Consider the following 115,343-nt stretch of genomic DNA (forward strand, 5'->3'; position numbering starts at 1 on the left):
CGTTTTCACTCGGGTTTTCCCGACTCTGTTTCCCACAGGCGTTGCACTTGTACTTCTGTTTCCCATTCGGTGCCTTTCCGTTTTTTACAACATCTTCACTCCCGCAATGATAGCATTTGATCGTTTCTTGAACCACTCCTTCATTACATCTCTTTACTTACCTTTTTTAAACTCTTTTTTGCCTCGTCATTCGAGTCGTAATCATTACCAATTAACAAAATTGAATTAAAATTTAATAATACCTTGTATTTTGCAATAAAAAAGTAAACTTGTCAATGTTTTAAATTAAGATTAATTACAGGCAAAAATACCCTCAGAAGCTGTCCTGTTAAAGAAGAGCTTGCGAGAAATGAGGATAGGAATTTAATAGGGATGCATGAATTATCCGAGTGATCTAAAAGAAAGGGAGTGCGAAAGAGTATTTTAAGAGACCCGACCCCAGGGGCAACCAAGGCAAGCATGATAAAAGGCAAATCGTAAACGCGATATTGTATATTGTGAAGACGGGAGCGCAATGGAGGATGCTACCGAAAGATTTTCCGAATTAGAAAACGGTGCATGAGCACTATAGGAGGTGGAGCAAGCGAGGGGTGTGCGAAGAAGCGTTAGCTTTCTTGGCAAAGCAAGCACGCAAGAAAGCCGGACGGGAAGAGGATCCCAGTTATGGAATTATCGACTCACAAAGCATAAAAAGTGTGTATCGAGGGAATATCCGTGGTTATGACAGGGGTAAAAAAAATAAAAGGGCACAAACGGCATATCATAACAGACACGCAGGGGAACTTGTTAACGGTAAAAGTACACGAAGCGAACAAACATGATACCGCAGCTGAGGTTCTAGTAACGGCGCAAGCAATCCAGCAATGGCCTTCACTCCAATGATTTTGCGGTGATCAGGGCTACCAGGGTACCACAAAAGTGTACACTCAATCTATACTGAAGAGACCCTTTGACGTATCCAGAAAAATCAAAGACCACTTATGTTGTACATGCAAAACGTTAGGTCGTAGAAAGAACTTTTGCATGGCTGGGCAACTTTAGACGGCTCAGTAAGGACTACGAGCATAACACTTCTTATTCAAAGAACATCATTCGTATCGCTATATTCAGGATCCTTATCGCACGCCTTGTTTAACAGGACAGCTTCTGAATTTATTACGTTATTATACTGCTCGAATTTTCACTAAAATAAAAATAAATGAACTTTTTTCAAAAATCATCCCAATCATCCCAATTATCCCAATTATCGCCCGGAAAATCCCTTGACACTTCTGTATAATAGAAGGGTACCCTTTCGCAAATACACCCACTTCACACTACCTAAACATAAAACCGTTACTTCGTATTCTCGCAAAACCAACCCCACCCTGGCACTTGAGACACGGGCAATCAGCCCCTAAAAGGACCAAAGCCAATCAAATTTCACCATAGTATTGGCCTAAATCAAACCCAACCACCATCAAAACCCAAAACAATCCAACCCCCTTCTCGGGCACCCCCTCTTTCCCTCCATCCGTAATCCTAACCATCATCTGCAATAACTCAATTAATTTTTTAAACAATATTTCAACAACCCCAACCCCGCCGCTCGCTCCGCTCGCGCCAGGAGACTTTATCCCTCACCCCCAAAAACCAACATCCTAAAACTCACTCATTTCCTATGAACCAAAATCAATGCAATCACTCACACGCTTCACCGGGAATATCCCACCCGCCATAGCGTCCCAATCCCCTCTCACGCCGAATCCTGATCGATGCAAGACGGTTGCTAATGCCACGGTCGCGGAGGTTTTAGATCCTCGTCTGAGCATAAAATTGCAAAATATTCCTTCTTGAAACATCAGGCCATGAGGTGCCAGTCTATACACACTCAATTCTCAGCACAGCCCCAAGGTTCCCATAAACACAACAAAGGCAAACGTTACCGATAAACCGCAAGCCATCTCGAAAGGCAACTTTACTGCAACACAATATAAGCAATAGTACCCTGCCGATACACCTCGAACAGAACAGTCCTAATCTCACCTGCTTCATATTGCGCATAAAGCCCTTTCAGATCCTGCAACTCCTGAAGTCGAACATTATTCGCCTTCAAGATAATATCATTAATACGCAAACCGGCATTACTCGCTGGAAGTGCGGGCTGCATGCCCAACACGCGAACACCAGTCTTCTCAACAAGCTTGCTCTCGCGTGCCACAGCCTTCGAAACCTTCTCGATGCTCAGCCCCCACTTAGGGAAAAGCTCCTTAGCCCCCACCCTGCTCTCCAGCCGCTCCGTAACGACTTCCTTCACAAAGCTCTCCGGACCGCGCTGAACCACGAGCTCCAGCCGAGACTCCACAGGATAACGCGCAACCTTGGCCATAATCACAGGAATCTGCTCCGGAAAATACCCATCAACAGGTTCCCCGTTGATACTCGTAATAATGTCCCCAGGCAACAACCCCACATTATACGCCGGAGACCCAGAATCCACATTCGCTATCAAAGCACCTTGATCCGTAATGTTGCCCTCCTCAAGAACATCCTGTAACGGGCTCAGGGTCACCCCAATATAACTGCGCGTCACTTCACCGTTTCGCAAAAGTTCTCCCCAAACAGGAATAATCACGTTCGAAGGAATCGCAAATCCCAAAGTAGTCCCACGCACCACCTGCGTATTAATACCAATAACGTCTCCATTCGGTCTAACCAAAGGGCCCCCACTATTACCCGGGTTAATCGCCGCGTCCGTCTGCAACCACGTGTTATAATCCCCAGACTCATATCCCGTCGGGGTAATATAACCTTCCAGATAACGTTCCGCGTTAGACAAGATACCTTTCGTAAGTGTCCTGTTTAACCCATAAGGCGTACCCACCGCATAAAGTGCATCCCCCAATGTAAGCCCCTTTGAATCGACAATATTGGCAAAACTAAAGGTAACGCCACGCTCGGCAACCACACCAGCATCCAACTGAATAACCGCCAGATCAGTCCAATGATCCCATCCGACAAACCGAGCCGGTACACGATGTTTGTTTGCCAAAGTCACCTCAATACGCTGCGCGTTCGGGTTCACCACATGGGCGTTAGTCAAGATGTAGCCCTCCTGAGATACAATCACCCCAGAGCCCTGGGATCGGTTTATTTGCTCAAAACCATTATTAATATCCCGCTCCCAAACATCGATACGAACCACCGAGTTCAACAGGTTTCGAAAGGCGGGGTCAGCATCTTGCCCTAACAGTCCCAAAATAGGCAGCGAGACGAGGATTGACGTAAGGGTTATACTTCTTAATATCTTATTCACCATGGCAACAAACTGTACTGACTACGATTTTCGCAAAATAGAAGAGCATTGGCAATCTTTCTGGGATAATAAAAAGACGTTTCAAGCAAAAGACTTCGAAAACAAGCCCACATACTACATCCTAGACATGTTTCCCTACCCTTCCGGTTCCGGTCTTCACATCGGCCACCCCGAGGGCTATACCGCAACAGACATCATCGGCAGATATAAAAAGGCGAGTGGCCACAATGTATTACACCCTATGGGCTGGGATGCTTTCGGCCTTCCCGCAGAGCAGCATGCATTATCAACGGGTATCCACCCAGCGATCAACACAGCAGATAACATAAAGAACTTTAAGCAACAGCTCAAGAACCTTGGTTTCGGATTCGATTGGGATCGGGAAATCAACACCACCGACCCAAACTATTACCAATGGACCCAATGGATATTCCTCCAATTATTTAAAAAAGGCCTGGCCTATGTGGATGAAAAGCCTGTTTGGTGGTGCCCGGAGCTCGCTACTGTTCTCGCCAATGAAGAAGTCATAGACGGCCGTTCTGAACGAGGAAACTACCCCGTTGAACGCAGAAATCTTCGCCAATGGGTACTGCGCATCACAGCCTATGCTGAAAGATTACTAGATGACCTAGAAGATTTAGATTGGCCGGAATCCACAAAACGGCAACAAATAGCCTGGATAGGGCGTTCGGAGGGTTCGGAAGTCCATTTCAGCATTGATGGCCAGCCCGAAGAAGAACTTATCGCTTTCACAACTCGTGTCGATACCCTATTTGGAACAACTTATATAGCAGTTGCTCCAGAGCATCCTATTTTAAGTAAGATTGTTACAAAAGAACACGCATCCTCTGTAAACGCGTATGTTGAGCAAGCCAAGAGCAAATCGGATTTAAATAGAACTGATTTAGCCAAGGATAAAAGCGGAGAGTTCACCGGAAGTTACGCAATTAACCCTATTAATAACGCACGGATCCCTATTTGGGTAGCAGACTATGTTTTGATGAGCTACGGTACCGGTGTCGTCATGGGCGTACCGGCACACGATGACCGAGATTATGAGTTTACACAAAAATTCAATTTACCCGTCATTCAAGTACTTGAAGAAGAAGGGCAAACCATTCCCTTCAAGACAACGAAAGGCAAGTTGATCCATTCCGGTCCATTCGACGGATTAAGCATAGAGGAAGGTAAAAAACAGATCACCGAAGCGTTAGTTAAAAACGGACATGGCCGCTTCATGGTGAACTACAAACTGCGTGATTGGCTCTTCTCCCGCCAGCGCTACTGGGGCGAACCTTTCCCCATTATTTGGTTTGATGAAGCAAGTTTCCAACAATTAAGCAAATACAAGGATTCTCCTTTCCAGGAATTCATGCCAAAAGAAAGCGTACAATACACGCAAAATGGCAAAGTGCTTTATGCGATTCCATTACCGCGAATGCAGTTGCCATTACTCCTTCCAGAAGTGGAGTCTTACAAACCATCCGGAACAGGTGAAAGCCCGCTTGCGCATGCGGAATCTTGGTTAAACGTTTGGGTAAACCTCAAGACAGGCGAAATCATTTCCTCTGAGCAACAAAAGCCAGAAGGTGAAGCATGGGTTGCCGCGACTCGTGAAACGAATACAATGCCGCAATGGGCAGGTTCCTGTTGGTACTATTTACGCTACTTAGACCCAAGGAATAATGAAGGGTTGGTTGATAAAAAACTAGAAGATTATTGGAAGATGCCAGATCTCTACGTTGGCGGCGCTGAACATGCGGTGCTTCACCTCTTATACGCACGCTTTTGGCATCAGGTTTTATTCGATCTTGGAATTGTTTCCGATAAAGAACCTTTCAAGCGACTTGTTCACCAAGGCATTATTCTAGGTGAAATGGAATACACGGCCTATTATAACGCCTCTGGAGAGCCTGTTTCTGATCAATTTAGACAGGATAATGATACCGATTCTCGTACCGGAGAATTATTAGAAGCACGCCGTGTATCAGAAGACATGGTTGAGAAAAAAGGCGAACACTTTGTCCTAAAAGGACATCCGGACGTGCGTGTAGATGGCCGCTGCTACAAGATGTCAAAAAGCAGAGGGAACGTTGTTAACCCGGATCAAATTATTGCTGAGTATGGAGCCGATTCCCTTCGCCTATATGAAATGTTCTTAGGACCTTTAGAAGCGATGAAACCCTGGAATACGAAAGGGATTGAAGGCGTTGTGCGTTTCTTACGCAAAACCTGGCGAGTTTATATTGATCAAGAAGGCGCGATCAATAAAACGATTCAAGAGAATATAAAAGAATCGGAAGAAACGGATCAATTGCTACATGCCACGATTAAGAAGGTAACGGATGATATAGAAGCTTTGCGCTTCAATACTGCAATCTCTCAGATGATGGTCTTCACCAACCACTTACAAAAGGCAAAATTCATAGCAAAAGAGACAGCAGAGCAGTATCTTCAATTGATTGCACCCTTTGCTCCCCACTTTGCTGAAGAACTTTGGGAACGCTTAGGTAATAAGCCTAGTATCGTTAATGCGCCTTGGCCAACCTTTGAAGCTGGTAAATTGGAAAGTAACGAAGCTAAAGTTATCATACAAGTAAACGGAAAACTTCGCGGTGAAATACTCGTTACTAAAGGAACGGCACAGGGTGATGTTTTAGCAAAAGTTAAAGCTCTTGAAAAGGTTGCTATTGTATTGGAGGGGAAGACGATTGTGAAAGAAATTTACGTACCGGAAAAAATTGTCAATTTGGTCGTAAAATAGAAATCAAGTCGCTGCCAGAAGATCCACTTTTGTCAAAATCTCGTTTAACGTCGTGGTGCCTGTGAGAACCTTGTCAATGGCATCGGCGTGGATGCTTTGCCACTGTGTTTCCTTCAAGTAATCGTAAATATCATTCAACGAGCTACGTTGATAAATCATTTCAGACAGCACGTCATCTATTTTTAACATTTCAAAGATGCCAGTACGCCCCTGATAGCCTGTATGGGAGCAACTTTCACAACCCACGGCTTTGGGTATTTCAAAACTTTTACCTAACTGCCCAAGCAAAAGCTTTTCGTACTCCCCCGCCGGGACAAATTCGACACATTCGCTGCAAACCACACGCACCAAACGTTGCGAAATGATTAAGCTCAGGGCAGTGTCTATTAAAAACGACTGTGCGCCAAGATCCACCAAACGCATGATCGCACTCGGAGCATCGTTCGTATGGAGCGTACTGAGCACAAGATGCCCGGTAAGCGAGGCCTCAATTGTAATATTTGCCGTTTCCGTATCTCGAATTTCCCCAATCATGATAACATCAGGAGATTGCCGCAAAATAGCCCTTAAACTTCGTTCAAATGTTCTATTAACCTTGGGAACGATACTCACTTGATTAACGCCAGAGATCTTATATTCGACAGGGTCTTCAACAGTAATGATTTTCTTAGAGCGTTTATTCAGTTCTTGTAAAGCAGCATAGAGCGTTGTTGTTTTACCAGAACCGGTAGGCCCCGTTACCAACACAAGCCCCTCCGATCGATCGAGTTCATCTCTCAATAATTTTAAATGATGAGCGGCCATACCGAGAGAAGACAAGTTCAGGCGCTCATGTTGCTCTTTGTCCAAAAGGCGCAAGACAGCAGATTCCCCATGCAAAGCGGGCACAAACGATGCCCTTACGTCTAATTCTCTGCCTTCATATGAAAAAGCAAAACGGCCATCTTGAGGCACTCTTCTTTCAGCTATATTAACATGGGAAAGTAATTTCAGCCGGGATATAACGGGAGTGGCCAAGTGTTTATCCGGTTCTTGATAGATACTCATGATACCATCTTTACGAAACCGAATTTGAAACGTGTGTGCTTGTGGTTCGAAATGAATATCCGAAGCAAATTTACGAATTGCGGCATGAATAACAGACTGCAGATAATGCTCAATCGGGTTTTTGATGTCTCTAAAAAACGCGAGGGGCTCACTCAATTCAGTTACCTGAGAGGCCGTGTTATCTTTTGAAAGCGATTGCAGCTTCTCCTCTATAAATTCATCCGGGTAGGTTTCTGTGACAATTTGGTAGCCCGTAAAATCAGTGAGAGTATCGACCGTATCGGGCTCAAAGTGTTTGGAAACGGCAAGATAAAGTGTTTGATCTTTTAATTCGAGCGGGAAGCAATCAAATCGTCTGAGCAAGACAGGATCGAGTATATCATCTATGCTTTTCATTTATTGATAATATGATTTACGCATAAGTCTACTTGCTCCTTCAATATATCCAGCGTGCTATTATTGAAGAGCACAATATCTGCCCGCTTCATCTTTTCATCAATGGACAAAAATTTACTGAGCCTCAAATTCATTTCTGACACACTCAATCCCCTTTTACTGAGGCGGCTGTGGGTTGATTCTTCATCCGCAATGACACAAATTGTTTTATCAAAATCGGCTTCGTAGCCTTTCTCAAACAGCAAGGGCACTTCCACAATATACTTCTGCTGCGGGCTTTGTTTAGCTAATTCAAGCCAATGCGCGCGCACTTTAGGATGAAGGAGTTGTTCCAGGAACTTCAAATCTTCCTCATTATTAAAAACAATATCGCCTAATTTTTTTCGATCGATATTCATTTCGCTATTCAGTATGGCAGCACTGAAATGGGATTTTACCGCTTTAATTACTTCAGGATCGTGTCTGAGCAGATCATGGACAATGTTGTCACTATCAATTATGACGAAACCATATTTGGCAAACAACTGTGCTGCAGTAGATTTCCCTGAACCGATGTTGCCTGTGATGCCGATCATCATACGGATTGCGGGGTGAGGTTGAGCTGCTCTGTCCATTTTTGCATAACACCGCCAAGCGTACCATTGCTAAAGAAGCAGACTAATTGTTTCGCAGGGCTTCTTTCCAGTTCTCTGAGACTATCATAGAGAGAATCAAAATCCACAAAGGCCCTACAGTTCTTAAGGTTGCTTTCAAGCATTTTTGTACTCAAGCGTTTGCCTTCGGGAATACTTTCTAAACGATGTATAGGAGCAATAAAAGCCGTGTCCGCAGAGGACAAAGCATTTGCCAGCTCTTCCTGGTGAATGTTTATAGCGGCGGTATTACTACGAGGTTCGAAGCAGGCAGTTATACGGTGATCCGGATATTTTTGACGAAGGGAAGCAAGTACCTCCTTAATTGCGGTTGGATGGTGCCCGAAGTCTTCTATCAATACCAGACTAGCATCTTGATGCAGTACTTCCTGACGACGCTTCACCCCTTTGAAATTCTTTACGGAATCGATGGGGAAACGAGTCGGGTCATTGGGATAAATAGACAAAGCGGAAGCCAATGCAGCCATTGCCAAGTTTCTGGCATTGTATGCACCCGACAAATTCCAATCTACGACCGCCCAGGGTTTGCCTTGCCAGATGAAACGGAATGAGGAACCTGTGGCATGTTCGATAAAATCAGAGATCTTCAAATCATGATCTCCAAAACCAACCGTGAACGTGTTACAGTAAGTTGTTTGAGTAACCTCGAGCACATTCGCATCATCTCCATTCAAGAGAATGTAACCATTTCTGGGGATAAGACGCACCAGGTGAGTGAAAGAACGCTTGATATCTATTAGGTCACGAAAAATATCCGCATGATCAAATTCAATATTATTGATAACCAGTATCTTTGGATTGTAGTGGATGAACTTGCTTCTTTTATCGAAAAACGCCGTGTCGTACTCGTCTCCCTCGATAACAAATGGGGCAGCTGCACTACCCATTGCCGATCCCAGAGGGAAATCCTTGGGGATGCCACCGATCATGTAGCCTGCGTCTACGCCTTGGCTGTTAAGCAGAAATGCCGCAAGAGCGGTTGTTGTTGTTTTGCCATGGGTACCAGTCACGACTATGTTGTGGCGTTGAGACAAGATTTGCTCTGAAAGCAGTTCGGCCATCGAGATAAAACGAAACTTCCGTGATTCCAAGATATACTCTATTTCAGGGTTACCACGAGACAGGGCATTACCGATTACGATCAAGTCTGGGGAAATTTTATCCAAACGATCGGCATCATACCCTTCATGGATTTGGACATTGTTTTTAATTAAATTATCGGACATCGGGGGGTAAATGCCAGTGTCCGCCCCGATAACCTCATGCCCGAGGGAGCGCATGAGCAGAGCAACGTTACCCATAGCCGAGCCACAGATTCCCAAAAAGTAAATACGCATGAAGTCAGTTTGGGCGAAATGAAGCAAATTTTCGATTCATAAAATTAAGAAAATTGTAGTTATTTTTATTGTCCGAGATAATAGAAAAGTCCTTTAGGCGTTAGGTTATCTTATTTTTCGAAAAAAACAAGATAACCTAAGACATTGAATACAATACACTACTGAAGCTCATGCTAAAAAAGTATTTTTTACGGCAAATTCTATTGACAAATTGGGTGAATTTGGAGATAGTTCATGTCTTACGAGCGGGGTAGTAGCTCAGTTGGTTAGAGCGCCTGCCTGTCACGCAGGAGGCCGCGGGTTCGAGTCCCGTCTATCCCGCCATTTTATTGACACAGGTCAATATGAGAGAGAAAAGAAAACGGGATCTGTTTGTACGCTTTTCGTTAACGTCTATTCTAGCTCTTTATGTTTCTTAGAAACAGAGCATTGTCTTTCTGAACTATTTTCGGGTATAATGCATTAAAGCCCCCTACCCTTGTTTAATATGGTTACGATTCCAAAAGGTAATTTTGAAGGATATATTTTTGATTGCGATGGTACGCTTGCCATTTCCATGCCTGTACATTTTCTGGCATGGCAGCGGGTTTTTAAGAAACACCACGCGAAATTTGAATTTACTTGGGAAATGTTTCGAGCAATGGCAGGTATGGGTCTTCATCATACCGTTGAAGAATTGAACCGACAGTTTAATGATAATTTAGACCCTATCGTTGTTGTAGCGGATCAGGCAGATTTGGTACGAGAGAACCACCACGAGATTAAGCCGAATGAAGAGGTCGTGGAGGTTGCCCGCATGCTGAGCCAAAACCAGCCCGTAAGCGTTGCTTCCGGAGGCCATAGAGAACATGTAAGAGAAACGTTAAGCGCTATTCACGTAACAGACATTTTTAAAATAGTAGTTACACAGGATGACGTTATCCGAAGTAAACCCGCGCCAGATTTGTTTTTATTAGCGGCAATCAGAATGGCGGTGGATCCGTGTAAATGTCTCGTTTTTGAGGATAGCGAATTAGGCATTCAAGCCGCTAAAAGAGCAGGAATGCAGTGCGTGCTTGTAGACAATAAATACTAGACAGTTGTATAGATACCGTCTTTAAACCATTTCAGCCAATGAGCCCACTCGTTAGATAGGTTGTATCTATCTTTAATGGCTATTATGGTAGGATCCAGGTCTTTATTATCTTTGTAACGCTGAATTATGCCGCGCATAGCTTTTGGAGTAATGTACTTTGCATTAAAATCTGCTTTCGCTTCCCAGCCTAGCGTTGCTTTGATATCGGAAATAAAAATACAGTCTTTTTTCAGGAGACGCTGCTTGAATTTGATAATATCGCCTTCGTGGTATTGGAGGAATTGGATGCGGGTTATTTTGCGAGAAATAAGATTTTCGCAATAGGGTGAATCATTGAAATTCTGAGATAGCATACTGTCTGAATAAATAAACCAGACGGTAAACAATGGATCGACAAGAATGAGGGGAAATTTTTTATGAACTAATGTGCGCAGAGATTCGTTCACTTGATAGAGAGTAAGCTTTTCATCCCTATCGGCGTATTCCCAGATGATATTGAGCAGATCCTGATTTCGCCAGATCCAGGGCTCCTTGACAACTCTTTTAAGGGAGCCAATCATAAGATCGGTAGTTGGGTTTGCGTTTTTCTAAGAAAGCTTTTTTTCCTTCGGACCCCTCCTCCGTCTGGTAAAACAAGAGTGTAGCATTGCCAGCGAGTTCCTGAATACCCGATTGACCATCACAATCCGCATTCATGGCAGCTTTCACACAACGGATAGCAAGTGGGCTTTTTTCTAAAATTTCCTGAGCCCATTGAATACCCTCTGATTCCAGCTGATCAATTGGGACAACTTTATTGACCAAGCCCATATCGAGAGCCTCTTGGGCATTGTATTGACGGCAGAGGTACCAAATTTCACGTGCTTTCTTTTGGCCAACAATTCTTGCCAAATAACTGGAACCAAATCCCCCATCGAAGCTGCCGACCTTGGGGCCTGTCTGGCCAAAAATGGCATTATCTGCGGCGATCGTAAGATCACATATCACATGGAGGACATGGCCTCCCCCAATCGCGTAACCTGCTACAAGTGCTATAACCACTTTCGGGATACTGCGGATAATTTTTTGAAGATCCAGGACATTGAGGCGCGGAACACCGTGACCGTCTACATAGCCGGATTGGCCACGTACGGATTGGTCCCCCCCAGAGCAAAAGGCGTATTTCCCGTCCTCATGCGGGCCTTTACCGGTAAGCAGAATGACACCTATGCTGGGATCTTCTCGTGCATCTAGAAATGCTAAAATCAATTCATTAACCGTTTGAGGGCGAAAGGCGTTGCGCTTGTGAGGGCGATTGATGGTGACCTTGGCCATACCATCAGCCTTTTCGTAAATGATGTCTTCAAAGTCGCGTACAATTTTCCAGTCCATATTAAATATCAGAGGTTTGGTTTTGAATTAAATTGAGTTGTTGGCTGACCTCGTTTAGCAAAGCCTTGCGATGAGGGACATCCCGTTTGCTATCCGTTGGTAATTCCAGTAATCTTATGCCTTTATTTGGGAAAGTTTTCAAGGCATCTTCAAGCATTTCCCAGCTTTCTAACAACTGGTAGTCCACGTTATAAGTCGTGCAAATATTTTTAAATGAAATAAACTGAGGCGTTGCGAAGAATTTTTCAAAGGAAACATCATGGGCTGCAACTGGCAAGTTTTCAAATATGCGGCCACCATTGTTGTTGATCAGAAGAATGGTTAAATGACCTTGGAAATGATTATTGATCAGAAAACCATTGGTATCGTAAAGGAGCGCTAAATCTCCCGTTACGAGGACTGTGGGATTTAGGTTTCCATGAGCAACACCGAGAGCTGATGAAAGTGTGCCATCTATGCCGTTTGCTCCGCGATTGAAATAAGTCAAAATTTTCTGATTATTAGGTTGCCAAAAGAACTCGAAATCACGCACCGGCATGCTGCTTGAAATAAAGATATTTGCGTTTTCTGGAAGTAATTGCGAGAGCTCGTAAGCCCATTTACCTTCAAAGAGCTCATCAGTTTGCTTCAATTTCGCTGATAGCAAGTGTTGGACTTCTGTATCGGCATTCCGCCAAAGAGAGGCATAGTCTGAAGACGCATTCGAAGTTTGAGAAAGAAGGTTGGCAAATGTCTCAGCAGAAAGATGAAGATGTGTCGCATTGCGATGCAAGTCATCAACATTAACAGGATTTTCCTCCAACACCCAAGTTTTCGCATTTTGAGAGGAAAGCCATTTTCTAAGAACCTTACTTGTTGGCAGCGGGCCTACACTTAACACCGCCTCAGGAATAAGCTCTTCAGCAACTTCAGGATTACGCAACACGATATCGTAATTTGATATCAATAGCGGAAGTTCTTCCGAGAAATTGCGAAGCGAATTATGCGCATCTGCTAAAACAGGCCATTGTAGCGCTTTGCTGATATTAGCAATTGCGTGGACAAATGCTTGAGCATCCTCAGCCTTTACACATTGATACTGGCCAACAACAATGATCCCCTTTTTGAAGTTGGATAATTCGGTTTGAAGAGACTGAGAGGCAATAGGGCTTATTAGAGTACGATAATCCGGTTGAGGCGATAAGTGATTGAAGAAATCAGCGAAGTTGACGGATTTCACAAATGCCTGACACCGCTTATCAACTGTGGGTTCTAATGGATCCTTAAAAGGCGCGTTGATGTGGACAGGGCCAGAGTGAGGCCAAAGTGCAGTATTTACGGCGTGGGATAATGTTTGGCGTAAGTACTTTAAATAATCTTCGGAAAGCTCAGGTACAGAAAGCTCATGCTGCCAACGCGGGTAATGAGCATAGAGTTTTACCTGATCAATTGTTTGTCGAGAACGGCAATCTCTCATTTCTTGAGGGCGATCCGCGGTGATTACAATTAAAGGAACGTTACTGATACTTGCCTCAACTATTGCAGGATAAAAATTCGCTGCTGCTGTGCCGGAACTGCATAGAAGGATGATTGGTTGCCTGTTGCGTTTTGCTAGCCCCAGCGCAAAGAATGCCGCAGACCGTTCATCTAATACAGGAATCGTCTCAATTCCCTTATGTGAAGCAAGTGCTATAGCGAAAGGAGCCGAACGGGAACCAGGGGCAATAACGGCTGAATTAACCCCTAAACGGAACAAGGTTTCCACGGCAATACCCGCAGCAAGCATATTAACATTTGTTAAAGCAAATTCAGGTAGTATCGTTGTGTTAAATTTTTTTGCAGAGATCATTAACATTCAAATTTAAATGAATGTTACCTTAAGGAAATTGATCACGATAATCAAACCACAATTATCGCATGCCTACGTGAACAATAATTCGCTCACACTAGCTATACATGAACTCATTAGCACAATTCATTACTACTACTAGCATCTCACACCTGTATTTAAAAAATAAATACATTAATACCAAAAAAGCATAACTACCAAAGCATCGCATTCAGCCTTTTATAGCCGTTGGAAAATCTTGCAAAAGTTAGCTAAAAACGGTCTCAAGAAAAGCAAAATCGGCTAATTGGCTCCTGAAAAGGGCTTAAAAAGGTAAAAAAATTAAAAAAAATTAAAAAAAATGCATTTTAGCGTTGACCTACCCTGGGGGGGATAGTGTATGTCTTAGTTACGTAAGTATCTCTAACTGAAGACAAAGGAGTATAAAACTATGAATAAAGGTGAATTAATCGAAGAAGTACAAAAAAAACTGGGTAAGGCCTGCACAAAAGCGGAAGCAGAACGTGCAGTGAATGCTGTTCTTGAGGCTATCAAGAATGGTGTTAAAAAAGATAAGCTAGTGGCTCTAACCGGCTTTGGCTCGTTCTTAGTAAAGAAACGTGCTGCAAGAAACGGTGTGAATCCACAAACAGGTGAGAAAATCAAAATCAAAGCTTCTAAGACAGTTGGTTTCAAAGCCGGCAAGAATCTTAAGGAAGTTGCTTAATTCCAGAAGCTTTTATATAGCAAAAAAACCTGCCCTATTAAGAGCAGGTTTTTTTCATTTTAAAATGTTTGAGCTAAAGAATTATGCTCGCCCGTTAATGATGGAGCGAGGTATTCCTGAAGAAGTTCCGCCTGAACGATCTTTATCGAGCCTTCGGGCACCTGATTTTCGTTCCACTTTCTCCATATATTTATCGAGCTTTACCGAACCGTCCGCTCGTGAATTCTTCTTTTTCTTGTCTACTGTTTCTATACGCTTGTCTCCATGAACACGAACTGCCTCTGCCATGGCAATAGCCTTGCCAGCCATATTCGCATATAGAGATTGGTTTGCAAGAGGTGCCGTGGGTTTACCAACAGCCGTTTCATGGCCGTTGAGAACGCCCTTAGCAGTATTTGCGACTGCTTTGGAAAGCGCTTCTGCCGGGTTAGTGTTTGCCCCTGGTATAGTTCTACCTACGGCTGCTATTGGATTAACATTACTCATTTTTCTTCGTACAATTCCTATTGTGCCTAATTATCTCAATTTTACGCCCAAGAGTCAATAATATATGTATTTTTTCCATAACCACACATACCCTTAATACCCTTGCGTGAAAGCGTGAAATACCTCAATTTGGAGGTGAAATCGACTCATTTTCAACCCTAAAGATAAAAATTTAAATGGCACCAACGAATAAAAATGAAGAAAAAGGCGCAATTGTAGGGATTGTGATGGGCAGCAACTCCGACTGGGAAATTATGAAGCATGCGGCTGATAAGCTGGAAAAATTTGGTATATCACATGAATGCAAGGTCATTAGTGCGCACCGAACGCCCAAATTGGCAATTGAGTATGCTGAAAATGCGGAATCCAGAGGACTGAAAATGATTATTGCCGGAGCCGGCTGCGCGGCTCACCTAGCTGGTGTCGTGGCTGCCAATACCGCATTGCCAGTCCTAGGAGTTCCCCTGGCCTCTGGCGCTTTAAATGGCATAGATGCCCTTTACTCCACAGTACAGATGCCTGCAGGGGTTCCCGTAGCAACCTTTGCGATTGGGAAAGCAGGAGCAATAAACGCGGCCTTATGCGCTGTGTCTATCTTGGCTCTGGGAGATCTATCATTAAAAGAAAAACTCTTCATATTCCGGCAGAAGCAGACAGAAAAGGCTATGGCTCAAGAATTGAAATAAAATAATTTTCATGAGCTGTAATTGACTGCTGTGCAACGAACCCAAAGTTTCGTTGACGAATATTTGCGTTCCCTTATATTTTGTTGTGAAACATTTATAAGAGAAGCATATGAACACCCACATTCATACCAAGAAGCAGAAAATAAACTACATAAGAAAGTTCTACGAATCACAAAAAGTTGTTGAAGGGTTCAAGTTTTCTAATAATTTTATAAAGCAATGGGACAATTTTAGTATTCTTAAAAAATCTTTAAAGGACAGAGAGCTCGTCTACCAAAAAAACATCAAGGACGATATTCATCTCCCCCAAAAGAAAGATAAAGAGATCTACTACTCAACAGGCCTGCTAAATGCCTTTACTAACGAAGATCTTGGTCTCGTATTAACCTATTCCTGGCATTTGTTTAAAAACGGAGATATAACTGATACCGATCACAAGCTGACCTGTATGAAGATTGTCTCCCATAGACTAGAGGAAGTTATGGAGACCGGCCATGGAAATACATTCAATTCTAAGCCACTAGAAGACCTGTTGGAATGGTTTCATGAAAATGAATGGAATGATAAAGATCAAGAGCTCTTTAGGGATAAGAAACTCTCTATTTTAGCAATGTTGCACCAAACCGAACTTTTTTGGAGTAATACAGAAAAGGTTTTCCGCACCCTTGAACAAGCGATTTATAGTTTATCAGTTAGTAATCCAAGCGCCGCTATGCTGGGAGTAGATCTCATCGATTTTGCGATTCAAGCACAAAAACTGCAATCTAATGAGATCATTAAACTGCAATCCGAGATACGTATTAACTTAGTAGACATACTTGATACAAAAACTGAGCATCTGAATTTATTAAAAGAATGTGTTTTTGCCTGCAAAGATGTTCCTAAAATGATCGAGAAGCTTTTCCATTCCGTTGAAAACAACGACCGAAGAGCAAAAGAACACCAAAAGATTTTTGATATTGCCCAAAACTATTATCAAGAAAACAAGGATCAACTATCTAAAGAAGAGAAGCAAGTAATCGAAGAACAATTCAGCCTTATGCGGAAGCGCATCCTAGAGATATGGTACCTCCTTGACGTTATTCTAGAATCAGCAGAACTCTTGCAATCAGTGCAAGAATACTATTCAAATAACAAAGATAAGCTTTCCGAAGAACAGCAAAAAAACGCTGAAAAGACTTTGGAAGAAATGGAAGAGTTAGTGAAAAAAATTAACCAAAAGCGCAACGAAGCACTTTCATTCTTGTGGAGTTTAAAATTTAACTAGTCTGTTAAAGTTTTTAATGAATCCAACCTTGTAAAATAGCATAGAGGCTGAGAATACTCACCAGAGCCCACAAGATAATGCCTTGAAAGAGAGGGCGCGGGCCTACGCGTTTGAGAAGCTCTCGTGTAACGCAGGCTCCTATCAGGAAAAGCGTAACACTAAGAAGTTGCTTGGAAATCATAGTGAGGGTGTACCAGTAAGGGTACAAAGCCGGCCAAAAAGAACTCGCTATAGAGGCAAGCAAAAAGCCTACTAAAAAAAGGGGAAATGCGGCCTTGCCCTTACCGTGAACAATAGAAGCAACGATAAAGGTGAGAGGAAGGATCCAAAGGGCACGCGTGAGTTTGAAAGTAACACCGATATCGAGTGCTGTGTCACCATAGCCTGAAGCGGCACCCACAACACTACTGGTATCGTGAATGGCCATCGCAGACCAAATACCGAAAGCTTCCTGGCTCAAATCAAACCAATGGCCAATGACAGGAAAAACCAATAGTGCTGCCCCATTCAGCAAAAAAACCGTTGCCATAGAGACCGCGATATCGTGGTTATTCGCCTTTATCGCTGGGGCCATAGCTGCGATAGCACTGCCACCACAAATCGCAGTGCCCGTTGAAATCAATAATGAAGTATTTTTTTCTGTCTTAAATAGGCGGCCCAAGAAGTATCCCATAACCATAGCAAAAAGGATACCGGCAGCTGTATAGCCAATAGCCATCTTACCTGTAGTAATAACTTGGTGAATATTAACCCCAAAGCCCAAGCCTATGACAGAAATCTTAAGGGTTGTTTTACTGAGGTTTGACATGAATTGCCCCCAAGGATTGCCCAATGTGAGACCAAGCACTGTGCCTAGTATTAAAGCCATGGCAGGAGAGACAACGGGCATCAGACAGGCCAAACCAAACAAAATATAAGTGAAAATCTTTACCCTTAAACTCATATTATACAACAAGTTATAAACGTGATCTCGTATTGAAACGTTTAGATGTTGCCAATGTAACAAAGATAATATGACATGTACAGATTAACCAGAAAATTTATCATGGAAGTAGGGCTATTTGGACAATATTTAGCAAAGCTTAAAGGCTTTGTAGAGACTTATGAGTTTTTTATCAAAACGCCATTGACGATGTTTGTCGTTTTAACGCCGTTAGCTGTAATACCCATTTTCCTAGGTATGACTCCTGATGCGGAGCCAGCAGATCGTATCAAAATTGTGCGCACGACCTGTTGGGTAGCTGGATTTATACTTGTCTTCTTTGCCTTCACGGGACAGATGATCTTTAACTTCTTGGGCGTTGATATACCCGCATTTATGATCGCAGCCGGAGCCCTTTTATTTTATGTCGGGTTCGATATGCTTCGCGCAAAAGAGTCTGATGCTAAGATATCTCAAGATGAACGCAGACAGGCAACATCCATACATGATATTGCGATTACCCCTCTGGCAATCCCATTGCTTGCGGGTCCCGCAACAATTTCCTACATCATATTACTGCAAAGCGAGTCCAACTCGAGTGCAGAGACGATCACTGTGTATGGTTCGATTATCGTTAACATGATCATCACTTACTGGATCTTGCGTTTATGCGCAAAAGGCGCAAAATGGCTTAACCCATTCGTACTCAAGCTAATACGACGACTAACGGGTCTTATATTGGCATCCATGGCGGTACAGATTATTTTGATCGCACTGGTAAAGCTAAATATTATCAGCGACTTCACAAAGGTATTCTAAGAAATTGCTTTTCTGGCTAACTTAACTTCATCTTGATTAATCGTTTCGGTGAGATTAGGTTAGCTAAATCAGGACAATTTGATCCTGATTGTTATGATTAGTATGATAGAGTGGATAGGGAGTCTTTTAGGAATTGCTGGTGTCTTCATGATTACACGCAAGAATATACACGGATTCACCGTTTGCTTGGTCAGTAATGTAGCACTAATGATAGTGGCTCTTCTCCACAGCCTTTTTGGTATTGCGTTATTCATGGGAGCACTCATGCTCGTGAACGCTTACGGGTTGTATAATTGGAGAAAACGGTAAGTTCAGCTTCCGTTTAAACTTTTCCAACTTTAAACGGAGAACGCGTAATAGGCCGCTCGTTTTTTGGGAAACAGATTTTGGCAACTGCCTGTTCGAAATCGCTAGCACCATCTAAGATATCGATTTCCATACGTAGATAGTAAAACGGTATATCAGCCTTAAAAAAATGAGGAATGCGAACTGCATCCTTTTCGGTAGTCACTATAGCTTCTATGCCAGCCTCCTTGGCCTCTATAAATATATGCTCGAGTTCTTCGTATGAAAAGCGGTGGTGGTCTATAAAACGCTTTGTATAGGAAAGCTGAATGCCGATGGATTTAAAAAATTTCTCAAAACTTTCCGGAACAGCAATTCCACTGAACGTGCCTACCCGCTTCCCTTTTAGAGCAGATAGCTCCAGGCGCTCGCCACTAGAGACAGAGCAAAAATAACGCGGTTTGTGCGTACACTCAATAAGATCTACAGACGAATTATACTTGCGGATAGTGGCGTTTAGCGCTTCGTCTGGCGTACCGTCTGATTTTGTTAGAAAAATGTAAGAAGCCCGTTTTAGGTGCCGAATGGGTTCTCGGAGAATACCTCGAGGAAGGAGATGGCGATTACCGAATGGATTGGTTTTATCAATCAGAAGAAGGTTTAAACGGCCACGAAGGGGCAGATATTGAAAACCATCATCGAGAATAAGCGTATCCGCCCCAAATTTCTGGATCGCATAAAGGCCGGCCTTGACTCGATTTTTATCCACGAGGACAATCACCCCCGGGAGGTTGCGCGCCAGCATATAGGGCTCATCACCCGCGACATCAGAGTCAAGGAGAACAGAATGACCATCACTGACAATTTTAGGCGGAACGGGATCTTTGGACGTAAACCAGCGATAGCATTTTTTAGCAAGTGAATCGGAACGACTTTTGTAACCTCGACTGAGGATAGCAACTCGCCTACCTTGTTCTTGAAGACTGCGAGCAAATTTTTCCACAACAGGTGTCTTTCCGGTACCCCCGACTGTTAAATTACCCACCACAACAACCAGACAGCCCAATGGGCGTGATCTAAATATGCCTTTTCTGTATAAAAGGTAGCGGAATTGGACAATGCCTCGGAAAAGCGTTGAAAGGGATCGAAGAAAGGTAGAAAAGCAATGAATAGCAAATGTAGGTTCGCGCCTGTCGTAGATGACATCCGTCACGAACTGCTCGAAATTTTCCCATTTACTATTGAGCCACGAAATCATATATCTTTGTTTGAGGCTAACCGTTGCAAACGTAGGCCGAGATAGAGGTGTTATAAATTAACATGTAAATTTTAGAACTTTAAGTAATGTATTACAAGCTTTTCATACCTGGCCCAATAGCAGTCTCCCCAAAAACATATCAAGCAATGGCAAAGCCACTGGTAGGCCACAGAAGTCCAGACTTTGTGCAATTATACCAAAAAATGCAGCCGAAGTTGCAAGCATTGTATTATACAAAAGACCCCGTTTACATTAGCACGAGTAGCTCATGGGGTGTGATGGAATCAGCTGTCAGGAATTTGTGTCGGAAAAAAGTACTAAACTGCATGAGCGGAGCTTTTTCAGACAAATGGCATGAGGTGAGCCTACGATGTGGGCTAGACGCAGGAAAACTACAATACGAATGGGGAACGGCCGTAAAACCGGAAGACGTACGCAAAGCCCTTCAAACAGGCGAGTATGACGCAATCACGCTTATCCATAACGAGACTTCAACTGGTACCATGAACCCACTAGCGGAAATCATGGCTGTCGTCAGAGAATTCCCTGAAGTGATGAGTATTGTGGACACCGTAAGCTCGTTCACCGTACAAGCCATTGAAAAAGACAATCTGGGCATTGATGTCATTTTAGCAGGCTCACAAAAGGCATTAGCTTTACCCCCCGGAATAGCTCTGTTCTCTGTTTCTCAACGAGCATTAAAGAAAGCTGAGACGATTAGCGGGCGTGGCTATTATTTTGATTTTCTTGAATTCCATAAAAACCACGAAAAAGGCATGACGCCGAGCACACCAAATATATCCCTTATTTACGGCCTGGAATCAAAGCTAGATGATATTTTTGAAGAAGGGCTTGAAAATCGTTATGCTCGCCATAAACGGTTGAACCATGCAGTGCGTGATTGGGTAAAGCGAAATGGGTTTGAACTATTCCCTGAAGATGAAAAATATGGCTCAATTGGCTTAAATTGTATAAAGAACATACGAGAGATTGATATTGTCGCATTAAACAAAGCCTTGAAAGAACGCTACCAGTGCGTGATTGATACCGGCTACGGTAAACTGAAAGGAAAAGCGTTTCGGATATCTAATATGGGAGACGAGACCGATGAGACGATTGACACTTTATTAAGTCAAATAGAGGGCTTGATTCACGAGTTTGTTGCGGTTAGATAGCAAACTTCCCCAAGCCTCTGTCCAAATCAAATCAGAGAATACGTTTTATGCGTGCGCCCTAAATATCGTAATATAGGTTGTACTCATACGGGTGCGGCCGTAGACGTATAGCATCATATTCCTTCATTTTCAGCTCAATAAAGTTGTGGATGAAGTCCTCGGTAAAAACCTCTCCCTTGGTAAGGAAAGCGTGATCGGCTTGAAGTGCTTCTAGGGAACCACGAAGCGAGTCCGGAACAAAATTAAGCTGTTTAGCTTCTTCGGGGGGAAGATCGTATAGATTTTTGTCCATCGGTTCACCGGGATCAATTTTATTGTCGATACCATCAAGTGCTGCCATCATGAGAGCTGAATAAGCGAGATAAGGGTTAGCAGAAGGATCCGGACAACGAAACTCGATGCGCTTTGATTTTGGGCTATTTTCGTAAGTGGGGATACGGCAAATAGCTGAACGGTTTCTTGCTGAATAAGCCAGCGTTACCGGAGCCTCATATCCGGGTACAAGTCGCTTATAGCTATTGTTAGTCGGGTTACAAATTGCGCATAGAGCCGAAGCGTGTTTAAGGATACCCCCTATCATCCAGATGGCTTCTTTACTGAGGCCTGCATAGCCATCCCCAGCCATAATTGTTTTATTCTTTTTCCAGAAAGACATATGGATGTGCATGCCCGAACCATTGTCTCCAAAAATTGGCTTTGGCATAAATGTAGCCGTTTTGCCATGCTGATAGGCGACATTTTTGACAATATACTTATAAAGGCACATGTGGTCTGCCATTTTGAGGAGCGTATCATAACGAAGATCAATCTCACATTGGCCTGCTGTAGCAACCTCGTGGTGTTGACGCTCGATATTCATACCCAGCTCAATCATGGTGAGGACCATTTCGTTACGGATATCCATCAGTTTATCTGATGGCGGGACAGGCATGTAGCCCCCTTTATTACGAATTTTGTAAGCAAGATTAGAGAAACCATCGTCACCTGCCGTTCCCCAAGCACCTTCTTCTGAATCCACTGCATAAAAAGAATGGTGGTCATCAGATGCATAGCGAACATCATCAAAGATAAAGAATTCAGATTCTGGGCCAAAATAAGCAGTATCCGCAAAACCGGTTGATTTTAGGTATTCCTGAGCTTTTTTCGCAATGCCACGAGGCGAGCGGTCATAGGGCTCTCTTGTGATAGGATCTTCAATATCACAAATGATGCTCAATGTATTAACCTCTACAAAGGGGTCTACAAAAGCTGTTTCCGGATCAGGAAGAACAAGCATATCGGAAGCCTCAATGCCTTTCCATCCACGAATGGAGGATCCATCGAAACCAAAACCGTCTTTAAAAGCGGTTTCCGTGAGCTCAGAAACAGGGACTGTGAAATGGTGCCAGGAACCATGAATATCACAAAATTTGAGATCTACGACTTTTACGTTATCAGCTTTGGCGCGTGCTATAATTTCTTTTGCGTGCATAAAATAGGGGAATGGGTTTGCTCATTTATTATAGAACATAGTTGGGGTAATGAGGCAAATTCAATTTTCGTTGGGAAATAAAATGATTTTGGATCTGCAGAAATTTACATTAACCAAGAAAACACAAAAAAAGCGGGCACTCATAAGCGCCCGCTGAAATTTGTAGTAGTAAATAAAAAGCCCCTACTCGCCTTGCGCCTTAGTGAAGGCTTCTTTGCCATCAAAAGTACATAGGTGTTCGGTTTTAATGAAGTCTACCTTTTTGTCATCGAGCCTGCTGAGCAAATCAATAACGCGCCTGTGAGTGCATTCATGACCTTCTGCCATCACAAAACGGCAGGCATAGTGGTCTCCACATAAGGTCTCCGGACTAAACGTTGGCCAGACGGTCATACCACGAGTAGCAACAAGCGAAAGGTTGAGTTTTCCATCTTGGCAAGATTTCATGAGTTCGGCTAATTTTTCAGGCGATTCATGGAATTCCACAAAGACATCCACACCAATAAGCTTTTTATCCGTTGGTACCGAAACCGAGACTTTGTGGTGCTCAATTTGAGCTGAACTTGTTGTGGTGTAAGTAACCGGATGCAGTGTTTCTGGTTTTTGGCCTAGCCGAGCAACAACAGCTTGCGCAAACTCTTTCGTGCCGACCTTTTGCTTACTGACGGATTCGTTGTAGATATCGTAGGTGTGAATGCCATCTTCAATGGTTTTTAGCCACGCATTGTGAGCCCGTTCAGCGACTTCGCGTTGGTTGATATGAAGCAACATCATAATAGAGCCCAGGAAAAGACCAGACGGGTTCGCTAAGTTTTGCCCAGCGCGTCTTGGAGCTGAACCATGAATAGCCTCAAACATAGAAAAATGCTCTCCAATGTTTGCAGAACCTGCCAGGCCAACGGAACCTGCTATTTGAGCCGCGACATCGCTTAAAATATCACCATACAGATTAGGCAGAACAAGGACATCGAAAATTTCCGGTGTATCTGCCAGTTTTGCGGCTCCGATATCCACAATCCAGTGTTCCTTTTCGATTTGCGGGTATTCCTCTCCTATTTCTTCAAAAATCTTGCGGAAGAGGCCATCTGCCATCTTCATGATGTTATCTTTCGTAAAACAGGTTACTTTCTTACGATTATTGGAAACAGCATATTCAAAAGCGTATCGGACAATGCGCTCTGTGCCCGGACGGGTGATCAGCTTGAGGCACTGAACAACATCCGGTGTTTGCTGGTGCTCGATGCCCGCATAAAGATCCTCTTCATTTTCACGAACTACAACAACGTCCATATTCGGGTGCTTTGTGTGAACGAACGGGAAATAAGAAACACAAGGACGAACGTTAGCATAGAGACCGAATGTTTTACGCGTTGTCACGTTCAAACTTTTATATCCCCCACCTTGAGGTGTCGTGATAGGAGCTTTAAGGAAAACTTTGTTCGCGCGGAGGATATCCCAAGCACTGGGTTCAACACCGGAAGCGTTTCCCTGAAGATACATTTCCTCGCCTATTTTAATATTAGTAATGTCTAATTGGGCACCCGCTTCTTTCAGTATATGAAGCGTAGCATCCATAATTTCTGGGCCGATACCGTCGCCCTTTGCAACTGTTATGGGTGTTTTAGTCATGGTAAGATTATTATTCATAGTAACAGAATCCATAAAACGAGGTTAGGAAGTCAAGCTATTAAGCGGATTGAGTATCTGAAGATATCTCTTCTTGCCGGCTTGCCATGAGAACTTCTTTGGAAAGAATCGGAAAGAACACATTAAACGTAGTACCCTTACCCAATTCGCTTTCCACTTCTATATAGCCTTTGCACTGTTTAACAATGCCGTACACAGTGGATAACCCAAGTCCGGTACCCTCTCCGATTGCCTTAGTGGTGAAGAAGGGGTCAAAAATGTGCTTTTTTGTCGCCTCATCGATGCCGGTACCATTATCAGAAACTGAGAGCAGAACATACTTTGCCACACTGGGAGGTCTCGAATTTAATTTTTCTCGATGAGCATCAATTTGCTTTATATTGAAGGTGATAATCCCTCCTTTGGGCATGGCATCTCGAGAATTTACAGATAAGTTGAGTAAAATTTGGTCGATATGGCCAGGCTCGGCATAAATAGTAGGGATGGGTTCTTCAATGTTTGTTTCTAAAGTAACATTGTGGGGAAAAACACGCTGTAGCATGTCTTTTGTGCCCGTAACTGCTTTTGCAAGATCGATCTCCTGAAGGGACTTGGGTTCTCTGCGAGAAAATGTCATTAGCTGCGCAACAAGCTGTGTGCCTTTTTTTGCAGCATCGAGGATATTGTTGCTATATTTGAGCAGGGGGTCCTCCGGAGGTAGCTTCAAGTTCAAGAGTTCGGCATAGGCAGAGATAACAGCCAGGAGGTTATTAAAATCATGAGCAACTCCTCCAGCAAGGCGGCCAATCGCTTCCACTTTTTGGGAACGACTGATGCTCTCTTCCATTTTTCGAATTTGGGTAACGTCTCTAACGGTATAAACGTTATGGATGAGGTTACCATCGAAGGAGTAGACGCTGGCAGAACTCCAGAGTGCAAAAAATTCGTCTCCGTTTTTTTGGTAGTTTACATATTCGCCTTCGAAGTTAGCATTACGAGCTATTTTGGTCGTTAAATCAGGATTTGTTTTTTCACCACAGAGAATATCGATCGACTTACCGATCACTTCATCTTTCGAGTATCCCGTAATCTGAGCAAAACACTCGTTCACATAGATCAAAGTCGGCATATCGCCTGAAAAATTTACATTTGTGATAATAACAGCTTCATCAATACTTTCCAGGGCTGCTGCCATCATCCGAATGCGCTTTTCTGAGTGGTACTGCGATGTGCAGTCTTTTAAAAGCAAAACATAACCGTTCTTAACATCGTCATCGCGATCGTAAAGAATAGATTTTGAAAAGTAGACGTACCGTTCATCTTCATTTGCAGAGCGAAGAACGAATGGCTGAGAGGTGTCAAAAAGTTTAGAATCCACGATTGCTATTTTAAGTGGATTTTCAATTTTCTTTTGTGAAACACGGTGATAGAGATGAAGGACATCTCCCACACGCTTACCTTTTATATCGGAAGCGTCTTTTCTCAGGAGAGATGCCGCAGCTGGGTTTATATACGTAATATTACCATCGAGATCAGTAGAAATAATAGCATCATGGAGCGCTTCAAGGGTAACGGAAAGACGTTGCTCACTTGCTTGAAGACTTTTATATAAATTTGCTTTAAACAAACCGAGCTCAAGCGCTACGGAGACATTTTGCTCGGTAAACGGTTTAATAATATAACCAAAGGGATCTGTGAGTTTTGCGCGCTCAAACGTTCTTTGGCTGGAAGACGCGGTGAGGTAGATGATCGGTATATTCTTGCGCTTATGAATCTCTGATGCCGTTTCAATACCATCCATGGGGCCCTGGATGGAAATATCCATCATAATAATGTCTGGCTCATGGGTCCGCAACATATGAATAGCGTCTTTCCCTGAACTCGCATGATCAAGTACCTCGCAACCAATCTTCTTCAAGATGGCACTGAGAATTTTTACAGAATTGGGTTCATCCTCAACAATAAGTACTTTTGCGTTTTCCATGAGAATTGTAACAGAGTTAGTAGTAAGTAAGAATACGTTCAGGGATAGGCTCTACAAGATTGTGTTCCCGAAGTTTTCTCAGGGTAACAAGATCAAGCATATGGTTTTCGGGGAGCAATAATACTCCATTTGGAGTATGTATTCCTTGCGCTAAAACCATGCCTGGAGTGAGCTCGGACAATAAGATCTCTTTTACTTTAGGCGGTAATTTAACGAGATGAGTAACCTTAAGGAAAAGTCTCGCTGCCTCAGGTTCAAATGCTTTATCAGAAAGCCTCAGTATTTCATCCACCGCATCTTGTCGAGATAGGCCGGATTCAACATAAAAGACTGCAACCGCCAGAAGCCGTGCCGGTTTAGGGATATTTTCAGCCGCAAGTCCATCAGGGTAACCGGAACCATCCCAACGCTCATGGTGCGCACGTATAGTAATGCCAACAGATTCAAATTTATCAACAAAACCGGCAAACGTTTGCCCGTAAATCGGGTGGTTTTTTATCAACGCCAGCTCATGCGGCTCCAATGAAGACGGATGCTGCACGGAACGATTAACCACATCTCTTCGTATACCGATAAGGCCAATATTATGAAGCCAAGAACTAATTTGCAGGACGCGTTTTTCATCATCATCCAAATAATCAGAATCTGATAGCAATTTGCAGATATCTACAATTGTCTTGGTTTGTTTGCCTAAGATAGGGTGAAAAGTGCTTAAAATTCGAAAACACAGCTCGACTGATTGTTGAAAATTCTTATGAAGCACTTCGTGAGCCTCATCCAACTCCTTATTATTGTCAGCAAGATCAACAACCTGTTTTTTTAACTCCGCATTGGCCCTTGCGAGCTCTTCGTTGAGGCGACTGGTTTCTTCCTGCAGGCGCTGGTTCTGAGTCAGGAGTTCATTGCGTTGCACAGCGTTTTTGATGGTAGCAAGCAATTCTTCGCGCACCCAGGGCTTGGCAAGGAAACGGAAAATTTCGCCTTTGTTCACAGCATCAATAATGGTTTTAAGCGTGAGAACCCCTGTAATCAGGATACGCGCAGCGTTAGGTTGTATTTCTTTCGCTTTAGCAAGAAATTCAAGACCGGTCATAACTGGCATTTGCTGGTCTGATATAATAACAGAGAAGGGCTGGCTTTTCAGATTTTCAAAAGCCTTTTCGGCTGTATCAACCGGAATAACGTTATAACCTTCAATTTTAAGGGTTTCCTGGATTGCGACCCGGATAATCTCATCATCGTCCAAAACAAGAATTGGAAGGGGGTGATGGCTATTCATATTTATTTTTTAACAAGGATATTTAGGGAATCGATAATTTGTTGTAGCTTCGTATTTTGTGTAAAAAAGAACGTGACAGAATCTTTGATTGCTGAGGGGATTTCTTCGGGGTTACTACCAATAATACTTAAGGTCCTACGCACTTCAGGATAACATTTCTTAAAGTGCTCAAGCAAGTCTTGAATATTTGGGTCATTTGTTATGCTTATGGCTAAAAATACGTGAGGCAGGGTTCGCGTTTCCGCCATATATTTAATCACTTCAGCAGGGCTCTGAAAGCAGACAATCCCCCAGCCTTCTTGCCGAACGTGCTCTATTATTTCAAGCTCACTGGGGTCTTGAAAGGCATAAGCAAGTAAAGCTGGCCTGGATTCTATAAGACAGTGATCTGCATCACTAGCGCTATCATCTTCCCCTAAATCAGCTAAAGGCAGAAAAATATAGAACGTCGTTTTCTCATTGGGCACGCTCTGTACGTCAATAAAGCCACCATTGCTTTCGACATATAACTTTGCATTATACAAACCAAAGCCGGAACCTTTTGTTGCTTCTTTGGTAGAGAAAAATGGATGGAAAATTTTATTTAAGTGATCCAATGGAATTCCAAAACCTGTATCCGAAAACGAAATCTCAACTCCCTCGCATTTCGCAATTCTAGGACCCGCTAAAGTTCCTCCATACATTGTTTCACCCGCTTTAATACGGCGAATTTTAATAGAAACTTTTCCATGCTTGTTACCGAGAGCGTGGCTAGCATTCATGGCAAGATTAAGGATCGTTTGTCGGAATAGGACATCGTCGGTATAGATAGGCAGTTCTTCTCCTGAAAACTCTGTATGCAACTGAATATGCCGGGGAAGAATAATCCTTATTAAATCCAATTGCTCACGGATGAGCTGCTCGGCATCGTAATAGTTTCGCGAATTACTTTGTTTTCTATTGAGTTCGATAATCCGTTGGACGATTTGCTGCGCATCAAGTGCATTCTTTTTTATTTGGCGAAGGCCTTTAAACATCGGGTTACCTTCCTCTATTGTCGAGAAATAGAGCTCGCTGATAGAAAAGATGCCGGCCATAATATTACTAAAATCGTGCACCAAACCGTTAGTAATCGTAGCAAGCGTTGTTTTCCACGCGCTACTGGAAAGGCTGCTTTCCGCAATGGCCTGGCGGGTATTATCAACCCATATACCATCGTATTCGATTAATATACCATGAGGAGAAATTTGGGGCGTGCGAATATCCAAGACGTACGCGATGGAGCCTGTTTCTGGGTTTCTCAAACGATATGAGACACTAAATGGCTTATTAATTTTGGAATTTTTTTCCGTCTCTTTAATATAATAATCTACGTCTTCTTCATGAATGAGGTTAATAAACCAGGTACAACTTTTTAAATTAATATCCGTACCCGCTATTTTTGAGAATGTAGGCGAAATATAGCTAAACGAAAGATCCGGACGTTGAACAAAAAAGACACCGGGGAAATTTCGAACATAGTTATTTAAGCGGCTTTCGGCAGCCTGCAGTTTAAGAAATAATTGGGTAACAATTTCAGCTTGGGTGGGTAACTCATTTATCGATTTTATTTCCAGAAGATCTTTTTCGTAAATGTGTGGCGATAATGTGGCATAAATTTTTTGACCATGCATCAATGAGCGCAATGCCATGCCGTAAGGCAACTGTTCGCCTTCTTCATTGTAAAACGGAAGGAAAAGATGATTAGAGGGCTCCTTAAAAAAATCTTCTGGTAATAGTTTTGCCCACTGGTGACATATCATCGAAAGAATATCCTTAATATGTTTTCCGTTCAAGTACTCCAATGTAAACCCAATTTCGTGGGCAAATTCATTTTCAGCAATTTCAACAATGCCATTATCTGATAAAACAAATTGGCAAAATTCAAATTTTTGGGAAGCAATTGTATTAAGTTCCATGGGGTAATAGTTAAGCGTCTACTTTAGAACAATATGCCTGTAAAACGGAAGCAATTTTTGCGAGGGGAACAACAATATCGACTGCGCCTCGTTCCTTGGCAACCTTGGGCATGCCGTAAACAATACAGCTGTCCTGGTCTTGGGCTATGGTTCTGGCTCCCGCGTTTTTCATAGCTAAGAGGCCTTCCGCACCATCTTGCCCCATACCTGTCATAATGACACCGATCGCGTTTTTGCCTATAGTTTTGGCCGCGGAATGAAACAATATATCCACTGAAGGCCTTTGGTGCCAAATTTTTGGCCCTTCATTAAGCCTTATGTAATATTGCCCCCGTTGACTCATCTCGATCTCCATATGGAAACCGCCTGGCGCAATGAGCACGCGATCAGGAAGTACCAGATCTCCATGCTTTGCTTCTAATACTTCAAACGGATAGATTTCATTAAGTCTGCGTGCAAAGGCGTCCGAAAATTTCGCACCCAAATGTTGCACAACACAAATTGGGGGAATCTTCGGCGGTAAATCATTAAATACAATCCTGAGAGCTTCAGTACCGCCCGTAGAGGCTCCAATAAAAATAATTTTAGTCTTCGCGTTTGTACTATCTGGGGATTTCTTTTTATAAAAAGGCTTAGCTGAAGTGTCTTCAAGCCTATTTAGCACAGGCCTAGAAGTCCGATTAATAAATTTGGCATTATTATAAGCGGCTATTATTTCAGTAAGAATTGTCGAGGATACTTGATCGATAAATATTTCTTTTTCTGGCTTTTCAATCAATCCAATCGCTCCTAAGTCGAGTGCTTGTTTAGCCGACTGGAAATCGCTTGTGCCTTGCGAAATCATAACAAGCGTTGGTACAGGATACTCAGCAGACAAGGATCGCAACAAGTTAATCGAATCCTTGTTTGGCATATCAAGATCCAATAATATGACGTCGGGGCAAAATCCTACAATCTTATCCCGTGCATTCAAGCAGTTTGTCGCCGTGCGAACAGCACCAATTCTTTGATCAAGCGCCAATAACCGCTTAATAGTTTGGCAGATGATCGGAGAGTCACCTATGACAAGTACTTTTATTTGGCTCGATAATTTCATTGGCCAAATATAAAATCTTTTTGTGTACACAGGAAGTAGCTCAAGTATTTACTAAGCTGTGGGGTTTGAGGTATGTAAAACATTACTACAATCCAATTTATATGTATCTGTGATACGGAAATCAAATTCAAAAATATTCTTTTTAAATTAAGTTTTCCTGCAAGACTCACACACTACTTGACCTAAATCTTAAATGCTGTTAAAAAATAATACAGTATACCCACTGCACAAAACCCCAGCGCAATGATCTCTAAAACTTCTGAACTTTTTGGCATTGAGCAGTTGATCAATGGCATTGCAATTGAGCTCGTATTGGCTCATCCGAATAGCGATGAAGGGCTTGTTCCCATTTATTCCTTTATAAAAGAACTCTGTGAGACAAAGGAACTAAATGCCGCTTTGTATGAGGGTGCCTTGAATGTCAAAAAAGTCTTAGATAATCATTTGGACACCGCCAACTCGTTTACCCAAGAAACGATTGATTATGTTAGAGACTTTGTTTCCTGGGCTTTTTACGCATTAAACGAACTGGACACTTACCGTTCGGTCAGCAAAAGTTTTCCTCCACTCCAAGAACCCAATAACAGCTTTTCAAATAGGCTTGATGAAAAAGACAATTCGATTTTTGAAGATTGCTTGATGGAGATCGATGTTGAGACTGATCGGGAAATTCTCATCGAATTTCAGAATGAGGCTAGAGAGCATTTACAGTTGGCTGAATCTGCATTAATTATTTTAGATAATAGCCCTAAAGACAATGATAGCCTAAATAGCACCTTCAGAGCCTTTCATACAATTAAAGGAGTTGCCGGATTCTTGAACTTGATTCCCATACAAGCATTGTCCCACGAGGTAGAGGCATTATTAGATCTCGCCAGAAACGAAAAACTTCATCTTGGACCGGAAGCCATCACTTTAATTTTAGAGAGCAAGGACAAGATCGAGAGTTTAGTAGAACAGGTCAAAATTGCCCTCAATCACAGTAAATTTCCTTCAGAAATTGTTCCGGTAAAGCATACCATTACTAAAATCAAAAAAATTATAAAAAATGCTTTGGGGAATCCTCTAACCCCTTCGTCTATTAAAGGATCTATAAGTGAAGCAAGACCTCTTGCAAACAGTAATCAACCCTTTGAGCGAAAGGGCAAATCCGGGCATACCCAAGGGCTAACCCGAAGCATGATTGATAGTCTAACGATACGGGTAAATACAGCCAAACTAGACAATCTGTTGGATACCGTCGGTGAATTAGTAATTGCTCATAGCCAGTTAGAAACATCTGTAAACTTAAAAGCGAACCGCAACAATAACCCGTTGACGAGAAACATGGGGCAGTTAAGCCGTATTACAAAAGAACTGCAACATACATCTATGTCCTTACGCATGGTGCCCATTAGGCCTACTTTTCAAAAAATAAATCGTGTTGTACGAGATCTAGCGCAAACATTTCAAAAAAGGGTACAGTGCCACCTAAGCGGAGAGGAAACTGAACTGGATAGAAACGTTGTGGAGCAAATCAGCGACCCGCTCATACACATGGTTCGTAACAGTATTGATCACGGCCTGGAATCACCTGAGGAAAGATTAGAAGCTGGAAAATCCGAAACCGGTAATTTTTATCTCACCGCGTACCACCAAGGAAGCAGTATTGTCATCGAAATCGAAGATGACGGGCGTGGAATTGATCATGAAAAAATACTGAGAATCGGTAAAGAAAAGAAATTAATCGCGGATGATCATGACTTAAGCACACAGGAAATTTATCAACTTATTTTTATGCCCGGGTTTTCAACAGCAAATAAAATCACCACTGTTTCCGGAAGAGGCGTTGGTATGGACGTCGTTCGCAAAAACATAGAGCAATTGCACGGGCGAATCGAAATCGAGTCTGAAAAGGGCAAGGGTACTGTATTTAAAATAAAGCTGCCCTTAACAACCGCGATTATTGATGGGTTGATTGTGCGTGTGGGAGGTGATCGTTTTATTCTTCCCACCACATCTGTAAAGGTCGCCCTGAGACCTACAAAAGAAAACATATCTACCATACAGGGAAAAACAGAAGTGCTCAATTTAAGAGGGCAAACGATTCCCATTATACGATTACATCAACGATTTTCTATCCCTTCTCAGGTGACCAACCTCACAGAGGGTATATTGATCATTATGGAAAATTCACTGACTCCGTTCTGTATATTTGTAGATGAAATGATAGGTAAGCGCGAAATTGTCATCAAGAACTTGGGCTCTATCATGCAAAACATCAAGGGCATATCAGGTGGCGCAATTCTGGGAGACGGCACCATCGCCTTAATCATTGACCCATTCAGTATACAAGAGGGGCACTCTCCTCAACAAATCCGCCAAACAGAGCGTAAGAAAGAAACCAAAGAAGATTAATACTGGTTCCTACCGATAGGTGAGCAAGATACCATGCACCATATTGCTCCAGCCATTCACTAAAACAAATAGCAATAGCTTAAACGGTAGAGAGATAACCATGGGAGACACCATCATCATACCCAGGGCTAGCAAGATGTTCGAGACGATCAAGTCGATCACTAAGAAGGGTAAAAAGAGGAGAAAGCCGATTTTGAAGGCGGATGACAACTCTGAAACAGTAAATGCGGGAATAAGCACCAGCATAGAATCCTCTTTTAGAGCCTTTGCGCGCTCTTCTGGCCAAAGTACCCTAGCGGTACGCATAAAAAATAACCTGTCTTTTGGGTCAGAGTGTTTATAAAGAAACCCCTGAATGGGCTTAACGCCAACATCAAATGCCTGTATAATGCCCTCTCTACTCGTGTAACTAATCTCCTTTTGGGTGAGCGCATCATAAGTATCCTGAAAAACGGGGGCCATGACATAAATGCTCAGCATCATCGCCAAAGAGTTAACCACCATATTGGGAGGAATCTGCTGAATGCCAAGCGCATTCCGGATCAAACTGATCACTACGACTAATTTCAGGAATGATGTCACGGACATCAGCACGAATGGCGCTAATGCCAACGCGAACAAAAGGAACATTATCCCGAATGTATTGTTCGAAAAATCAACCATTCTTCGTAAAGCGAGTTATCCGAACAGCCATTTGCTCCCCTACTTTCACTAATTCGCCAGTGCCTATTTTTTTTCCATTCGCTCGTATAACTATCGGCATATCGATGGGGTTATCCATCTTAAAAGTGAATCCGGGCTGAAGTGTTTTTAAATCGCCTACCTTGACAGTCTTTTGGCCCACTTCGAAGGAAAGCTTCACGGGAAGAGCATCTATACCCTTATGCGTTCCGTTTAATTCAGCTAGTTCATCTACTTCGTTGTCTTCATCTTCAACATCGTCTTCAAACTCAGCTTCCTCTTCGGAAACTTCTGAAGGCTCCTCTTCATCCTCGAGTAAAGGCTCTTCTTCATCTTCAAATGCTTCTTCTATTTCATTCATAAGTTTTTCCAAAGTTATTTGGCCATCTTTGTAATTACCTTCAAAAATATATTTATTGGCAAGAACGACATTATATTGACCCGATTTTATTGATGAAAGGTCGTCTAAGAGCAATAAGTCATTCCGTTCAACACTCTTCCAATCATTGAAAGAAACCGCTTCGTTGGCAAGGATTAACTTCACGTCTACATCAATGTCATCGCAAATTAAATTGTCTGCATACAGGTCTTTAGGAAAACGGCTTAATAATAATGGAATAAAATCTTCGTTAAAGGCGAGGTGCCCAAACCGAGAAAATGTTTCATCCTCTTTTTGAACCGTAAAATAAAGTTTATGTGCGTAGTCATCGTCTTTCAATGCCTCATGGAGTGAAACCGTCTCTATGGTTACCGGAAGGCCAAAAAGGCTTTCAAGGTTATCCAAAAGCGGTTGGTTGATAGATTCAAACACCACAGGGCATAGATCCTTTTCCAGATTACCCAATTCTAACTCGGGGTACTCTTGAGTAAAAAAGGAAACAGGAGGCATATCCGCAAGGCCGAGTACGATATCGTGCTCCCCTACTTTTAACTTAATGCCTGCCAATGCTTGATACTCAGAGGAGGCTTGCCTAAATTGTAATCGGCATGGGGTAGCCCCCATCTCAAATGCGATTTCTCTAGCACGCCCAATGGCTACGTTGCTTAGTCGGACTTCATCCGCGGACAGTTTTTTTAACACTAGCTTGGGGTTCATTACAAATTAAGTATGAATATCAGATTTTTTATAGGTCAAATTACCCTGCCATTTGAATCAACGGCCAGATCTGCCACTTCTTTCATCGCCTCTTTCATCCAGAATGTCAATGTTTATGTTATCTGTCTTCAGGCGCTTCTGCAGAAAACGCTGCAAATGAGTCAACGCGTTTCCTTGTGAAAATAAGTGGGCTGCCCCATCAGTGCGTATGAAGAACTGAAATTGTAATACGCCTGCTTCTTGAAAAATTCTAATTTCTGTACCTGCTAAAACAGACTCTTTACCGATTGTTATCTGGCACATGCGGGGTTGACCTATGTCTTCTCGAGAGACCGCCATTTTAGCCGCGACTTCCATTGCTTTATGAACATCAGCAAGATTACCTGAGGCCCCTTTACCTTCACCGGAAGGGTTCGTATCGGTAAACGAGGACAAGAGTCCTCGAAGAATACTATCCCCTAAGTTCTGTATCAATAAACTCTCTTTGGCATCTTTTTCAGCTGTCTTATAATCCTGCTTAGCCAGCCCACGCATTGTACGAGTTTTTTTGGGGCGCAGGGTCTCTTCTTCAAAAAAATGAAGTTTTTTCTGATTTCTTCCTGTTATACGATTCTCTCCCATTGTTATTCATTAGGTTGAGAAAATGGATCAGGTCGGGATTGATCTTGTTCTTGAGATTGCCCCTGTTGTTGTCCGCCTTCACCTTGACCTCCGCCGCCTTGGTCGCCACCGCCTTGGCCTCCGCCACCTTGCTCACCTCGTTCATCGTTAACGGAAATATTAATATTCGTTTGCTTTAACTGAGTTTGCAGGAAGTTTTGTAAATCTTGAACGGCTGATTGCTGCTGCATAAGGTTAGCCGCCGCATCCGTCTTTACAAAAAATTGGAATTGCAGTTCTCCTCCTTTTTCAAATACACGTATATCAGTACCTGCCAGAATAGACTCTTTACCAATCGTCACTTGGCACATTCTATCTTGCCCGTGCTCTCCTTTAGAAACGGCCATACTGCTGATAACCTCCATTGCGGCATTGACCGTTGCAACCCGATCGCCTTTACCCACATCCGGGCGCGCTTCAGTTGCAAAATTGACCATTCCTTTAATAATGGTATCCCCTAATTGCTGAACGACTACTTTATCCGTAGCGGTTAAGGCTCCTTCTTTTCTAGCTGTTTCTGATCCTTCTTCTTTTTTTCCTGCGCCTTTTTTATCATGAATATCTTTCTTATCCTTATCGTCAATATCCTTCCTGTCCTTCTTATCGATGTCTTTCTTGTCCTTATCATGAATATCTTTCTTATCCTTATCGTCAATATCCTTCCTGTCCTTCTTATCTTTATCGATGTCCTTCTTGTCCTTATCGTCAATATCTTTCCTGTGGTCTATATCTTCATCGCCATCAGGTAGATCCACTTCTGCACGTTTGCCCGGCTGAACGCCTACTTTAGACTCTTCCTTGGAAAGCATATGTTTAAATATAGTGGACATACGATTCAAAAAGCTTTTCTGGGTAGTGTCTTGCTCTCGTTCCTTTTCACCCAAAGTTTTCTGAAAATGTTCCTGGGTTCTATTCGGGATCTTCTGCGTAGCCATATCCTCCAGCTTCTTATTCTCACTTAGCGTGTGCTTTATCCCCTTGGGGGCACCTGATTCTATTTTATCTTTTCCACTCATTGTATACTACCCTTTGCTATTCCGATTTTTTGTAATGTTCTTCCATTTCCTTATCCGCCAAAGCTTCCTGCTCTTTCTTCCAATCTTGTAGCCAACTTTCCTTATGTTGGGAGATTTTTTCTAAATCGATAATCGTACGCATATGGATTGCTTTTGCTTCTTTCAACTTTTCTTTTGCGTTCTCAACTTCTTCTTTTGCCTTCTCTAGCGCTTTTTTTAAGGCATCCTCCTTTTCTCGTAATTCGGCTACATCTTGTTTGAGCTCGGTAATTTTTTCTCGTTTAACTTTTTGTTTGATAATGCGTTTAAATAACCTGTCTTCTTCCGCTACACGCCAGACTTTGTAATCTTCCAGCTTTTTATCTGCTTTCTTCTCTTCTTCTTCCGTTTCTTTTAAGTGGACAACCGCGCGATAGACTCCTTCCTGGGCTTTTCTTTCTCGAAAATGCCTTACTTTAAGAATGGTTTCCAACTCATAGGCCATATACGTTATCCTTCAACAATTGCAATCAGCGCCTCAACGGCTTCTTCATAAGAAGTGCCTTCTTCAAGGTCTTGTTTTAGAAAATTATTAATGTCGTTAATCTTATCAATTGCCTCATCAGCTTCAGCATCAGAGCCTTTTTTGTACTCTCCTATACGCAAGAGTAACTCTACTTCTTGGTACTTGGCTACAAGTTCACGCACACGGTTTGCCGCAGTTCTATGCTCATCATCAACGATTGAATTCATGACACGGCTGATACTAGCCGTAATGTCAACAGCAGGATAATGGGCTTTGTTAGCCAATTTACGGGAAAGAACAATATGGCCATCCAATATTGATCTCGTTTCGTCTGCTACGGGTTCCGTCATATCATCCCCTTCAACCAATACGGTATAAAGAGCGGTAATAGAGCCAACGTCAGAATTACCAGCGCGTTCCATTAATTTTGGTAATACAGAAAATACAGAGGGTGGGAAGCCTCTTCTTGTAGGAGGCTCGCCGGCAGCGAGGCCAATTTCACGCTGAGCACGCGCAAATCGGGTGACCGAGTCCATCATAAACAACACGCGTTTACCTTGGTCTCGGAAATACTCAGCAATCGCTGTGGCCACATAAGCCGCTTTCAATCGTTCCATGGCGGGGCGATCCGAAGTTGATATCACCAACACCGTCTTCTTCATCCCTTCTTCGCCTAAATCTCGTTCAATAAATTCTCTTACCTCACGGCCCCGTTCCCCCACAAGCGCTAGTACGCTGACGTCTGACTCGGTATTCCGAATAATTTGCCCCAATATGGTACTTTTACCGACACCTGCTGCCGCGAATATACCCATTCTCTGCCCTTCACCACAGGTCAAAATACCATCCAACACGCGTAAGCCTAATGATAACGGGCGATCGATAACATTCCGCTTTAATGCATTGGGGGGATCCGCATATACAGGGTAATAACCTTCAATTTCAAGAGGCCCTTTTACATCTTCATCTAAGGGATTACCTAAACCATCCAGTACGCGGCCAAGTAATTTGGGTCCAACAGGTACTTGGTGCATTCTCCCTAATGGAATCACTTCTGTTGAGGAGGATATACCGGTTAAATCTCCCAAGGGGGTCAGCAAAGCTGCATCCCCTAAGAACCCGACCACTTCGGCCAGCAACCCTTGCTTTTCCCAGGGGCACTTAAGGCTGCATAATTCGCCCACTTTTACGCGGGGCACAGATGCTTTAATAATGGTACCAACAACTTGCAATACCCGGCCTTTCACTTCAATCGGCTGGGATTCCTCAACACCTCGTTGCAATAAGTTGGTTATAAACTGTAGTGACTGATCAGACATAAAATAGTTCCGCCTACTGTACTATACCATATAAGCGTACAAATTGCGAATGGGGTAGCTCTTTTTTTGAACTTTTACAATACCCCGACATTTTAAAATAGTCAAACAACGCTCAACATTTCTCTTACAAGCGTATTTTGATTCCTCTACGCAAATAAGTAGGCACATCCAAGTCTTCTCCATTAAACAGATTTTGCTCCGTTTCATCAAAAAGCCCTCTATTCTCCGGCTTATTATGATCTATCAGGAAGGACAATTCGGAATAATCAACTTCGGATTCTAAATTCAACTCTTGCTGTTGCAGCGGGTACGGGTAAACCGGCAATTCTTTTGGGGTTGATTTCTTATCATCGCGTGAAATGACTCCTTTAGTAGCGCTTTTTTTAGGAGCACGGGCACTTGCCTTACCCATCACGCAAATGTCCACATAATCCTTTTTATTGGGATCAATAACTGCGCCTATAATAGTCGATTCTTTGCTGCAAAACTTACCTGCCAATGTCGCTAACGCTTTGTTAATATCCCCTAAGGTCAAATTCTTCCCTCCGATGATATTGACTAAAAGTCGCTCTGCTTGCCGTGTTTGCTGTGGAACAAACAACATCGGGCAAAGTGATAGATCGTCCAATGCTTTCTGTAAAAAATTTTCTCCTTCACCTTGGCCAAGCCCATAAAGTGTCTTGCCGCCTGGTTCCGCAAAAACATTTTTCAGGGTAGCAAAGTCTATGTTAATCATACCCGTTTGGCGTATAACTGATAAAAGGGCCTTCACGCCACGCAGCACCCATTGGCTAGCTGCTTGAAAGGCTTCTAATACCGTTGCTGTAGGTTCAAGCTCCTGTAAAAGCAAATCATTTGGCAAAAGGATCACAGCACCGGATTCTACTCGCAACTCCAGCAATGCGTTATTCGCGGCTTCATGCTTTTGTTTCCCTTCCAGGGTAAAGGGTAGGCACGCAAAGCAAAACACCAAAGAACCTTGCCGCTTGGCTTCTTTAACTAATAGAGGGGCTAAACCGCTACTGAGCCCACCTCCTAAGCCAACGACCACAATTAATAAATCTACCCCTTCAATGAGCTTTCTTAACAGGGGCATATCTTCTTGAGCAATTTTTCGCCCAATATCGGGATTGCCACCGGTACTCAGCCCACGGGTCACATTTTTACCAATTAAGTGCTTATCGCTTAGGGTGGATGCCGCCAGATTGTTGGCATCTGAATCGATATAGCTCAACTTCAGGCCGTTTATGTTCGATTGGCTGAGAAAGCCTAATATGTTGCCTCCTGCCCCTCCTATACCGAGCACTTTTATATTTGTGTTTAATGGAGCAAAATTAACCATATTGAATGCTTAGCGTTTAAAAAATTTACCCATCTTACCTAAAAGGCCTCTCCCCGATCCTTTATTCTGCCCCGAACCCGATTTCTGTGACGCATTCAACGCATAATGCAATAGCCCTAATGGGGTGCTGTATTCAGGTGATTGTAAATTATCACTGGCCCAAGATGGGTTTTCCCCTACTCTCGTTGCCAACCCCAATACTTCTTCAGCAGATTTAGTGATATCGCTCAACTGAGCGGTTCCACCGGTAATAATGGCTCCACCGGCAAGTTCTTCTAATTTTACAGATCCTTCCAGTTGCCTGCGTATGAGCGAAAAGAGCTCTCCTGCTCTGGCTTGTAATATATCATATAATGCTTCCCGGCGTATTACACGCTTCTCTTGGTCTACTTTTATTTCATCGCTTCGTGTATCCTCATCCACATAAGCTTTACCGTACTCCGTTTTTAAATACTCTGCCTCATCACAACTGACGCGTACTCCCAAGCTAATATCATTGGTGAAGTGATCCCCTCCAACCGCGATAACTCCCGTATAAACAATATAACTGTCTTTATAGACCACAAAATCCGTTGTGCCACATCCAATATCAATCACCAATACACCGTTCTTTTTTTCAATATCACTGGCTACCATACACCCGGAGGCAATACTGGAGACAATCATATCTTCAACTTGCATCCCAAAGCCGTTAATAATATGTATCTGGTCTCTTATTCGGCGAACATCACCGTGAATGGACCAATAGCCTACTTCTAATTTTCGGCCTTCCATGCCAAAGGGGTTTTCCACTGTCCTACCATCCACTTTAAATTCATTTTGCACATGGTGTATGTAAACACGATTTTGCTCCAGTTCCCTGCTTTTCGCCTCTCTCACCACACGGCTGATATCTGCTTTAGAAACCCGATGGTCAGACGCGCTTACATTAATGCTGCCTGTGTCGTAGAATCCATTCAAATGTCTTCCTGTCTGAGAAAGATACACGCTCTCGAGCTCTATTCCGCCACTTTTTTCAGCTTGCGATATAGCCGCATGGGTTGCCTGGCTCGCTCTTTCGAAATTAATAATTTCTCCCTTTTTAACACCGGATGATACACTTTCCCCTAAGCTAATTATATTTAAGCTTCTTCCATTCACAATTTCACCCACTAATACCGCTACTTTTCCAGTACCAATCTCTATAGCGCCTACTATCTTACTTTTGCTCATCTCTTATTGCTACAAATACTAACGTGTATACTGTTTCTTTGTTATATTTTTATCTTTAAATTGTACCGCTGCTTCACTCCCTAGCGCAAGATCTATTCTCCTCACATTCGGCATCTGGTAGCGGTAAACATAATTCAGAATATAGTCTAGTCGGTCAAGCTGTTCTAGGTAATCTCCCATCGCGAAGATGATCTTTGCTTTACTCTTGGTTAACACATCAATTGTTTCGTTCTCAATCCGAGTACCTTCTTTTAAAAAATCACTGGAAACGGCTATAAATTGCTTAAATAGATCTGGTTTGTATTTTTTGACGGTCATCACAAACTCAGCAATGGGCTGAAGGTTTTTTACGCTTTCATTCCCGTTTTTATCTATACTGATAGCAGCGCCGCCGAGAAAGGGGAGCTGTTTGAGCGCTTCTCGAGAATAACTATACCCGGTATATAGATGCCCTTCAGGCGAAACCAGTAATCGCTTCAATTTACCCTGACTGTCCTTAAGCGCGATACTCATAATCGGCTGGTATTCCTCTATCGTGATCTTCAATTTATCAGGGAACTCTCGCTCGAGCGTTGCGTGCTTTATTTGGCCAAAGCTCTCTAATTGTTTCCGCAATTTATACAAATTAACTTCCATTAACTTCGTTTTTCGGGGCAACTTTAAATACTTTTGTAGCCACTTTGGGGTTAACACGCCGTTGGTCTCCATCACAATTTGATCAATCGCATTGCCTGCCGAGCGAGTGGTCAGTACGTTTGCCTCGGGTACATAATAACGGTAGGTAAAGAAAGCAATTGTGAGCAAGAAGAGTCCTATAAACCCGTATCGCTTTAGAATATGAGCCAGTTTCTTCTTTTTGGCCAGGGGAGTAATAGCTTTACTGGAAGAACCTTGCGTTATATTCCGCCATGTCTGCCCTTTTTTGTCTCTCTTTTTACCGCCGGCCATGTCTTCTGTTTAAACGGTTAGTAGCTTAGATTTAAAACGTTGCATCGCTGGCATAACGATTTGTCGGCACAGTTCATCACTATCATACCCCATGCATTTGCCGCTATCGGGGTAGATACTCGTGGGTGTCATACCTGGTATTGTGTTTAATTCCAGAAAATAGGGTGTCTTACCGTCTTCTACCATCATATCCACTCGCCCAAAATCTCGACAACCACAGGCAGCAAAGGCGACTTCTGTCATATGCTGTATTTCTTTAAGCACGTCCGCTGAGAGGTTAGCTGGTAGCTCATGTTTGGTTAGCCCGGGTGTATATTTGCGAGCGTAGTCATGAAACCCGCCTTCCGGATTAATGCCGACAACTCCCATGCTTTTCCCGTTAAGCACACCTATGCTAACTTCTGGTCCGAAAATCCGTTTCTCAATCATCCAGTACCCTGGGGCTAATATCTCCAACGCATCAGAAATTTCTTTTTCTCCTGAAAGTAAGCTTACGTCCAGGGTACTTCCTCCGCAAACCGGCTTCAATACAACATCATTGCCTAACTGGCCTGTTACCGTTTTCGCGTCGGGTTTATTATCCAAAGTAAAGGCAATGCTTGGCGTAAGGCGAACCCCGTGTACAGCCACTTTCTGCTTTGTAAGGATTTTATTCATACAAATGGCACTGGATTCAACATCCGATCCCACGTAATGAATGCCCATAGCTTCCAAAATCTTCTGGGCTTTCCCGTCTTCTCCAAATTCACCGTGCATTAAGGGAAAGGCAATCGAGTTATCCGTAAAATGTGTTCTCGCAATTTCCGGTTTATCAATGTCGACTAATTCAACGTCAAAATTGAGTTTCAGCTCATGGTAAACACGCTTACCGGACATCAGGGAAACCGCGCGTTCATTCGATATCCCACCATACAGGATAACAATTTTAGGATAATCACTTTCTTTCATAATAGTTCACTCCATTTCTTCCCTAATAACAATACTTCGGGCTGCAAATCAATTCCGGTGGCTCCGCGTACTTCTTCCCGAGCTTTTCGCACCAAGGCAATTACGTCCGCGCACTTTGCGTTTTTTTTATTAACAATAAAGTTGCCATGAATCGTTGATATCTCTGCCCCACCGTATTGGCTGCCTTTTAATCCGGCTTCTTCAATCAACTTCCCGGCATAATTGCCTTCAGGATTCTTAAACATACACCCCGCACTGGCTTCTTTTGGCTGAGAAGATTTTCGCTTTTGTGAAAACGATTCCATAATTTCACGAGATGGTGTTTGTGCTCCCGCTTTTTCTAATTTGATAATGGCTCCAATAGCTACCTGTTCCTGAAGTTCTTTGCAACTACGGTAACTAACGGTTAACTCTTTTTTCTTATATTCAATCAACGACCCTTCGCTTGAAATCGCGCTCACGCTTTCCACAACATCAAAGGTCTCTTTCCCCATAGCCCCAGCGTTCATGCGTAATGCACCGCCTAGCGTGCCCGGAATACCTTCCCAAAACTCAAACCCGGTATAGCCTAGTTTACAAAGGCTTCCACAGAGTTCTTTCAATCTTATCCCAGCGCCTACTTTTAGCGTATCGTCTTTAAGCACTTCAATAGAGCGCCAATGCTCGTGGTTCAGTCTTAATACCAGTCCATCAAATCCTTCATCAAGAACAACAACATTTGATCCTCTACCTAAAACAAACATCGGGCACTCGTTATTACGCACCCACTTGAGTATCTGCATCAAATCATCAACATTTGCTGGCTCGGCATAAAATTTTGCCGCGCCTCCAACACGCAGGGTCGTCTTCGATGCCAGTATTTCATTTTCTTTTAATACCGTTGCCTCACTCACGCTTTCCTTTAATTTCGTCCAACTGCCTCTCTGCCTTTTTTCTTTTAGGATATTCACAAATTGATATGCCCAATGTTCAATATCCCCCGCTCCAATAAAAAACACATCAACAGGTAATACACTACTCAACACGCTTGGCAAAATCCGATCTTCCAATTCAGTATAGGTTTCAATCAAACACATATGCTCGTTATCACTTCCCGCAGCTTTTAAAATAGCCTCTGTCTTCTCTCCTGAGGATTGCTGTTCACTCGCTGCATACACGGGTAGCAAATAGACTTGTGCGTCTTTAGTCGTTTCAAAAACAGCGGCAAATTCTTTCGCATATGCTTTTGTCCGCGTATATCTGTGGGGTTGAAATATAATGAAACACTCACGCTGTTCTTTACGGGAAACACTTTCCAAAAAGGCGCTTATCTCGGCTGGATGGTGGGCGTAATCCGCCATCACGCGTATATTATCGTTCTTATATAAGAGATCTTGCCTACGGTTGACCCCACAAAACTCATCCAAATTACCTGCGATATTTGTATCCAAAAGTTCCTTACAAACAGATAAAGCCCCCAGGTAATTCATTGCGTTAAATAAGCCGTACACCGGAACAATCGTTAGCACGCCTGTTTCTTTCCCAAAGCCTTTACCTAAGGTAACAGCTAACCCATCATCCACTTTTTCAACGGCGTTGAATGTATAATCGCCGTTTTCACCAAAGGTACATAGCGTGCGCTGAAAATCTTTTGCCAGGGTTTCGAATTCTTTAGGAAGCACTACCGTTTTCTTTGTTCTGTTAAACAATCGTTTAAACGTATCTTCCAGATCTTTTGGGCTTTTATAGCGGTCGGGATGATCCCAATCAAAGTTGACTACTAGCGTGAGTTCTGGGGAAAACTTCTCAATCGTGCCATCACTCTCATCCACTTCGGCTACTACCCAATCAGAAGAATGAGATACTTTAGCCGGATTTTTGTTCGGGTCTTTAAAGAAGGCTCCTAGCACGTATCCAAAGTCAAATCCAAGTCGCTCTAAGCAATGAATCAACATCGCTGTTGTCGTTGTCTTTCCGTGGCTGCCTACTACAGCAACTAGTTTTTTTCCCTTAAGCACTTCTGCTAAAAATTCACCGCGTCTAAACTGCCGCAAACCATGCTTCCTTACTTGCTCGGATAGCGGATGCTGTGATTTGATCGCACTTGAGTAAACAAATATCCCGGCTTCCTTTAATCGCTCTCCATCAGTAACAACTTCAATATTATTTTTTTTTAATAGGTTTGCTACAGGGGGTTGCAGGTTATCATCGTATCCATATACTTGATACCCGTTTTCAGAAAGATAAATGGCTAATGGGCACATGCCCATGCCGCCTACCCCTGCCATAAAAATTGTTTTTTCTTTATCTACTTTCATCTCCCCAAAATACTAAACACCATGTAATACACCGTCTGGTAGTTCAACGCGGCATAATTGCTCTAAATCATCCGCTATTAAATCCACACTGCTGTACGGCTCCAGTCTTGCAAGATTAGAGCGAAACTTATCTAACAGCCATTCATTATTGATCACTTCCAATACTTCGCTATATAGTTTGTGCAACATCATTTGCGAGAGCACAATGCCGCCGCCTTGTTGTTCTAAAAAGGATGCATTGGACAGTTGATGATTATCGGCAGCCCATGGATATGGAATCAAGATGGATGGCGCGCAACATCTTACCAACTCCGCAATACTACCGGCTCCGGCACGAGAAACCACCAGATCCGCGCAGCTGTATAAGGTAGCCATATTGTCAGAAAAGGGGGTAAATACGATTTGGGTGCGTAAGCCGCTAGAGGAACGGTAATCTATCTTCCCTTGCCGACCGCGCTGCATACCGGTAACACAATATACGTTAATACCCATTTCACCTAATTTTTCTCCGTACTCAATCACCCACTCCGTCAGGATTGAAGCGCCTTGGCTCCCACCGATCACGAGCAGCCACTTTCCTTCCGTTGTTATACCTAGGCGTTTTCGGGCTTCCAATTGGCCTATTTTTCTGATCTCCTTGCGTAAGGGGTATCCAAAATGCCTCACGGTCTTTGGGGGCAAGCTTTTTAAATGCACGCCTACGGGTAGGTAAACTCGTTTAGATAGGGCACTCAGGGCGCGAATCGCTTTTCCTGGGTTTCTGTTAGCTTCATGCAAAACAATGGGGCAACCTAATAAATATCCGGCTACAACAATCCCCATGGTAATAAACCCGCCAAAACCAACAATCACATCGGGTCTCTTTTTTTGTAGAAAGTGAATGGATGAATATAGACCAATGATCTGGTTCCCAATAAATTTCATCAACTTCCAGGGTTGTAATGAAAAGCCACTCCCGGGTAATTTTATAAAATCAAGTTGGGGATATTTCTTCAATAGCCGCGCATCTACACCTTTCTTGCTGATCACTAAACAACACTCGTGTCCTCGCTCTATCAGGGCTTCCGCTAATGCAATCCCTGGAGACAAATGGCCCCCGGTTCCTCCACATGATATCACAAAATAACTCATAGTTCTCGCGCCATCGGTAACGGCGATTTCGCCCAATTCCTAAATACGTTTAAAATCAATCCCACAAAGGAATACATAACTATTAAATTAGATCCTCCATAACTGATAAAGGGTAAGGACATTCCTTTCGTGGGCAACAACCCGGTCACAACGCCCATATTTATCAGTGCTTGAAACACTATAAAAAAGAGAGCGCCAGCCACTAAAATAAAGTGGTACAGGGTCGGCGCGTTTTTTAGGCTTATGTATCCGACAATAAAGATCATCAAAAACAAGATCGCTATCCCAGCTGTGAAAAAGAATCCTAGCTCTTCCCCGATCACTGGAAAAATAAAGTCATTATGCGCTTCTGGTAAAAAGGCCATTTGCTGTCTACCTTGCCCAAGGCCTTCTCCATAAAGTCCGCCCGCGCCAAATGCCAAAATACCTTGCCATAGCTGGTACGCTCCATCGCTTTTATTACCTTCAACATCCAAAAATGCTGTTATTCGTTTTAACCGTATAGGGTCAAAAAAGACCGCCACGGAAAATAGAAATACGGCCCCAAATAGGCTTGGCAATAGGTATATCAGCCGCGCCCCGGATAAAAATAATAATCCCAATCCCACACAACCGCACAAAAACGCGGTTCCAAAGTCTGGTTCTACTAATACGAGTATGCAAAATACTCCTATCCATATACCTGGAAGTATGTATCCGTGTAGAAAGCTGTCTATCCGTCTTTGATTATCAGACAGGTATCGCGCCAACACAAGCACTAGTGCAATCTTTGCAAGGTCAGATGGCTGTACATTTATCACGCCTAATCCTATCCAACGTTGCGCCCCGTTAACGCTTTTGCCTATCCCAGGTATCAACACAAGCACGAGTGCTAGTAGGGCTCCCGCGGCTACCACATATGCGTATTTTTTTATTTTTTCAATGTCTACAAACATCAACACGATCCCGGCTATAGTAGCTAGGGTGAGTGCTATTGTTTGCTTCAAAAAAATGTTCTGGCGTTCCGCGCTAAAAGATTGGCTGGCACTCGCTAAAGTGACCAGCCCTACAATCGTCAGAGAAATTACGGCAAATACAATCACTGCATTCACCCCCAAATGCCAATTACTCGTCTGCCATTCTCTTAGCTTTTTTAACATTGGCTAAATATTTCATGCATTCAATATTAGCTCTCAGTTTTTCCTACCTGCACAACAGGTATTTCCTCGTCTAATTCAAATAACGCATCGTCCATATCTTCAATCTGCTCCACTTTCGCTTCTCCTATGATTCTTGGAGATCTCGTTTGCTCTTCTTCAACACCAAGAACATCTGCGGCCGCATAGGAAGTTTCGCTTCTATTTGCAGCATTTACAGGGCTCGTATTAATCTGTGGTATTGCTTTCGGTGCTGTCTTATTTCCTTTAACAGCTAGCTTTTGGCCAACACGTAGTTTCTTAGGATCACTAATACTATTCATCTCTTGTAAAGCACTGACACTCATACCATAGTACGAAGCTATGCTAGAAAGGCTTTCGCCGGGCTCAACAACATGTATGTCCGATTCAGAAAAATTCATGTCAGCTGGCTTTGCAGTGCTGCTTTTTGCAGATGCTAATGCTGGCTGGCTGTTATTTGCGGATATTCCTGGTATCGTAAGTTCTTTACCGGCATAAATTGTAGCGCTCTTCATCCGGTTCGCTGTCTTAATGTCGTCTATCGATACATTGTAACGGCTTGCAATTCCTGACAACGTGTCCCCGTTACGCACTTTGTAACGCATACCTTCGCTGCTGTTCATTGCCTTCATACTGCTCTTCTGTGCGTTGTCTGTAGTCGCCGCAATGCCGGGAATTTTTAACTTTTGCCCAACTTTTAATACGCTTTGTTTATTTAGCTCGTTCAGCTCCATGATATCTACCATGGGCACGTTAAAGCGTTTTGAAATTACCCATAATGAATCACCGGATTTTACTACATATTCTGTCGACGCCGGCTCGGCCACTTTTGGCTCCACTATAAGCGCGTTCATGCTCACTTCTTTAACAGAGGTTATCGGTGTCAACAATTCTGTACTACCGGGCTTCGTTGGCTTAGCCCGCTCTGCTGTACTATCCGAGCCATTAGCGGCGGGGCGTCTTGGCACATAGCGAGTACTCGCTACCGTAGCGTTCTCCGTCTCTTGTGCCCTCACGGCTTCTTTACTCGGGCCGTACGCATTCATCGCACTGCTCTTTTCTCCGGATGAACCGCTACCGGATTCTTCTACTGTCTTGCATCCAGGCTGGACCATCAGCAAAACAATCGCTAAAACGTGAAAAACAAACACAACGCTGACTATTTTTAATATCTTCATAGGTTACAAAAGGCTTTATTTAGGTATATTGGCTTTCGATTCATGTTTCAACCTCAAAACGATTTCTTCATAACAATTCCCTCGGTGAGCATAATTATCAAACATATCGTAACTGGTAAATCCAGGGCTAAAGACAATATCAGTCTCACTTCCTTTATATTTCTCGCTATATGCATACGCGCACTTAACTACTTCTTCTAAGGTCTTGCAAATCACGGATATCCCTCCTTTTTCTTCTATATTTTTCTGCAACTTCTCTGCTTCATCTCCTATTAAGAACGCCATTGCTATTTTATCGTAAATAGCATCAATCAACTTCTTGGTATCGAGCCCTTTACCGGCTCCTCCGCCTATCCATATAATGGGTTTCTCAAATCCTCTGAGCGCTGCTTGTGTCGCGTGGAAATTCGTTGCCTTAGAGTCGTTCCAAAAGCTCACCTCTCCTATTTTGGCTACTTTCTGCAAACGGTGTTTGGGTAGTTTAAATGCGCTGGCAGCTTCTAATAATATAGCTAATGCGTAATCTTTTTCCACCCAATACTTTCTTGCAATGGCAAAGTTTTCGGATTGCGGGTATTTCTCAAAAATGGTTCCTGTTGGCATGTGACTCTGATCTTCAGCAATATAGAGGTTAGCGGGCATCGTTTTATTCATTTTTTTCGCCCACTGATATACACTTTCTCCAATAATCGCTATTCCGTTTTGTAGTCGTTCGATCAGGTTCCACTTCGCGTTAAAGTATTTCTCCATCGTCTGATGACGATCCATATGATCTTCATCAAAATTCGTCCACAAAACAGCGTCTGGCTGGAGGTATTTTAAATCTTCACTTTGAAAGGAGCTTGTCTCACAAACAGCAACCGCTGCTTTGTCTTCAAAGTTTCTCCAAAATCCAGAGAGGGGTGACCCATTATTCCCCACCGCGATTGCTTTTTTCCCTAGCTGGCAAAGCGCCTGAGCCATAAACTCCGTCAGGGTTGTCTTCCCGTTCGTCCCCGTAACGGCTATAATCTCGCCTTGCCAAAACACCGCCGCAAAATCCATTTCAGCCAAGCAGGTGCATCCGTTCTCTCTAGCTAATTTAAGCCAGGGATGCTCTTGCGAAAACCCGGGGCTGTAAATAACTAAATTATGCTGTTTTGCTGCTATAGAATCAAATACCGAACACTCCAAACATTTTTCATCATAAACAACATACGCTGCCCCCATTACTTTCAACAGGTCAACCACAGCCTTACCCGTCACGCCTTTCCCAAAAACACCTACAGGTCTCTTCAGTAATGGCGCTATCGTTTCGGGTATTGCTAGCATATTAAAATAACGGGCTTATCTTAGTTTCAACGTTCCTAGTCCAATCAGGCCAAAAACAAGGGATAGTATCCAAAATCGTATGACAACTTTATTCTCATGCCAATTCTTTAGCTCAAAGTGGTGGTGTATCGGTGCCATGCGAAATATTCTTCGTTTGGTTAATTTATAACACCCCACTTGCATAATCACAGAGCTCGCTTCCATCACGAATATTCCGCCAACAATCACCAACGTAAGGGGCTCATGCACCATAAAGGCAATTGCGCCGATCAATCCGCCTAAGGCCAGCGACCCTGTATCACCCATAAACACTTCTGCCGGGTGGCAATTATACCATAAGAATACAAGTGCCGCGCCTAACACGCTACTACACACAATTGTTAGTTCGCCCGCGCCGGGAATGTATTGTATAAATAAATACTCTGATATAATGCTATTTCCGGTCACATACGCCATCACTGCGTAAACAAGCGCAACGGTAATGGTGCAGCCTATGGCTAACCCGTCCACACCGTCTGTCAAATTAATCGCGTTACTTGAGCCTGCCATCACTAAAAAGAAAAACAAAAATGCAAACCAAACGGGCATCATGTTCATCACGGGTGCTTTATAAAAGGGAACCCATAATTGGCTCATCAGGCTGTGTGATTCCGCATTCATCAGCAGGGCACCCAATGCCGCAAAGCTTAACAGTCCTTGGCCAATTAACTTCCATCTCCCGGACAATCCTTCTTTATTCTTTTTTACAACTTTCAGATAGTCGTCCGTAAATCCAATCACTGTAAGCCCTGTATAAACCAATAAGGCCACCATCACGTAAACATTCCATTCCGCGAAGATTAATACCGTAGGCAACACGCCCAAATAAATCAACAAGCCGCCCATCGTTGGGGTATTCTTTTTTCCGGAATGTTTTTCGGCAAGCTCCCTAAACTCTGAGGCGTCTCTCACACCTTCGGCCATCTTTAACTGCTTCAATCGTGCAAATAACCACGGTGCCAATGAAAAGCACACTACCATCGTAAACGCCATCGATAACGCGCTCCGAACAGTTATATATCGAAATAGCCGCAGCGGCCCCCACACATGCTCATAATCTGCTAAAAAACTTATCATATCACTTCTTCACGCAAAAATTCTTCATCTCTCGTCTTGCCTTTTCGGCAACAAATTCTCCAATTGATACACACGGCTGCCTTTCAAGAATACGGATCCTTCAAATTGTGATACCGCTTCTCTCGCCATTTCCGTATTTTCATAAAATGCTACTTTTGGCGCTCCATATCCGCGTTCTTCCAATGCTTTCCTGGTAAACATCGTCTCTTTGCCGATTAACACGACACTGTCGTTCTCTCTCAAGGGCACTTTCTTTCCAATGTCATAATGCGCGGCTTCGGATATCGACCCCACACCGGCTATCCCTCCAAGCACATACAGCCGTGGGTGTTCAGTAGGGGCAAACTCCGTAAACATTTCCAACGATTCATCAAGCGCTACAGGTAGGTTATTATAGCAATCTACGTAATAATACCGATCTCCAATCGTCACTGTCTCGCCTCTTAAATAAAGGGGCTCCCATAAACTTAATGCATCTTGTATCTTTTTTTCAAATACACCTAAATACCGCCCCGCAGCTATTGCCAAAACCATATTCGCAACCATGCCACGAATCATCGGCTTTAAGAGAAAGCTCACATGCCCCAAATCAGCGGACATAATATCAACGCCCAGTCCTGCCTTCTTCTTAGTATAACGATAGCGTATCACGCGCTCAGGGGAAATATCAGTAACCACTTCGTCTTCACGTGCTATGACGCAAATATTATCCTGTAACTCCCGAAACGCAGCCTGTTCCCAAGCACTGTTTGTCGTAAAAATGGTTCCGCCTTTTCTGGTTGCACGGGCTAGCTTGGCCTTTTCTTCCGCAATCGCCTCTATGCTCCCTAAATTATTCATATGTTGGGGGTAAACGTTTGTAACAATTGCGCAATCGGGCTCAATCATCTTCGCCAGCTTATCCATCTCGCCAACACGATCCATTCCGGCTTCAATCACACCGTACTGCTGACCTACTAACTCCAGTTCCATTAAATTCAAGGGCACACCTAGCAGGTTATTCCAGTTAATTCGGTTAACTGGGGTTTTGGGCAATCCAAAGAAACTTCTTAACATCTCTCTTGTCGATGTCTTTCCGCAACTTCCTGTCACGCCGACTAATTTTCCGGAATACTGTTCTCGGTGTCGGTGCGCAATCACATGAAACGCTTCTAGTACATCGGACACTTTTAATTGTGGTAACGTAATCGCATCATCATATTCCTGCACAATCGCTCCCGCAGCCCCATTCTTCTGAGCACTTTCTAGAAAAGCATGACCGTCTACTCCCTCTCCTTTCAGAGCAAGGAATATATCACCTTTTTTAAGTGTCCTCGTGTCGTTAGAAAAACTTTTTAAATCATCCTGCACAACAGGGCCATACCACTTTCCTCTGGTCACGCGACTGATTTCTTCGGCTTTCATTAGGATCTCGCTAACAATAAATGATTTAAAACTTCTTTTGCAACTTGCACATCATCAAAGGGTACAATTGTGTCCGCAAATTCTTGATACGTCTCATGTCCTTTACCGGCAATTAAGATGCAGTCTCCTTTTCGCGCGTTTTCAATTGCTTTGCGTATCGCTTCCTTCCGGTCACGTTCAAAGGCAATTAAATCGGGCTTGGTCACACCCGCGCGCATATCTTCAAATATTACTTCAACACTTTCTTTTCGTGGATTGTCAGAGGTTGCCCAACCAAAATCAGCATATTCTTGCACGGCTGCGGTCATCTTCGGTCTTTTTTGGCGGTCGCGGTTACCCCCACAACCAAACACAACAACAAGTTTTCCGGTTATAATCTTTCTCAACTCTTGCAATACATTCACGAGCGCTTCTTCCTTATGGGCGTAATCAACAATGACTTGAAATTCTTGCCCGGCTTCCACTCGTTGCATACGCCCAGGCACCCCTAGGAATGTCGCCACTTTGCGTGCCATCGTTTCCATATCGCACCCGTTTGCCCAGCCGATCGCCATCGCGTTCACTAAATTATAAACATTGTATTTTCCTAATAGCGGGCTCTTTACAATCGTCTTTCCGGTCGGCCAGCACAGGGTAAACTCGCTACCTTCGCTTGTATACGTAATACCTTCAGCTCTTATATCACATGCGGTATTAATCCCTGTCGTTAAAATCTCAATACGCCCTTCCTGAGTCACTTCATCTGCTAAGCGTTTTCCATAGGGATCGTCTATACTAATAATAGCTTTGCGCATAGTGCTGCCGCCTTCCGCCATAAAGAACAGGCGTTTTGCCCTATAATAGCTTTCCATGTCTTCATGGTAATCCAAATGCTCGGGTGTCAAATTCAAAAAGGCGCCTATCGCAAAGTGCAACCTGCTCACTCTCTGCTGGTCTATCCCATGCGAGCTCACTTCCATAAGGGCTTTCTTGCAACCGCTTTTGGCCATTTCATCCAGCATTCCGCAGGTATGAATAATCATAGGGGTTGTACGTCTGGATGCCATCGCCCGTTTCCCTAAATCATATTTCACAGTCCCTATCAAGCCAACGTCTCCTTTTTGCTCGCTGAGTAAATACTGCGCAAGCATGGTCACGGTGGTCTTCCCGTTTGTGCCGGTTACGCCAATGAGCTCTAATCGCTCATCAGGTAGCTTATAAAAGCGTCTGGCCACTTCAGCCATCACTCGGGGGACATTTTCCGCAACTATTTTCACCGCCGGGCTAAATCCGCTCAGGGGCTTTGCGGTCACGACACCCACTGCCCCTCGGCCGATCGCCTCAGAAACAAAATCCACTCCTTTATGCTGCGTCCCTTCTACGGCAAAAAATAAACTCCCTGGAATCACTTGCCTGCTATCATCGGTTATTCTTAAAACGGGTATGGTCTTCTCTCCGAATATCTTGCACTCCGTACCTTTAAATAGCTCTTTTATGGTAAAACTTTCTTTAATTCCTGCCATGGTCATCTCCTCTCCAGGCAAACAGTTTTTTCTGGCGTTCATCAATTGGCTGAACATTTAAATACTGAATCAGCTTTTCTGCAACATTTTTAAATCTCGGGGCTGCTACAACGCCTCCATAAGCTGTTCCACTAACCTTGGCATCATCAATCACAATTGTCATAACGACTCTCGGGTTATCATATGGAAAAAACCCTGAAAAGCTCCCTATGTGGTGGCTTGTTGAGTACTTTCCATTAATAATTTTTTGGCTCGTACCGGACTTCCCGGCCACACCAAAGCCTTTAACATCAGCGCGTCTGGAGGTTCCGTTTGGTCCCACTACTTCACTTAATAGCTTTGCCATCACTTTCGCGGTTCCAACGGATAATACTCGCCTTTTCACTTCTGGCTCATAGTTCACAATCGTATTGCCCGCATCATCAAATACTCGCATCACTACTTTAGGTTTCATCAATACCCCTCTGTTCGCAATCACAGACATCGCGTAATTCACCTGCAGGGCCGTAGCTCCAATAGCATGCCCCATAGGAAAGCGGCTAATCGTCAGCCCGTCCCAACGTTTCACATCGGCCACCATTCCGGAAACTTCCCCACCTGGTCCATATCCAAGCTTTTCACCAAATCCATACGCTTTTGCGTATTTATATAAACGGTTCTCACCGAGCAACATCCCCAAATGTGCCATTCCGCGGTTACTGGATTTCCTCACAACGTCCTCAATACTCAGTACGCCGAACTGCTTGTAATCTTTCGGCAACCGAACGATTCTTCCGTTATATTCTACTTTGCTAATACCGCAATCCACCTCATCGCTCAGTTTAGTAATCCCTTCTTCCAGGGCTGCGCTCGAGGCCACTATTTTAAAGGTCGATCCGGGTTCGTACACGTCAGATACCGATCGGTTCCTATGCGTGTCTAAATCATATTCCCAGAATTTATTAGGATCATAACTGGGGTAATTCGCCATGCCTAAAATATAGCCGGTGGTCGGCTCACTCACAATAATACTTGCCGATTGAGGCTTCAAGTCCGCTGCAATCAGCTCCAATTCTTCTTCGATCAAGTGCTGCACTACTGAATCAATCGTCAACGCAACATGATACCCATCATGCTTTTCCACTTCTCGCACGCGAAATTGCGCCATCTCGCGTCTTTTGCCATCGCGTTCAGACTCTCTCCAGCCGTCTTGTCCCCTTAAATAAAGGTCCATGTAATGCTCAACTCCCATCACAGCTTGTTCTTCTTTATTAACGTAGCCAAGAACATGCGCTGCTAGGTCACCGCCGGGGTATATCCGGTCAAATTTCCTGTTCCCGTAGACACCTTTAATTTTAAGAGCGGCTACTTTTTCATACAAATCTTCATCCATCATATCCACCAACTTCCGCCAGCGTATCAACCGCATCGCATCAGCATCTCCGGCAGTCGTCCCCCATGTTTTTTGGCGTAACAATGCTGCTAGCTCTTTGTAGGGCATCTTGATTAACTTCGCCAACACTGGCCACTTAGCCTCATCTTCTTCCAGCAACATCTGGGGATCAACGCCAAGCTCAATTACAGAGCGTGTCGTTGCCAAAACGTTCCCGCGGGCATCCACTACGTCTCCGCGACAGGCATGTATAATGTCAAACTTCTTCCTATTCGCTTCTACTATATCGTTCAAATGCTCTCTATTAAAGATATGCAAGTAGGACAATCGGCTCAAAACCGCCATAAAGGCGATCAAGACGACTGTCCCCAAGAGTTTATATCTATAACTGGATACAAATGAGCGGTTCATCTATCCTTCAATTAGTGAATGGTTCCTAGTCCAACTTCCTTAGCGCGTGCCTTAACAGCATCGATTAACACCTGGTCCAACTTAGCCACAGCTTTGCTTGGCGCAGTTGGCAAATCTTGTTCTAACACATTGGAATCGCCGCGAAATGTCTCGTTCACCCAAACAACTTGGCGCGATTTAGGAGCAACCAATCGGTTTCCTATGCGCTGTATCAAGTTTTCTGGGCTGTGCGCTTTCGCTATTCTGGTATCAACAAACGCTTTCTTGCGGTCTATTTCCTGGAGCTCCATCTCGTAATACTTTATCTTGTCTGCCGAACGCGTAATCTGCTGTCGCATCCAGACCACTCCCAAGGCTCCCATTAGGGTTATTAACAGGGTCATCGTCAGCAACGTTACCGCGCCCATTCTCACATTCATTATTCTCATTGCAGCATTCATACATCTACCTCCTTTTTTAAAATTCTTAACTTCGCAGACCTGCTTCTCGGGTTCTCTGCTATCTCCGCTTCACCGGCCGTCACCGGTTTCCTCGTAACCAACTTTGCGTACCGTGTCCGTTCATCTTGAAAGCGGCTGTCCTTGCCATGCTCCGGCATCCCCGCCATGGTCTTGAAAAAGCGTTTAATAATCCTGTCTTCCAGGGAATGAAAGCTGATCACGGCCAACTTCCCGCCTAGCTTCAATTTCTTAAAGGCCACGGGAAGCGCGTTTTCAATCATCTCTAGCTCCTTGTTCACAGCCATTCGTATCCCTTGAAAGGTCTTCGTAGCCGGATGTATGCGTTTTCTCCCAAAGGGCATGTTCCCGACAACGTCACTGACTAATTCGGACAAGCTTTGGGTTCTTTCGAGCGCACCGGTTCCTCTCGCTTGAATAATCGCATCTACCACGCGTTTCCACTTCTTCTCTTCGCCGTAATCTCTTACCGCTTTCACCAGTTCGTCATAAGTGGCTTTTTCTAAAAACTCCGCCGCAGGCATCCCTTTCCTCGTATCCATCCGCATATCCGCTGCCGCATCATTGCGAAAGGAAAACCCGCGCTCAACATCATCTAATTGAAAAGAAGATACGCCTAGATCAAATAATATTCCGTCAAAATCGTTTTCTTCAATTTTATCAATCTCCCCAAAATTAATCCCGTAAAATGTGAAGCGTTTCCCAAACTCTTCTCCAAATGTTTTTGCGCGCTCAGCTGCTTCGGGGTCCGTATCAATTGCGACTAATCTGTTTTCCCCATTTCCTTCCAAAATGGCGCGAGCATGTCCCCCACCGCCAAATGTGCAGTCCAAATAAATTCCGGGTGCTTCGTTTATTAAAAAACTAAGGACCTCCTCAAGTAAAACTGGCTTATGCTTAAGCATTGATTAATAAAATGGGTACAAATTTTTTCTAGTCTTTTTTGCATATTTCTTTGGGTTCACAAACCAAGTTCACATAAAACTCGGCTCATCTCATCCTCACCATCATCTTCCTTGTCCAGGTAAGCCCCATATCGCTCTGGGCTCCACACGTGGAATGTCACAAAATTGCCCACACACACTACGTCTTTCTCCAATGCCGCGTGCGCGCACAACTTGTCACTCAAGTTGATCCGTCCCTGTTTATCACATCCAAAATAATCTGCTTTAGCGAAAAATTTCATCAACATCTTTTGACGTTGCTTATCGCCTAAACTCACTTCAGCTACTTTCTCTTCCAATCGCTTAACCATCTTCGGGGGGTAAATCGTCACACACCCAATCGGGTTAGGTAACGCCAAATACACCACGCCTTCGTCACCTTCAAATCGCCATTTCGAGGGTATCGTCAAGCGGTTCTTAGCATCCAATAAATGCTTGAACTCTCCTACATACACACTCTTGTCCAATGACACCATAAAAACGTTTTTAAATTAAGCAATTCCCACTTCTCCCCATTTTACCCCACATTAACCCAAAGTCAAGGAAATCAAGGCATTTTGATCAATTTTTTGTAAAAAATTACTAATCAGCTCTTCGTAAGCACTCTTTTTTTACAAAATTACTAACAACTGTAATAAACAAAATATCACTACTTTAACCAGTAGCTATTAAACACAGCGCTGCCGCATTCAACCCAATACACAACATAATCATAGTAATCATAAATGAAGATCTTCAGACACATTCCGTGCATATGTTGAGTTTTTGACAACGAAAGCATTTTGCGAACAAAGTGCCCCAGGCGTTATCCAAGCGTATTATTACAGCGCTCAACGCAAGCTGCTTTACCACTTTGTTTGCCCACGCGTTTGTGGCTTTTTTTATCGAACACCGCTCTATAGCTATCCCAGTAAGCGCTTAAGCGATGGCAGCCTTTATCTCCAGCTAAAATAGCAGATACTCCCTGTATTTTAAAACAAACTCTTGAGTGTTCATCGAACGATTGCACAACTAAGAAAACCGGCGGCGATTTAATAATTCCACAAAACACACTTATTCTGTGCTCCCTATTTTTCCCAAAAAAAATTGGTTCCCGGCCGGGGACTCGAACCCCGAACAAATTGATTAAGAGTCAACTGCTCTACCGATTGAGCTAGCCAGGAACAGGAAAGCACCTTTTATACTAAAACAACCTCACATCTGGCAAGTCATTTTTTTAGCTTCTTTATTTTTTTGCAAAACGCCTTAAGCCCGTCTAAATTAAATCCATGTCTTCATACCTCTTCCAAGACCGCTCAGATGCCGGCAAAAAGCTCGCGGACAAGCTTACCATATACGCAAACAACCCTAACGCCATCGTCCTGGGTCTTCCTAGGGGCGGTATCCCGGTTGCCTACGAAATCGCCTCTAAACTCAATCTACCGCTCGATGCCTGTCTCGTCCGCAAGCTCGGCGTACCTGGCCACCCTGAGCTCGCTTTCGGCGCGCTCTCTCTTGGCGGCACTTATGCCCTCAATGATGATGTCGTCAACTACCAAAACATCTCCCAATCAACGATCGAGGAATCCATCGCCTACCAAACTCGTGAAATTAACCGCCAAAACGAATACTTTCGCCAAAATCGGCCCGCCCCAAATCTAGCCGGCAAAATCGTCATCTTGGTAGACGATGGCCTAGCCACCGGTGCCACTATGCGCGCTGCCATTGCCCCCATAAAAAAACAATCCCCAAAGCAAATCATAGTCGCCGTCCCCGTTGGCCCCTCAGATACCCTAGGAGATATAGCGCCTCTCGTGGATGAAGTGGTCTGCCTCATCGTCCCCACTTATTTCAACGCCGTGGGTAACTGGTACACAGACTTCGCCCAAACAACAGATGACGAAGTCCTTAATTACCTACTGGAATCTGAATGACGTTTTGCAACAACAACAACAACATTACATCTCTTTTATTCGAGTAGAAGGGCAATTACCCCTAAAAAATAACTACAATCCCTAAAAGCAACTATACTTAAACGCGTTACTTATTTCACCTCGACACTTCAAGTTTGAGATGAAAAACAAGTGTTCATTAAAATACTGATCGAAAGAGCACTTGTTTTAGCCGAGTTTGTTTCAGGTGAAACAAACAGCCATTTTTATAGCGAATTAAACTCTATAAAATGATTAAGTAAACTCGATTTCATAGCTAAACCGAACTTAACTGGACACGAAATATTTATAAATAAAAACCAATCAAAAGCTAGAAACATCAAGCTTTCCGGCGCCTTTTATACCACATCAAATACACGGGTACCCCACTCACTACAAAGAAACTCGCAATCAAAAGCGTCTTGACTGAAGTTTCGTAAATCACCCAACCGCAATAACTTACAGCAACAGAACCCAAAAAGACCTGCAACAGGAAATACTTCCCTCTCTCCCTGAAGAGCACCCGCAAGAGCGCCACAGCACAGGCCAAATAGACAAACAGGAACGCTGTCACTGAAAAGTCAATAATCGCGGTCACCTGCTGCGCTATACTCTCATTCGCCGTCAAAACCAATAGGGGAGTGATCCCCAGGCAACTGACAATGATTCCCACAACAGGCGCGTCATTCTCATTTCTCTTACCAAAAAACTTCGGCATCAACCCGTCCTGAGCCAGTCCCAGAACGATCTGGCCACTGGTCAGCATCCACGCATTCAACGTCCCGATACACACAATAGAAGCAATAATAGCAATCCCAAAATGCCAGTTCCCGCCAAACATACGCTGCACCGCATCCACATAAGGCGCTTTAGAATGCACCAACTCGCCCCCCGGGATCAGTCCCATAATGCCCACGCTGTTAATCAGGTACAATAAAGCCACACATATCGTACCCATTATAATCGCCCGCGGAATAGTCTTGGAAGCGTTCTCCACCGCTCCCGCTGGCGCGGTCGCAGACTCCACCCCAATAAAGCCCCACAACGTAAGCAATGCCACTTGCCCCAGCAGTGTAGACATCGGCAAACTAGCCACTTGGGGCTCCACTACCATATTCCCCGCATCAAAAAAGGCCAAGGCAGCCAAGGGTATGATTAATAATGGTACAAACTTTAGCAACGTCAGAAAGATTTCAGCCCCCCCAGCGGTCTTCACGCCTTTTAAATTCAAGACGGTAATGGTAAAGAGGAGTACAATCTCTAGCAACAGGTAATACGTACTACTCAAGCCGCCTAGAAAGGGGCTTAGCGAACCAATAGCCGTAACAACAACCGCCGTTGTGCTCACCCAAGAAATCACCCAATAGGTCCAACCAGTAAAGAAGGCTGCCACAGGCCCAAAGGCCTGGCTTACATAAACGTGAGGCCCCCCAGTCTGCGGAAAGCGAGCACACAACAGGCCAAAAACCAATGCCAGCACCACAGCACCACAACCAGATATCACCCAACCTGCCAAGCTATAACCCCCATAAGGCGCAAGGCTCGCGGGAAGCATAAACACACCTGTACCAATCTGGCTTCCTGTCACCAACGCAAACACCGCCCAAAACCCTATTTTATTACCGCTCATATCAAATCCACATTACGTACAGCGACAATACCATTTTCAACAAAAACTGCTACCTTAAAATGCATACTACCACTCTAGCCCCCATTCGTTTACAATTTACTTTTCCTAATCACTACACTAGGCTGTTGCTGAGCATCCTCAAATAACCTATTACATATTATATGCAGCGTATTTTAGTTACCGGCGGAGCAGGCTTCTTGGGGAGCCACTTGTGTGAGCGTCTTCTAAGCGAAGGAAATGAAGTCATTTGCATGGACAACCTCTTTACTGGCAGGAAAAGTAACATATATCACTTACTCAGCAACCCGCGTTTCGAATTCTTCCGTCACGATGTTGTGGACCCTTTTAAACTTGAAGTAGACCAGATTTACAACCTCGCCTGCCCGGCATCGCCTGTCCACTACCAGTACAACCCCATTAAAACGATCAAAACTTCAGTTATTGGAGCCATTAATTGCTTAGGGCTAGCCAAACGAATCAATGCCAGGATATTACAGGCCTCTACTTCCGAGGTTTACGGAGACCCAGCAGTCCACCCACAAAACGAAGCCTACTGGGGTAATGTTAACCCTATTGGCAAACGTTCCTGCTACGACGAGGGCAAGCGTTGCGCAGAGGCTCTTTTCTTTGACTACCACCGCTCTAACAACGTTGATATCCGTGTCATGCGCATATTTAATACCTATGGCCCTAGAATGCTCCCTGATGACGGGCGAGTCGTTTCCAACTTCATTGTTCAGGCTTTACGCAATGAAGACATAACAATTTACGGAGACGGATCACAAACACGCTCATTCTGCTTTGTAGACGACTTAATTGACGGCATGCTCCGCTGCATGAATCATGATTCCTTTACTGGACCGGTCAACATAGGAAACCCTCACGAGTTTACTATTCTGGAACTAGCTCAAAAGGTGATAGCTCTCACCAAAAGCAAATCCCAAATCACCCACGAACCTTTACCTGAAGACGACCCCAAACAAAGGCGCCCAGACATCACCCTCGCCCGCCAACACTACGCCTGGGAACCCAAAATAGACCTCACAGAAGGCCTAACTAAAACCATCCCTTTCTTCCGATCTATCATCGAGCGATAGCATACGGTTGTATTGCAGTTTATTACCATTATATCTTATGCATAAAGCACTGGCACTGGCTCACTATATTGATCACACCAATTTAGCCCCTGAAGCAACTTCGATTGACATAGCAAAACTATGCGATGAATCTGTTCAATATAATTTTCATTCCGTTTGCGTGAACCCTTTTTGGGTGCCATTCGTTTATAAAAGACTCGAAAAATCTCCTATTCAAGTTTGTACGGTCATTGGCTTCCCATTAGGGTGCAACCTTTCAAAAACCAAAGCTGATGAAGCAAAGCAAACTTTTGATCTTGGTGCAGATGAATTCGATATGGTTATAAACATCGGATTAGTAAAAGAAGGGGATTGGAGCTCTATTATAGGCGAGATTCATCAAGTCGTTGAAGCCGTAAAGGGCAAATGCGTAAAAGTAATTCTCGAAACATGTTTACTCACAAAAGAAGAGATTATCAAAGCATGCCAAGCCAGTGAAAAAGCGGGTGCTCATTTTGTTAAGACGTCAACTGGGTTCAGCAAAGCGGGCGCAAGCACAGAAGCCGTTGTAATAATGAGACACTCTATTTCTTCGACTATGGGGGTTAAGGCTTCTGGGGGAATCAAAGACAAACAAACTGCTATAGCAATGATTGAAGCCGGAGCAACCCGAATCGGCGCTTCATCAAGTATAGCAATTATTTCTTAAAAACAGAGGATACAGCTATGAAAGATAAATTATGTTGTGCTATAGAATATGGACTCGAGCTCTTCAAGTACCACGCCGAACAAAGACTTAAGTGTATTCGTTACTACTTAGTCTTGCTTACCGCAAGTGTTGGCGCTGTTGGAGTTTTTTATTCCAAGGAAGCACCAAACCACCTTTTAATCATAATTTTTTTGTGTTTAATTTCAGGTATTACCTTTTTCTTTTGGCTGCTTGATCTACGCAACAGAGCATTAACTGAATATGCAGAAGAGGGATTAAAAACTGTTGAAAAAAAAGCCTTTGACGCTAAGGAAATGTGGCTTATTGAGAATTTTAATGATAAGGAAAGGGAAAGGGCTTGGCATTATGGAAATCTCTTCAAGTTGTTCTTTATCTTTGTTATCGCCTTAACAGTAGTAGCTTCCTGTTTTATTATATATTTTGCAAATAACATCAATTGCTATTATTCCATCGTTCTTTTCGTCATCGGTTGTTGTAGAGAAAATCACTTCAAAAATAATAAAAAAGCCAAAAGCTTATAAACGACATCAATAACGTCTGTCCTCCATAGAGAAACAGGATAAAATCTTAATCTAATTTCCCTCGTTTCTTTCATTGACCCCTAGGAAGAAAGCCATAGGCTATTGGTTTTAACTAAAAAAAACCATATATGAAACGCTTTGCTATTCTTACCATCAGTAGTTTGATACTATTTTCTTCTCTAAAAGCAGATCAAAGCCTTGAAAAGGCAGGAGACCTGTTACAATACGCCGTTCCCGCTTTTGGAGCATGGATGATCCTTGCTAAACAGGATACCGAAGGGCTTTGGCAATACGGCGGTTCATTCGCCACCTCCATTGTAACTACTTGGGCAATGAAGTCTTACATAAACCGTCCACGTCCCAATGGTGGCAAACATTCTTTCCCATCTGGCCATACGAGCGCTGCTTTTACAGGGGCTGCTTTCATTCAAAAACGCTATGGCTGGAACTATGGTGCCCCAGCCTATGCCGCAGCTATGTTTGTCGGCTGGAGCCGAATTCAGGCAAGAAAGCACCACGTAACCGATGTTATGGCGGGTGCGGTTCTGGGGATAGTAAGTGCCTATTTATTTACAAGACCCTATGAAAAAACAGGTATTGAGGTGTCTTTATTTGCCGCAGAAAATAAAACATACGGATTACGCTTCAATTACAATTTTTAATCATTCCAGCCAACGCGAGCTTGTCTTTGGCTCATTAGGCGATTAATATTTCTCTGTATGCCTGAAGCAATGACACAGTTTGTAGACGCTACTTTTGACGCCACACGGCCCATTGCTGTCATTGCGGGCAAGGACAAATACCCCGTCATGACGATTAACCGTATCCGGCAAAAAAGGATCCCGGTTAAGATCATTGCCTTTGAGGGGGAGACTTGCCCAGAGCTCTTTACCAGCTTCCCTGAAAAGGATAGAGTCCTAATCAAAGTTGGGCAACTTGGCAAAATGCTCAAAGCGCTAAAAGAATTTGAAGCAGGCTATACCATGATGGTAGGCCAGGTAACCCCTAAGCGTTTATTTAAAGGGCTATACCCTGATCTTAAGGCAATCCGTATTCTAGCAAGTTTACGTGAAAAAAATGCTGAAACGATCTTTGGTGCCATTGCAAACGAAATCCAAAAAACAGGGATTATACAACTGGATGCACGAGCTTTTTTAGACGACCAACTAGCTGAAAAAGGCGTAATGACGGGTGGCCGAATGCGCGCCTCCGAAGTCTATCTGAATCATGGGATTACAATCGCTAAGGAAATTGCACGCTTGGATGTAGGCCAAGGGGTTGTTGTACGCAATGGCGTAGTACTCGCCGCTGAGGCATTTGAAGGCACAGATCACATGCTCAAGCGTGCCGGAGAGTTTGGTGGCAAAAATGCTATTTTTGTAAAAACAGTTAAAGACAAACAGGACTATCGGTTTGATGTACCGGTGTTTGGCTTGCGCACAGTTGAGACAATGATTGAAAGCGGAATCAAAACCGCAGCGCTGGAAGCAGGTAAGGTCATAGTACTGGATAAATTAAGGGTTATAGAAGAGGCCAAGCGGAATAAAATACAAATTATAGGTTATTAAGAGAATATGAGCACAAAGGGTGAAATCAGGGAAATACGTTTGCAAAAAGTCATCGCGGACAATGCAGTATGCTCCCGTCGCGAAGCAGAAATGTTGATCAAAGACGGTTTAGTGAGGGTAAATGGAAAGATTGCCGAACTCGGCCAAAAGGTGGATCCCGCAAGAGATATGATTGTCGTCCGCGGCAAAGCATTATCCAAGGGGCATCCCAAAGAGCCGATGGTTTTTATACTTTTTAAACCCAAGGGTTATATATGCTCGCATAGCGATCCTTATCATGAAAGTACTATCTTTAATTTACTGCCTAAAGAACTTGCTAAGACAAAACTGATCTGCGCTGGTCGCCTTGATAAGGATAGCGAGGGGTTGGTTGTTTTAACCAATGATGGAGCAATGGCAAATAAGATAATGCACCCCTCTAAGGGCATAGTGAAGCGTTATCGTGTAATGCTTGATAAACCTTTGGATGAAAGAATTATTCCAAAGATATTGAAGGGAATACATGACGATGGGGAGCATTTATACGCTAAAAGGCTTATCCTTGCCAAAGCTGGCCCCAAAGCCAGTCAGCGGCTAGACATCCACTTAGACCAAGGGCATAAGCGTGAGATACGGCGGTTATTTGAGCGTTTTGGGTATAATGTCATAAAATTACATCGTTTTCAAATCGGTAGCCTTATCCTGAAGGGCCTTGCAAAAGGGTCTTTTAAACAATTAAAAAAACAGGAAATTGATTTATTGTTTAAAAACTAGCAATAGTTGATCAGCCTTGATATATAAGAAAACCATGAAACATTATTTTGTAGCCGCAATTTCCCTTCTTTTTGCACTCAATATCGGGTTAGCTGCCGATGTTGCCCTAAGTGCCCAGACACAAGAAGCGCAGCTCAACCCTACTGAGGTGCTCAACAAACCTGATGTCGTTGAAAAAAGGCTCGATAAGATGGATGATCTCATGCCTCAGTTTTTTGAAGGTAAACTGATCATGAAAACCAACTTTTTTACTAATAATAAAAGCTATATATTAGAAAACAGCAAAGGGGAGGAAATTGGAATCATTGAAGTAGGCCCACGCGCGCTAACAGGCAACATAGCCGACTTTCTTGACAAATCTGTACGTATTTACGGAACAGCGGAACCAAACCGATTTGGACCATTTTACACGATTCATGCCACATCCATACAATTACAATAACTACCCTACCCTATAACTATAATTGTGTATGTCCGTAATAGATGGTAACGCGATTGCTTCGCAGATATTAGAAGATGTTAAGCAGGCCGTTTCTGAAATAAATGGCAGAAAGCCTAGCGTAGCATTCATTAGAGTGGGGCATGACGCCGCATCCGTCTCCTATGTGCTTAAAAAACAAATGAAAGCTAAAGAGGTGGGCATAGAAAGCCGTTTATTGGAGCTTCCCGAAACAATCACCCAACAAGAGCTTTTTGATATAATCGACAACTTAAACGCAGATGCAACCCTGGACGGCATTCTAGTACAAAGTCCCCTACCTTCTCATATAGATGAGAAGGCAGTCTTCTCCCGAGTTTCGCCATTAAAAGATGTTGATGGGTTCCACCCCATGAACGTGGGTAAAGTTTGTCAAGAAGATCCAAGTGGATTTGTCGCCTGTACACCCGCCGGCATACTGGAAATGCTTAAACAGACAGGTACTGATATAGAAGGCAAGCATGTTGTCATTATCGGTAGAAGTTTGATTGTAGGAAAGCCGTTAGCGCTCCTGTTTTTACAAAAAAGCAGCATGGGCAACGCTACCGTAACCGTCTGTCATTCCAAGACTAAGAACTTAAAAGACCATACATTGAGGGCTGATATCCTAATAGCTGCCATGGGAAAACCTAATTTTGTGACTGCTGATATGGTTAAAGAAGGAGCTGTCGTGATTGATGTAGGTGTCAATCGCATTCCTGATACTTCAAGAAAGTCAGGGTACTATCTTACTGGTGACGTTGATTTTAAAAATGTCGCTCCCAAAGTAGCTAAAATAACACCCGTTCCAAAGGGAGTGGGCCCTATGACCGTCGCTATGTTGATGAAAAATACTTTAAAAGCTTATTACCATGGAAGAGAAAGATAGTTATCTAGATACACTTAAGGCTGCTGCTGCCACCACATTTGAAATGGAGAAACAGTACAAACTGGGAAGCAGGCGTTTACGTTTCATTGCATTCGTTTTAGACGTACTTTTAATCGCCATGCTCACCGTAACGCTTCTTTGGGTATTTATTATTCCCGAGCACTATGCTAGCGAATTTCAGGAATTTCAAAAAGCTCTGGAACAATTTAATGACAAAGTTGCAGCTGGAGAAGCCAGTCGATTTGCCGCAAGCAATATCAAACTTACTTCACAAGCGCAAGAAATGGTTCAATTCATGCAAGGTTTTGTCATTATGATGTTCTGGTTCTATTTTGCGCTCAGCGAACTGTTGATGAAAGGTGGCTCTCTGGGTAAGAAAATTTTCTCATTACGGGTCATATCGCTAAAAACAATGAATCCTCCTTCCTTTTTTGACACATTTTTGCGTTCGGGTCTCAAAACAATGGCATTATTGACACTGTTCCCTGTATTGCTGGCTAGCTATGCCATCTATCTCTTTACACGTGAAAGAAGAGCTGGTCATGATTATTTGGCTAGAACAGTAGTCATTGAAGATACACCAAGTGATGATGCCGATCTGCAAAGAAAATAGAGCGCAGATAAAGTTAAATTTCTACTTGAACAACCGCTTTAATTAGAATAGCATTTGGCTTTTAAATTCGAACGAAAGATATGTTAAGTTTTTTAATCGGTTTCTTTACCGTATTGTTAGTTTTGCTAAGTGGCATGATTGTCATATTGGTGTTAATGCAGCGCGCTAGCGCAAATAGTGGCATGGGTGCTTCCCTAGGTGGTGGAGCAGCAGAATCCGCATTTGGAGCTGAGTCCGGAAATATACTGACTCGCTGGACAATTTACTTCATGGTTGCTTTCTTTGTATTATGTTTCGGCCTTTATTTAGCCCATATGGCAAATATGCAAAACAATACAAGCGGGCCGTTGCTACCTGAGTTCGCCATAGAAGAGCATCTTGATAAGACAGCTCCGGGAACATTAACAGCCCTACCAGAAAGTACCGCAACAGAAACCCAAGCTACTGAAAAGTAAGGACTGGGAGATGCCTGGTAAGGCGATAAAAATTGTTTTAGTTCTTTCCTCACTGTTTTTAGTTGGGCTTGCAACAACTGCTTCCGCCCAAAACAGGTTTACAGGAGGAAGTTTGCCCGATATCCCTAAACTGGAAGGTCATGAAGTAAAAACCTTCATGGATAATTTCAGAAACCAGAGGCTGAGTAGCGGCGATTACTCCTTCCGCTTTTATTTAAGAAATATGCCCAGGCGGGGCGCCGATAAATACTACTACGGCATCATGTGGGGAACGTGGAATGAGCTTGGCCCCTTGACACGTGTACGAGTATGGGAAGAAAACAGCGATGATGTAACTGATTTTCTCCTGCAAAATGGCTTTTCACCTACCGTTTGGGTTTCCAGAAATGGAGCAGAGCCTACTTTCGTACCTAAAGAAGCTTGGAACACACCCCTAATGCCGGGCCTAGAGTATACAGCCTTCGATTTCTTGATGCCGTTTATATTCTGGGATGACTATGTTTATGAAGGTGGGAAGAGGGTTAAGGGGAGGCCGGCGCAGGTGTTTTTGATGGGGGGGGAGGTTAGGTTAGCTATTGATTCTTCATATAGGGCTTTGATTCGGGCGGATATTCTTAGTGATAAGGGTGATATTGCTAAGACATTTAAAATTATTGATTTTAAGAAGGTGGAGGATGAGTGGATCGTGAAATCGATCGATTTGGTGAATGAAGAGAATCGTGATAAGACGCGTTTTCAGGTGACGGCCGTAGCTCTCGGGCTGCACATTGAACCCGCTTATTTTGATGAGGCAGCGTTAGGGAAAATGGTTCCCATGGTCGATGCAGACCAGTATATTTCAATACACTAAAGAATTATGACAATGAAGAAAGATAGTTTACCGACCCTGTATGTGAAGAGCGGTTGTCCGTGGTGCGCTGATGCGTTGGCGTTTTTTGAAGAGAAGAAAATCGCTTTGAATATTGTTGATGTACGTAAGGACGAAAAGGCCTTGAAGCACCTGGAAGCCTTGACAGGCAAGCATAAGACCCCATCTCTGGAGTTCGGTGACTTCCTTGTTTCTGACTTCGATGTTGATGAATTCATTGAGGCAGCGTCTCAATCACCCCAGATGAAACGGCATTTTAAGCTCTAAAAAGCGACAAGAAAGTTTTATTAGACTAAATTAAATCTTGCAACAAACTTAAGAGTAAGTTATGATAAATGCTTAATTAGTATTAAAAAAGCATTCACTTTGAACAAAGATATATACAGTTTAAACAAGAAAATCACTAAGGAGGATATTAACAAGCTTCCGCTAAACGCCTATACCGGAGAAATTGTTCTGGTGGACAGTGATGTTGTTGTTATTGATGCTCTGGAAGCGCTTTCAAGGGAAAGCCTTTTGGGATTTGATACCGAAAGCAAGCCTGTGTTCAAAAAGGGTGTGGCAAACAATCCCCCCTCCCTATTGCAGTTAGCAAGCGAATCTACCGTCTATTTATTTCAATTAGGCAAATTGACGGATCACGCCCCCATTTTTGATCTTTTAGGCAACAAGTCTATTATTAAAGCGGGTGTTGCGATTGATGACGACATCGTAAAACTACGCTTGATGCATGAGTTTACACCAGAAGGCTTTATTGAGATAGGCAATATGGCAACGGAATTAGGCATGATCAATACCGGCGTAAGAAGCTTGGCGGCGATCCTGTTCCAGTTCAGAATATCGAAGAACGTGCAAGTTTCAAATTGGGCGAAGAGTGAATTGAGCGAGAGCCAGATAAGTTATGCGGCAACGGATGCTTGGGTAAGCCGCAAGATTTATCTGGCTCTAAATGAGATGTTATCGCGCTGATTGCCCGATAATCATGCAATCACTTAGCGTCAACAATTGAAAGCGACCAAATGCTGTCTTTGTATTGCGATTGTATCGTCACTGTGGCCTTTAGTGATGGTTCTTGCATATTTTCAAAGACGACACTAGCAGAACCATTTAAAGGCAGCGTAACAGGCAAACTGACAAACGTTGGCGGTCCATTGGGATCCATTGCCAAGACAAAGGCATACTCCTTGATGGCTATATTATTGGAATCCTTTAACATAAGGGGATCCCCCTTCACAAGGATTTCGGCACGGTTAGCAGCCCCATCCACAAAAATAGTGAGATCATTGTACTCACTTTCGTTTCGATCAAATTGATAGCCGAGACTGAGCCAAACAGCAGCATTTTGAGCCCCTGATCCACGCGTTAAAACGACTTTATAAATTTGATTACTTGATATAGGCTGAGCTGTTAAGGCCAAACGACTATCCACCTCCGGCGCATAAACAGTATCCCCAGTAGCAGGATGCTGAATGACCGATTGACCGTACCCCTGCGGTAAAAACAACATTAAAAAGACACCTAGTGTGAGCCAACGAAACTTGTGTTCAAATAATTTCATAATAATTCCTCCTTTTAAGAGCACAATAAGCCAGAAATCTATATTTTGCAAATAGACCTCAAAAATAAAGCTGCGTAATGCCCTTAAAATTAGAAATAAAATTGCCATTTAAACTCTCATAATTTAGGCATAACAAAATGGCGACACCAAAGAAATGCTCGTCATAAAAATGATTTATTTTTCGTATTAAATTAGTGATTTCAGGCAGAAAAACTATGCATTTATTAGTATTAAAGGGCCGAGTTTGTTCCACCTGAAACAAACTTTTCAAAAAAACGGGGTGTTTTATTAAAAGATAAAGCCGTATCCTTTAATAAGGAATCTGCCAATTTTTGGTATACTTACCGCTGAAATGGGGTGGAATGTTGGCGGTATAATGGGTTTAATCGTAGTGGTTTATTAGGTAATGCCCGCACTCAAATAAAGGGCGAGTAATCGATTGGGTTGGGATGTTGGCGGTATAATGGGTTTAATCGTAGTGGTTTATTAGGTAATACCCCCACTCAAATAAAGGGCGAGTAATAGATTGGGTTGGGATGTTGGCGATTCGACCCGCCTACGCCAAGGCTATGGCGGACACTCTTGGCTCTGATCTCGTTACGGGCTGTAGCCCCTATCTCGAAGAGCCAAGGTGAGTAATGATTTGGTTGGGATGTTGGCGGTTCGGCCCGCCTACGCCAAGGCTATGGCGGACACTCTTGGCTCTGATCTCGTTACGGGCTGTATGCCCGTATCTCGAAGAGCCAAGGTGGCGGGACAACTCTTGGCGACTCATCTCGTTACGGGCTGTAGCCGGTATCTCAAAGAGCCAAGGTGTAAGAACCCATGCGGGCGTTGCCGAAGTCACGCGGGTGGAGTTTGGTGAGCTTGCCGGTTTGGGAGTCGAGGATATTAAGTTCCATGATACTTCCGGCGCGGCGCGTGACGAGTAAGTGGCGGCCATCGTTTAGCCAATAAGGTTCGATAAAATCGTCTTTTCCCTTAGTGATGACCGTTGTTTGGCCCTTTGAAAGATCGTGGACTGCGGTTTGGAAGGACTTAAAAATGGCAGTTGTGAAGGCGATGAGATCTTTTTTGATCGGGTTCCAGATGGGCTCGGCGCAGTACCTGCTGATGTTTGTTTGAATACGCGTCATATTGCCATCGAACAAAGAAACCCTGTAGAGCTGTGGGCTACCCAAAGGATCTGAAGTGAGGATGATTTGATCGCCCCTTGGGGACCAAGTGGGAGAAGCCTCGAGATCTTTTGTATTTGTAATCCTACGTGGAGCGTTGCCCTTGTTATCTGAGATGTATAATTCCGGATTGCCACTACTGGAGAGAATCATGGCAACAGATTTACCATCCGGGCTAAATGCGGCACCCGTGTTTGTACCCTCGTAAGTAGCGAATGGTTTACGCTCACCGGTGACGAGATCTACTAAAAAGATATCTGGAAAACCGCTTTTGTAGTAACTTGTAAAAATAAGCTGACGGCCATTGGGGGAGAAACGAGGGAAAGAGACCTCGGCACGGTCTTTTGTGAGTTGCTTGATGTTCTGAAAGAAGAGATCTCCGGTGTAAATTTCGGTAACACCATTACGTTCTCCTACAAAAGCGATTTTACCGGAGAAGTAACCCGGAATGCCGAGCGTTTTTTCCACCACGTTGTCCGCAGCGGCGAGTGCGGCCTGGCGCCAGTTTTTTGCATTAAATTCCTGTGAATAGAGCGTTTGCTTAGGGTTACCTGATTCGACCGTTACCTTAACTGCATCCTGGCCGATGCGTTCGAAAATAAAGGTAAACGCACTCTTACCCGAGGCTACGAGGGCATAACCCCCATGCGTACTAAAAGCCATACGCAGAAGGCTATCTAATTGAGCATCATTGCTTTGGATTTCGATGGGAAGGATTTGCTCAGCGTTATCACGATTAATAGCACCAATATCGATCACATCCTCCGCGAAAGCAGGCGTTAGCAGAAACGCGCCCGTGGCAATGAAAAGAAAGGGGATAAAAGCTTTTATATTATTCATTTTTGTGATCCTTTTTGAAAAAGAGTTTTGGTATTTAAGAGAAAACTATTATAATGGTACTTCGTCTCTACAATGGATCAACGAAAATAAATAAAATGAGCAACATCGATTCCATAAAAAACGTCCTTTCCACGATTAAGTACCCTGGTTTTTCCCGCGATATCCTTTCCTTTGGGTTTGTGAAAAACATTGAAAATGAAGGGGATAGAGCCGTAATTGATCTTTCGATCACTACGACTGATGAACGCATCCCTACCCTATTACGAAAAGAAATAGAGGCAAAAATTTGTGAAGCGACCGCTATTAAAACGTGCGTTGTGAACATTAAAGTAACAAACCCGCAAGAAACGAGCCGCGAGAATGCTGACAAACGCTTTCGACCTGAATTGCCCAAAAGCCTGGAAAAAGTGAAGTATACGATTGCGGTTTCAAGCGGCAAGGGAGGCGTTGGCAAATCCACCTTTGCGGTGAACCTGGCTTGTGCCTTTGAACAGATCTTCGCCGAGCAAGGCAAACCATCCGCCGTAGGGTTACTGGACTGTGATATTTACGGCCCCTCTACACCTACAATGATTGGAGCAAACTCCAGACCTGAGATTGAGGGCGATCGGATTATCCCAGTAGAGAGTTTTGGCGTTCATGTAATGTCTATGGGGTTCTTGATCGACAAAGATGCGCCTGTGATATGGCGTGGGCCGATGGTTAACAAAGCGATCCAGCAATTCGTCAACGACGTGAACTGGGGAGAACTGGAAGTACTTGTGATTGACCTTCCCCCTGGCACGGGAGACGCACAACTCACTCTAGTACAAACGATCCCCCTTTCCGGCGCTATAGTTGTGACAACACCACAGCAAGTTGCGGTAAACGTGGCTACTCGAGGAGCCAAAATGTTTGAGAAAATTGACACAAAAATAATCGGAGTCGTGGAAAATATGAGCTATCTAGAAAATTCAGACACTGGATACAAAAACTACATCTTTGGAGAAGGTGGCGGAGCCCGTTCTGCGAGTACGCTAGAAGTCCCATTCCTAGGAGAGATGCCCCTAGACTCACTTATTCGCGAAGGTGGCGACAGAGGTATTCCGGTAGTCATTAGCCACCCGGAAAGCCATTCTGCTAAACGCTTTAAAGAAATTGCAAAAAAGTGCATTTGCTCGTTTGACAATGACAAAAAACTCATAGAAAATTCACCTCTACTCCAAAAAATATAATAATAAATACCCCAACAATGTTTTTTATGGATCCGCAGAATAACAAACCGAACACAGGAAACATGATCAATAGCAACGTTTTTTTAAATGAATCTACCCTCCTACAAGAAGTACTAGCAGAGCGAGATGAGATCTGGCGCCACAAGTGGATAGAGTCTGAAAAGCGAGGACATGATATTGGATTTGATCGCGCTTTACTTGAGTGGGTAAAGAACCATCGTAATGATTGGCGGGCATATTGGCGTAAGCAAGCTAAGCTGCGAAAAGCCCATTAAAGGTTCTAAAAATTTTATTTGCGTGAGCATAAAAAAACCAGGTCTTACACCTGGTTTTTTTGTGTACTATGAAAACGGATACGATTACCTGAGACGGAAACGCCCTACGACCTCCTGGAGCTCTTTGGCGCATGCAGATAAATTTTTAGCGTACTGGCTGACTTCCTTAGCACGGTTCGCCGAGAGGCCGGCATCTGTACTAATGGTTTGAATTTTCTGAGACACTTCATCTGCGCCACGAGCGAATTCCTGGATATTAAGGGAGATATCGTTGGTACCACGAGACACCTCACTGATTGAAGTAGAGATTTCTTTTGTCGCGACGGACTGCTTTCCGACGGCCTCTGAAACAGATGTAGCGATCGATACGACTTTGTTTATGATAACAGAAATGGACTCGATGGCTTCAATGACAACCTGGACATCCTTTTGCACGCCATTCATTTGGGCTGAAATTTGCTCACTGGCCTTTGCGCTTTGGCGAGCGAGTTCTTTAACCTCGTTTGCAACAACAGCAAAACCCTTCCCGGCATCACCGGCGCTAGCTGCTTCAATAGCGGCATTGAGCGCGAGGAGATTTGTTTGATCGGCGATACTTTTAATCACCTCTGTAACATGACCGATTTCGCGAGCGGAATCGCCCAACTTAACCATGAGCAGACGAGTTTGTTTGGCTTGAGAGTTTGCCTGCTGAGATATACGTTCCTCTTCGGAGCAGTTTTTGGCAATCTCATCTATCATACCATTCATTCTATCAATTGTGGAAGCAACGCGATTGGCGGTGTCTGAAATAACCCTTGCGGAAGATGTGACCTTAGAAATATTGGAGGAAAGTTGTTCCCCTGAGTGGGCTACCTGCAAAGCGTTTTCTTTCATGGTTTCCGCACCGAGAGAATTGCTTGAGGAATGGTCATAAATTTCATCCATTGCAACAAACAAGCTCTGTGAACTATTAGCCAAGTGCCTCATGATATTATTAAGTTGGCAGGCGGTTTCATTGACAGAAGATGCGATTTGACCTATTTCGTCTCCGCGAGCAACGGTAAGTTCTTGAGTGAGGTTACCCTTAGAAAGTTCTGTTAATGCGTTTTTAACGGCATCGAGCGGCCTTAACATGCCAGAAGCTGTGCGCCAGAATATGATGCCAAATACAACGACCGAGAATGCCACTACGAGCGAAGCCATTCTAACACCCGAAGCCACTTGGGCATCGGCAGCATCGAGTGACTGAATCACCTCAAAGGCAGCATGTTTCTCACCTGCTTTCCACTGTTGCATATTTTGAGCATCGATATCATTACCATGGATATTTTTCCATAACTCGTTAGCTGCCGGGGAACTTCCGTGGCAGGTTAAACAAGAATCAACGATCTTTATAGATTTAAAAAACCGAACTGAATTAGAGCGCTTATCGACTTCGTAGTATTCATCGGTATCATTTTGCTCCATATAATTAAGCGCACGAAGCTCTACGGAATCCGGCTCTGTTTTTCCAAGAGTAGCATCGAGGCTTGCGATTTTAAACTTATAGGCACCTTCTTTTGCTTGTTTCAGGACAGCCTGCACGGCACCCACAACGGGAGAGACCATTAAGACCTTCTCCATATCGCCTGCTTTGGCCCACTCTTGTAGCTTATCCATGGAATAGATACCGGCCTCCCACATAGCTTGCGACTCTAAGGAAATGGACTCTGCGGTCAGGGCGATCGCGCGCACTTTTTCCACGGAGTTTGAAACGGCGTTTTCCTTAGCCGTCTTATAATACATTCCGAAAAGAACGAGTACCATGAGTATAGGTAAAACGATACCGGCGACGAATAATTTCATCCACAAGGGCCAATCACTTAGTTTCATTAAAGCAGTCCGATTTTGAATTTAGGGGTGGGTAACGTCATTACTATAACACTTCAAGCGTCCGAAATTCAAGTAAATAGAATGAACCCAAAAGGCATGAGAACATGGTTCTTTTTTGAGAGCATGTAATTAAAAAACAGATACAATTCCGTTTTCAGAATACAGCGGATACTGTATCTAACATATTTCTATAAGTATTAAGATTCTCGAGAGGTTGGACGACCTCGTAGGCTCCGTGGCGCCCACCATCCTTCCATTTTTCCAGACGAATACCAACAACATCTTCGCTGGTATGGCTTGCCCTCAACATTTTAGATACCGTTGTATTACCGTGACAATTGAAGCACATTTCAGATGTCCTGATGGATCGAAAGTAGCGGAGTTGTTTGTGTTGTTTATCAACTTCGTAATATTCGTCCTTATTATTTTGGGACATATAGGCAAGGGCTTTTTGGGCAATTGCATCTGGCTTCTGGCTTCCGTTCATGCCTTCGAAACCGGTTACTCTAAAAGTATAGCCCTTGTTTTTTGATTCTTCTTTGATTGTGAGGGAAGCTCCAAGAATAGGGGCGACCCTGAGAACTTTTTTGAGATCACCTGCTTGCACCCAATGCTCTAAGGTATCAACAGAGTATATGCCATCCTTCCACTTTTTTTCCACATCTGAGGAAATAAGCTCCGCACTCATACAAATGGCTCGTGCCCTTTCGATGGAGCTGCTTACTACATTCTTGTTTGATAACCGGTAAAGCACGGCAAAAAGGATTACAATAATAACCGCGGGGAAAATAACCCCTGCGCAAAATAATTTCTTTTTAAGAAGACAGGTACAAAACTTCATAGGTGCGGTAATGTTTAAAGTAAGATTTTTAGACTTGAGGGGGGATAGGAGGACTCGTATTTCCAGATCCTGCCTTTCGATCCAGTTCCCTAATTTCGTCAGCAGTTAACATGTCCGGCGGAGCAATACTGATTGCTTCAAATACACTCGTTATGCCATCCTTTACCTTCAGCATACTGTCTTGGTGAAGGGTCTTCATACCCTCTTGGACAGCAATTCTTTTTAAAGTAGCAGATTCGGCACCTGCGTTAATGGCACGGGTTAGTTCATCGGTATTGACCATGAGTTCGTGGACACCAATTCGCCCTTTATAGCCTTGGCCACCACACATAGGGCAACCGGTGTCACTTGATTTAAAAACTTCACCACTCCAGCCGATGGCGCGCATCAGGAATTCGGTATCAGCGGCATTTGCTTCGTACGCCACTTTGCAGTTTTTGCACAATCGGCGAATCAAACGTTGGGCGCAAATGATCAACAATGATGCGGAAATCATAAAAGGCTCGACGCCCATATCAGTAAAACGAGCCACGGTACTAGGAGCATCATTGGTGTGCAGTGTGCTGAGCAGAAGGTGTCCTGTGAGCGCGGCTTCTACGGCGATGGCAGCTGTTTCGCGGTCTCGAATTTCGCCCACGAGTATGATATCTGGGTCCATACGTAAGAAGGCGCGAAGGGCGCGCGCAAAAGTCAGGCCGATAGTGGGTTGCATTTGCATTTGGTTAATGCCGGGAATGGTGTACTCGATAGGGTCTTCGGCCGTCTGCACGTTAATTTCGGGGCGAGCCACTTCTCTTAAAGCGGAGAACAACGTCATAGACTTACCGGAGCCGGTTGGCCCGCAGTGCAGGATCATGCCGTAAGGTTGGCGAATCGTTTTACGATATTTTTCCAAATTTTCTTCAGAGAAACCAAGTACGGTGATAGGCATGGCCGCTGTATTTTTGTCGAGAATACGCAGGACCACTTTTTCACCGAAGTTTGTACGGGCGGTTGCAACCCGTAAGTCGATATCGATATTTTTCTTGGTGAATTTTTTAAAGACGATACGACCATCTTGCGGTAAACGCTTTTCGGCGATATCGAGGTCGCACATCACCTTAATTCTGGCTACGAGGGCACCGGAAACGGCGTACGGCAAACTCAGTTTTTCTTGGCAACGCCCGTCAACGCGGTAGCGAACAACGACAGTGTGCTCATGGGGTTCGATGTGAATATCACTGGCACCGCAGACGTAGGCGTCTTCGATGATTCGATTAGCTAGCTGAATAACCGGGGCGGAATCCTCACTTTCAAAAGCACTGGATTTATTTTTTTCGCCCGCGCCCGCGTATTCCGTACCGATGACATCTGCGATTTCAGCCATGTCGCCTGTAGTCTCGACATCTGTACCCTTGTCTTTACTATCCTTAAAGTATTGTTTGAGGAGGCGATCAATTAAGGAAGCAGGAGCAACGGCGACCTCGTCTACCACTAAGTCCGTATCCTTGGTGAACTGCTCCCGGCGCAAGTAGTCCAAGGGATTCGTCATGAGAACCGCAACACTGGAAGGACCTGTTTTCCTATAAGGGAAGATACCATCGTGGCTGACCACATGGGAACCGATCATTTCGAGTAATTTTGTATCGATCGGTAAATTAGTTACGTCTGTAACGAGTTCTTCGTTCGTGAAACGAGAAATAAACTTGGCGGTATCCTTATCACTTAAGTGGAAGTTGGGATCCAGCATACGCTGAAGCAGTACGGCTGAATATTCCGCTACCTCCTGAAGAACGAGTAAATCACTTTCATTAAATTCGCCCGTATTGTCTATGCCAGGCTCTTTATTGAGTACCTGGATAGCACCGATTACCTTACTGGCTTTGAGCGGGACGGTGAGCATGGATTTAACATCAAAACCAGTGTCTTGAAAAAGTTTAACCATGGGCCTTGTCTGCTTATTAGATGCCGAATAGAATGCAGGCTCCCCAGTCTGTACGACCTTACCGACAACCCCCTCACTGGCTGAGATTTTGGTATCGATGAGTTCTTCTTTCTTTTTCTTAAAGAATTCCTCAAGTTCCGGGTTATCCTTCCACAATGTGGGAGAATAATAAACATTCTTAAAGACGGCGCTATTTCCCTCGATCACATAAAACGTCATTGACTGAGCATGTAATGCATCAACAACCTTACTTGAAGTTAATTCGATAACAGAATTAACATCCTCACGCTTAGGCTGAGGTTTGGAAATAACCTTCAGTAAAAGCGCTTTACGAATGTCAGAGGATAATGAAGTCGGGGCATCCATTAAATATCAAAGGAAGTGTGTTGGGGGGACTTTTATACAAGCTGTTCTATTAAAAAATTGTAAAACGTATACACCCTGAACGCAAGGCTTTTGTTATCTCAGCAAGGGATGCGGTTTTTACCATTGACCCCTTGATGACATGAGACCTATAAAAGTCTTAGCACATTTAACACTGAAACATTATGACTTACAAACTACCTAAGCTAGCGTACGACTATAACGCACTAGAGCCACATATTGACGCAAAGACAATGGAGATCCATTATACCAAGCACCATGCTGCTTATGTTGATAACCTGAACAAGGCGTTACAATCAACACCTGAATTTAAAGCACCTGAATGCCCGTTTGAACTATGCGCGACATTGGACAAAGTTCCAGAAAAGATCCGCACCGCGGTTCGCAATAATGGCGGCGGCCACGCGAACCATTCTATGTTCTGGGAGCTGTTATCCAAGTCCGGTGGCGGTGAGCCTAAAGGCCATATTGCTGAAGAGATCAAAAAGACCTTCGACAGCTTTGATGCGTTTAAAGAAAAATTCGCTCAAGCTGCTATGACACGCTTTGGAAGCGGTTGGGCTTGGTTGTGCATTAAAGAAGATGGCTCTATGTGCATCTGTTCTACACCAAATCAAGATAACCCTTGCATGAAAGGCTTTGTAGATTGCCCCGGAAAACCTATTATGGGACTCGATGTCTGGGAGCATGCTTATTACTTAAACTACCAGAACCGTCGGGCGGATTATGTTAAGGCATTCTGGGATGTGCTAGATTGGCAAAAAGTTGAAGAAAACTACAAGCACGCAACTCAGTGCAGTTGCCATCACTAATTGGTGACTAACGTTTTTAATTATTTAAAACAAAAAAAGCCCAGACAATAGTTGCCTGGGCTTTTTTTTATAAAATTATCCACATAGGATTGAGATTAGTTTACTCCTGTTTAGCCGAAGGGCTCTTTACCGTCTCATTCATCCATTTTGCGTGCCGATATCGAAGATAACTGCCCCCTAATGCAAATGCGTAAGTTCCAAAAGCAACTGCCAAAGAAAGCAACTCTGGGGAGTAAAGCACTCCGTTGTTGCTTCTAAGACCCGTTTTGCTCATGAGATTTAATCCAATAGCGCTTGCTAAAAATTCACTCGTTAGGCCCATCGTTGCTGAAAAAAACATAATCTGTTGCAAGCAGTAGTTCACTTGATATAGGTAAGACAATTTAGTTTCTTTACCCTCAAAAAATGGATGTAACAAAAATGAAACTAAAGTTAAATATGAAGGAAAATTACCTGCTACCAAGTTCGCAACACTCAATATCTGAGGCCAACGCAGCAAAAATGACTGCTGTTGTATGATATGTCCGAGTTCGTGAGCCCCACTTGCAATGTTAGTTACACAATAGCTTTCAAATATTGATTGCTTAAGCCCTATAATATTAGATTGTACCACAGCAAATGCTTCAGGATAATCCTCACAATTATGACTCAAAACTCGAATGGTATTGTTTAACATTAGAGACTTGGGTAGTTTCAATACAGGACAGAACTCCAACTGATCGAAATCCACTATAACATCAAAATTTGATAGCTTTGCCATTTCGGATACAGCCTGAGCAGTGTTTACCAATAGATTACAGTCACTGTTATACTCGCAATAATTTTCCGTATAATTTCCCATATATTCTACTAATTTAACCACAGGTAGCATTCCCATCCCGAATGGCAAATATTCTGTAACCTGCTCAATGGATCTACCAAAAGACTGCCAAACACTTTGGCTAAAGCATTGTAGAAAACTTTCTTTCCCCTTACAACGCTTTACATCCTCCTCCGTATACTTACCAGGCTCGCACTTAAAAAGTTCCGCAAGGGTATCAATACCAAATTTACGGATAGCTTTCGCACATAGCAGGAACTCCTCCCTGGAGTGCTTGTCTACAAAAGCTGTAAAATCTTTCTTATTATCTTCATTATCTAATACTTCCAGCGGCATTCCCTGTTCAATAAGGGCTACAGCCAAAGCAAGGTATTTACCCTTTAAGCCCTTTTGGCTTACTTCACGAACTAACTTTAGTTCATCAAAATCATTTTTATTATTAACAGATAAACCTAAACTCCTAGTAGGTATACGTATATTGCTATAATTATTTACCACAAGCTAAGAGTGTGTAAAAGAAACAACAAAAAGTCAATAATTAAGCAGAAAACAAAACAAACAGACTAAGTGGTTTTTTCCTAAACAAACTCCTGCCCATCCATCTGCTTGGCACGTGGGTGGCAACGCTCGTGTTCTGACAGCGTACGCCCGGCTTCGACACTTGTGTAGATTTCCGTGGTAGAAATATCCGCGTGGCCGAGCATTTCTTGTATGACCCTTAGGTCTCCCCCATTGGCCAGGATATGGGTCGCAAAAGAGTGGCGCAGTAAGTGCGGTTTAACATTCTTTTTGATACCCGCTAATGTCGCATATTTCTTCAGTATAAGCCATACAGTCTTGCGAGATATGGCCACCCCTAGCCTGCTCAAAAATAATTCGCTCCCTGTTTTTGTTTTCACAAACGCAGGCCGGCTAGACGTTAAATAGTTCGCCAGTGCCTCTAAAGCCATTTTACCAACAGGTACAACCCGCTCTTTAGCGCCTTTGCCGTAGACCCGTAAAAAGCCGTCATCCATATCCACTGATTGCAAGAGTAAGCCGCATAGCTCAGAAACACGCAGCCCGCTGCTGTATAAGAGCTCTAGCATGGCTCTATCTCTGATTCCCTGAAGGCTATGGAGGTCCGGTGATTCGATTAATGCCTCTACCTCCTGAACCGTGAGCACATTTGGCAACCTACGCACGCGCTTGGGCCCTTGAAAGAGTTCCGTAAAATTATCCCCCCGGGCACCCTCTTTATATAAATAAAGCGCAAACATACGTAAGGCAGAAAGCTTGCGACTGAGAGTACTGACCGTGTAGCCTCTTTCGGTTAATACGCACAGCCACATAGAGATATCCTCGTGCTCGACAGTTCTCCAGTCCATTTTCCCTCGTTTAGATAAGAAATGAGCACATTGGGAGAGATCACTCTCATAACTATCGCATGTATTATTTGCAAGCCCCTGTTCCAGAGTAATATAGGCTAAAAACTGGCCAATCGGCTCCAAAAGCGTTTCCGGCAAAAGCGGTTTTTCAAGAATCTCATCCATCAACACAAATTTAAACGCAAGTGAATTGGAATTCCAAAACAAAAACCTATAAAATTTAATTTCAGGCCAAATGCTATATAGCCTAAAAGCTTTTTGCTTTTCTATCGATTGACTTTCCGTCTTAATAAAGATTAAAGGTATACAATAATAATATGAAAAAAATCAGCAACACGAACCTCCTTGACATCACAGCTCTACCCACGCCGAAAGAGCTGATGCAAGAAATACCCCGTTCATCCAGCGATGAAGACTTTATAGACGAAAGCCGTAACGCTATTCACGACATTATATTCGGGAACGACAAACGCATATTGATCGTGGTTGGACCCTGCTCTATACACGATATTGAAGGTGGGCTAGAGTACGCTGAAAAGCTTGCCAAGCTTGCGGAAAAAGTATCCGACCGCATCTTTATTGTGATGCGAACCTATTTTGAAAAACCACGCACCTCGATTGGCTGGAAAGGCCTTATTTTAGATCCACACTTGGACGGTTCATCTAACATAAAAGAAGGCCTCAGTATTGCGCGTAACTTTTTAAAAATGGTTTGCCTGCTAAAACTGCCTACAGGAACGGAATTTCTGGATCCCATCACACCTCAGTATATTGCGGACCTCACCTCTTGGGCATCCATTGGAGCAAGAACAACAGAATCCCAAACGCACCGCCAGATGGCATCCGGTTTATCCATGCCCATTGGCTTTAAAAATGCGATAGACGGCAGTGTGTCTGCCGCGATCAACGCACTTAAAGCAGCAGGACAGCCCCAAAGCTTTCTCGGTATTGATGAAGAAGGTCAAGCATCCGCAGTGCGCACCAAAGGCAACCCGAATTGCCACATCATTCTACGCGGCGGTAAAAGTGGGCCTAATTACGCCAACGAACACGTTGTTCATACTGCGGAACTGTTGGATGAGAGCGGGTTGAAACCGGCCATTATGGTTGATTGCAGCCACGACAACAGCAGCAAAAGCAATGATAAGCAAAAGGCAGTCTTCAGAAACATGATTGAGCAAATTATTGACGGCAACCATACCATTATTGGCATTATGCTAGAAAGCAATCTGAAAGCCGGCAAACAAGCCTTTCCCCAGCCGATTGAGCACCTTACCTATGGATTATCCATTACCGATGCTTGTTTGGGTTGGGAAGAGACGGAAGAATTGATTCTTGAGGCCTATGATGCTCTTAAGCCTCATTTTTCCGCTTAGAAATATTTAAAAGCAAAATCACTTTTCGCTTCCACTCATTCGATTTGTGAGTTTAACTTAATCATTACCATTAATTTTAAGATAGAGAACCTTGCGTTTTACTTTTCATGACAAAAAAACCTATTAAAATTGCGATTACCGGCGCTGCCGGTCAAATTGGTTACTCCCTCCTTTTCAGGATTGCTTCCGGTGGGCTTTTTGGCCCGGATCAACCGGTATCCCTTCACCTCATTGAGATTCCACAGGCAATGGATGCCCTTCAAGGCGTTGTCATGGAACTAGACGACTGTGCGTTCCCCTTATTGGATAGCATAGTGGCAACATCTGATCTTAACGTTGGCTTTAAAGATGTGAATTGGGTTCTTTTAGTGGGCAGTGTTCCTCGCAAAGCCGGTATGGAACGCCAAGAACTGTTAGGCATTAACGGCAAAATATTTGTCTCTCAAGGAAAAGCGATTAGTGACAATGCCGCTTCTGATGTGCGAATTTTAGTTGTCGGAAACCCCTGCAACACAAATTGCTTAATCGCTCTTCATAATGCTCATGACATACCGACTAACCGTTGGTTTGCGATGACCCGTTTAGACGAAAATAGAGCAAAAGCGCAACTGGCCCAAAAAGCAGGTGTGCCTGTAACCGCTATTTCGCGGATGACGATTTGGGGCAACCACTCTGCTACCCAGTATCCTGATTTTTATAACGCCCATATTAACGGGAAACCCGCGCATGAAGTCATAGGTGATGATGCGTGGTTAAAGAACACCTTCATTCCCACGGTTCAGCAAAGAGGAGCTGCGATTATCAAGGCGAGAGGGCTATCCTCTGCTGCCTCTGCCGCAAATGCCGCTATAGATACCGTACGCTCGCTGGTTTATCCAACGCCTGAAGGTGATTGGAACAGTGTAGCGGTTTTCTGTGATGGCAGCTATAATTTCCCAGAAGGCTTGATCACCTCAATGCCGATTCGTTCTGACGGCAACGAATGGGAAATTGTGCAGAATCTAGATATCAATGCGTTTAGCCATGAGAAAATTCAGGCCTCATTGAAAGAGCTTTCTGAAGAAAGAGCCCTGGTAGATAGCTTGCTCGGTTAACATTACTCATTCTGCCTCAAAAGGTTTGGGGACAACTAGTGGGTTGACGTTTTTCAGTTTTCGTTTTATAAAAGGGGACTATTGATGGTTCCCTCTTATCAAAACCTTTCTACGATTATCCCCGTTGACTTGCCATTGAGCATCGATACGGTTTTTCATCCGGTTCATGATAATAGTACGGATTTCGTTAAATGCATACCCCTGCAGGAAAATAGATACATGGTCGTTGCGGGAGACGTTTCCGGACACAGCCCTGAATCCATCCAAGTTGCAGCGCGCTTCCATAATCTTATAGAAAAGATACAAGAGGAGGGCATCTCCCCCCTTGCCGTTTGCAAATCATTTAATGAATATCTGGCAACGCAATGGAACAATAACCACGAGGGTGATTTATCCGCATCAATCACCTCATTAGCTGCTTCCTTTATTACATTTGATTTAGCAAGCAATTCTATACAATTACTTTCCAGCGGCTTTCCCTCACCCACCCTGCACACAAGCCATATGGCACCGATGGTGAACCTAGGGAATGCTTCCATGCCAATGGGATGGTTTGACCCCTTTGAGCCCTACGCGCACAGCACAACATTTCCAGCCGAAGGGATCTTGTATCTTTGGAGTAACGGCCTTATAAGCCATGCGCGGAAGATGGATATACACCCCCTTTCGCTTGCAATTCTCCTCCTGCAAACAAAAGATGAAAGCGATACCCCTTTTCTAAAAGAGCAACCGGATGATATTTTATTAATAAAAATCTCGTGGCCAAAATTAGATATGAAGGTGAGCACGTTGCCTCTGTTTGAAGCGAATTACGCAGGAAATACAAAAGATGATATAGATATGTTTCAAGCAACGTGGCGAAAGAGCATTCAGGCGATTCTACCGAGTTTGCACAAAGAGAAACTCAATAAGATTCTGCTGTGCACGCGGGAGGCTATATTAAATGCGTTGTCACACGGCTGCTCCCTCCAAAATTATCTTTTCAGCAGTATGCAAATGTGTATTTCCGCGGATATGAATTCAATTTTCGTACGTATCCAAGATGAGGGTACAGGATTTGATCCTGATTCGCCTTCATTGCAGCTGGCTAGAGGATTGGAAGATCACGTTCCTCTCGGACTGATCATCATCAAAAGCCTTGCTTCTTGGGTTGAATTTAGCAACAATGGAAGTTGCCTGCTATTATCTTTCCACTTAGATAAAATTTAACCGACCCAAATTTCGGCACCTTTTTATGTTAGATTATCGAATCGAGAATGAAACCCTCACCATTTCCATCCCTGGAGATATCTCCAGTACAAACGCCAGCGAAGTACAGGCCTCTATTATTCAAATAGTAGAGACGAAGAATGTCTGGCAAAACAAATGGAATCATTTGAAAATCGATCTTACGCGTGCGGAAATTATAGATTCGCTGGGCATCAATGTGTTGATCAATGTTCAAAGAAAAGTGAAGAACAGGCCATGTGACATTGAAATCGTGATTGCCAGTTCAACGATTTTGCAGCTGCTCAGTTATACCAGAATTGATCAACAGATGAAGATCACTATGCTTGATGCTTCAGACGAACGAAGCCAATATTCAAGTTAAACGATCATACCGGCGGTATCCCGAATTAACCAATTTGAATTAACCGGTTTTTGCGAGCCTACTTTTTCAGAGAGGTCGTAGAGCGGCATTCCTTCTTCTGCTCCAGAGGCGGTGCCCAGTTGGTTTAATTGTTGAACTCTTTTAGCGAGCTTGATGGCATCGCTTCCCATCGGCAAGGTAGTGACTTTGCCGTCTTCGGAGCGTAACATATAATAACCATCCCTGTATTCCAGAGTGACTGCGGATGAAGCGCCGGTGCCAGATATCATAGCCTGTACATCGGGGTGATTGATGAGCTCATTTGAGAGATTTTTTTTCAAATTATTAATATCATCTACGTTACTCACATTATTCTCCATTAAATAGGTACTTAACTCATTGGGAAGCTTACCGCTGTTTCGGACTTTCATAGCTTGCTCAAAAGACTCCTTGGGAGTTACCTCAGGAGCCTTGGGTGCTGACAGGTTATTGACTAAAGCTTTTCCAAGCGAGAAGAGTCCGGTAATTAACAAAGGGTTCATGGGGCAAGTATTCTCCTATAGGGTTATCTCATCACGCCTACACTGTAAACGCATCCAATTCCTAGAGAAGCAATAAGAGTGCCAATTTACCTAACCAAGCGCTTTTCGAATCAATTCTTCTGCCAAGGCCTCTTTTCCTAGAGTCTTTACCGCGCTTTGAACCGCTTTATCAGCTTCAGTGAGCTTATAGCCCAAGGTTACCAGAGCGGCAATAGCGTCCTGAACGGCATTGCCGAATGAATCACCACCTGTAGCGGGTTCCCCCGTGCACATGGAAACCGTAGTTGTGCCTATAGAAAAGACCTTATCTTTTAACTCCAGCACTAAACGTTCGGCTGTTTTTTTTCCAATTCCGGGGCATTTTGATAATAGCCCAACATCGCCTTTAGCAATTGCGTTTTTAATAGTATCAACAGACAGCTTGCTCATAATACCCAGGGCAATTTTTGGCCCGATACCGGATACTTTTTCAACCAACAAGCGAAAGAAGTCTCGTTCCTCGCGTGATGAAAAACCGTACAACGTTTGAGAGTCCTCACGATAGACGACAATGGTGTGCAATTTTACATTATTCCCCACACGAGGCAACTTTTCCATAGTAGAGATGGGCATATTCACCTCATATCCCAAACCGTTAGCGGTCTCTATAATGGCCTGCACAAGTGTGCTTTCAACGACTTTACCTTCAACTGTTACGATCATATAAAAATGAGTTATTTATTTAAATTCAATACATCGCGCATGTTATAAAGCCCTGGTGCCTTTTGCGTGACTAGCCAACAGGCCGCACGTAGAGCTCCCCGTGCGTAAATAAGGCGATCCCAAGTACGCTGGGTTAATTCCAAGCGCTCTCCTTGGCCTATAAAATATGTGGTGTGTTCTCCTACAACATCTCCCCCACGCAGAGCGTGCAGGCCTATTTCATCTTCAGTGCGTTTGCCGGTGAGTCCTTCGCGGCCACATTGTAGATGTGATGTTTTGCCTCGGGCATTTGCGATTGTCTCAGCCAATGCAAGGGCGGTACCACTCGGAGCATCTACCTTCAGGGCGTGGTGGATCTCCATAATTTCGGCATGGTATGCTTTGCCTAACTTTTCAGCTGCTAATTCCGTGAGATAAAATAAAACATTTACTCCGATAGCATAATTGCCGCTCATGAGAACCGGAATGGTGAGAGCTGCAGATTTGATTGCTTGAAGCTGTTCTAGGTTAAAGCCAGTTGTTCCGATCAAAATAGGTTTTTTATTTTTGAGCGCATAGTCCAATACCGCCAAACTGCCTTCAACAGTACTGAAATCAACAATAACGTCTACCTGATCAGCCGGTATATTTAAATGCCCGCCACGCTCGATAGAATAGGCTATAGCTATGCCGGAATCCGGTGAAACTTCTTGAATAGCAGTTCCCATTCTGCCTTTGGCACCATTTAGCAATATTTTGAGCATCTTTTATAACCATAATACTCATACCAATATATGCAAGGAAGACCTTTTCCTTAGTGGGTATTAAATTTTACAGATAAAGAACCCTGCCTCGATGTTTGACATTGCACCTTCATGGTATAAAATGGTGACTATCCCCCTCATTTATTTATGACGACTATGAACCTATCTGAAATGAACGAACAAGTTAAGGAGGCTTCAGCGTGGGTGACACTCCTTAGGCAAGAAATCGGGCGAGTAATCATCGGCCAAAAGTACCTTGTGGACCGCTTAATTGTCGGGCTTTTGGCAAACGGCCACGTTTTATTAGAAGGCGTTCCCGGGCTTGCTAAAACCCTCTCGATTCGCACGCTTGCTCAGGCCATACAAGCTCACTTCCAGAGGATACAGTTCACGCCGGATCTGCTACCCGCGGATATTATTGGCACATTGATTTACAACCCGCAAAAAGCCGAGTTTTTCACTAAAAGAGGACCCATATTCGCTAACATTATTTTGGCAGATGAAATCAATCGAGCTCCTGCAAAAGTCCAAAGTGCATTGCTAGAAGCGATGCAAGAGCGACAGGTGACGATTGGCGATACTACCTACCCCCTGCCGGAGCCTTTTCTGGTACTTGCCACAGAAAACCCCATTGACCAAGAGGGCACATACCCGCTTCCTGAAGCTCAGGTGGACCGGTTTATGCTTAAGATCAAAATAGACTACCCTTCACAGGAGGAAGAGCTTAAGATCTTGAACACGATGGCTTCCACTAAACCGGACTATACCATCAATTCAGTCGTCAGCCCTCAGGAAATTTTGCGTTCCAGGAAGTTAATCGACTCTATTTACATTGATAACAAAATAAAGGACTACATCATCGATATTGTTTTCACGACACGTGACCCAATGCGTTTCAAGCTAAACCTAGCAAATATGATTCAGTTTGGTGCTTCGCCACGGGCAACCATTGCGTTAACCCTAGCTTCGAAGGCCTGGGCCTTTTTCCATGGCAGAGCGTTTGTAACGCCTCAAGATGTAAAGAATATCGCCATGGATGTACTGCGCCATCGTGTGATTATATCCTACGAGGCGGAAGCAGAAGGCCTGACTAGCGAAAATATTGTACAGAAAATCCTCGATACAGTCCCTGTCCCCTAAGCGATGCCAGACGATATCAATAAGACCGGCGAAATTCTGCGCAAAGTTCGGCAAGTAGAAATACGCACTAACCGCATGGTTACAGATGTTATGGCCGGCGCTTACCATAGCGTCTTTAAAGGACGCGGGATGGATTTTGAGGAAGTACGTGAGTATGTGCCCGGCGATGATGTTCGCACGATTGACTGGAATGTAACCGCGAAAACAGATATACCGCATGTAAAAACGTTTAGAGAGGAACGCGAACTTACGATTATTCTCATGATAGACTTAAGTGCTTCCGGCATCTTTGGTTCTTCAGAACAAAGCAAACGCGAGCTGGCTGCCGAAGTCGCTAGTGTGCTTGCTTTCTCTGCCACGAGGAATAATGACAAAGTGGGCCTAATCCTTTTTTCCAGCAAGATAGAGAAATTTATTCCCCCGAAGAAAGGCAGACAACATGCCTTGCAGATCATCCGCGATATGTTTTTCTTTGAACCGGAGGAACGCGGTACAGATATTATCGCTGCATTGCAATATCTCAACCGCGTCACTAAACGCAAAGCAATTGTCTTTCTCATAAGCGACTTTTTACAAGACAAAGACGGCAAGCTGCCTTCCTTTAACCTTCAAAAAAAAGATCCCTTGATACGCGCGCTGGAAATCACAAACCATCGACATGATTTAATCAATATAACGGTCTCTGATCCGCGTGAAGTCGAACTCCCCAAAGTTGGCCTACTTTCATTAGAAGACTCTGAAACCGGTGAGCTTATACAAATAGACACTTATAACAAGAATGCTAGCCAAACGTTTGCGAACTTAAACAGAAACCGCCTGAGCGCGATTCGTAAAACGTTTCAACAAAAGGGGCTCAGCGCGATCCATTTATCCACCAGCCGACCTTATATCAAGGATCTACGCCTCTTTATGCAAAATAGGATAAAAAAGAGATGAACGCGCAAACCGACATCCATGATATTTTGCCTCCATTGGAGATCCCTTGGCCGCTTTGGCTATGGGCTGCTATCATTGCCACCGCTGTTCTTCTCTTTATTGTTTTTTATTGGCTGATTCGTAAGTACCTGAAACGGTTGCGTCAAAAAAGAGCTAAAGCACAATATGCTCCACCACCGACACCTTATGAGCTTGCTTTAAAAGCATTAGATGAGGCTCAGCAATTGATGTCTCCCGGTAACGATCATGCGTTGTCGATCGCGTTATCGGATACCATTCGTGTCTATTTAGAAAAGGAGTACGTTCTTCCCGCACCTGAGCGCACAACAGAAGAGTTTCTGCATGACGTGAGCGCGCAACTTTTATTTAGAGGAGAAACGCTCGATATCCTCTCTCTGTTCTTACAACAGTGTGACTTGGCGAAGTTTGCCAAACAGGCATTCACTCCTGAACAGCAAAAAGTACTTTTAGATAAAGCAAAAAAGTTTCTGGAGCATGCGCAAAAACAAAAATACGTCTTTCACCAGCAAGAAAAGTCCGTTCAGAAAGCCCTCAAGACTTGGAAGCCAGACTATTCTTAATCCGTTGGAAGTCTATCTTTAATAATACTCGCAATTCACCGCGCACCTTGGCTATGCCCATGATGTATTCGCTATCTACGCTTTGCCCAAGGTCGATGTTCTCATTGACCTCAGCGTGTGGTATATTAACAACCTCATCTACTTCATCCACGATCATGCCCATAAGCGTGGGTAGGTCAGATTCGTCTTCTATTTGAATGACAACAATGCAGGTTTCCATTGTTTCAGCCACCTCTTTAAAATCAAACTTCATCCGTAAGTCAATGACAGGCACAACCTTTCCTCTCAAATTGATAACGCCTCGCACGTAATTAGGCATATGGGGCACCCGTGTAATGGGTTGTAAACGGATAATCTCTCTTATCTGCAATACCCCGATACCAAAATGCTCCTCATTGAGGCGAAAGATTAAATACTTATCAACACGTTCCTCATCCAACAATGTCCGAACGTTGTTTTCACCGACTTCCGTTTTCATAGTAAATAAGGGATAAGGGTAGCTACTTTCTACAGCTTAATCGTAGATAATGATCATTGCAAAGTTAAAAATGTTTCGTGCCCTAAAGCGCTTTACAATTCGTGGCAATTTGGCAGTATTTAATGTTATATAATTAAACATACTCAGCCAAAGCCTTTATTATGAAACAATATCTTGATCTTTTACAACATGTCCTTGAAAACGGTGAAGAGCGTATGGACCGCACAGGCGTAGGCACCTATAGTGTTTTTGGAGCACAAACCCGTTTCGATATTTCAAATTCATTTCCATTGTTGACGACTAAGAAACTCCATATACGGTCTATTCTGTACGAGCTGTTTTGGTTTTTAAAAGGGGATACGAATATTAAGTATTTAAATGATCATCGAGTGTCTATTTGGGATGAGTGGGCTGACGAGAATGGAGATCTTGGCCCTATCTACGGAGAGCAATGGGTTCGCTGGCAACGCCCTGATGGTAAAACGGTTAACCAAATTGACCGTGTGATAAATGATCTAAAGGCCAACCCACATAGCCGGCGCCACATTGTGTGCGCTTGGAACCCGGGTGTGCTGGACCAAATACAGGTCTCCCCTCCCCCTTGCCACGCGCTTTTTCAGTTCTATGTTTCGGGGGACAACGAGCTTAGCTGTCAGCTATACCAACGCAGTGCTGATATCTTTCTCGGCGTGCCGTTTAATATAGCATCCTATGCGTTTCTGACCTATATGGTGGCACAGGTAACCGGAATGCGTCCAAAGGAGTTTGTGCACACATTTGGCGATTTGCATCTTTACACAAACCATGTTGATCAAGCAAAAGAGCAACTTTCCCGCGAGCCTCGCGCGCTCCCGCAGCTTAAGTTAAACCCGGACATCAAGAGTATTTATGATTTTGACTTCCCGGACTTCGAGATCGTTGATTACGATCCATACCCTTCTATCAAGGCTCCTATAGCAATTTAATTAAAAAAATTTAGCTATGAAGGCCATCGTTGCAATTGCGGAAAATAATGTCATTGGGCAAAATAATTCACTTCCTTGGCAATTGCCTGAGGACTTGAAGTGGTTTAAAAAGGCTACGAAGGACAGTATTCTCATCATGGGGCGCAAGACCTTTGATTCTCTCGGCAAACCGTTACCGGGCAGAGAAAGCTATGTCCTCACGCGATCAAACAAAGAGATCCCGGGCGCTCACGTGATTCATACGGTTGAGGATGTCTTGAAGCTTAAAGAAACGGCAACAAAGCCGATTTGGGTAATCGGTGGGGCTGAGATCTACAAACTGCTCCTTCCCTACTGCGCCGAACTCTACATCACCCATGTTAAAGACAACCCAGCGGGTGACACTTTTTTCCCGGAATATGAACCTATGTTTACAGCAAGCGAAACATTACAAGACACACCGGAGTTTAAAATCGTCTGCTATCGTAATGTAAGGCTGTCGTCACAAACTACATGTGAGCCGCAAAAATAAACGCGCCAAGGCTTCCTTGGTATAGTCCCATAACAATCGTAAGCGTTGCGAGTAATCCTAAGACAAAGCGGTGTATGCAAGAAGACGCTGGCAAGGCATAAACATCTTCAGCTTCTTTACGATCATCCTTTGCTTTCCAGGCAAAGAAATACGTCTCCCGAATCCAGTCGAAATAGTAATAAATTGAGATGACAACGCCGATGACGGCTATTCCTAACAAAACGTAAAGGCCTGCTATATAAGCCGCTATAAAGATAAATAGTTTAGCGATAAAACCGGCTGTTGGAGGAATCCCAGCCAGAGAGACCAATCCTACCCCAAGAACAAAGCCTAGAAACGGGTTTGCCTTGGCCAAATTCTCGTAATGCTCTAGGCGCTGATCTTCGTCGTTATGCCCGCACACGAGTACCATAACTCCTGCCACTGCGAATGACGCAAACAAGTATGCGTATAAATAAAATATTACCGCCGGGATTGCCCAGGAAACTTTAAAAGCCGCGATGACACCTATTAGCATATATCCTGCATGGGCTATACCGGATAAACCGATCAAACGTTTAACATTTCCTTGCGGGACAGCTGCCAGGTTACCAAAAAGAATTGTTATACCCGCAATGGCAGAAAGCATGGGAATGAGCAAATATTGCATCGGCCAGAAAGGTCCTGTAATCAAGTTGATCAGAACAATGAACCCACCGGCCTTGGAAGAAACGGCTAAGAACGCCATTACAGGAGTTGGCGCACCTTGGTAAACGTCCGGTATCCAGATCTGGAAGGGAAAGGCACCAATTTTAAAGGCAACACCACAAATCACTAAAACAACGGCGACTTGGACGATAAAGTTATGAGAATTCAGCCCAATAAAGCTGGCTAATTCGGTAAAGCTAAGCGCGTCTACCGTATGCCCTTCAATCATGGGGTTACCTGCAACACCGTATAATAAAACAATACCGAAGAGCAGGATGGCAGTGCTCACGCCGCTAAGAATCAAGTACTTAAAGCCGGCTTCCAAGCTAAACACACTGCTCCTGGCGTAACTGATCATTACGTAGAAGGCTACAGAAACCAGTTCCAGGGAAACAAACAGCATGATAAAGTGGTTACTCTGTGCCAAGAGCATCAAACCGATCGTTGCAACAACCAAGAGGTGGTAAAACTCTGTTCGCGGCAAGTCCTGTTTCATAAAATAGACAGAGGCTAAATAACCCACAAGTACCGAAGCAAACAGGAAGAACACCCGCATCACTTCCCCTAAGGGCGTGTGTAAGAGCATGCCGGAAAAATTAGAAATCGGTTTTTCAACAAATGCGTTACTGCATATCAAAATAAATAATAATGCGACTAACAAACCCCCTATGGCTACTCGAGGAATGATCATCTTCAAATGCTGGGGTAAAAGCATCTCTAGCCCTAAAAGCAATAGGGCCAATATCCCGAGCAAGATCTCCGGTTCAATATAGATCCATTGGTTGGACTCCGCGATTAATCTTAAAATTTCCATATCTATTGTTGAATACTTTTAATTTCGTAAACTGTTGTTTTCAGTTCATCGTTTATAAAGTCTGACATCGGTCTTGGCCAAAATCCTATAATAACAAGTGTCGCAATTAATAGAACTGCAGGAACACGTTCCGCAATCGAGATATCTGTCATGTCCGCGGAATTATACTGATCTTTGAATGAATCTCTGGGTTTGCCCATAAAAATCCAGGCCATTGCTCTCAAGCCATAAACAGCAGAGATTACGATACCAAAAATGGCCACAAAAGTCATCCAATGGCTGTATTCCCATAGGCTTATAAAAATTGTCAGCTCGCCCCAGAAATTAGCAAACCCGGGAAGGCCTATATTGGCCATAATAGCTGTTAAGAAAAAGGCTGCCAGAATAGGTGTCTTTTTATACAAGCCACCCATAGCCGTCATATCAAAGGTTTGCGTGCGTTTATACAACAGAGAACTCATCAAGAACAATAGTGCCACAGAAAGCCCGTGCGCGAACATCAATAAAATAGTACCGCCGATACCGATCGTGGAAAGGGTTACGATACCTAGGAAGCAATAGCCCATGTGCATCACCGAGCTATAACCGATCATCTGCTTTAAGTCGCGTTGGGAAGTTGTCACCAGCCCGAGAATGAATACGTTACAGAGGGCTAAAATGGCGAGGAAGAAACTCCAATTAGCTGCTCCTTGTGGCAACAAGGGTGCCGCTATCTGAATGAGCCCGTATAGGCCAAACTTTTTCAAAACACCGGCATGCATCATAGCTGTCGGTGTAGGTGCGGCGGCATAGCCTCTTGGCGCCCAACTATGGAAGGGGAAAAGGGAGACGAGTATACCAAAGCCGATGAGTAATATGGGGAATATATTGTTTTCAACGGTGACCAATAATGGGTACTTGGCAAGAAACTGTTTTAGGGAGATCAGGTCAAACGAACCGATGCCACAGGAAACATAAAGGGCAATCAAGCCAACGAGTGTAATGAGAGCGCCTAAGGTCAAGTAAACCGTCATTTCCATAGCCGCGGTTCTGCGGCCTTTTCCGCCCCATACACCAATCATAATAAAGGTAGGTACGAGCGCAAATTCATGGAAGAAGAAGAAGAAAAAGATATCAATGGATGCGAAAACTCCCATCAAGCCCGCTTGCATCAAGAGCAATAGAACAAGGTAGCGGGAAATGTTTTCTACTTTTGTAATAATAGCATGATAACCCGCTGCCAACCCCACAATACCCGCTAGCAAGTACAAGGGCGCGGAAATGCCGTTTAAGCCGAGCTTGAGGCTAATCCCTAAACCGTTTAGCCCGGTATCAATATTTGAGTAAAAGGCGTAGCCTCCGTGAGTAATGGCCGCTACATTGTATTCAAAAAATAACCACACAGAGCATAGCGCAGGGACAATGAACCCGAGCAAAGCAACAGAGCGCACAAAATTTTCGTTCTCAGGCTTTCTAATGATGAGCACAAATGCCGCTATCAACGGTACAAATATAGAGGCTTGTAAGAAAAGTGGGTTAAATGGATTCATAACATAAAAGCTCTACAGATTAGTAGATTGCGAAAAATAAATAGATTAAAATGCCAAACAAAAACCAATACACATAGCCGTGCAGGTTACCGGTGTGCAGTGTTTTAGTAAAAATGCCCACGAGGCCGGTAAAGCCGGCTGCCCCGCGTACAAATAATCCTGAGATAAGCACGAGATCCAAAAATGCAAGCGCGTCCGCAAATCGCTGCTGCACTTTTGCTACAAAGAAGTTATATACTTCGTCAAAATAAAACTTCTTTTGAAAAACCCTGAACAGCGGCCTCACTTGGGATTCCAGCGGATCCTTTACCGTACCTGGTTTGTAGTATAAATAAGTCAAAACCAAACCAAGCATCCAGGCGCTGGTTGTCATGATCAAGAGCATGGTAGAGGCTCCGGCTTCATGAATAGCGTTTGAAATCGCTTTATATTCGGGTAAAAAGGCAGGGCTCCAGGTATTGGGCCACAAAGTGGTATAGCCCGCTACTAAAGCAAAAATAGCTAAGATGATTAAGGGGACTGTCATCACCAGGGAACTTTCCTTGGCGATTTCGGCAGATTTGGATTTGGTATGCCCGAAGAAGGTGATCCAGAGCAATCTGCCCATATAACAAGCGGTCAGAAATGCCGCAAAGTAAATGGCTACGAATATGCCCTTATTACTCAAGTATGCTGCTTCTATGATGGCATCTTTACTGAAAAAGCCGGAGGTAAAGTTAACACCGCAAAGGGCTATCAAGCCGGCCATAAAGGTGAGCGAGGTTACGGGCATGCGCTTTAAAAGGCCGCCCATCTTAAAGATATCTTGTTCGTGGTGCAATGCGTGTATGATAGAACCGGCGGCAAGGAAGAGAAGTGCCTTAAAACAAGCATGTGTCGCTAGATGGAAGAGGGCTAAGCCCGCGTACCCCATGCCTAAAGCTGTTGCCATATAACCAAGTTGAGATAACGTGGAATAGGCTAGTATTTTCTTAATATCACTTTGGCCGAGAGCGCAAAGGCCTGCAAAAACAGTCATAGCAGCTCCCAAGCAAGCAATCACGTTTAATACTTCTACGGGTAGCAGGAAGATAATTCGAGCGACCATGTAGATGCCGGCAGCGACCATGGTAGCGGCGTGGATCAATGCGGAAACTGGTGTCGGGCCTGCCATCGCGTCCGGCAACCACACATGCAAGGGGAATTGAGCACTTTTGCCGATAAATCCACAAATCAATAACAGGCCGATCGTGGTCGATATCAACTGGGGATCCGCATGCACTATTGTGCTTAAGGTCAATATATCAACGGTGCCGAAGTTCCAGTAACATGCGATAATACCAGCTAGAAAGGCGAAGTCTCCTACGCGGTTTACAATAAAGGCTTTCTTTGAGGCCATAGCGGCGTAATCCAGACCCGCGTAATGGGCAATCAGGGCATAGGAAGAAAAGCCCACTAATTCCCAGAATATAAAAAGCATGAACAGGTTGTCCGCAAGGACAATCCCAAGCATCGAGAACATGAAGATGGATAAACCGGCAAAAAAGCGGGCTCGGGAATCATCATCATCCATATAACCTATACTAAACACGTGTATAAGAAAGCCGATTACTGTGACCACGGCCAACATTAATGCTGTTTGGTGATCAAAGTAATAACCGATTGACAACGTAAAGTCGCCAAGGACAAGCCAGGGCAAGCTGGTATGGAAGGGGTCTCCCTGCCATTTAAAGAGCACCCAGAGAGAAAATACCATGAGGGTGAAAGCCGCGGCCACTGATATAAATGTGGCTATGTTGTGCTTGCGCCTGAAAAACCGCGCGATCAATAGAGCAGACAACAGGGGCGTAATCAGTATCAGTGTGCAAATTAAGGGGAAATTATCTTTGAAAGCAGTCATTGTAATTCTTATTTTCTATAATTTTAACGCATCCATATCTTCGACCATGATCGATTGGCGTTTCCTATATAAAGCAACGATAATCGCCAGTCCCACAGCGACTTCGGCTGCCGCGAATGTTATAATAAAAAACACAAATAGATTACCGTCCATAGTGTTATTATATCGAGAAAACGCTACTAGAGCCAGGTTCACGGCACTGAGCATAAGTTCCAGGCTCATGTAAATAATAAGGGTGTTACGTCTTAATAAGACTCCAAAGAAGCCGATCGCAAATAAGGTACCCGCGACACATAAAAAAGCATTTAGATCAATTGTCATAATAGTGCACCTTTCTCTCCTCTTGTTCGAGCTCTTGAGGTTCCTCCCTGTGATAACGTTTGCTAATAACAACCACACCGATCATGGCGATGAGCAGAATAAAACCGGCCACTTCGAAGGGCAAAACATACTTTGTAAACAGGCCATAGCCAAACACTTGTACTTTTGCGGCAAAGGGCAAGGGGTTATTTTCTAAAAAATCGGGCTGAGTGGCCAGGTCTACCAACGCGGGAGAAGGGATACTATTCTCTCCATAAGAAATGTATACCACCCCAATCATCAAAGCCAGGAAGCATAACATCGCCACGAAGGCCGTTTGGCGGGAAATGGGCTTACGGGATACTTTATCTATATTCAGTAACATGATAATGAATATAAACAGCACCATCACCGCACCAGCATAAATGATCACTTGCACCACTGCTATAAAATAGGCCTGCAGGAGGACAAACATGGCGGCTTGCGCAAGAAGGGTCGCAATCATCAATATAGCGGAATTGACAGGATTACGGCTCACGACCACACCTAAAGCGCCTAGGAGGATTGTTGCCGCAAATACGTAAAATAAGAAATCAGTCATAATTAATGAGCATCTTTATTGGCTTCAGCAGCCTTTTTCTTTTTATCCCATTTGTAATGCTTATCAGGATACGTCCCGCCAAGCTCATACAATTTGTCTTTGTGAAAAATTAACTCTTCTCGTGATGTTCCGGACACAGAATACACATCCTGTAAAAATATAGCTTCTTCCGGGCAAACTTCTTCGCATAGACCACAGTAGATACAGCGCAGCATATTGATATCAAACTCTTGAGGAGCCTTTTCTACATGGCTGTTTTTGCTGTCAGCGGAAATTTCTCCCGGTATTATGCGGATGGCTTTAGGCGGGCATACAAATTCACATAATTGGCAGGATACACACTTTTCCCGCCCATTGGGGTCTTTCACCAACGTGGGCACCCCGCGATATCGATCCGGTAATATGGGCCGCTCTTCCGGATACTGTAAAGTGACGGTGGGACGAAAAAGATTCCTGAGCGTGACGACTAATCCCCCCATAATTTGAGGGATGTATGTCCTTTCCAGCCACGTTAGGGGTTTTCTTTCTACTACTTTAATATCCATATCAATAAATACCTTTGTTAAATCCTACATCATATCGATGAATGCAATAAATAATATATAAAACAAGAGGTTTGCAAAGCTAAGCGGCAACAATATTTTCCAGCCGAGGTTCATGACTTGGTCATAACGGAAGCGAGGCAGTGTCCATCTCACCCACATAAAGATAAATACAATCGAAAATACTTTAAATAAGAACCATAACACGCTAAGGACAGAACCGAAAGCCGTATGCGGCCATGGCGCTGGGATACCGGGCAAGAAATTCCAGCCACCAAAGAACAGTATGACAAACACCGCTGATCCAATGATCAGGTTCACATACTCTGCCACAAAGAATAGCCCGAATTTAAATGCGCCATACTCGGTATGAAAACCGCCAACAAGCTCTGTCTCCGATTCCGGCATATCAAATGGCTGGCGATTTGTCTCCGCAAACAGGGCTGTTAAAAATATTAACGCGGATACGGGTTGCCATAACACAAGCCATAAGACTTCTTGCGATTGTACTATACTAAATAGGGACAAACCGCCTTGTATATTTGGCCCGTTTACCCAGATCAACACCGGTAAAATAGAGGCGGACATCGATAACTCATACGATATCATCTGTGCCGAAGAACGTATGCCACCGAAAAAGGGATACTTACTGTTCGCGGACCATCCTGCCAATACAACGCTGTATACAGAAAGCGATGTAATCGCCAAAATGAATAAAATACCTATGTCTAAATTGGCTAAAACCAGAGGAATGGCATCCCCTGCCTCGTTCCAACGCACGCCAAAGGGCACGACAACCATCGTCAACATGGCGGGCACAAAGGCAATTACGGGGGCCAGGGTGTAGTAAAATTTATTAACGTGGCCAGGAATGGGCTCTTCTTTGAATAAGAATTTCAAGCCATCTGCAATGGGCTGCCAAATGCCCATTCGTGTCAGCATTTTTCCAACCACGGGAAGGGCGCTGATAAAGGGCAATGCTGTACGATTTGGCCCCACACGGCCTTGTATCCAGCTGGCTACTTTTCTCTCAGCCAAAACAGCGTACGCCGAAAACGTCATCACCACAATGATCACAAGAAGCGCATATATCACTTTAAGCACTATATCCATAACGTTTTAGGTATTCGTAGTCACAAGGGGTTCATAATGCAGGGTTTTGCCTTCAACGAAGGAAAAGTTTTGGAAGGCATCCGCATCCAGCAAATAACCCTCGTCCGGTATCACTTCAAAGGCTAAGGATTTAAACTCAGGTATAGACTGCACCATATCTTTCCAAATACTGCCAACGGAATACGGGTGCAGCTCAGGGCTGTTAAAAAGTATCAAGCACAGAAGATGGTCTCCGGAGGTAATGCCTTTTGGCGCCGGTATGGCTTGGTGAAATTTTTGTAAACGGAACTGCTGGTTAACAAAGGTTCCTGATTTCTCAAACACCATAGCAGTGGGTAAAGACACTTTAGCCACTTCGCTCGTTGGGTTCTTATGCGTGCCAAAATAGATTAAATTAACTTTCTTTAACTGCGCTTGCGTTATCCCGTACAGAGTCAGGTCTTCGTTAAACACAATGATGTTTGTAATCCTTTTGTCATCTAACTGTTGCGCTAAATGAGATAGGTCAGTTACGGGATCTTGCTGCAATAAGCGCGTCACAAAAGCTCCACGCATATTAGGTGTCCTGTCTGACGATATTAGCAGTTCATCCCCTTCTCCCACATGGCTGATGGCATCAACATTTCCTGGATACAGGGCGGTAAATTTCTTGAGCATAAACTGCTCTTCAACCGACATATGCCCTGATATAACATAGGCCGTGTCGCCCATGGGCATCAACTCATTAATGCGGCTACAAGCTTCGTCTCGAGATACCTTATGGCCATCAATTCTGTAATTAAACATCCGGTCTTCTGCTTCCACAAGCTTGTACAGCATACGCCCGCTGTCAGACATCCAGGTATCATTTACCTCATCATTCTGGCGTGGGGTAATTCGGTAGATCTTGCCTTCTCTTGAAAACACTGTGGTATTTACGCCGACACTGCTTTCAGGGCAAATGCTTTTGGTTTGTTTTAGAAACCAGGTACGCATCTTAAATCGAAAATCAGTACTCGTGAGCGCGCCAACGGGGCAGATATCCACGGTATTTAATGAATAATTACTTGATAATTCTTTGCCGGGGAAACAGGTCAATGTCGTATAAGAACCGCGTTGGGTAAATCCTAGAACATCCTCGTGAATGATTTCTTTGCAAAAGCGTATACAGCGGGAACACAGAATGCATCGCTCGTCATCAAGCATGACGCGTGGCCCCACAGGGACTTTTTTGGGTTTAACCACTTTATTTTCAACAAAACGACTTTCCCCACGGCCATAATCCGCGGAAAATTCTTGTAAACGGCACTCCCCTGCTTGATCACAAACCGGGCAATCCAACGGGTGATTAACAAGCAAGAACTCCGTCACTCCGTTTTGGCAATCTTTCGCTAACGTGGAATCCGTTTTAATATGCAAACCAGGGGAAACGGTCGTACCACAGCCTATCGCCGGGCGTGGCATCCAGCCTATCTTTGGTTTACCGTTATCATCCAAAATAGCTTCTCCGGTTGCTCGATCGCGCATTGGCATCCCGATCTCAATCAAGCATATACGGCAATTACCCGCAATACTTAGCTTAGAATGATAGCAATAGTTCGGTATCTCCTTCTTGGCGTACTTGGCAGCCTCGATAGCATTGATGCCCGCAGGTACTTCGACCTCTACGCCATCAACATTTATCTTCACTTTTTCTTTCGGCTTTGCCTGCTCCATTATAAAATTCCCTTTAAATTAATGAAAATTCGCTGTTTTGTTTCTTGGCTTTGTCAGCCGCTTTAGCTAAAAACTCGTCTCTAAATTTAGCTACAAAACTTTCTGTAGGCCACGCAGCCGCTTCACCATGCGCGCATATCGTGCGTCCGGAAATTTGTAATGATATCGAATGCAATAAGTTAGCATCTTCTTCTCGAGCACCCCCTTCAGACATTCTTTTCGTGATTTTATGCATCCATAGACAACCTTCGCGACAGGGCGTGCATTGCCCACAGGTCTCATGGCTATAAAAAGCGTTAATATTCGCCAGGGCTTCTACCATATCAACGGTATCGTCCATCACAATCACAGCACCGGAACCAGACATAGAGCCTACGGCGGTCAAGCTGTCAAAATCCATCGGAATATCCCGTATTGACCAGTCAAACTCAGATCCGTCTCTAAGCTTACCTTTATAGCGTTCATCCGCGCGCAACACTTTAGCAGATGTGCCTCCCGGGATAACTGCTTTCAGAGTTCTACCGGGGAAAAGACCGCCACAGATATCAAAAATCAGTTCACCTAAAGTAACGCCACCACAAGGAAACTCATAATAACCGGGCTTTTGCACCAAGCCACTCACGCACCAAATACGCGTACCGGTGTTACCGGGTGTGCCTATCTTGGCAAACTCCTTGCCGCCCATATCAATGGCATGCTTCACATGGCACAAGGTTTCTACGTTGTTAACGATCGTAGGGCACTGGTAAAGGCCTAGGACAGCTGGAAAGTATGGGGGTTTAATTCTAGGATACCCGCGTTTCCCTTCAAGGGATTCGATCAATCCGGTCTCTTCACCGCATATATAAGCGCCAGCGCCTCTGTGTACAATAATATCACAAGAATATCCGGAGCCACCTACATTGTTTCCGACAAATCCTTTTGCTTTAGCTTCTTCAATCGCTTTTTTAAGGATTCTTGCCCCTTCATACATTTCTCCACGTATGTAAATAAATGCCATTTTAGCCTGTATAGCATAGGCAGTAATCATCATCCCCTCAATCAATTGATGAGGGTCTTTGTACATAATCTGCCTGTCTTTAAACGTACCAGGCTCAGATTCATCCGCATTACAAATTAAATAAACGTCCTTACCGGATTTACGGTCAATAAAGCCCCACTTTACTCCGGCAGGGAAACCTGCTCCCCCACGGCCTCGAATCTCAGAGTCCTTTATCTCCTGCACCAATTCTTCCGGCTTAGCCTTAAGCGCTTTTTTAAGCACATCATAACCCCCATGGGCAAGATAACTATCAATATCAACACCATAGCCAGGTTGGCCGGCGTGTTTTAAAATCATGCGTGTTTCAGAGAGTGCCATATAATATATTATGCGTTGGAATTCTCTAGCTCGCCACGAACCTCTGCCGCGAAATCTTTTGCCTTATCCGGAGTCACATTTTCGTGCAATACCTCATTCACCTGAACCACGGGAGCAGTACCACAGCTCGCAATACATTCTACAAACTCTACGGTGTAGTTACCGTCATCAGAGGTACCGCCCAGCTCACAGCGTAACTCTTCTCGCAAGGTTTTGCAGACAGCGTAACTGCCTCGCAAAGCGCAAGAAAGCGTACGGCATACTTTAACGTGTTTTTTACCAGCGGGTTTACGACGAAACATCGGGTAAAAAGTAACGCACTCAAGCACGTTAATTGGTTGCAAATCAAGTTTTTGAGCAACCCACTCCATGGCTTCATCCGAAATATACCCCTGGTCTTCCAGGACGCAGTGCAGTAGTGGTAACAATGCGCTACGCTTTTGGGGATAAATCGGTATTAGTCTTTCTATTTCCTGCAATGTTGCCGGTTTTAAATCCATCTATAATGCTTTGAATGATTTACTAACGCTAATCACCAGCACGCTTGATTTCAATCCTTAATTTACCAAATGCCTCCCGCAGAAAGCCACCTCACTTTCTCCCAAACGGTTACAAAAAAACTATTTTGCGCCGCGCGAAGATCACAACACCTCCCAAAGCCTTTTTTCAACAAAATTGTAGATTACTTCTTGTTCTCGTTAGCAAGAACCAGTTTGTATTCAAAGGTGTTATCTAAGTTTTCAAGCGAGTAGCTCAACTTACCATTATCATCCTGGGTAAACGTCACTAGGAATTCAGTTCTTTGCATAACATAACTTTGCGCAGGAACCAAACTAACATCTTCAACATTTATATCTTTCGCCGTTTTCAATTCGTTGCATCTCCAGTCAGAAACAATACGGTAAACCATATCAGATTCTTTATAGATCTCATAATTGGTTACCTCTGTAGCCGTTTGCCTGTACGGGTTCAATTCTCGCTTGCCAGTTATGGGAGATACTAAGGTATGAGTCCCGTTAGAAGCGATTCCTTTATCCATGCCAACTAGTTCATTCATCGATGTCCCCATAACTTGATAAAGCATTGTAGACATATGATAAGCTACCTCCTCGTCTTTAAATTGCCCCTTAAAGTCTTCTATTGCATTCGCAGTCCACTCTTTATCAATATCTTTCGATTCCTTTTCTTCAACTAACTTCGGGTTATCTTTTTTATATTGGTTAAGATTTAGGGTCAGTATAGGTTTTTTGCCCTCCTCGGATTCATTTTTAGAAACATCATAAAAAGTATAGGTTGCACGGGGTAGATCGCTAATAAGCTGATCACTCACCCCATTTACAATCTCTCCAGCTTCCTCACCTGCCCTTTCTATTTGTTCCTCGAGGGACGCTTTTATATCTTTTTTATGGTTTTTGCTATTCAGTTTCCATGTTTCCTCTACACTAGTACCAGGCTTATAGACGTAATCACGGTTATCCGTCTTTTTAACAATCTTAGGCTGAACAACGAGTTTATAATCAAGGGTGTTGGCCAGATTTTCGCATTTCAAAGATACCGCTTTCTTTTCCTCTTTAGTAGCCGTGACTTTAAAAATAGTCGTTTGCGTAGCGTAGCTCTCACGTGGGTCTAATTCTAGCATCTTGTCACCGAGATCTTGCCCGGAATTTAAATGCTTATAGGTAGTCACCGCTTTAACGGTGTAAACACCCTTACCTTCGTTATAAATAGAGTAATTAGTCGTATAATCCAATCCCTGCCCCCCACGTGAGTTAGTAAAGATAAACTCTCGTTTTCCACTCTCTGGCGAAATAGTAAAACAACCAGTTGCATCACCATTCTCATACAGTTCCTTATTACTCTCGATCGATTTTTTTAGTGCAATCGGCAATTGCTGATGCACCAATTTAGACATCTCAAGGCTCACGCCATCATCATCGAAATAACTCTTAAACGCCTTAACCGAATTCGTTTGCCACTCTTCCTGGTCGAGCTCCTTATCATTTACTCGCTCCGTAACCCAATCTAAGACAATAGGATTGCTCTTGTCATCCACCTTATCCATCGGCTGGTCATAAAAGGTATATACGGCTCGATCAATGTCCTTCCAAAGCCTCTCATCAACCCCTAGATCACCCTTTTTGAGTTCTTTCTCTGAAAATAATTCGGATACGCGTTCCTCCATATCCTTTTTATTTTCTTTGCTATTCAACTCCAGTTTTTCCTCTACTTTACGATTCACACCTTTTTCATCCAGTTTTTCCTCTACTTTACGATTCACACCTTTTTCAATCACATCAATACCCTCAACATTGATAACTTGAAAACCGTCATCAATATCTTCCTTTTCGGAAATAAAAGGGGCTATGATTTTATCAAAAGCATTACTGAGGTTTTTCTTCACACCGCTATCTTCATAGCCTAAGTTTTCAAGCCCCGCATACTTTTCTTTTAGATTATTCTTAATCTTCGAGAGATTCTCTTTTATTTCTTTTAATTCAGGTAAAATCTTACCATTATGGTCTAATAGTGAGATTAAGCCGTTTTTTTCCAAAATCTCAATATTGGTCATAATGGAAAGCGCATGTAAACGGTTCAGCCCCACAAAATCTTTGATCGCAGCCGGGTCCGCATCACGTAGGTGGACTAAAATGTTGTTAATATTCATTTCGTGAGGTTTAACGCTTAAGGCAGCCAAATACCGCTTCGAATCGTCATTTTTCTCAACCGTAACAACTGTCCAACTGGGCAACAGTTTGCTTTTAAACAAATACTCACCATATTTTAAAAAACCAATCGATTTCTTTTCCTTGTTCCCCTTTTCAACGACTTTGTCCTTCAACTTACCCGTTTCTTTAGTGTCTTTTCCAAAACGTCTAACACCAGAATCTTCATCTTTACTACCTACCGAACTAAACATATTTACTTAATTAATTAAGTCAAATATAATACATAAACATTAATAAGTCAATAAATGTAACCTAATTATTAACAAATAAACACTAACAATAAAACCCTCTCGTCACTCCCTTACCCCCTGCTTCCCTACATTGGCACAATAGTTGCTTTACGTTGGGTATGATCGATGGTCTATTTCTAACTGAGAATTATATACTGGCTAAGGGCGGTATGTATAAGGCATTAGAGGAAAATCAGGCGATTGCTAGTAATATCGCAAACTCTCTCACACCGGGCTACAAGCGTATACAGGTCAATAATTCGTTTGAAACAGAGCTTAATTCTCTAATATCCCAGGGCAAGGTGAAAGAGGCGAGTATGCTGCGCCCCATGACTGAGGTAGACCCGGATGCCCAGGCGCTTCGGGAGGATGGCAATACCGTATCGGTTGAAACAGAGTTGCTCAATTTGAATAAAACTCTTCTTCAACACGAATATTCCACGCTTTATTTAAGCAGCTCCTACAAACAACTCAGAGAAGCCATTTCAGGAAAATCACTATAACCACATATTTTAGCCATGGATTTAATACCCTCAATTGATGTAACCGCTAGCGCGCTCCAGGCCTCTAAATATGGCATGAATATCACAGCGGAGAATATTGCCAACCAATTCACCACGAGGGGTCCTGATGGCAAGGTTTATCGGGCCAAGGAGGTCTCCTTCGAATCTTTACTCATGTCAACAGCTGATGGCTCTATCAAAAATGGTGTCCAAGTGGGTGAGGTCACAGAGGATAAAACACCTGGTAACAAAATCTATAACCCAAACCACCCTCATGCGGATGAAAATGGCATGCTTGAAATGCCTAATGTCAATTTATCACAGGAAATGGTCAATTTGATCGAATTTAACAGAAACTACGAAGCGAATCTTGTGGTTGCGAAAACATCACGGGAAATGGCACGTTTAACGCTACGTATGGGCAAATAATAGGCGAGAAAGGATAACACAATGGACGTAGGATCACTACAGAGCTTAGCATCAGGTCTAAATACCTCAAAAATACAAGAAAATCTTTCCAAGTCCGGTATTGGGGGAGCTGGAAATAACGGCGGGGGCATTAACTTCGGTAATGACCTTTTCTCGGGAGAAAAAGACATTAATGGCATGGGTAACCAATTTGCCAGTGACCTCAGAAGCGCCATCGATAACTCGCTTAAGGGGGTAAATGATACCAAGAATATAGCATTCGAAAACAAGGCCGCTCCTATCTCTTTCGGGGGTTCAGGGAATGCTCCTACGTTTAGTAATGTGATGTCTGGTTTTGTAAATGAGGTTAACCAAAAATCATTCGATTCCACAATTGCCAATCGAAATGTCATGATGGGCAAAACGGATAATATCGTGCAGGCCAAAATACTTTCCGAGGAAGCCGGTGTTGCCTGGGATTTAATGCTGAATATTCGAAACAAAGTGATCGAAGCCTATCAGGAGCTCTTACGGGTCCAAGTTTAATTTTTAACGAACTATGAAAACTTATTTAATACAACTCCAATCGGTCTGGAAAGATTTTACCCTGGGGCAAAAGCTGTCCATCTTTCTTGCCGTTGGTATCGTCTTCGTGGGTATAGCGGGCATGGTCATCTGGTCAGGAAAGCAGCAAATGCAGCTCCTGTACGGAAAGTTGGATAACACAGATATGGCCGAGGTTGTCAAAACAATCGAGGAAAAGAGTATTAAGTATAAAATTGGCGCCGGTGGTAGTTCTATTTTTGTCCCTTCGGATCAGATTTATAAACTCAGAATGGATCTCGCCGTCAAGGGTGTCCCTAGCGGGGGAAGCGTGGGTTACGAAATTTTTGATAAACCTAATTTTGGCATCAGTGACTTCATTCAACGTACTAATTATTTACGAGCGATACAGGGCGAGCTCGGTCGTACTATTTCTCAGTTAAGGGGAATCCGTTCGGCAAGAGTCATGGTCACCGTTCCGGAAAACAAATTACTTGCGGAGCAGGCAAACACAAGAGCCACGGCTTCCGTTTTCGTGGAAACAGGGGGCTACTTATTACCGGAAGAATCAGTAAACTCGATTCGTTTCTTAGTCGCAAACTCAGTTGAGGGTCTTGATGTCAATAATGTCGCTGTGGTCGACAACAATGGTAACGTCCTTTCCGAACAGCTTAAAAATGATGGCAGTCTAAGTGTTGTCACCGGCCAACTGCGCTATCGTAAAACGTTGGAAGACTATTTTTCTAAAAAGGTTGAGACTATGCTAACAAAGGTTGTCGGCCCGGGCGGCGTTGTCGCAAAGGTATCTGTTTCATTGAATTCAGATGCCACAAAGATTACAGAGGAAAAATTTGACCCCGAGGGCCAAGTCGCCAGAACCCTTTCGACGACTGAAGATACGTCCACGAGCAGTGAAACTCAAACTAATGTAATCGCCGGCGCCACCGCAACACTCGCGGGAGAGAATACGGCATCTTCAACCGAGCCTGTTAACTCTTCTCAATCCGTTCGTAAAAATAAAACAACGGCTTACGAGATTAATAAATCAATTTATGAAACAGTAAAGGTTCCCGGCAGCATTAGTCACCTTTCTGCTTCAGTCTTTGTGGCCATGCGGGAAGAGATCGGCGGCAAAACAGGTGGGTTCAATCCTAAGCCTAGGACCGCTGAGGAAATCGAAGCGATGCGCCAAATCGTCATCAACACGCTTGGTATAACAGCAGAAAATGCTAAAAATGTGACCATTCAAGAGATGCCTTTTGTTCGTTCGGAGGTTCTTAAGGGCCCGGACCCAATGGGCATACCTGAGCCGGTTAGGCGTTGGGCTGAATTCTTACGCGGGTATGGCGCAATCGGGATTGCTATTCTCATGTTTGTTGTCTTTTTAAGAATGCTCAAGAAGCATAAGCCTCAAATGTCTACTTTGGAATTAATGGATGAAAGGCGTAGAACAGAAAATACGATCGCCAAATCAAAGGATAGTAACATGCGCCCTACCGCGGATCTCATCAATGACTTGATTCAGGAAAAACCTCAAAACGTCAGCGCCGCGTTGCAAAACTGGATAACCTCAACTCAAACCAAGTAGTTAACCATGGCCCACATCAATTACCAGGAAGTCAATTACGCCCAGTTATCCAAGATTCAAAAACTGTCTGTCTTCTTGATAGCCATTGGCCCAAAGGCCGCGGCTACCATGTTGCGCACGTTTGATGATAATAACGTGGAAACGCTTTGTCGTGAAATTTCCCATATCAATATTGTTGATCAAGAGCTCAAGGATCAGGTGCTTGAGGAGTTTGCCAGCATTCTGGGTCAATCCGTAGGGTCTGTTCTCGGGGGTACAAAATTCGCTCAAGAGGCTCTCGAAATGTCTCAGGGTGACCACAAGGCTTCCAATATTTTGGAAAGAATTTTGCCGGGTGGCAGTGTTTCAGACTTGATTCAGGACATGAGCTCCATGGAGCCTCGTCAAATTTATAATTTAATGGCAGAGGAACAAAGCCAAACAATCGCTTTTTTAATCTCTCACTTGGACACACAAAAAGCAGCCGAGGTTCTGGAATTATTACCGAAGGAGCATCGAGACAACGTCGCAGAATGCATTGGTACTATGGATAGCGCTCCTCTGGAAATGGTGGCAAAAATTGTTCAAGCACTCAAACCTCACATCGCAAGCGCGGAAAAATACACGGTTCACAAAAGCGGTGGTGTTCGTGTTGTTGCGGATGTTCTCAACTTTTTGGGCAAAGAGGTTTCGAAAAGTATTCTTTCAAAGCTGGAGGACAAAAATCCTTCTCTGGGTGCCGCTATCCGAAAGAAGATGTTCAGTTTCGACGATTTGGTACGTCTGGATCCTGTCGACTTGCAGCGCGTCACAAGAGAAATCGAGATGAGCGATTTGGTTCTCGCAATGAAATCTGCTCACATGTTACTGCAAGACGCTATTTTCAAATCCGTCTCCAAGCGTGCCGCAGAAAGCATCAAAGAGGAAATGGAAATGCTCGGCGCAGTTCGTCTCAAAGATGTGGATGCCGCTCAGGATCGTATCATACAGGTCTTAAGGCGTCTTGAAGAAGAGGGCGAAATAACACTCGATGATTCCGGAGGCAATGTCGTTGTATAAAAAAATAGTTCTTTCAGAGCCCATACGAAGCGTGAAATTCGTATCGCATGCGCTTCCGCCTGTACCGTTGAAGGTCGCGGAAAAACGGGCAGACGAAGCTTACCGCAGGGGTGTCTCTGAAACAACCGCGTCTCTCAACCAGCAGATCGCGGAAATGCATAACGATGTCAGCATCCTCCAGAACAAGGTGTTAAACGATATACAAAAACAATTCGCAACGGTCCTTAGCAATGTAAGCGGGCGTCTTCCTTTCCTTGTCATTGAAATGGTTCGCAGGGTATGGGGTGGCCTGGAACTGAAACCGGAGGAGGTAGAGGAAATCGTGCGCGAAGCACTGCACGAAATTTCACCCAATGCGGATAAAATCGAGGTAGCACTTAGCCCGGATGCGTTTGCCATCTTGGATAGGTTTTCCGCAAATTTAACGGATATGTATCCCAATCTCAATTTCAAGGAAGATCCCGCGCTAAAATGCGGTGACTGTTTAGTCGAAAGCAAATTTGGCAAGATTAATGCTACAATCAATAGAAAGCTCGAGCGAATTGAGCATGAAATGATTGGATAATGGATCTTAGTGTAGCAGATAACCTTAATTGGATTGAGAGCCGTATCAAAAACACCCAGCCGATTGAAAAAATTGGCCGTGTGGTACAGGTCACGGGCTTGATCATAGAGTCCGAGGGCCCGGAGGTCTCCATAGGCGATGTTGTCGAAATCTACTCACATAGAAAAGCACTTGAAGGCACTGCGGAGGTAGTCGGCTTCCGGCATAACCATGTCTTACTCATGCCGCTTACCGAATTACATGATATACATTCGGGCTGTACCGTGGTCTCTTGGGCGCAAAGCAGAAACGTACCGGTTGGACCCTCCCTGATTGGAAGAATATTAGATGGCTTGGGTAATCCCATCGATGGCAAGGGTAAGCTCATGTCCGAATGGTCTAGCGCGGGTTTGCGTCAAAAACCGTTAAACCCGATGGCACGGCAAAAAATCCATGATCCTTTTCAAACCGGTATCAAGTCTATCGATACATTCACTCCGCTGGGCGAGGGCCAACGCGTGGGTATTTTCGCAGGCAGTGGTGTGGGTAAATCCACTCTCCTTGGTATGATCTCCAGGGGCTCTAAGGCAGATATAAACGTAATCGCGCTCGTTGGAGAACGGGGTCGTGAGTTAAGAGAATTTATTGATAACGATTTGGGCGAGGAGGGTCTTGCCCGATCCGTTGTCATCGTATCCACATCGGATCAACCTGCTCCGCTCAGAATAAGGGCTGCCATGCTCGCTACTCGTATCGCGGAATATTTCAGAGATCAGGATAAAAAAGTTCTTTTTTTAATGGACTCCGTTACTCGTCTCGCAATGGCTCAAAGAGAAATTGGCCTTGCCGTTGGTGAGCCGCCTGCAACGCGTGGCTACACGCCTTCTGTCTTTTCTTTATTACCTAAATTGCTTGAGCGTTCGGGTATGGGTGAAAGGGGTTCTATTACTGCTTTATATACGATCTTGGTTGAGGGGGATGACATGAATGAGCCGATCGCGGATGCCGTTCGGGGTATTCTGGACGGGCACATCGTTCTCAGTCGCGCGCTAGCCGCCGCAAACCACTTTCCCGCAGTAGATGTACTGGAAAGTATCAGTCGTCTTACTCGCGCGGTTTGTTCGCCACAGGAGTTAGCTATCATTTCCAAAGCACGGGATCTCTTATCTACCTATAATAAGCATGAAGACTTAATCACCATTGGTGCCTATGAAAGGGGCAGTAATAAAAAGCTGGATGAGGCTATTAATAAACACGACTCCATCACTCAATTTTTACAACAACCGATCGAAGAGCTCGCGCAACGGCAAAGCAGTTTCGAGCAGTTGCTAAAATCCATATCATGAAAAAATTTAAATTCAGGCTCCACTCCGTCTTAACGCTCCGGGAATTCCATGCCCAAAAGGCATTTGCAAAGTATCAGCGTTTTTTACAAAAGCGCCAGCGGCTTCAGGAAATCAAGCGCAACTTGCAAATCGCTCTTCAGGGGCAAATTAATAATCTGGAAAAGGGCGAGACAGAACGCTTCTACGCCTTTTATGAAAAGAACTTTTCGCTGATTATCCAGGATACCATCGCCCAAATCAGTAACATTAATCAAACAATCTCTAATGCGCAGGATGAGGAGAAAAAAGCTTTTCAGTACTTCCTTAAACTAAAGCAAAAGGTGGACACGCTTTTAAAACTAAAGGAAAACCAATTACAAAAACATACCGCCCTCGAAGCAAAAAAGGAAGAACGTGAAATCGAGGATATCATCAACTCTAGACACGCTTATAACTCATGAAAATACTGAATTCATACTGGGTCCTGGGGTCAATCGCTCTGGCTATCGCTTTTACAACAAGTGAAACCATGTTGTACATGTTCGCGGTAAACATTCCGCCCATAAGGGACAGTCAATTAGCAAACCCGGGCGATGCAACTACGTTTTGGAGTTTTCGCTCCAGTGAAATTGAAAAGTTGGTTTCTAGTCTAAATGGCGAGCGTACAGAAATAGCGGAACGTGAGCAAAGTATTCGTGAAATGGAGGAGCGGCTAAAATCCGAAAAGCAGGAGCTCACCGAGCTCAGGCAGAATATCGTCACTTTCAGAAATGAGCTTTCAAGTGATATTGTCGAAATAGAGGCGAGTGAAGAAAAAAACCTAAAGGAACTTGCCCAAACTTACTCAACGTTAAAGCCGGATTCCGCCGTGCAGGTGTTTAAGGAAATGGATGATGTTTTCGTGGTAAAAATTTTATCTTACATGAGCTCGGATGTCATCGGAGCTATCTTTTCAAACATGACTGCTAAGGGCGACTCCAAGCGTGTCGCTAATCTCACCAAATTAATGCGCCTCAAACAAAAAACCCGTTAAAACCATTATGAATCAAGAATCTTTAATCAAGATCAAGTTAATCGAGCCTTCCACGTCCACCGATTTTTTTAATAAGGAGAGTCTGAAGGATTTTCGTGAATTTAAAAATGATCTCACAGGTGGCAAAACGTTTGAGGATCGTTTAAATGATTTTGCAAAAAATGATAGAATACTTCAGAAAACGCCCGCGGAGGCAAAATCAAAGCCTAAGGAGATTGAGGATAAAAAAGAGGATAAGGCGGATGCGCCAAAATCGAATGAACCTGAGCAAGCTGTAATCAAAAAGAAGCCTCTACAAAGCATCGTGCTTAAGAAGTCTGATGCCGCTCTTCTTTCAGGATCATCCGAAAAGCAAATTAAGGAAGCGTCTGCACTCAACAAGAACCCTCAAGAAGCCGTCACGAACAGTAAGATTCAACACATTTTAGGTAACGCCCCACAGGCTTTAATGAAAAAAATTGAGCTAGCTAAAAATAATAACCCGGTAACAACAAACGAAAAATTGCTCGAAAATAGTAAGGCGTTTGGAAGAATTGATCTGCCAAACAAAATCGCGCATAAGCTCAAAAAACTCACCGAAAAGCATGCAAAGGTCCAGGAACAAACTAAGCCAGATGGCAAAGTAGCCAGCAAGGAGGCTTCTATCCCATCAGCCAAGGCCGATAGAGGGGTCGAAAAGCTAATCGCTAACGCTCAGCATAAGGCACCAGCAGCCTCAACCGAAAAACAACCGACCACTCCTCTAGTAAACAGGGAAGTAAAGACGGATGCTTCCAACATTTCATCCGATACCAAGCAACCGGCTTCGAATCGCGCATCACTCGTAAAACAGGAGCATGCCAAAGCAAAGGAAGCCAATACAAATATAGATAATCAGCTGGCTAGCCAAAATGCTCTGGTCGCAAATAATACCCTTCTTGCTGACAACTCAAAGTCTATTGCACGGGAGGTTAAGTCAAATAAACCAAATGTACAGGAGTTTGAAAAAGCGCTTTCTAACAATTCGTTAAACGCACACGAAAATACGTTAACTCCTAAAAGCATCGCAAAGAACAGGTCGGAAAAACCGGCTGCTCCTCAACTAAGGGTAAACGATGAGGTACAGCTCAAGGGTTTTTTAACCGAAAGATCCCAAGCAGAGCGTTCTACTTCCAATTTCATAAAAACGGAATTCACGTTAGAGAAGTCGCTGGAAGCTAATTTACGCAATCTCACACAAAAATGGACCTCAAACTTAGAAAATGTTCACCCTGGCACGGATCATGCTCAAAGTAAGGATAAATTACACCTTCGAAACGGATTCGTTGCACACATGTCTCACACACCTACAGAAACAAATACTCCCAGAAGCTCACTCGTGGATTCTTCTAGTTTGCTGGCAGATTTAAAACATAATTCTCAACAATCACACATGAACATGGGCTCAGATGCACGGCAAAATAATAAAGAGCAGTCTCGTGAAAAAATGCAGGAGGATTATATCAAAAATGCTCTTATTTTAAACAGTGTCGGCAAAGCAAAAACAAGCCAGGCGATCCAACAAATTTTTGAACCCAAATCAATCGCAAATACCCAACAGGCTGAAATCATCCCGGCAATCATGCAACAGATCGATCGTTTAAGAAAATCAGATAAGGGTTGGATGCGGGTCTCACTAGCCATGCCTGAGGGAGAAGAGATCTCTTTACATTTAAAACTAACTAACAACAACGTTTCAATACGTTTCCAATCTAATGACTCCAACCTCAAGAATTCCATCCTTAATGGTTGGTCAGAGCTTGCTAAGGCTTCTAGCGAACGGGGCATTCAATTAAGTACCCCTGAATTCGTTGCAAATGACTTTGAGTCTTCAGTAAATCCCCTCACCAATCGCAAGGTCTATCACCAGGCTTAATTAAAAAAACTCACTATTATGGCAGACGTATCAGCTATCCCTTCCGCAAACACAATCACAGGTAGTCTTCAAGACCCTTCTTTCCTCGCTAACAGGGATATTAAAAAATCCCTGAGTCAAGCAGACTTCATCAAACTTTTAACCGTTCAGCTCAGTAACCAAAACCCCATGGAACCGGTAAATAACCAGGAATTCATCGCCCAAATGGCTACGTTTAGTAACCTCGAGCAAACCAGCTCTATGCGCGATACCATGAAGGCTTTCTCTTACTTCGGTAAAGAGGTTACATTGAAGGATAAGGTGGATTCGGTTACCGGCACGGTCTCTCCTGGAATAACCGGCATGGTAACGGGGGTCAAAGAATCCGGTGGCAGCATGAAGATCTCAATTGATGGTCAAGGCCTATTCACCCTCGACCAGGTCCAGGACGTACGCCTACCCGTATCGTCCACATCGGTAGCAAAAACAACTACCCCTTCGACTACCCCTACTGCTACTACAACCACACCTACCAATACAACAGATACCGCTTCAACAAGTGATACCGCTACCGAAACAACAACGGAAACAACTGCGACCGGTTAGACTCGTCTCACAATTTACTTTTAAAAACCACCAATAAGGCAAAACAACTAACCAGGGGATAAGGAT

General features: G+C 43.7%; 110 protein-coding genes, 2 tRNA genes and 1 pseudogene (1 of these 113 running past the window's edge). 49 read left to right on the forward strand and 64 right to left on the reverse strand.

Going from position 1 to position 115,343, the window contains the following annotated elements:
- Nucleotides 1-614: 614 nt before the first annotated feature.
- Nucleotides 615-1,135, forward strand: a pseudogene (locus AUJ82_05755) (hypothetical protein).
- A gap of 523 nt (nucleotides 1,136-1,658) precedes the next feature.
- Here the strand turns inward: AUJ82_05755 and AUJ82_05760 are convergent.
- Together AUJ82_05760 and AUJ82_05765 are read right to left on the reverse strand one after the other, a co-directional pair.
- Nucleotides 1,659-1,841 carry a hypothetical protein gene (locus tag AUJ82_05760; GenBank protein ID OIO59279.1) on the reverse strand — a complete coding sequence of 61 codons (183 nt, stop codon included), beginning with the start codon at nucleotides 1,839-1,841 and terminating at the stop codon, nucleotides 1,659-1,661.
- 116 nt (nucleotides 1,842-1,957) lie between these two features.
- Complete coding sequence (locus AUJ82_05765; protein OIO59417.1) at nucleotides 1,958-3,247, reverse strand: hypothetical protein; 1,290 nt, start codon at nucleotides 3,245-3,247, stop codon at nucleotides 1,958-1,960.
- 49 nt (nucleotides 3,248-3,296) lie between these two features.
- Here AUJ82_05765 and AUJ82_05770 point away from each other — a divergent pair, with 49 nt between their 5' ends.
- Nucleotides 3,297-6,059, forward strand: coding sequence for a leucine--tRNA ligase (locus AUJ82_05770; protein ID OIO59280.1), 2,763 nt, complete (start codon nucleotides 3,297-3,299; stop codon nucleotides 6,057-6,059).
- 3 nt (nucleotides 6,060-6,062) lie between these two features.
- Here AUJ82_05770 and AUJ82_05775 read toward each other — a convergent pair whose 3' ends face one another.
- From AUJ82_05775 to AUJ82_05785, 3 genes are read right to left on the reverse strand one after another with little or no spacing between them, the layout of a single operon-like run.
- On the reverse strand, nucleotides 6,063-7,502 hold the full coding sequence (locus tag AUJ82_05775) for a hypothetical protein (protein OIO59281.1): 1,440 nt from the start codon (nucleotides 7,500-7,502) through the stop codon (nucleotides 6,063-6,065).
- The gene (locus AUJ82_05780) at nucleotides 7,499-8,080 is read right to left on the reverse strand and encodes a dephospho-CoA kinase (GenBank protein OIO59282.1); all 582 of its coding nucleotides are present in this window, start codon (nucleotides 8,078-8,080) and stop codon (nucleotides 7,499-7,501) included. The genes AUJ82_05775 and AUJ82_05780 overlap by 4 nt, the downstream gene beginning before the upstream one ends.
- On the reverse strand, nucleotides 8,077-9,492 hold the full coding sequence (locus tag AUJ82_05785) for a hypothetical protein (protein ID OIO59283.1): 1,416 nt from the start codon (nucleotides 9,490-9,492) through the stop codon (nucleotides 8,077-8,079). Before AUJ82_05785 ends, AUJ82_05780 begins: the two co-directional genes overlap by 4 nt.
- A 247-nt stretch (nucleotides 9,493-9,739) precedes the next feature.
- Between AUJ82_05785 and AUJ82_05790 the strand changes: the two genes are divergently transcribed.
- Nucleotides 9,740-9,816, forward strand: a tRNA-Asp gene (locus AUJ82_05790).
- 163 nt (nucleotides 9,817-9,979) lie between these two features.
- Nucleotides 9,980-10,567: a hypothetical protein gene (locus AUJ82_05795; protein ID OIO59284.1), complete on the forward strand. Its 588-nt coding sequence runs from the start codon at nucleotides 9,980-9,982 to the stop codon at nucleotides 10,565-10,567.
- Here the strand turns inward: AUJ82_05795 and AUJ82_05800 are convergent.
- From AUJ82_05800 to AUJ82_05810, 3 genes are read right to left on the reverse strand one after another with little or no spacing between them, the layout of a single operon-like run.
- Nucleotides 10,564-11,127, reverse strand: coding sequence for a hypothetical protein (locus AUJ82_05800; GenBank protein OIO59285.1), 564 nt, complete (start codon nucleotides 11,125-11,127; stop codon nucleotides 10,564-10,566). The genes AUJ82_05795 and AUJ82_05800 overlap by 4 nt on opposite strands.
- On the reverse strand, nucleotides 11,111-11,938 hold the full coding sequence (locus tag AUJ82_05805) for a 1,4-dihydroxy-2-naphthoyl-CoA synthase (protein ID OIO59286.1): 828 nt from the start codon (nucleotides 11,936-11,938) through the stop codon (nucleotides 11,111-11,113). Before AUJ82_05805 ends, AUJ82_05800 begins: the two co-directional genes overlap by 17 nt.
- 1 nt (nucleotide 11,939) lies before the next feature.
- Nucleotides 11,940-13,703: a 2-succinyl-5-enolpyruvyl-6-hydroxy-3-cyclohexene-1-carboxylic-acid synthase gene (locus AUJ82_05810; GenBank protein OIO59418.1), complete on the reverse strand. Its 1,764-nt coding sequence runs from the start codon at nucleotides 13,701-13,703 to the stop codon at nucleotides 11,940-11,942.
- A 493-nt stretch (nucleotides 13,704-14,196) separates the two neighbouring features.
- Between AUJ82_05810 and AUJ82_05815 the strand changes: the two genes are divergently transcribed.
- Entirely contained in the window at nucleotides 14,197-14,472 is a 276-nt protein-coding gene (locus AUJ82_05815) for a DNA-binding protein (GenBank protein OIO59287.1), read from the forward strand.
- A gap of 81 nt (nucleotides 14,473-14,553) precedes the next feature.
- Here AUJ82_05815 and AUJ82_05820 read toward each other — a convergent pair whose 3' ends face one another.
- Nucleotides 14,554-14,958 (reverse strand): hypothetical protein, encoded by a 405-nt coding sequence (locus AUJ82_05820; protein OIO59288.1) that lies wholly within the window; start codon nucleotides 14,956-14,958, stop codon nucleotides 14,554-14,556.
- Nucleotides 14,959-15,134: 176 nt separating this feature from the next.
- Between AUJ82_05820 and AUJ82_05825 the strand changes: the two genes are divergently transcribed.
- Both AUJ82_05825 and AUJ82_05830 read left to right on the forward strand, forming a co-directional pair.
- Nucleotides 15,135-15,644: a 5-(carboxyamino)imidazole ribonucleotide mutase gene (locus AUJ82_05825; GenBank protein ID OIO59289.1), complete on the forward strand. Its 510-nt coding sequence runs from the start codon at nucleotides 15,135-15,137 to the stop codon at nucleotides 15,642-15,644.
- A 109-nt stretch (nucleotides 15,645-15,753) separates the two neighbouring features.
- A complete protein-coding gene (locus AUJ82_05830; protein OIO59290.1) occupies nucleotides 15,754-16,911 on the forward strand; it encodes a hypothetical protein in 1,158 nt (385 codons plus the stop codon).
- A 13-nt stretch (nucleotides 16,912-16,924) separates the two neighbouring features.
- Here the strand turns inward: AUJ82_05830 and AUJ82_05835 are convergent, their stop codons facing one another.
- Nucleotides 16,925-17,854, reverse strand: coding sequence for a hypothetical protein (locus AUJ82_05835; protein OIO59291.1), 930 nt, complete (start codon nucleotides 17,852-17,854; stop codon nucleotides 16,925-16,927).
- Nucleotides 17,855-18,043: 189 nt separating this feature from the next.
- On the opposite strand from AUJ82_05835, the gene AUJ82_05840 reads away from it, so the two are divergent.
- Nucleotides 18,044-18,652, forward strand: coding sequence for a hypothetical protein (locus AUJ82_05840; GenBank protein OIO59419.1), 609 nt, complete (start codon nucleotides 18,044-18,046; stop codon nucleotides 18,650-18,652).
- A gap of 93 nt (nucleotides 18,653-18,745) precedes the next feature.
- Nucleotides 18,746-18,961 carry a hypothetical protein gene (locus AUJ82_05845; protein ID OIO59292.1) on the forward strand — a complete coding sequence of 72 codons (216 nt, stop codon included), beginning with the start codon at nucleotides 18,746-18,748 and terminating at the stop codon, nucleotides 18,959-18,961.
- 13 nt (nucleotides 18,962-18,974) lie between these two features.
- Here AUJ82_05845 and AUJ82_05850 read toward each other — a convergent pair whose 3' ends face one another.
- Complete coding sequence (locus AUJ82_05850) at nucleotides 18,975-20,195, reverse strand: tetraacyldisaccharide 4'-kinase (protein ID OIO59293.1); 1,221 nt, start codon at nucleotides 20,193-20,195, stop codon at nucleotides 18,975-18,977.
- Between the two features lie 86 nt (nucleotides 20,196-20,281).
- Between AUJ82_05850 and AUJ82_05855 the strand changes: the two genes are divergently transcribed.
- Nucleotides 20,282-21,370, forward strand: a complete 1,089-nt coding sequence (locus AUJ82_05855) for an aminotransferase (protein ID OIO59294.1) — start codon at nucleotides 20,282-20,284, stop codon at nucleotides 21,368-21,370.
- A 58-nt stretch (nucleotides 21,371-21,428) separates the two neighbouring features.
- Here the strand turns inward: AUJ82_05855 and AUJ82_05860 are convergent, their stop codons facing one another.
- From AUJ82_05860 to AUJ82_05885, 6 genes are all read right to left on the reverse strand, one after another.
- Nucleotides 21,429-22,841 carry a type I glutamate--ammonia ligase gene (locus AUJ82_05860; GenBank protein OIO59295.1) on the reverse strand — a complete coding sequence of 471 codons (1,413 nt, stop codon included), beginning with the start codon at nucleotides 22,839-22,841 and terminating at the stop codon, nucleotides 21,429-21,431.
- Between the two features lie 183 nt (nucleotides 22,842-23,024).
- Nucleotides 23,025-24,470, reverse strand: a complete 1,446-nt coding sequence (locus tag AUJ82_05865; protein OIO59420.1) for an isocitrate dehydrogenase — start codon at nucleotides 24,468-24,470, stop codon at nucleotides 23,025-23,027.
- 58 nt (nucleotides 24,471-24,528) lie between these two features.
- The gene (locus AUJ82_05870) at nucleotides 24,529-26,451 is read right to left on the reverse strand and encodes a hypothetical protein (GenBank protein OIO59296.1); all 1,923 of its coding nucleotides are present in this window, start codon (nucleotides 26,449-26,451) and stop codon (nucleotides 24,529-24,531) included.
- A gap of 16 nt (nucleotides 26,452-26,467) precedes the next feature.
- The gene (locus tag AUJ82_05875) at nucleotides 26,468-27,730 is read right to left on the reverse strand and encodes a two-component system response regulator (GenBank protein ID OIO59297.1); all 1,263 of its coding nucleotides are present in this window, start codon (nucleotides 27,728-27,730) and stop codon (nucleotides 26,468-26,470) included.
- Between the two features lie 2 nt (nucleotides 27,731-27,732).
- Nucleotides 27,733-29,667 carry a hypothetical protein gene (locus AUJ82_05880; protein ID OIO59298.1) on the reverse strand — a complete coding sequence of 645 codons (1,935 nt, stop codon included), beginning with the start codon at nucleotides 29,665-29,667 and terminating at the stop codon, nucleotides 27,733-27,735.
- Nucleotides 29,668-29,677: 10 nt separating this feature from the next.
- On the reverse strand, nucleotides 29,678-30,763 hold the full coding sequence (locus tag AUJ82_05885) for a hypothetical protein (GenBank protein OIO59299.1): 1,086 nt from the start codon (nucleotides 30,761-30,763) through the stop codon (nucleotides 29,678-29,680).
- Nucleotides 30,764-31,006: 243 nt separating this feature from the next.
- Between AUJ82_05885 and AUJ82_05890 the strand changes: the two genes are divergently transcribed.
- On the forward strand, nucleotides 31,007-33,160 hold the full coding sequence (locus AUJ82_05890; protein OIO59300.1) for a hypothetical protein: 2,154 nt from the start codon (nucleotides 31,007-31,009) through the stop codon (nucleotides 33,158-33,160).
- Nucleotides 33,161-33,169: 9 nt separating this feature from the next.
- On the opposite strand, the gene AUJ82_05895 is transcribed toward AUJ82_05890, so the two are convergent.
- From AUJ82_05895 to AUJ82_06010, 24 genes are all read right to left on the reverse strand, one after another.
- Complete coding sequence (locus AUJ82_05895) at nucleotides 33,170-33,823, reverse strand: EscR/YscR/HrcR family type III secretion system export apparatus protein (GenBank protein OIO59301.1); 654 nt, start codon at nucleotides 33,821-33,823, stop codon at nucleotides 33,170-33,172.
- A complete protein-coding gene (locus AUJ82_05900) occupies nucleotides 33,816-34,937 on the reverse strand; it encodes a hypothetical protein (protein ID OIO59302.1) in 1,122 nt (373 codons plus the stop codon). Before AUJ82_05900 ends, AUJ82_05895 begins: the two co-directional genes overlap by 8 nt.
- 57 nt (nucleotides 34,938-34,994) lie before the next feature.
- Entirely contained in the window at nucleotides 34,995-35,558 is a 564-nt protein-coding gene (locus AUJ82_05905) for a hypothetical protein (GenBank protein OIO59303.1), read from the reverse strand.
- Nucleotides 35,559-35,560: 2 nt separating this feature from the next.
- Complete coding sequence (locus AUJ82_05910; protein ID OIO59304.1) at nucleotides 35,561-36,613, reverse strand: hypothetical protein; 1,053 nt, start codon at nucleotides 36,611-36,613, stop codon at nucleotides 35,561-35,563.
- A 16-nt stretch (nucleotides 36,614-36,629) separates the two neighbouring features.
- A complete protein-coding gene (locus AUJ82_05915) occupies nucleotides 36,630-37,097 on the reverse strand; it encodes a hypothetical protein (GenBank protein OIO59305.1) in 468 nt (155 codons plus the stop codon).
- A gap of 5 nt (nucleotides 37,098-37,102) precedes the next feature.
- Nucleotides 37,103-38,437 carry an EscN/YscN/HrcN family type III secretion system ATPase gene (locus tag AUJ82_05920; GenBank protein OIO59306.1) on the reverse strand — a complete coding sequence of 445 codons (1,335 nt, stop codon included), beginning with the start codon at nucleotides 38,435-38,437 and terminating at the stop codon, nucleotides 37,103-37,105.
- Between the two features lie 124 nt (nucleotides 38,438-38,561).
- On the reverse strand, nucleotides 38,562-39,779 hold the full coding sequence (locus AUJ82_05925; GenBank protein OIO59307.1) for a hypothetical protein: 1,218 nt from the start codon (nucleotides 39,777-39,779) through the stop codon (nucleotides 38,562-38,564).
- Nucleotides 39,780-39,788: 9 nt separating this feature from the next.
- Nucleotides 39,789-40,991, reverse strand: a complete 1,203-nt coding sequence (locus tag AUJ82_05930; GenBank protein ID OIO59308.1) for a cell division protein FtsA — start codon at nucleotides 40,989-40,991, stop codon at nucleotides 39,789-39,791.
- An 18-nt stretch (nucleotides 40,992-41,009) separates the two neighbouring features.
- Complete coding sequence (locus AUJ82_05935) at nucleotides 41,010-41,939, reverse strand: hypothetical protein (protein OIO59309.1); 930 nt, start codon at nucleotides 41,937-41,939, stop codon at nucleotides 41,010-41,012.
- Nucleotides 41,940-41,948: 9 nt separating this feature from the next.
- Nucleotides 41,949-42,887 (reverse strand): hypothetical protein, encoded by a 939-nt coding sequence (locus tag AUJ82_05940; GenBank protein OIO59310.1) that lies wholly within the window; start codon nucleotides 42,885-42,887, stop codon nucleotides 41,949-41,951.
- Nucleotides 42,884-43,780, reverse strand: a complete 897-nt coding sequence (locus AUJ82_05945) for a UDP-N-acetylenolpyruvoylglucosamine reductase (GenBank protein OIO59421.1) — start codon at nucleotides 43,778-43,780, stop codon at nucleotides 42,884-42,886. The genes AUJ82_05940 and AUJ82_05945 overlap by 4 nt, the downstream gene beginning before the upstream one ends.
- Nucleotides 43,781-45,196: 1,416 nt before the next feature.
- Nucleotides 45,197-46,315 (reverse strand): hypothetical protein, encoded by a 1,119-nt coding sequence (locus AUJ82_05950; GenBank protein OIO59311.1) that lies wholly within the window; start codon nucleotides 46,313-46,315, stop codon nucleotides 45,197-45,199.
- Nucleotides 46,312-47,454 carry a putative lipid II flippase FtsW gene (locus AUJ82_05955; protein ID OIO59312.1) on the reverse strand — a complete coding sequence of 381 codons (1,143 nt, stop codon included), beginning with the start codon at nucleotides 47,452-47,454 and terminating at the stop codon, nucleotides 46,312-46,314. The genes AUJ82_05950 and AUJ82_05955 overlap by 4 nt, the downstream gene beginning before the upstream one ends.
- 26 nt (nucleotides 47,455-47,480) lie before the next feature.
- Nucleotides 47,481-48,650, reverse strand: a complete 1,170-nt coding sequence (locus AUJ82_05960; GenBank protein OIO59313.1) for a hypothetical protein — start codon at nucleotides 48,648-48,650, stop codon at nucleotides 47,481-47,483.
- Between the two features lie 15 nt (nucleotides 48,651-48,665).
- Nucleotides 48,666-49,961: a UDP-N-acetylmuramoylalanine--D-glutamate ligase gene (locus AUJ82_05965; protein ID OIO59314.1), complete on the reverse strand. Its 1,296-nt coding sequence runs from the start codon at nucleotides 49,959-49,961 to the stop codon at nucleotides 48,666-48,668.
- A gap of 15 nt (nucleotides 49,962-49,976) precedes the next feature.
- Nucleotides 49,977-51,077: a phospho-N-acetylmuramoyl-pentapeptide-transferase gene (locus tag AUJ82_05970; GenBank protein ID OIO59315.1), complete on the reverse strand. Its 1,101-nt coding sequence runs from the start codon at nucleotides 51,075-51,077 to the stop codon at nucleotides 49,977-49,979.
- A 24-nt stretch (nucleotides 51,078-51,101) separates the two neighbouring features.
- Entirely contained in the window at nucleotides 51,102-52,481 is a 1,380-nt protein-coding gene (locus tag AUJ82_05975) for a hypothetical protein (GenBank protein ID OIO59316.1), read from the reverse strand.
- On the reverse strand, nucleotides 52,481-54,025 hold the full coding sequence (locus AUJ82_05980; protein ID OIO59317.1) for a UDP-N-acetylmuramoyl-L-alanyl-D-glutamate--2,6-diaminopimelate ligase: 1,545 nt from the start codon (nucleotides 54,023-54,025) through the stop codon (nucleotides 52,481-52,483). Before AUJ82_05980 ends, AUJ82_05975 begins: the two co-directional genes overlap by 1 nt.
- Nucleotides 53,970-55,766 (reverse strand): peptidoglycan glycosyltransferase, encoded by a 1,797-nt coding sequence (locus AUJ82_05985; protein OIO59318.1) that lies wholly within the window; start codon nucleotides 55,764-55,766, stop codon nucleotides 53,970-53,972. The genes AUJ82_05980 and AUJ82_05985 overlap by 56 nt, the downstream gene beginning before the upstream one ends.
- An 11-nt stretch (nucleotides 55,767-55,777) precedes the next feature.
- A complete protein-coding gene (locus AUJ82_05990) occupies nucleotides 55,778-56,206 on the reverse strand; it encodes a hypothetical protein (GenBank protein ID OIO59319.1) in 429 nt (142 codons plus the stop codon).
- Nucleotides 56,203-57,129: a 16S rRNA (cytosine(1402)-N(4))-methyltransferase gene (locus AUJ82_05995; protein ID OIO59320.1), complete on the reverse strand. Its 927-nt coding sequence runs from the start codon at nucleotides 57,127-57,129 to the stop codon at nucleotides 56,203-56,205. The genes AUJ82_05990 and AUJ82_05995 overlap by 4 nt, the downstream gene beginning before the upstream one ends.
- 56 nt (nucleotides 57,130-57,185) lie before the next feature.
- Complete coding sequence (locus AUJ82_06000; GenBank protein OIO59321.1) at nucleotides 57,186-57,644, reverse strand: hypothetical protein; 459 nt, start codon at nucleotides 57,642-57,644, stop codon at nucleotides 57,186-57,188.
- 329 nt (nucleotides 57,645-57,973) lie between these two features.
- Nucleotides 57,974-58,219, reverse strand: coding sequence for a hypothetical protein (locus tag AUJ82_06005; GenBank protein OIO59322.1), 246 nt, complete (start codon nucleotides 58,217-58,219; stop codon nucleotides 57,974-57,976).
- A 36-nt stretch (nucleotides 58,220-58,255) separates the two neighbouring features.
- Nucleotides 58,256-58,331, reverse strand: a tRNA-Lys gene (locus tag AUJ82_06010).
- A gap of 105 nt (nucleotides 58,332-58,436) precedes the next feature.
- On the opposite strand from AUJ82_06010, the gene AUJ82_06015 reads away from it, so the two are divergent.
- Nucleotides 58,437-59,081 carry a phosphoribosyl transferase gene (locus AUJ82_06015; GenBank protein ID OIO59323.1) on the forward strand — a complete coding sequence of 215 codons (645 nt, stop codon included), beginning with the start codon at nucleotides 58,437-58,439 and terminating at the stop codon, nucleotides 59,079-59,081.
- Between the two features lie 337 nt (nucleotides 59,082-59,418).
- Here AUJ82_06015 and AUJ82_06020 read toward each other — a convergent pair whose 3' ends face one another.
- Nucleotides 59,419-60,708, reverse strand: a complete 1,290-nt coding sequence (locus AUJ82_06020; GenBank protein ID OIO59324.1) for an amino acid permease — start codon at nucleotides 60,706-60,708, stop codon at nucleotides 59,419-59,421.
- Between the two features lie 161 nt (nucleotides 60,709-60,869).
- On the opposite strand from AUJ82_06020, the gene AUJ82_06025 reads away from it, so the two are divergent.
- The 13 genes from AUJ82_06025 (at nucleotide 60,870) to AUJ82_06085 (ending at nucleotide 69,607) form a co-directional block, all read left to right on the forward strand.
- Complete coding sequence (locus AUJ82_06025; GenBank protein ID OIO59325.1) at nucleotides 60,870-61,805, forward strand: NAD-dependent dehydratase; 936 nt, start codon at nucleotides 60,870-60,872, stop codon at nucleotides 61,803-61,805.
- A 37-nt stretch (nucleotides 61,806-61,842) separates the two neighbouring features.
- Nucleotides 61,843-62,493 (forward strand): deoxyribose-phosphate aldolase, encoded by a 651-nt coding sequence (locus tag AUJ82_06030; GenBank protein OIO59326.1) that lies wholly within the window; start codon nucleotides 61,843-61,845, stop codon nucleotides 62,491-62,493.
- Nucleotides 62,494-62,510: 17 nt separating this feature from the next.
- Nucleotides 62,511-63,035 carry a hypothetical protein gene (locus tag AUJ82_06035; protein OIO59327.1) on the forward strand — a complete coding sequence of 175 codons (525 nt, stop codon included), beginning with the start codon at nucleotides 62,511-62,513 and terminating at the stop codon, nucleotides 63,033-63,035.
- Between the two features lie 128 nt (nucleotides 63,036-63,163).
- Nucleotides 63,164-63,697, forward strand: a complete 534-nt coding sequence (locus AUJ82_06040; GenBank protein ID OIO59328.1) for a hypothetical protein — start codon at nucleotides 63,164-63,166, stop codon at nucleotides 63,695-63,697.
- A 69-nt stretch (nucleotides 63,698-63,766) separates the two neighbouring features.
- The gene (locus AUJ82_06045) at nucleotides 63,767-64,603 is read left to right on the forward strand and encodes a hypothetical protein (GenBank protein OIO59422.1); all 837 of its coding nucleotides are present in this window, start codon (nucleotides 63,767-63,769) and stop codon (nucleotides 64,601-64,603) included.
- A gap of 6 nt (nucleotides 64,604-64,609) precedes the next feature.
- On the forward strand, nucleotides 64,610-65,356 hold the full coding sequence (locus AUJ82_06050) for a hypothetical protein (protein OIO59329.1): 747 nt from the start codon (nucleotides 64,610-64,612) through the stop codon (nucleotides 65,354-65,356).
- A gap of 34 nt (nucleotides 65,357-65,390) precedes the next feature.
- Nucleotides 65,391-65,798 (forward strand): hypothetical protein, encoded by a 408-nt coding sequence (locus AUJ82_06055; protein OIO59330.1) that lies wholly within the window; start codon nucleotides 65,391-65,393, stop codon nucleotides 65,796-65,798.
- A 28-nt stretch (nucleotides 65,799-65,826) separates the two neighbouring features.
- The gene (locus AUJ82_06060) at nucleotides 65,827-66,702 is read left to right on the forward strand and encodes a bifunctional 5,10-methylene-tetrahydrofolate dehydrogenase/5,10-methylene-tetrahydrofolate cyclohydrolase (protein OIO59331.1); all 876 of its coding nucleotides are present in this window, start codon (nucleotides 65,827-65,829) and stop codon (nucleotides 66,700-66,702) included.
- A complete protein-coding gene (locus tag AUJ82_06065) occupies nucleotides 66,686-67,315 on the forward strand; it encodes a hypothetical protein (protein OIO59332.1) in 630 nt (209 codons plus the stop codon). The genes AUJ82_06060 and AUJ82_06065 overlap by 17 nt, the downstream gene beginning before the upstream one ends.
- Before the next feature lie 80 nt (nucleotides 67,316-67,395).
- On the forward strand, nucleotides 67,396-67,770 hold the full coding sequence (locus AUJ82_06070) for a preprotein translocase subunit SecG (protein OIO59333.1): 375 nt from the start codon (nucleotides 67,396-67,398) through the stop codon (nucleotides 67,768-67,770).
- Between the two features lie 10 nt (nucleotides 67,771-67,780).
- A complete protein-coding gene (locus AUJ82_06075) occupies nucleotides 67,781-68,620 on the forward strand; it encodes a hypothetical protein (GenBank protein OIO59334.1) in 840 nt (279 codons plus the stop codon).
- Nucleotides 68,621-68,632: 12 nt separating this feature from the next.
- Nucleotides 68,633-68,905, forward strand: a complete 273-nt coding sequence (locus AUJ82_06080) for a hypothetical protein (protein OIO59335.1) — start codon at nucleotides 68,633-68,635, stop codon at nucleotides 68,903-68,905.
- Nucleotides 68,906-69,004: 99 nt separating this feature from the next.
- The gene (locus AUJ82_06085) at nucleotides 69,005-69,607 is read left to right on the forward strand and encodes a hypothetical protein (GenBank protein ID OIO59336.1); all 603 of its coding nucleotides are present in this window, start codon (nucleotides 69,005-69,007) and stop codon (nucleotides 69,605-69,607) included.
- A gap of 19 nt (nucleotides 69,608-69,626) precedes the next feature.
- Here the strand turns inward: AUJ82_06085 and AUJ82_06090 are convergent, their stop codons facing one another.
- On the reverse strand, nucleotides 69,627-70,304 hold the full coding sequence (locus AUJ82_06090) for a hypothetical protein (protein OIO59337.1): 678 nt from the start codon (nucleotides 70,302-70,304) through the stop codon (nucleotides 69,627-69,629).
- A 692-nt stretch (nucleotides 70,305-70,996) separates the two neighbouring features.
- The gene (locus tag AUJ82_06095; GenBank protein OIO59338.1) at nucleotides 70,997-72,211 is read right to left on the reverse strand and encodes a hypothetical protein; all 1,215 of its coding nucleotides are present in this window, start codon (nucleotides 72,209-72,211) and stop codon (nucleotides 70,997-70,999) included.
- A gap of 95 nt (nucleotides 72,212-72,306) precedes the next feature.
- On the opposite strand from AUJ82_06095, the gene AUJ82_06100 reads away from it, so the two are divergent.
- Both AUJ82_06100 and AUJ82_06105 read left to right on the forward strand, forming a co-directional pair.
- Entirely contained in the window at nucleotides 72,307-73,425 is a 1,119-nt protein-coding gene (locus AUJ82_06100; GenBank protein ID OIO59423.1) for a chromosome partitioning protein, read from the forward strand.
- Between the two features lie 62 nt (nucleotides 73,426-73,487).
- A complete protein-coding gene (locus tag AUJ82_06105) occupies nucleotides 73,488-73,700 on the forward strand; it encodes a hypothetical protein (GenBank protein ID OIO59424.1) in 213 nt (70 codons plus the stop codon).
- Nucleotides 73,701-73,784: 84 nt separating this feature from the next.
- On the opposite strand, the gene AUJ82_06110 is transcribed toward AUJ82_06105, so the two are convergent.
- From AUJ82_06110 to AUJ82_06120, 3 genes are all read right to left on the reverse strand, one after another.
- On the reverse strand, nucleotides 73,785-75,554 hold the full coding sequence (locus tag AUJ82_06110) for a hypothetical protein (protein OIO59339.1): 1,770 nt from the start codon (nucleotides 75,552-75,554) through the stop codon (nucleotides 73,785-73,787).
- Between the two features lie 154 nt (nucleotides 75,555-75,708).
- Nucleotides 75,709-76,395, reverse strand: a complete 687-nt coding sequence (locus AUJ82_06115) for a hypothetical protein (protein ID OIO59340.1) — start codon at nucleotides 76,393-76,395, stop codon at nucleotides 75,709-75,711.
- A gap of 28 nt (nucleotides 76,396-76,423) precedes the next feature.
- Nucleotides 76,424-78,685, reverse strand: coding sequence for a hypothetical protein (locus tag AUJ82_06120; GenBank protein OIO59341.1), 2,262 nt, complete (start codon nucleotides 78,683-78,685; stop codon nucleotides 76,424-76,426).
- A gap of 182 nt (nucleotides 78,686-78,867) precedes the next feature.
- On the opposite strand from AUJ82_06120, the gene AUJ82_06125 reads away from it, so the two are divergent.
- Entirely contained in the window at nucleotides 78,868-79,515 is a 648-nt protein-coding gene (locus AUJ82_06125) for a superoxide dismutase (protein OIO59342.1), read from the forward strand.
- Between the two features lie 100 nt (nucleotides 79,516-79,615).
- Here AUJ82_06125 and AUJ82_06130 read toward each other — a convergent pair whose 3' ends face one another.
- Nucleotides 79,616-80,833, reverse strand: coding sequence for a hypothetical protein (locus AUJ82_06130; GenBank protein OIO59343.1), 1,218 nt, complete (start codon nucleotides 80,831-80,833; stop codon nucleotides 79,616-79,618).
- Between the two features lie 80 nt (nucleotides 80,834-80,913).
- On the reverse strand, nucleotides 80,914-81,867 hold the full coding sequence (locus tag AUJ82_06135; GenBank protein ID OIO59344.1) for a site-specific tyrosine recombinase XerD: 954 nt from the start codon (nucleotides 81,865-81,867) through the stop codon (nucleotides 80,914-80,916).
- A gap of 152 nt (nucleotides 81,868-82,019) precedes the next feature.
- On the opposite strand from AUJ82_06135, the gene AUJ82_06140 reads away from it, so the two are divergent.
- The 4 genes from AUJ82_06140 (at nucleotide 82,020) to AUJ82_06155 (ending at nucleotide 85,763) form a co-directional block, all read left to right on the forward strand.
- Nucleotides 82,020-83,078, forward strand: coding sequence for a 3-deoxy-7-phosphoheptulonate synthase (locus AUJ82_06140; protein ID OIO59345.1), 1,059 nt, complete (start codon nucleotides 82,020-82,022; stop codon nucleotides 83,076-83,078).
- A gap of 107 nt (nucleotides 83,079-83,185) precedes the next feature.
- Nucleotides 83,186-84,172: a malate dehydrogenase gene (locus AUJ82_06145; GenBank protein ID OIO59346.1), complete on the forward strand. Its 987-nt coding sequence runs from the start codon at nucleotides 83,186-83,188 to the stop codon at nucleotides 84,170-84,172.
- Between the two features lie 84 nt (nucleotides 84,173-84,256).
- Entirely contained in the window at nucleotides 84,257-85,381 is a 1,125-nt protein-coding gene (locus AUJ82_06150) for a hypothetical protein (GenBank protein ID OIO59347.1), read from the forward strand.
- A 25-nt stretch (nucleotides 85,382-85,406) separates the two neighbouring features.
- Nucleotides 85,407-85,763, forward strand: coding sequence for a hypothetical protein (locus tag AUJ82_06155; GenBank protein OIO59348.1), 357 nt, complete (start codon nucleotides 85,407-85,409; stop codon nucleotides 85,761-85,763).
- Here the strand turns inward: AUJ82_06155 and AUJ82_06160 are convergent.
- From AUJ82_06160 to AUJ82_06170, 3 genes are all read right to left on the reverse strand, one after another.
- The gene (locus AUJ82_06160; protein OIO59349.1) at nucleotides 85,760-86,284 is read right to left on the reverse strand and encodes a hypothetical protein; all 525 of its coding nucleotides are present in this window, start codon (nucleotides 86,282-86,284) and stop codon (nucleotides 85,760-85,762) included. The two genes, AUJ82_06155 and AUJ82_06160, sit on opposite strands and share 4 nt — an antisense overlap.
- Before the next feature lie 90 nt (nucleotides 86,285-86,374).
- A complete protein-coding gene (locus AUJ82_06165) occupies nucleotides 86,375-86,986 on the reverse strand; it encodes a Holliday junction DNA helicase RuvA (GenBank protein ID OIO59350.1) in 612 nt (203 codons plus the stop codon).
- A gap of 11 nt (nucleotides 86,987-86,997) precedes the next feature.
- Entirely contained in the window at nucleotides 86,998-87,729 is a 732-nt protein-coding gene (locus AUJ82_06170; GenBank protein ID OIO59351.1) for a 4-hydroxy-tetrahydrodipicolinate reductase, read from the reverse strand.
- Between the two features lie 156 nt (nucleotides 87,730-87,885).
- Between AUJ82_06170 and AUJ82_06175 the strand changes: the two genes are divergently transcribed.
- The 3 genes from AUJ82_06175 to AUJ82_06185 are packed head-to-tail and all read left to right on the forward strand — an operon-like array spanning nucleotide 87,886 to nucleotide 90,386.
- Nucleotides 87,886-88,869 carry an ATPase gene (locus AUJ82_06175; GenBank protein OIO59352.1) on the forward strand — a complete coding sequence of 328 codons (984 nt, stop codon included), beginning with the start codon at nucleotides 87,886-87,888 and terminating at the stop codon, nucleotides 88,867-88,869.
- 3 nt (nucleotides 88,870-88,872) lie between these two features.
- Complete coding sequence (locus AUJ82_06180) at nucleotides 88,873-89,805, forward strand: hypothetical protein (protein OIO59353.1); 933 nt, start codon at nucleotides 88,873-88,875, stop codon at nucleotides 89,803-89,805.
- A complete protein-coding gene (locus AUJ82_06185) occupies nucleotides 89,802-90,386 on the forward strand; it encodes a hypothetical protein (GenBank protein ID OIO59354.1) in 585 nt (194 codons plus the stop codon). The genes AUJ82_06180 and AUJ82_06185 overlap by 4 nt, the downstream gene beginning before the upstream one ends.
- Here the strand turns inward: AUJ82_06185 and AUJ82_06190 are convergent.
- Nucleotides 90,358-90,864, reverse strand: a complete 507-nt coding sequence (locus AUJ82_06190) for a hypothetical protein (GenBank protein OIO59355.1) — start codon at nucleotides 90,862-90,864, stop codon at nucleotides 90,358-90,360. The genes AUJ82_06185 and AUJ82_06190 overlap by 29 nt on opposite strands.
- A 161-nt stretch (nucleotides 90,865-91,025) precedes the next feature.
- Between AUJ82_06190 and AUJ82_06195 the strand changes: the two genes are divergently transcribed.
- Nucleotides 91,026-91,829, forward strand: a complete 804-nt coding sequence (locus AUJ82_06195; GenBank protein OIO59356.1) for a thymidylate synthase — start codon at nucleotides 91,026-91,028, stop codon at nucleotides 91,827-91,829.
- Nucleotides 91,830-91,845: 16 nt separating this feature from the next.
- The gene (locus AUJ82_06200) at nucleotides 91,846-92,340 is read left to right on the forward strand and encodes a hypothetical protein (protein ID OIO59357.1); all 495 of its coding nucleotides are present in this window, start codon (nucleotides 91,846-91,848) and stop codon (nucleotides 92,338-92,340) included.
- Here AUJ82_06200 and AUJ82_06205 read toward each other — a convergent pair.
- The 11 genes from AUJ82_06205 to AUJ82_06255 all read right to left on the reverse strand — a co-directional run bounded on the left by AUJ82_06205 (nucleotide 92,318) and on the right by AUJ82_06255 (nucleotide 105,777).
- On the reverse strand, nucleotides 92,318-93,841 hold the full coding sequence (locus AUJ82_06205; protein ID OIO59358.1) for an NADH-quinone oxidoreductase subunit N: 1,524 nt from the start codon (nucleotides 93,839-93,841) through the stop codon (nucleotides 92,318-92,320). The genes AUJ82_06200 and AUJ82_06205 overlap by 23 nt on opposite strands.
- 2 nt (nucleotides 93,842-93,843) lie before the next feature.
- A complete protein-coding gene (locus tag AUJ82_06210; GenBank protein OIO59359.1) occupies nucleotides 93,844-95,370 on the reverse strand; it encodes an NADH-quinone oxidoreductase subunit N in 1,527 nt (508 codons plus the stop codon).
- 19 nt (nucleotides 95,371-95,389) lie between these two features.
- Entirely contained in the window at nucleotides 95,390-97,249 is a 1,860-nt protein-coding gene (locus AUJ82_06215; protein ID OIO59360.1) for an NADH-quinone oxidoreductase subunit L, read from the reverse strand.
- A 15-nt stretch (nucleotides 97,250-97,264) separates the two neighbouring features.
- On the reverse strand, nucleotides 97,265-97,570 hold the full coding sequence (locus AUJ82_06220; GenBank protein ID OIO59361.1) for an NADH-quinone oxidoreductase subunit K: 306 nt from the start codon (nucleotides 97,568-97,570) through the stop codon (nucleotides 97,265-97,267).
- The gene (locus AUJ82_06225) at nucleotides 97,560-98,093 is read right to left on the reverse strand and encodes a hypothetical protein (GenBank protein OIO59425.1); all 534 of its coding nucleotides are present in this window, start codon (nucleotides 98,091-98,093) and stop codon (nucleotides 97,560-97,562) included. Before AUJ82_06225 ends, AUJ82_06220 begins: the two co-directional genes overlap by 11 nt.
- A 59-nt stretch (nucleotides 98,094-98,152) precedes the next feature.
- A complete protein-coding gene (locus AUJ82_06230) occupies nucleotides 98,153-98,695 on the reverse strand; it encodes an NADH dehydrogenase (GenBank protein OIO59362.1) in 543 nt (180 codons plus the stop codon).
- A 24-nt stretch (nucleotides 98,696-98,719) separates the two neighbouring features.
- Entirely contained in the window at nucleotides 98,720-99,805 is a 1,086-nt protein-coding gene (locus AUJ82_06235; protein OIO59363.1) for a hydroxyacid dehydrogenase, read from the reverse strand.
- Nucleotides 99,806-99,811: 6 nt separating this feature from the next.
- Nucleotides 99,812-101,500 carry a ferredoxin gene (locus AUJ82_06240; GenBank protein ID OIO59364.1) on the reverse strand — a complete coding sequence of 563 codons (1,689 nt, stop codon included), beginning with the start codon at nucleotides 101,498-101,500 and terminating at the stop codon, nucleotides 99,812-99,814.
- 13 nt (nucleotides 101,501-101,513) lie between these two features.
- Nucleotides 101,514-102,860, reverse strand: coding sequence for an NADH-quinone oxidoreductase subunit F (locus AUJ82_06245; protein ID OIO59365.1), 1,347 nt, complete (start codon nucleotides 102,858-102,860; stop codon nucleotides 101,514-101,516).
- Between the two features lie 8 nt (nucleotides 102,861-102,868).
- The gene (locus tag AUJ82_06250; GenBank protein OIO59366.1) at nucleotides 102,869-103,360 is read right to left on the reverse strand and encodes an NAD(P)H-dependent oxidoreductase subunit E; all 492 of its coding nucleotides are present in this window, start codon (nucleotides 103,358-103,360) and stop codon (nucleotides 102,869-102,871) included.
- A gap of 182 nt (nucleotides 103,361-103,542) precedes the next feature.
- Nucleotides 103,543-105,777 carry a hypothetical protein gene (locus AUJ82_06255; GenBank protein OIO59367.1) on the reverse strand — a complete coding sequence of 745 codons (2,235 nt, stop codon included), beginning with the start codon at nucleotides 105,775-105,777 and terminating at the stop codon, nucleotides 103,543-103,545.
- A 158-nt stretch (nucleotides 105,778-105,935) separates the two neighbouring features.
- Between AUJ82_06255 and AUJ82_06260 the strand changes: the two genes are divergently transcribed.
- The 12 genes from AUJ82_06260 to AUJ82_06315 form a co-directional block, all read left to right on the forward strand.
- A complete protein-coding gene (locus tag AUJ82_06260; protein ID OIO59368.1) occupies nucleotides 105,936-106,319 on the forward strand; it encodes a hypothetical protein in 384 nt (127 codons plus the stop codon).
- 15 nt (nucleotides 106,320-106,334) lie between these two features.
- Nucleotides 106,335-106,748: a flagellar basal body rod protein FlgC gene (locus AUJ82_06265; protein ID OIO59369.1), complete on the forward strand. Its 414-nt coding sequence runs from the start codon at nucleotides 106,335-106,337 to the stop codon at nucleotides 106,746-106,748.
- Nucleotides 106,749-106,769: 21 nt separating this feature from the next.
- Nucleotides 106,770-107,273: a hypothetical protein gene (locus AUJ82_06270; GenBank protein ID OIO59370.1), complete on the forward strand. Its 504-nt coding sequence runs from the start codon at nucleotides 106,770-106,772 to the stop codon at nucleotides 107,271-107,273.
- Nucleotides 107,274-107,286: 13 nt separating this feature from the next.
- Nucleotides 107,287-108,858: a flagellar M-ring protein FliF gene (locus AUJ82_06275; GenBank protein OIO59371.1), complete on the forward strand. Its 1,572-nt coding sequence runs from the start codon at nucleotides 107,287-107,289 to the stop codon at nucleotides 108,856-108,858.
- 6 nt (nucleotides 108,859-108,864) lie between these two features.
- On the forward strand, nucleotides 108,865-109,896 hold the full coding sequence (locus AUJ82_06280; GenBank protein OIO59372.1) for a flagellar motor switch protein FliG: 1,032 nt from the start codon (nucleotides 108,865-108,867) through the stop codon (nucleotides 109,894-109,896).
- A complete protein-coding gene (locus AUJ82_06285; protein ID OIO59373.1) occupies nucleotides 109,868-110,461 on the forward strand; it encodes a hypothetical protein in 594 nt (197 codons plus the stop codon). Before AUJ82_06280 ends, AUJ82_06285 begins: the two co-directional genes overlap by 29 nt.
- Nucleotides 110,461-111,786, forward strand: coding sequence for an EscN/YscN/HrcN family type III secretion system ATPase (locus AUJ82_06290; protein ID OIO59374.1), 1,326 nt, complete (start codon nucleotides 110,461-110,463; stop codon nucleotides 111,784-111,786). The genes AUJ82_06285 and AUJ82_06290 overlap by 1 nt, the downstream gene beginning before the upstream one ends.
- Complete coding sequence (locus tag AUJ82_06295) at nucleotides 111,783-112,226, forward strand: hypothetical protein (GenBank protein ID OIO59375.1); 444 nt, start codon at nucleotides 111,783-111,785, stop codon at nucleotides 112,224-112,226. Before AUJ82_06290 ends, AUJ82_06295 begins: the two co-directional genes overlap by 4 nt.
- Complete coding sequence (locus AUJ82_06300; protein OIO59376.1) at nucleotides 112,223-112,798, forward strand: hypothetical protein; 576 nt, start codon at nucleotides 112,223-112,225, stop codon at nucleotides 112,796-112,798. Before AUJ82_06295 ends, AUJ82_06300 begins: the two co-directional genes overlap by 4 nt.
- A 7-nt stretch (nucleotides 112,799-112,805) precedes the next feature.
- Entirely contained in the window at nucleotides 112,806-114,692 is a 1,887-nt protein-coding gene (locus AUJ82_06305) for a hypothetical protein (GenBank protein OIO59377.1), read from the forward strand.
- Nucleotides 114,693-114,710: 18 nt separating this feature from the next.
- Nucleotides 114,711-115,277, forward strand: coding sequence for a hypothetical protein (locus tag AUJ82_06310; protein OIO59378.1), 567 nt, complete (start codon nucleotides 114,711-114,713; stop codon nucleotides 115,275-115,277).
- A 64-nt stretch (nucleotides 115,278-115,341) separates the two neighbouring features.
- A protein-coding gene (locus AUJ82_06315) for a hypothetical protein (protein OIO59379.1) crosses the window boundary here: on the forward strand, nucleotides 115,342-115,343 show a 2-nt sliver of it. It continues 259 nt past the right edge of the window; only 2 of the gene's 261 nt are visible here; its start codon straddles the right edge of the window (only 2 of its three bases are visible, at nucleotides 115,342-115,343); its stop codon lies beyond the right edge, outside the window.

It is taken from the genome of Verrucomicrobia bacterium CG1_02_43_26 (assembly GCA_001872735.1).
Classification (GTDB): domain Bacteria; phylum Verrucomicrobiota; class Verrucomicrobiia; order Opitutales; family CG1-02-43-26; genus CG1-02-43-26.

Bases quoted from the DNA above. Each gene is read 5' to 3' on its own strand.
- AUJ82_05760 (OIO59279.1), bottom strand. From the start codon at position 1,841: ATGTTTCAAGAAGGAATATTTTGCAATTTTATGCTCAGACGAGGATCT.
- AUJ82_05770 (OIO59280.1), top strand. From the start codon at position 3,297: ATGGCAACAAACTGTACTGACTACGATTTTCGCAAAATAGAAGAGCAT.
- AUJ82_05775 (OIO59281.1), bottom strand. From the start codon at position 7,502: ATGAAAAGCATAGATGATATACTCGATCCTGTCTTGCTCAGACGATTT.
- AUJ82_05780 (OIO59282.1), bottom strand. From the start codon at position 8,080: ATGATGATCGGCATCACAGGCAACATCGGTTCAGGGAAATCTACTGCA.
- AUJ82_05785 (OIO59283.1), bottom strand. From the start codon at position 9,492: ATGCGTATTTACTTTTTGGGAATCTGTGGCTCGGCTATGGGTAACGTT.
- AUJ82_05795 (OIO59284.1), top strand. From the start codon at position 9,980: ATGGTTACGATTCCAAAAGGTAATTTTGAAGGATATATTTTTGATTGC.
- AUJ82_05800 (OIO59285.1), bottom strand. From the start codon at position 11,127: ATGATTGGCTCCCTTAAAAGAGTTGTCAAGGAGCCCTGGATCTGGCGA.
- AUJ82_05805 (OIO59286.1), bottom strand. From the start codon at position 11,938: ATGGACTGGAAAATTGTACGCGACTTTGAAGACATCATTTACGAAAAG.
- AUJ82_05810 (OIO59418.1), bottom strand. From the start codon at position 13,703: ATGCTTGCTGCGGGTATTGCCGTGGAAACCTTGTTCCGTTTAGGGGTT.
- AUJ82_05815 (OIO59287.1), top strand. From the start codon at position 14,197: ATGAATAAAGGTGAATTAATCGAAGAAGTACAAAAAAAACTGGGTAAG.
- AUJ82_05820 (OIO59288.1), bottom strand. From the start codon at position 14,958: ATGAGTAATGTTAATCCAATAGCAGCCGTAGGTAGAACTATACCAGGG.
- AUJ82_05825 (OIO59289.1), top strand. From the start codon at position 15,135: ATGGCACCAACGAATAAAAATGAAGAAAAAGGCGCAATTGTAGGGATT.
- AUJ82_05830 (OIO59290.1), top strand. From the start codon at position 15,754: ATGAACACCCACATTCATACCAAGAAGCAGAAAATAAACTACATAAGA.
- AUJ82_05835 (OIO59291.1), bottom strand. From the start codon at position 17,854: ATGAGTTTAAGGGTAAAGATTTTCACTTATATTTTGTTTGGTTTGGCC.
- AUJ82_05840 (OIO59419.1), top strand. From the start codon at position 18,044: ATGTTTGTCGTTTTAACGCCGTTAGCTGTAATACCCATTTTCCTAGGT.
- AUJ82_05845 (OIO59292.1), top strand. From the start codon at position 18,746: ATGATTAGTATGATAGAGTGGATAGGGAGTCTTTTAGGAATTGCTGGT.
- AUJ82_05850 (OIO59293.1), bottom strand. From the start codon at position 20,195: ATGATTTCGTGGCTCAATAGTAAATGGGAAAATTTCGAGCAGTTCGTG.
- AUJ82_05855 (OIO59294.1), top strand. From the start codon at position 20,282: ATGTATTACAAGCTTTTCATACCTGGCCCAATAGCAGTCTCCCCAAAA.
- AUJ82_05860 (OIO59295.1), bottom strand. From the start codon at position 22,841: ATGCACGCAAAAGAAATTATAGCACGCGCCAAAGCTGATAACGTAAAA.
- AUJ82_05865 (OIO59420.1), bottom strand. From the start codon at position 24,470: ATGACTAAAACACCCATAACAGTTGCAAAGGGCGACGGTATCGGCCCA.
- AUJ82_05870 (OIO59296.1), bottom strand. From the start codon at position 26,451: ATGGAAAACGCAAAAGTACTTATTGTTGAGGATGAACCCAATTCTGTA.
- AUJ82_05875 (OIO59297.1), bottom strand. From the start codon at position 27,730: ATGAATAGCCATCACCCCCTTCCAATTCTTGTTTTGGACGATGATGAG.
- AUJ82_05880 (OIO59298.1), bottom strand. From the start codon at position 29,667: ATGGAACTTAATACAATTGCTTCCCAAAAATTTGAATTTTGCCAATTT.
- AUJ82_05885 (OIO59299.1), bottom strand. From the start codon at position 30,763: ATGAAATTATCGAGCCAAATAAAAGTACTTGTCATAGGTGACTCTCCG.
- AUJ82_05890 (OIO59300.1), top strand. From the start codon at position 31,007: ATGATCTCTAAAACTTCTGAACTTTTTGGCATTGAGCAGTTGATCAAT.
- AUJ82_05895 (OIO59301.1), bottom strand. From the start codon at position 33,823: ATGGTTGATTTTTCGAACAATACATTCGGGATAATGTTCCTTTTGTTC.
- AUJ82_05900 (OIO59302.1), bottom strand. From the start codon at position 34,937: ATGAACCCCAAGCTAGTGTTAAAAAAACTGTCCGCGGATGAAGTCCGA.
- AUJ82_05905 (OIO59303.1), bottom strand. From the start codon at position 35,558: ATGGGAGAGAATCGTATAACAGGAAGAAATCAGAAAAAACTTCATTTT.
- AUJ82_05910 (OIO59304.1), bottom strand. From the start codon at position 36,613: ATGAGTGGAAAAGATAAAATAGAATCAGGTGCCCCCAAGGGGATAAAG.
- AUJ82_05915 (OIO59305.1), bottom strand. From the start codon at position 37,097: ATGGCCTATGAGTTGGAAACCATTCTTAAAGTAAGGCATTTTCGAGAA.
- AUJ82_05920 (OIO59306.1), bottom strand. From the start codon at position 38,437: ATGTCTGATCAGTCACTACAGTTTATAACCAACTTATTGCAACGAGGT.
- AUJ82_05925 (OIO59307.1), bottom strand. From the start codon at position 39,779: ATGGTTAATTTTGCTCCATTAAACACAAATATAAAAGTGCTCGGTATA.
- AUJ82_05930 (OIO59308.1), bottom strand. From the start codon at position 40,991: ATGAGCAAAAGTAAGATAGTAGGCGCTATAGAGATTGGTACTGGAAAA.
- AUJ82_05935 (OIO59309.1), bottom strand. From the start codon at position 41,939: ATGGCCGGCGGTAAAAAGAGAGACAAAAAAGGGCAGACATGGCGGAAT.
- AUJ82_05940 (OIO59310.1), bottom strand. From the start codon at position 42,887: ATGAAAGAAAGTGATTATCCTAAAATTGTTATCCTGTATGGTGGGATA.
- AUJ82_05950 (OIO59311.1), bottom strand. From the start codon at position 46,315: ATGAGTTATTTTGTGATATCATGTGGAGGAACCGGGGGCCATTTGTCT.
- AUJ82_05955 (OIO59312.1), bottom strand. From the start codon at position 47,454: ATGTTAAAAAAGCTAAGAGAATGGCAGACGAGTAATTGGCATTTGGGG.
- AUJ82_05960 (OIO59313.1), bottom strand. From the start codon at position 48,650: ATGAAGATATTAAAAATAGTCAGCGTTGTGTTTGTTTTTCACGTTTTA.
- AUJ82_05965 (OIO59314.1), bottom strand. From the start codon at position 49,961: ATGCTAGCAATACCCGAAACGATAGCGCCATTACTGAAGAGACCTGTA.
- AUJ82_05970 (OIO59315.1), bottom strand. From the start codon at position 51,077: ATGATAAGTTTTTTAGCAGATTATGAGCATGTGTGGGGGCCGCTGCGG.
- AUJ82_05975 (OIO59316.1), bottom strand. From the start codon at position 52,481: ATGAAAGCCGAAGAAATCAGTCGCGTGACCAGAGGAAAGTGGTATGGC.
- AUJ82_05980 (OIO59317.1), bottom strand. From the start codon at position 54,025: ATGAACGCCAGAAAAAACTGTTTGCCTGGAGAGGAGATGACCATGGCA.
- AUJ82_05985 (OIO59318.1), bottom strand. From the start codon at position 55,766: ATGAACCGCTCATTTGTATCCAGTTATAGATATAAACTCTTGGGGACA.
- AUJ82_05990 (OIO59319.1), bottom strand. From the start codon at position 56,206: ATGAATGCTGCAATGAGAATAATGAATGTGAGAATGGGCGCGGTAACG.
- AUJ82_05995 (OIO59320.1), bottom strand. From the start codon at position 57,129: ATGCTTAAGCATAAGCCAGTTTTACTTGAGGAGGTCCTTAGTTTTTTA.
- AUJ82_06000 (OIO59321.1), bottom strand. From the start codon at position 57,644: ATGGTGTCATTGGACAAGAGTGTGTATGTAGGAGAGTTCAAGCATTTA.
- AUJ82_06015 (OIO59323.1), top strand. From the start codon at position 58,437: ATGTCTTCATACCTCTTCCAAGACCGCTCAGATGCCGGCAAAAAGCTC.
- AUJ82_06020 (OIO59324.1), bottom strand. From the start codon at position 60,708: ATGAGCGGTAATAAAATAGGGTTTTGGGCGGTGTTTGCGTTGGTGACA.
- AUJ82_06025 (OIO59325.1), top strand. From the start codon at position 60,870: ATGCAGCGTATTTTAGTTACCGGCGGAGCAGGCTTCTTGGGGAGCCAC.
- AUJ82_06030 (OIO59326.1), top strand. From the start codon at position 61,843: ATGCATAAAGCACTGGCACTGGCTCACTATATTGATCACACCAATTTA.
- AUJ82_06035 (OIO59327.1), top strand. From the start codon at position 62,511: ATGAAAGATAAATTATGTTGTGCTATAGAATATGGACTCGAGCTCTTC.
- AUJ82_06040 (OIO59328.1), top strand. From the start codon at position 63,164: ATGAAACGCTTTGCTATTCTTACCATCAGTAGTTTGATACTATTTTCT.
- AUJ82_06045 (OIO59422.1), top strand. From the start codon at position 63,767: ATGACACAGTTTGTAGACGCTACTTTTGACGCCACACGGCCCATTGCT.
- AUJ82_06050 (OIO59329.1), top strand. From the start codon at position 64,610: ATGAGCACAAAGGGTGAAATCAGGGAAATACGTTTGCAAAAAGTCATC.
- AUJ82_06055 (OIO59330.1), top strand. From the start codon at position 65,391: ATGAAACATTATTTTGTAGCCGCAATTTCCCTTCTTTTTGCACTCAAT.
- AUJ82_06060 (OIO59331.1), top strand. From the start codon at position 65,827: ATGTCCGTAATAGATGGTAACGCGATTGCTTCGCAGATATTAGAAGAT.
- AUJ82_06065 (OIO59332.1), top strand. From the start codon at position 66,686: ATGGAAGAGAAAGATAGTTATCTAGATACACTTAAGGCTGCTGCTGCC.
- AUJ82_06070 (OIO59333.1), top strand. From the start codon at position 67,396: ATGTTAAGTTTTTTAATCGGTTTCTTTACCGTATTGTTAGTTTTGCTA.
- AUJ82_06075 (OIO59334.1), top strand. From the start codon at position 67,781: ATGCCTGGTAAGGCGATAAAAATTGTTTTAGTTCTTTCCTCACTGTTT.
- AUJ82_06080 (OIO59335.1), top strand. From the start codon at position 68,633: ATGAAGAAAGATAGTTTACCGACCCTGTATGTGAAGAGCGGTTGTCCG.
- AUJ82_06090 (OIO59337.1), bottom strand. From the start codon at position 70,304: ATGGCAATTTTATTTCTAATTTTAAGGGCATTACGCAGCTTTATTTTT.
- AUJ82_06095 (OIO59338.1), bottom strand. From the start codon at position 72,211: ATGAATAATATAAAAGCTTTTATCCCCTTTCTTTTCATTGCCACGGGC.
- AUJ82_06100 (OIO59423.1), top strand. From the start codon at position 72,307: ATGAGCAACATCGATTCCATAAAAAACGTCCTTTCCACGATTAAGTAC.
- AUJ82_06105 (OIO59424.1), top strand. From the start codon at position 73,488: ATGATCAATAGCAACGTTTTTTTAAATGAATCTACCCTCCTACAAGAA.
- AUJ82_06110 (OIO59339.1), bottom strand. From the start codon at position 75,554: ATGAAACTAAGTGATTGGCCCTTGTGGATGAAATTATTCGTCGCCGGT.
- AUJ82_06115 (OIO59340.1), bottom strand. From the start codon at position 76,395: ATGAAGTTTTGTACCTGTCTTCTTAAAAAGAAATTATTTTGCGCAGGG.
- AUJ82_06120 (OIO59341.1), bottom strand. From the start codon at position 78,685: ATGGATGCCCCGACTTCATTATCCTCTGACATTCGTAAAGCGCTTTTA.
- AUJ82_06125 (OIO59342.1), top strand. From the start codon at position 78,868: ATGACTTACAAACTACCTAAGCTAGCGTACGACTATAACGCACTAGAG.
- AUJ82_06135 (OIO59344.1), bottom strand. From the start codon at position 81,867: ATGGATGAGATTCTTGAAAAACCGCTTTTGCCGGAAACGCTTTTGGAG.
- AUJ82_06140 (OIO59345.1), top strand. From the start codon at position 82,020: ATGAAAAAAATCAGCAACACGAACCTCCTTGACATCACAGCTCTACCC.
- AUJ82_06145 (OIO59346.1), top strand. From the start codon at position 83,186: ATGACAAAAAAACCTATTAAAATTGCGATTACCGGCGCTGCCGGTCAA.
- AUJ82_06150 (OIO59347.1), top strand. From the start codon at position 84,257: ATGGTTCCCTCTTATCAAAACCTTTCTACGATTATCCCCGTTGACTTG.
- AUJ82_06155 (OIO59348.1), top strand. From the start codon at position 85,407: ATGTTAGATTATCGAATCGAGAATGAAACCCTCACCATTTCCATCCCT.
- AUJ82_06160 (OIO59349.1), bottom strand. From the start codon at position 86,284: ATGAACCCTTTGTTAATTACCGGACTCTTCTCGCTTGGAAAAGCTTTA.
- AUJ82_06165 (OIO59350.1), bottom strand. From the start codon at position 86,986: ATGATCGTAACAGTTGAAGGTAAAGTCGTTGAAAGCACACTTGTGCAG.
- AUJ82_06170 (OIO59351.1), bottom strand. From the start codon at position 87,729: ATGCTCAAAATATTGCTAAATGGTGCCAAAGGCAGAATGGGAACTGCT.
- AUJ82_06175 (OIO59352.1), top strand. From the start codon at position 87,886: ATGAACCTATCTGAAATGAACGAACAAGTTAAGGAGGCTTCAGCGTGG.
- AUJ82_06180 (OIO59353.1), top strand. From the start codon at position 88,873: ATGCCAGACGATATCAATAAGACCGGCGAAATTCTGCGCAAAGTTCGG.
- AUJ82_06185 (OIO59354.1), top strand. From the start codon at position 89,802: ATGAACGCGCAAACCGACATCCATGATATTTTGCCTCCATTGGAGATC.
- AUJ82_06190 (OIO59355.1), bottom strand. From the start codon at position 90,864: ATGAAAACGGAAGTCGGTGAAAACAACGTTCGGACATTGTTGGATGAG.
- AUJ82_06195 (OIO59356.1), top strand. From the start codon at position 91,026: ATGAAACAATATCTTGATCTTTTACAACATGTCCTTGAAAACGGTGAA.
- AUJ82_06200 (OIO59357.1), top strand. From the start codon at position 91,846: ATGAAGGCCATCGTTGCAATTGCGGAAAATAATGTCATTGGGCAAAAT.
- AUJ82_06205 (OIO59358.1), bottom strand. From the start codon at position 93,841: ATGGAAATTTTAAGATTAATCGCGGAGTCCAACCAATGGATCTATATT.
- AUJ82_06210 (OIO59359.1), bottom strand. From the start codon at position 95,370: ATGAATCCATTTAACCCACTTTTCTTACAAGCCTCTATATTTGTACCG.
- AUJ82_06215 (OIO59360.1), bottom strand. From the start codon at position 97,249: ATGACTGCTTTCAAAGATAATTTCCCCTTAATTTGCACACTGATACTG.
- AUJ82_06220 (OIO59361.1), bottom strand. From the start codon at position 97,570: ATGACAATTGATCTAAATGCTTTTTTATGTGTCGCGGGTACCTTATTT.
- AUJ82_06230 (OIO59362.1), bottom strand. From the start codon at position 98,695: ATGGATATTAAAGTAGTAGAAAGAAAACCCCTAACGTGGCTGGAAAGG.
- AUJ82_06235 (OIO59363.1), bottom strand. From the start codon at position 99,805: ATGGATATAGTGCTTAAAGTGATATATGCGCTTCTTGTGATCATTGTG.
- AUJ82_06240 (OIO59364.1), bottom strand. From the start codon at position 101,500: ATGGAGCAGGCAAAGCCGAAAGAAAAAGTGAAGATAAATGTTGATGGC.
- AUJ82_06245 (OIO59365.1), bottom strand. From the start codon at position 102,860: ATGGCACTCTCTGAAACACGCATGATTTTAAAACACGCCGGCCAACCT.
- AUJ82_06250 (OIO59366.1), bottom strand. From the start codon at position 103,360: ATGGATTTAAAACCGGCAACATTGCAGGAAATAGAAAGACTAATACCG.
- AUJ82_06255 (OIO59367.1), bottom strand. From the start codon at position 105,777: ATGTTTAGTTCGGTAGGTAGTAAAGATGAAGATTCTGGTGTTAGACGT.
- AUJ82_06260 (OIO59368.1), top strand. From the start codon at position 105,936: ATGATCGATGGTCTATTTCTAACTGAGAATTATATACTGGCTAAGGGC.
- AUJ82_06265 (OIO59369.1), top strand. From the start codon at position 106,335: ATGGATTTAATACCCTCAATTGATGTAACCGCTAGCGCGCTCCAGGCC.
- AUJ82_06270 (OIO59370.1), top strand. From the start codon at position 106,770: ATGGACGTAGGATCACTACAGAGCTTAGCATCAGGTCTAAATACCTCA.
- AUJ82_06275 (OIO59371.1), top strand. From the start codon at position 107,287: ATGAAAACTTATTTAATACAACTCCAATCGGTCTGGAAAGATTTTACC.
- AUJ82_06280 (OIO59372.1), top strand. From the start codon at position 108,865: ATGGCCCACATCAATTACCAGGAAGTCAATTACGCCCAGTTATCCAAG.
- AUJ82_06285 (OIO59373.1), top strand. From the start codon at position 109,868: ATGATTCCGGAGGCAATGTCGTTGTATAAAAAAATAGTTCTTTCAGAG.
- AUJ82_06290 (OIO59374.1), top strand. From the start codon at position 110,461: ATGGATCTTAGTGTAGCAGATAACCTTAATTGGATTGAGAGCCGTATC.
- AUJ82_06295 (OIO59375.1), top strand. From the start codon at position 111,783: ATGAAAAAATTTAAATTCAGGCTCCACTCCGTCTTAACGCTCCGGGAA.
- AUJ82_06300 (OIO59376.1), top strand. From the start codon at position 112,223: ATGAAAATACTGAATTCATACTGGGTCCTGGGGTCAATCGCTCTGGCT.
- AUJ82_06305 (OIO59377.1), top strand. From the start codon at position 112,806: ATGAATCAAGAATCTTTAATCAAGATCAAGTTAATCGAGCCTTCCACG.
- AUJ82_06310 (OIO59378.1), top strand. From the start codon at position 114,711: ATGGCAGACGTATCAGCTATCCCTTCCGCAAACACAATCACAGGTAGT.